A 113771-nucleotide genomic window follows, 5' to 3' on the forward strand; every position below is an offset into this window, starting at 1 on the left:
CAGGTGCTCAATTAGGTGAACGCCGGCGGGGCCGCGGTGGTTCCCGTTCGGGGACGCCGAAAATCAGCCCGAATCAGGCGGCGGTCCGGCGCACTTCGCGCACCGTCGAGACCACGTAGTCGATCCCGGTGATCACCGTGAGCACGATGGCCGCGCCCATCACCACGGCCGCGCCCACCCGGAACGGCCCGGGCGTGCCCGCCCACGGCAGCACGAACAAACCGATGGCCAACACCTGCACCACCGTCTTGAGCTTGCCGCCCCAGCTGGCCGGGATCACGCCCCGGCGGATGACCGCCAACCGCAGCACGGTGACCCCGAATTCGCGGGCCAGGATCAGCACGGTGATCCACCACGGCAGCTCGCCGAGCATGGACAGCCCGATCAGCGCCGACCCGACCAGCGTCTTGTCCGCGATCGGGTCGACGAACGCGCCGAATTCGGTGGCCATCCCGTAGTTGCGGGCCAGCAGCCCGTCCAACCGATCGGTGATGCAGGCGAACGCGAAGATCAGGAAAGCCAGGATGCGGAAGCCGGTCTCGTGGCCGTCACCGGCGAACAGGGCGAGCAGAAAGACCGGCACCAACACCAGCCGCAGCAGGGTCAACGTGTTGGCCAGGTTGGCGATGTTTGCCCGCCCTACCATCGGACCCGTCTGCGGCTGCCCCGGCACCGCAACAGAATAACGGTTGACCAGCGCAGCCGTCCGTGATGCCGATACTGTTAGCCGTGACCGAAAGTCCGCAGCGCTACCGGCCGCTGGTTCGACGCGCGCGAACGTCCGATGTTCCCGCCATCAAAGAACTCGTCGACACCTACGCGGGAAAGATCCTGCTGGAAAAGAACCTCGTGACGCTGTATGAGGCGGTCCAGGAATTCTGGGTGGCCGAGCTCCCCGATTCCCCGGGCCGGGTGGTCGGGTGCGGGGCGCTGCACGTGCTGTGGTCGGACCTCGGCGAAATCCGCACCGTCGCGGTCAACCCGGCGATGACCGGCCACGGCATCGGCCACGCAATCGTGGACCGGCTGCTGCAGGTCGCCCGCGAGCTCGAGCTCAAGCGGTTGTTCGTGTTGACGTTCGAGACCGAGTTCTTTGGCAAGCACGGCTTCACCGAGATCGAGGGCACGCCGGTGACCGCCGAGGTGTTCGAGGAGATGTGCCGCTCCTACGACATCGGGGTGGCCGAGTTTTTGGACCTGAGCTACGTCAAGCCGAACATCCTCGGCAACTCGCGGATGCTGCTGGTGCTGTAACGCTCATCCGCGCGGGCGTCACGCTGGCGTGACGCTGGCGCCGGAACGTCACGCTGGCGTGACGTTCGGCGCTAAACGGCGCTAAACGGCGCTAGTCGGGATCGCCGCCGTCGGCGTCGGCCGATCCGGCCCCGGAGCCGCGGATCAGCGCCAGCGTGCCGGCCAGCTCGTCGGGCTTGACCAGCACCTCGCGCGCCTTGGACCCCTCGGAGGGCCCGACGATGCCGCGGGTCTCCATCAGGTCCATCAGCCGGCCGGCCTTGGCGAACCCGACCCGCAGCTTGCGCTGCAGCATCGAGGTGGAGCCGAACTGGCTGGACACCACCAGCTCGACGGCCTGCAGGAACACGTCCATGTCGTCGCCGATGTCGGGGTCGACGTCGGCGCGTTCGCTGCTGGTTTTGACGGCGGTGACGCCCTCGGTGTACTCGGGTTCGGCCTGGTCCTTGCAGGCGGCGACGACGGCCTGGATCTCCTCGTCGGTGATGAAGGCGCCCTGCAACCGGATCGGCTTGGACGCGCCCATCGGCAGGAACAGGCCGTCGCCCATGCCGATCAGCTTCTCCGCGCCGGCCTGGTCCAGGATCACCCGGGAGTCGGTGAGCGACGACGTCGCGAACGCCAGCCGGGACGGCACGTTGGTCTTGATCAACCCGGTGACCACGTCCACCGACGGGCGCTGGGTGGCCAGCACCAGGTGAATGCCCGCGGCGCGGGCCTTCTGGGTGATCCGCACGATGGCGTCCTCGACGTCGCGCGGCGCGGTCATCATCAGGTCGGCCAGCTCGTCGACGATCGCCACCACGTACGGGTAGGGCCGGTACTGGCGCTGGCTGCCCAGCGGCGCGGTGATCTCACCGGAGCGCACCTTGGCGTTGAAGTCGTCGATGTGGCGCACCCGGGAGGCCTGCATGTCCTGGTAGCGCTGCTCCATCTCCTCGACCAGCCAGGCCAGCGCAGCGGCGGCCTTCTTGGGCTGGGTGATGATCGGGGTGATCAGATGCGGAATGCCTTCGTAGGGCGTCAGTTCCACCATCTTCGGGTCGATCAGGATCATCCTGACCTCTTCCGGGGTGGCCCGGGCCAGCAGCGAGATCAGCATCGAGTTGACGAAGCTGGACTTGCCGGAGCCGGTGGAGCCGGCCACCAGCAGGTGCGGCATCTTGGCCAGGTTCGCCGAAATGAAGTCGCCCTCGATGTCCTTGCCCAGGCCGATCACCAGCGGGTGGTGGTCGCGACGGGTGGACGGGGCGGTCAGCACGTCGGCCAGCCGCACCATCTCGCGGTCGGTGTTGGGCACCTCGATGCCGACGGCCGACTTGCCGGGGATGGGCGCCAGCATCCGCACGCTCTCGGTGGCCACCGCGTACGCGATGTTCTTCTGCAGGGCGGTGATCTTCTCCACCTTCACCCCGGGCCCCAGCTCCACCTCGTAGCGGGTCACGGTCGGCCCGCGGGTGCAGCCGGTGACGGCGGCGTCCACCTTGAACTGGTTGAGCACCTCGGTGATGGCGTCGGCCATGACGTTGTTCGCGGCGCTGCGCTTCTTCGGCGGGTCCCCGGCCACCAGCAGGCTCAGCGACGGCAGCACGTAGGGTCCCTCGACCACCCGGTCCAGCTCGATGGTGTCGGAGTTGTCGGCCGCGCGTCCCCGCTTGCGGCCGCGCCCGGTTTTGACGGCGGGCTCGGGCACGGTGGGGATGTCGTCCTGCAGCGCGGCCTGGGCGTCGTCGTCGGGCGCCCACGCCGCCGGTTCCGGCTCCGGTTGCGCGGCCGCGTCGTCGAATTCGCCGGCGTAGTCGTAGGGCTCGTCGCCGTAGTCCCCGTCGGCGTAGTCCTCGTCGCCGTAGTCCTCGTCGGTGTAGTCCTCGACGAACCGGGTGTGGAACAGGTTGCGCATCACCACGGGCAGCTCGCGGATGGTGGTGCCGGTCAACAGCAGCAGCCCGAACATAAAGCCGATGAACAGCAGCGGCGCCGCGATCCAGGGCGTCAGCCCGTCGGAGAGCGGGCCGCCGATGGCGAAGCCGATGAATCCGGCCGCGCGCCGGCGCGCGTCGGGGTCGCCCGGCGATCCCGACCACAGGTGGCGCAGGCCCAGCACCGACAGGGCGATCAGCCCGGCGCCCAGGATCAGCCTGGGCCGCACGTCGGGATCGGGCTCGGTGCGCATCAGCGTCACCGCCACCGCGGCCGTGACGACCGGCAGCGCCAGCACGCCCGCGCCGATGAACGTCCGCAGCGCGGTGTCCACCCAGGCCCCGACCGGCCCGGCGGCGTGGAACCACGAGCTGGCGGCGACCACCACCGAGAAGCCCAGCAGCAGCAGCGCGATGCCGTCGCGGCGGTGCCCGGGGTCGATGTCGCGGGCCCGCCCGATCGACCGGGCCGCGCCGCCGGTGCCCCGGGCGGCCAGCATCCAGCCGGCGCGCAGGGCGCGGCCGCAGGTCAGGCCGCGGCGACCAGCGGCGGGTGCTGCCGCCGCCGGGTGGCCTGCCGGCTTGCGGCGGACGCCGCCGGTCGCGCGCCGCGCGACCCGCTGGACCGCGAAGTGGCCTTTGACCTGCTCGTTCGGCTTCCGGAGCGGGCGGCGGTCTTACTGGGCATGACGGCAAGGGTAGTCGCAACGGCATCATCTACACCACCCGCCACACTGGTAACGACCAGGCTTGTGCGGCAGCTGCGGGCCGGGCCCCGAATTCGCGTGAGTAGGGTGACATCCGGTGCGAGAAGTCGTGCTCGTCACCCCACCCCAGGAGCGCCCAGGAGGCCACAAGCATGCCCGTCGTCGTCGTCGCCACCATGACCGTCAAACCGGAATCGGTCGACACCGTCCGCGACATCTTGACTCGTGCGGTCGAAGAGGTGCACGACGAACCCGGTTGTCAGCTGTATTCGCTGCACCAGTCGGGCGAGACGTTCGTGTTCGTCGAGCAGTGGGCCGACGAGGAGGCGCTCAAGGCGCACAGCACCGCGCCCGCGATCGGCAAGATGTTCAGCGCGGCCGGCGAGCACCTCGACGGGGCCCCGGACATCAAGATGTTGCAGCCGGTTCCGGCCGGCGACCCGGGCAAGGGACAGTTGCGTCCCTGATGCCCCGCTCCTCGGAAGGGCCCCTGACGGGAAAGGTCGCCTTCATCACCGGCGCGGCGCGCGGTCAGGGGCGCGCGCACGCGGTGCGGCTGGCCGCCGACGGCGCGGACATCATCGCCGTCGACCTGTGTGACCAGATCGCCAGCGTGCCCTACCCGCTGGCCACCCCCGAGGAGCTGGCGGCCACGGTGAAGCTGGTGGAGGACATCGGCTCGCGCATCGTGGCCAGGCAGGCCGACGTGCGTGACCGGGAATCCCTGTCGGCGGCGCTGCAGGCGGGTCTCGACGAGTTCGGCCGCCTGGACATCGTGGTGGCCAACGCCGGCATCGCGCCCATGTCCGCCGGTGACGACGGCTGGCACGACGTCATCGACGTCAACCTCACCGGCGTCTACCACACCATCAAGGTCGCAATCCCGACCCTGGTCAAACAGGGCACCGGCGGGTCGATCGTGCTGATCAGTTCGAGCGCCGGGCTGGCCGGCGTCGGCAGCGCGGACCCGGGTTCGGTCGGCTACGTCGCCGCCAAGCACGGGGTGGTGGGTTTGATGCGGGTATACGCGAATCTGCTTGCCGGGCAGATGATCCGGGTGAACTCGATCCATCCCTCCGGGGTGGAGACGCCGATGATCAACAACGAGTTCACCCGGGAGTGGCTGGCCAAGATGGCCGACGCGACCGACACGCCGGGGGCGATGGGCAATGCCATGCCGGTGGAGGTGCTCGCCCCCGAAGACGTCGCCAACGCGGTGGCGTGGTTGGTGTCCGACCAGGCCCGCTACATCACCGGCGTCACCCTGCCGGTGGACGCGGGCTTTTTGAACAAGTAGCGGCCATGGCACGAAATCCGGTAGCGCAGACGGCATTTGGGCCGATGGTGTTGGCGGCGGTGGAGCAGAACGAGCCGCCCGGCCGCCGTTTGGTAGACGACGACTTCGCCGAGCTGTTCCTGCCCGCGCCGCTGCGCTGGCTGGTCGGCGCCACCCGGTTCGCCCCGGTTCGTCACCTGATGATCCGCGGCTCGGAGTTCACCGGTCCCGGGCTGTGGGCGAATCTGGCCTGCCGCAAGCGTTTCATCGCCGACAAGCTCAAGGAGTCGCTCGACGACATCAACGCCGTCGTCATCCTGGGTGCGGGGCTCGACACCCGGGCCTACCTGCTGACCCGGCGGGTGCGCATCCCGGTGTTCGAGGTCGACCTGCCGGTCAACGTCGCCCGCAAATTCAAGACGGTCCGCCGGGTGCTCGGCGAGCTGCCGCTGTCGGTTCGGTTGGTCGCGTTGGACCTCGAGCACGACGACCTGCTCACCGCGCTGGCCGAGCACGGCTACCGCACCGACTACCGGGTGTTCTTCATCTGCGAAGGCGTCACCCAGTACCTCAGCGAGGCCACCGTGCGCCGGACGCTGGACGGGCTGCGCGCGGCCGCCCCGGGCAGCCGGCTCGTATTCACCTATGTGCGAAGCGATTTCATCGACGGAACCAACCGGTACGGCACCCGCACGCTGTACCGCAACGTGCGCCAGCGGCGCCAGCTGTGGCATTTCGGTTTGCAGCCCGGCGAGGTCGCCGACTTCCTCGCCGAGTACGGCTGGCGGCTGGTGGAGCAGGCCGGACCCGACGAACTCATGCAGCGGTATGTCGTGCCCACCGGCCGCAAACTCAAAGCCTCCCAGCTGGAATGGTCGGCCTACGCGGAGAAGACCTAGCCACCGCGGGCGTTCGCGACACTTAAACCTTGGCGACGACACGCCGAAAAGCGCCTGCCTGCTTTAAGTTTCGCGGCGGAGCGAGCCGGGTGCGGAGTGAGCCGGGGCTAGACCTCGATGACGGTGGGGACGATCATCGGCTGTCGGCGGTAGGTTTCGCCCACCCATTTGCCGACGGTGCGCCGCACCCCCTGGGCGATGCGGCTGGGGTCGGTGATGTTCTCGGCCACCAGCGCCTCGAGCTCCTCCTCGACCCGGCGCACCGCGGGCTCGAGCGCCTTGGGGTCCTCGGAGAAGCCGCGCGAATGCAGATGCGGTGGCGCCACGGGACGCCCGGTGCCGCGCTGCACCACCACCGTCACCGCCACGAAACCCGACGACAGGATCAGCCGCTCCCCCAACGTGATGTCGCCGACGTCGCCGTCGACCAGGCCGTCGACGAACATCTTGCCGACCGGCACCGCCCCGGAGATCGAGGCCCTGCCCGCGACCAGGTCGACGCTCACCCCGTTCTCGGCCAGCAGGATCGACTCCTCCGGCACGCCGGTGCGGGCTGCCAGCTTGGAGTTGGCCCGCAGCATCCGCCACGTCCCGTGCACCGGCATCACGTGGCGCGGCCGGACGCCGTTGTACAGGAACAACAGCTCACCGGCGTAGGCGTGGCCCGAAACATGAACGCGCGCTTGGGCGTTGGTGACCACCCGGGCGCCGATCTTGGCGAGCTCGTCGATCACGCCGTAGACCGCCTCCTCGTTGCCCGGGATCAGCGACGAGGCCAGCACCACAAGGTCGCCCGCGGTCAGCGTGATGCTGCGGTGCTCGCCGCGCGACATCCGCGACAGCGCCGACATCGGCTCGCCCTGGGTGCCGGTGGTGATCAGCACCACCCGCTCCGGCGGCATCAGCTCGGCGGCGCCGATGTCGATCACGTCGGCGTCGGCTACCCGCAGGAATCCGAGTTCGCGGGCGATGCCCATGTTGCGCACCATCGACCGGCCGACGAATGACACCCGCCGGCCCAATGCCACTGCGGCATCGATGATCTGCTGAACCCGGTCCACGTTGGAGGCGAAGCAGGCCACGATGACGCGGCCCTCGGCGCCGCGGATCAGCCGGTGCAAGGTCGGGCCGACTTCGCTTTCCGAGGGGCCGACGCCGGGCAGCTCGGCGTTGGTCGAATCGCACAGGAACAGGTCGACCCCGGCGTCACCGAGCCGCGACATGCCGGGCAGATCGGTGGGCCGGCCGTCCAGCGGAAGCTGGTCGAGCTTGATGTCGCCGGTGTGCAAAACCGTTCCGGCGCCGGTGTGTACGGCGATCGCCAGCGCGTCGGGGATGGAGTGGTTGACGGCGAAGTATTCGCATTCGAACACGCCGTGGGTGCTCTTGCGCCCCTCGGACACCTCGACGAACACCGGCTTGAGCCGGTGTTCGCGGCACTTGGCGGCGACCAGGGCCAGGGTGAATTTCGAACCGACGACCGGGATGTCGGGCCGCAGCTTGAGCAGGTAGGGGATGCCGCCGATGTGGTCCTCGTGCGCGTGGGTGAGCACCAGCGCCTCGATGTCGTCGAGCCGGTCTTCGATGTGCCGCAGGTCCGGCAGGATCAGATCGACGCCGGGCTCGTCGTGGGTGGGAAACATCACCCCGCAGTCGATGATCAACAGCCGGCCCAGGTGCTCGAAAACCGTCATGTTGCGGCCGATTTCGCTGATGCCGCCCAGCGCGGTGACCCGCAACCCCCCGGCGGCCAGCGGGCCAGGCGGGGCGAGGTCTACATCCACTGCTCGGACGCTCCCCGGGTCACCTGAGCACCGAGGCCGCACGCATGTCGGCGGTCAACGCCTCGATCTGCTCGGGCGTCGCCGGCACCTGCGGCAGTCGCGGGTCGCCGACGTCGATTCCCTGCAGCCGCAGCCCCGCCTTCGACATCGTCACCCCGCCCAGGCGGGCCATCGCGTCGCACAGCGGCGCGACGGTCGCGTTGATCTTGCGGGCGGTGGCGATGTCCCCGGAAGTGAAGGCGGACAACAACTCCCGTAGCTGATTGGCGGCGACGTGCGAGATCACGCTGATGAAACCGGTGGCCCCCATGGCCAGCCACGGCAGGTTCAGCGCGTCGTCTCCGGAGTAGTAGGCCAGTCCGGTCTCGGCGATGATCTGGCCGCCGGCGTGCAGGTCGGCCTTGGCGTCCTTGACGCCGACGATGTTGGGGTGCGACGCCAGCGCGCGGATGGTGCTCGACTCGATGGGCACCACCGAGCGTCCGGGAATGTCGTAGAGCAGCACCGGCAGTTCGGTCGCGTCGGCGACGGCGGTGAAATGCGCGATCAGCCCGCGCTGCGGGGGCTTCGAGTAGTAGGGCGTGACCACCAGCAGACCGTGCGCGCCCTCGGCCGCGCAGGCCTTGGCCAGCCGGACGCTGTGCGCGGTGTCGTAGGTGCCGGCGCCGGCGATGACGCGGGCCCGGTCGCCGACCGCCTCGAGCACCACCCGCAGCAGCTCGCGCTTCTCGTCGTCGGTGGTGGTCGGCGATTCGCCGGTGGTTCCGGACACCACCAGCCCGTCACAGCCGGAGTCGACGAGATGATTGGCCAGCCGCGCGGCGGCGGCGGTGTCCAGCGAGCCGTCGGCCGCGAACGGCGTGACCATCGCGGTCAGCACGGTTCCCAACCGCGCTGGGGCGTCGAATCCGACCGTGCTCACGCTGTTCAGGTTACCTGGCGGGGGCAAGGGGTTTCGTGACCGCTCAGGCCTCGGTGGCCAGCGGGCTGGTGGCGACCTCGGTGCCGTCGGCCAGCGTGGCGATCTCGAAGTCGGCGAACACCGCGGGCGCGACGTCCGCCAGCCGGCGCAGGCACTCGATGGCCAGCCGCCGGATCTCCACGTCGGCGTGCTCGCTGGCCCGCATGGCGATGAAGTGGCGCCAGGCGCGGTAGTTGCCGGTGACGACGATGCGGGTTTCGGTCGCGTTGGGCAGCACCGCCCGGGCGGCCTGGCGGGCCTGTTTGCGCCGCAGTACGGCGCTGGGTTGGTCGGCGAACTTGGCCTCCAGCCTGGCCAGCAGCTCGGTGTAGGTGGCCCGGCTGGCGTCGGCGGCCGCGGCCAGGATCTGCTGCAGCTCGGGATCGTCGTCCAGGCCCGGCGGCACGACGACGCGGGAGTCGTTTTCGGGGACGTAGCGCTGGGAGAGCTGGGAATAGGAGAAGTGCCGGTGCCGGATCAGCTCGTGGGTGCAGGACCGGGAGATGCCGGTGATGTAGAACGACACGCTCGCGTGTTCGAGCACCGAGAAGTGGCCGACGTCGATGATGTGCTTGATGTAGCCGGCGTTGGTCGCGGTTTTGGGGTTGGGTTTCGACCAGCTCTGGTAGCAGGCCCGCCCGGCGAACTCGACCAGCGCGGGGCCGCCGTCGGCGTCGGTGCTCCACGGCACGTCCGGGGGCGCCAGGAAGTCGGTCTTGGCGATCAGTTGCACGCGCAGCGGCGCGATCTCGGCCACGGGCAATCACCTTAGCCCGGCGACGATGCGCGCCGCCGCGCGGCGCGAGGAGGAGCCGGGCAATCTGACCCCGCCCGGCGACGATGCGCGCCGCCGCGCGGCGCGAGGAGGAGCCGGGCAATCTGCCCCCGCCCGGCGACGATGCGCGCCGCCGCGCGGCGCGAGGAGGAGCCGGGCAATCTGCCCCCGCCCGGCGACGATGCGCGCCGTGTGGCCGCGTCAGGCGACCGCACGCAGCGCCGGGGCCAGATCCCCGCGGTCGGCGACGCTGAGCCCGCCCAGCCCCAGCCAGGACGCCATGGACCACAACTCACCGGCCAGCGCCGCGGCGACCCGGGGCCGCGGCGCCTGCGGCTCGGCGAAGGCGCCGAGGACGCGCAGCGTGCCCTCGGCCCGGTCGGCCTTCAGGTCGACGCGGGCCGCCAGCCGCCCGTCCATCAGCAGCGGCCACACATAGTAGCCGTAACGGCGCTTGGCGGCCGGCGTGTAAATCTCGATGCGGTAATGGAATTCGAAGAGCCTCTCGACGCGGGGCCGGAAGAAGATCAGCGGGTCGAATGGGCACAGCAGCGCGGTGCCGCGGTCCGTGCGCGGCACCGCGCGGCCGGTCCGCAGGTAGGCCGGCGCCGGCCAGCCGGCCACCTCGACCCGTTCCAGGTCGCCGGCGGCCACCAGCTCGGCGATCGCCGGCTTGACCTGCGCGGCGGACAGCCGGAAATAGTCGCGAATGTCGGCCTCGGTGCCCACCCCCAGCGCACCGGCGGCCCGCAGCGTCAGCTCCCGGATCGCCTCGTCGTCGTCGACCCGGCGGGCCAGGACGTCGGCCGGCAGCACCCGTTCCACCAGGTCGTAGTGGCGGGCGAAGCCGACCCGGGTGGCGGTGGTGAGCACTCCGGCGGCGAACAGCGCCTCGGCGACCCACTTGGTGTCGCTGCGGTTCCACCAGGCGCCCTTCCTGCGGCGCGGCTCGGCCGCCAGATGCGCCTCGATCTGCCCGGCCGTGCTGGGCCCGAGCTCGGCGACGGCGGCCACGACCGCGTCGGCGAGCCGCGGATTGGCCTGCACGATGTGGGTTCCCCACCGGCCGTGCCGGTACTGACGCATCCGCCAGCGCAGCAACGGCCAATCCTCGACGGCCATCAGCGCGGCCTCATGCGCCCAGTACTCGACCAGCAGCCGCGACGAGCGCGGGCCCCACGCGGCGCGGTCGAGCACCTCGCGGTCATACGGGCCGAGCCGGCTGAACACCGGAGCGTAGTGGGCACGCACCGTCACCGACACCGAATCCAATTGCAGCACTTGGATTTTGGATATCAGCCGGTTCAGGTGCGCGCGGGTGACGGCACCCGCGGGCCGGGGCTCGGTAAAGCCTTGCGCCGCAACGGCAATCCGGCGGGCCTGGGCGACGGACAGCCTGCGGGTCGACACGGCGCCGACGATACCGCCGCCCGGCGACACTCAGCCCGCGCGGACCTTGCCGTCCACCGCCGCCAGCACGCCGTCGTCGGCCGAGCCCTGCTGCTCGTCGTAGGCGGCCTGCAGCGCGGCCGGGACGTCCTCGAGCTCGCCGTACACGCTCATCAGCTGCTCGAGGATCTTGATCCGCTGCGCGCTGGCCTCCTCCACCGCACGCCGGGCCGTGTCGCGGTAGTGGTCGGCGCCCTGCTTGGCGTCGCCGAGCAGCTGCTCGCACTCCCGTTCGGCGGTGCGGCGCGCCTCGTCGATGGCCGCCTGCGCCTCGGCGCGCATGTCGGCCAGCTCGGCGTCCAGCTTCTCCTTGGTCTCCCGGTATTCGGCCTCCAGTGCCTCCTGCTGCGCGGCCATGTCGGCGAGCACCTCGTCGCGCTTGCGCTCGGCGGCCTGCGCCTCGGCTTCCGCCGCGGCGATCAGCGCGTCGGCCTCGGCCCGCGCCTCGGCCTGCATCTCGGCCACCTCGTCGACCGCGCGGGCCAGCATCTTGGCCATCCGCTGCTGCACCGCGTGCGGCGCCGGCGAGGTGTCGGTGAGCGCGGCGACCTCCTTGCGCAGCGCGGCCGTTTGCTCGTTGGACTCCTGCAGCCTTGCCCGCAGGCTCTCCACGTCGTCGATCAGCAGCTGCTGCTTGGCGGTCAGCATCTCGATGTGCGCGTCGACCGCGGTGGTGTCGTAGCCCATGAACTTGCGCGAAAACGTCTTGACGGGTTCGGTGATCACTGCCAATTCCCCCTTTTCCCGAACAGCGGCTGGTAGACGGTGTGTGACCGACCCCCGCGTCCGAGTATGTCAGCTCGGGCGTGAGGGCGAACAGCCGCGAACGGAAGAGCGCGGGTCCCGACGGTAGCTGTGGAACCGGTACCGCAGCCCGGAGCGGCTGGCCAGCCACTCGCCCGTCTCGCCTACCCAGCTGTCGTCCAGCGCCGGCGCCAGCGCGTCGTCGTCGTCGCGGCGCAGGTCGATCTCGATTTCGGTGACCTCGCAGCGGGTGGCATGGGGCAGCGCCAGCAGATAGATCTGCGCGCCGCCGATCACCCACGGCGCCGGGTCGCTCCCGGCGTACGCGAGGGCCGCCTCCAGCGACCCGGCCACCCGCGCCCCCTCGGCGACGAAGTCGGGCCGGCGGGACACCACCACGTTGCGCCGGCCGGGCAGCGGCCGCACCTTGGCCGGCAACGACTCCCAGGTCCGCCGGCCCATGATCACGGTGTGCCCCATGGTCACCTCTTTGAACCGGGTCAGGTCTTCGGGCACGTTCCACGGGATGTCACCGCCGCGGCCGATGACGCCAGACGTCGACTGGGCCCACACCAGGCCCACCTCGGCACGGGTCATACCGCGACGGGGGCCTTGATGGCCGGGTGCGGATCGTAGTTGTGCACCACGACGTCGTCGTAGGTGTAGTCGAAGATGGAATCCCTATGCGCCAGAACGAGTTCCGGGTAGGGCCTGGGCTCGCGGCTCAGCTGCAGCCGGACCTGCTCGACGTGGTTGTCGTAGATGTGGCAGTCGCCGCCGGTCCACACGAATTCGCCGACCGACAGCCCGGCCTGGGCGGCCATCATGTGGGTGAGCAGGGCGTAGCTGGCGATGTTGAACGGCACGCCCAGAAACAGGTCGGCGCTGCGCTGGTAGAGCTGGCAGCTCAGCCGCCCGTCGGCTACGTAGAACTGGAAGAACGCGTGACACGGCGGCAGCGCCATCCGCGGGATCTCGCCGACGTTCCACGCCGAGACGATGATGCGCCGCGAGTCGGGGTCGGTGCGCAACAGATCCAGCGCGGCGCTGATCTGGTCGATGTGCTCACCCGACGGCGTCGGCCAGGACCGCCACTGCACGCCGTAGATCGGTCCGAGATCGCCTGTGTCGCTTGCCCATTCGTCCCAAATGGTGACGCCGTGCCGGTGCAGCCAGTCGACGTTGGAGTCGCCGCGCAAGAACCACAGCAACTCATAGACCACCGATTTCAGATGCACCTTCTTGGTGGTGATCAGCGGGAAGCCGGCCGACAGGTCATAGCGCAGCTGCTGGCCGAACAGGCTGCGCGTCCCGGTGCCGGTTCGGTCGGATTTGGCCGTTCCCCGATCGAGCACCAGACGCAGAAGGTCCTCGTAGGGCGTCGGGATGGGCACGCGGCGATCTTACGTCGGACGGCCAGGAGTAGAACGGGTGCCATGCCGAAGATCACCGACAGCATCAGCACCGCCGACGGCACCTGCCCGGTGCGCCTGTTTTTCCCCGACGGGTCCGGGCCGTGGCCCGGCGTGGTCATGTATCCCGACGCCGGCGGGGTGCGCGACACATTCGACCAGATGGCCGCCGAGCTGGCCGGATTCGGCTACGCGGTGCTGCTGCCCGACGTCTACTACCGCAGCGGCGAATGGGCCCCGTTCGACATGGCGACCGTGTTCGCCGACCAGCAGGAGCGCAACCGCCTGTTCGCCATGATCGGCAGCGTCACCCCGGACCGGATGGCCACCGACGCCGCGGCGTTCTTCGACTACCTGGCCGCCCGCCCGGAGGTGTCCGGCGACCGGTTCGGGGTGTGCGGCTACTGCATGGGCGGGCGGACATCGCTCATCGTGGCCGGCCGGCTGCCCGACCGGGTGGCCGCGGCGGCGTCGTTCCACGGCGGCGGCCTGGTGACCGACAGCGACGACAGCCCGCACCTGCTGGCCGACCGGATGAGCGCCACGGTGTATGTCGGCGGCGCCCAGGACGACGCGTCGTTCACCACCGATCACGCCGAGCAGCTGGACAAGGCGCTGACCGCGGCCGGTGTCCGGCACACCATCGAATGGTATTCGGCCGCACACGGTTTCGCGGTCCCCGACAATGCGCCCTATGACCCGGCCGCGGCCGAACGGCACTGGGACGCGATGCGCGACGTGTTCGCCGCGGCGTTACCCCGCTAGCCGCGCCACCAGCAGCCGCGCGGCCCGCGCCGCGCCGTCGGTGCGGATCGTCGCGGCCACCGCCCCCGCGCGGGCGCGGGTCCGCTCGGTCAGGGCGGTCCCGAGCGCGGCGGACAGCGATTCGACGGTGGGGGCCGGGCCGTCGTGGGCGGCGCCGATGCCCAGCTCGGCCACCCGGGCCGCCCAGTACGGCTGGTCGGCGCCCTGGGGCACCACCACCTGGGGCGCGCCGGCCAGCGCGGCCGCCGTCAGGGTGCCCACCCCGCCGTGGTGCACGACGGCCGCGACCCGCCCGAACAGCGCCTGGTGGTTGACCTCACCCACGACCAGGCAGTCCTCGCCGTCGTCGATCGGGCCCAGCCCGGCCCAGCCGCGGGAGACGACGGCGCGGCGCCGCTGCGCGCGCACCGCCTCGATGGCCACCCGGGCGACGTCCCGACAGGCCCGCATCGGCATGCTGCCGAAGCCCACGTACACCGGCGGGGCGCCGGCATCCAGGAAGGCGTCCAGCTCCGCGGGCAACCGGCGATCGTCGGCCAGCAGCCAGGCGCCGGTCTGCACCACGTCGAGGTCGCCGGGCGGCCGCCACGGATCCAGGGTCGGGTCGGTGGCCAGCCACGGGCGCTCGGTGAGCGCGTAGCCGCGGAGGTCGTCCAGCGGCGGCAGGCCGATCGCCGCCCGGCGCGCGTTGAGCGTCTCGCCGAACAGCGCCTGCATGTACCGGCCGTCAAGCTGCCACAGCAGCCGGTTGTCGATCGCCGCGTCGGCGTACCCGGGCGGCGGGTAGTGCGGCGACGGCAGGATGGTGGGCTGATAGCTGACGTAAACGTAGTGGGCGCCCTGCTTTTCGGCGGCCGAGCGGGCGGCGGCCGCTGCCGGCGGGAAGCCGGCCACCACCAGGGCGTCGCATTCCCGGGCGGCGGCCGCCGCGTCGAACTGGGCGGCGATGAGCCCGTCCAGCTGGCGGCGCAGCTGCGCCTCCGACGGCGTCGTCGCCGCGGTTTTCATCGCCCGCAGCGAGTCGCCGAACGCCACCAGCGGCACCCCGGCGCGGGCCAGCAGCTCGGCGAATTCCGCGTCCGGCGGGGCGCTCACCCGCGCGTCGACGCCGAGCGCCCGCAGCTGCACCGCGAGCGCGGCCAGCGGCTGCACCCCGCCGCGCGAGTCGTACGCCGACAGCAGCACACGCATCCGCTGGTTCCCGCCTTCAAGGTGTGGTCGGGAAACTCTAGCGTCGCCGCGGCGGTGAGGTCAGGACGGCGTCGGCGCCGGCCGGAATCCCTGCGCGGCGCCGAGCACGGTGCCGCCGTCGATGACCAGTGTCTCGCCGGTGATCCAGCTGGCGGCGTCGGACAGCAGGAAAGCGACGGCGGCTGCCACGTCGATCGGCTCGCCGATGCGGCCCAGCGCGATCGAGGACGACAGCGGGTCCTCGTGGTCCTTCCACAGCGCCTCGGCGAGCCGGGTGCGCACCACCCCGGGGGCGATCGCGTTGACCCGGACGCGCGGCGAAAGTTCCAGCGCCAGTTGCTTGGTGACGTGGATCAGCGCCGCCTTGGTGGCGTTGTACATGCCCATTGCCGGCGACTGGTGCAGGCCGCCGATGGAGGCCGTGTTGACGATCGAGCCGCCGTGTTCGCCCATCCACGACTTGACCGCCAGCGAGGTCCACAGCAGCGGCGCCCACAGGTTGACGTCGAAGATCTTGGCAAACCGGGCGTGGTCCTGCTCGATCAGCGGCCCGTACGCCGGATTCGTCCCGGCGTTGTTGACCAGGATGTCGACGCTGCCGAAGCGCTCCAGCGTGAGCCGCACGCACTGGCGGGCCGCGTCCTCGTCGACCGCGTGGGCACCGACCCCGAGGGCCTGCGGCCCCACCTGGGCGGCGGCCGCGTCGGCGGCCTCCTGCTTGCGGGCGGTGAGCACCACGTTGGCGCCCGCCGCGGCCAGCTGCTGGGCGATGGCCAGCCCGATACCGCGCGACGCGCCGGTGATGATGGCGGTGCGTCCGGTCAGATCCTGTGAGGTCATGGTGTGCCTTCTGTCGCGGTGGTGGGCCGGTCGTTCGTTTGCTGCCGAAATTTTATTCGCGATGTTTTGGACAGGTGTTGAGGTGGTATGCCAGCCGCATGCGATCGAAATTGACACTCATGAAACCGCTGGTCGTTGCCGCAGCGGCTGCCGCGGCCATCGCCGCCGCGCCCGCGGCCGCCGCTGACGTCATCGTCGCAGGGCCAGCCGGGCCGGCCGCGCCCACGCACATCACCTTCAAGGACGACCCGGGTGGTGGTGGCTGCGACGCCAACGGCAACTGCGGCTCCGGTGGGCAGGACCAGGGTCCGGGCGGCGGCCCGGGCGGACAGGGCTGCGTGCCCGGCGTGGGCTGCGGCTCCGGTGGCCAGTTCGCCGGCCCCGGCGGCGTGCCCGGCGGCCAGGGCTGCCTGCCCGGCGTCGGTTGCGGCTCCGGCCACGCGTAACCGCTCAACCAGTCAGCCTCCCGAGAGCCTGGTGATCCAGGCCCGCGAGGCTGCTGGGTCTATGACGTCGTCCAGCTCGAAGGTGGTCGCCGCCCGCAGCGCCTTGCCGTGCTGGTAGGCGGCCGCCACCAGGCGGTCGAAGAGGTTTTGCCGTTCGGCCGGATCGGTGACGGCGGCCAGCTCCTTGCGGTAGCCGAGCCGCACCGCGCCCTCCAGGCCCATGCCCCCGATCTCGCCCGTCGGCCAGGCAACGGTGAATTGCGGTGCGCGGAACGACCCGCCGGCCATGGCCATCGCGCCGAGCCCGTATCCCTTGCGCAGGATGATCATTCCCAGCGGCACCGTCAGCCGCGCACCCAGCACGAACATCCGGCCGAACCGGCGCACCGCGGCCTGGGTCTCGGCATCGGGCCCCACCATGAAGCCGGGGGTGTCGCACAGCGAGATCACCGGCAGCCCAAAGGATTCGCACAACGCCAGGAAGTCGCCGGCCTTGTCGGCGGCTTCGGCGTCGATGGCGCCGCCGAGGTGATGGGTGCTGTTGGCGATCAGCCCGTAGGGCACGCCCTCGACGCGCACCAGCGCGGTGACGATGCCCACCCCGTAGTCGGGGCGCAGCTCCAGCACCGACCCGACATCGACGATCGCCTCGATGGCGCGGTGCACATCGTAGGCGCGTAATCGGTTCTGCGGCACCACATGTCGGGCCACCCGCGGGTCGGGCGCCTGCCACCGGTCCAGGCGGCCCTGAAAGTAGGAGAGGTATTGCTTGGCCAGCGACACCGCGTGCGCTTCGTCGCGGGCGACCAGGCCGACCACCCCGTTGCGGCGCTGCACGGCGATCGGCCCGATCGCCTCGGGCGGGTAGACGCCCAGCCCGCCACCTTCGATCATCGCCGGCCCGCCCATCCCGATGTTGGCGTCCGGGGTCGCGATGATGACGTCGCACACCCCGGCGAGCGCGGCGTTGCCGGCGAAGCACCGGCCCGAGACGACCGACACCAGCGGCACCCGCCCGCGCAGCCCGGCCAGCATCCGGAAGGTCGGCACGTCCAGCCCCGCGGCGCCGCCGACGTCGGTGTCGCCGGGCCGTCCGCCGCCGCCCTCGGCGAAAAGCACCACCGGCAGCCGTTTCCGGGCGGCCAGGTCGAAGACGCGGTCGGTCTTGGCGTGGTTGCGCATGCCCTGGGTGCCCGCCAGCACGGTGTAGTCGTAGGAGGCCACGACGGCCTGCGCCGCGGCCCGCCCGAACCGGTCGGCGCCGACGGTGGCCAGGCCGGCGACCAGACCGTCGGCCGGGGTGTTGGCGATCAGGTCCTCCTCGGAGCGCCGGCTGCGCTGCGCGGCGATGGCCAGGGCGCCGTATTCGACGAAGCTGCCGGGGTCGACGAGGTCGTCGATGTTCTCCCGGGCGGTGCGCCGGCCCTGCCGGTGCCGTTTGGCGACGGCGTCCGGGCGCCCCTCGTCCAGGGTCCGGGCGTGGCGCTCGATCACCTCGTCCAGGTCGGCGCGGGTTAGGTCGAGATCGGTTGCCGCCGTGACGGATTCACCGTCGTCACCGCCCGTGGTGCGGGTGAAAACCAGCAGCGGATCGCCGGTCCCGACGACCTGGCCGGGGGTCACCAGCACCCGGACGGTGCGCAGCGCGTCCGGCGCGGCGAGGACGTGCTGCATCTTCATCGCTTCCAGGACGACCAGCTGGGCGCCCGCGGGGTAATCCGCGCCCTCGGGCGCCACCTCGACCACGGTGCCGGCCAGCTGCGCCCGCAGCGCGTCCTCGCCGGGATAGAGCTCGACGGCGCCCGGCTGCGGGCCGGGCTGATGGGTCAGCGCGGCGGCGGCCAACTCGGGAAGCTTATCGTCCACGAAATCAGTGTTCACCCAGCCGGTTTCGAGTCGCTGTTCGGCCAGCAGCCGGCGCAGGAACCCGATGTTGGTGGCCACGCCCTCGACGCCGAATTCGGACAGGGCGGTGTCGGCCTTGCGCATCGCCGCCCGCCACGAGGATCCGTGCACCGCGACGATCACCTTGGCCAGCAGCGAGTCGTACTGCGGGCTCACCACCAGTCCGGGCCGGCCGTAGGTGTCGACGCGCACTCCCGGTCCGCTGGGTGGGCAGAACGCGGTGAGCGTGCCGGCGGACGGCAGCACGGAGAAGTCGGGGCCGAACGTCTCCGCGTTGACCCGCAGCTGGATCGCGATGCCCCGCTGGGTGGCCGGCTCGCCGATGACTTCGGTGCCGTCCGAGGCGATTCCGGCCGGCAGGCCCAGCCGGTAGTAGGACTCGCCGCCGGCGATCGCAAGCTGCACGGCGACCAGGTCGAGCCCGGTGGTCTGTTCGGTGACGGTGTGCTCCACCTGGATTCGCGGGTTGACCTCCAGGAAGACGAACTGCTCGCCGCTGACCAGGAACTCCACGGTGGCCAGCCCGCGCAGCCCGACGCGGGCGCACAACCGCACGGCCGCCTGGTGCAGCGCGCGGCGTAGCTCCTCCGAAAGCCCTTGGGCGGGCGCGATTTCGATCAGCTTCTGGTAGCGCCGCTGGATGCTGCAGTCGCGGTCGCCCACCGCCAGGGCGTGCGTTTGGTGCCCGGCCGGCGCGGCGACCACCTGCACCTCGATGTGGCGGGCGTCGCCGAGCAGCGCCTCGGCGAACAGCGCCGGGTCGCCGAACCCCAGCCGCGCCTCCGCGGCGCAGCGTTGGTAGGCGCCGGCGATCTGAGCGGCGTTGTGCACCTTGCGCATTCCCCGCCCGCCGCCGCCGGCCAGCGCCTTGATCATGATGCCGCCGGGGTGCGCGGCGAAGAATGCCTCGATGTCCTCGACGCCGCTCGGGCCGGCGGTGGCGGCCAGCGTCGGCACCTCGGCGGCGATCGCGGCGCGGCGGGCCGCCGTCTTGTTGCCCAGCAGCTCGAGCACGCGCGCGTCGGGGCCCACGAAGGTGCGGCGGGCGGCGGCGCAGGCCTCGGCGAATTCGGCGTTCTCGGACAGGAATCCGTAGCCCGGATGAATCAGCGTTGCGCCGGTGTTCTCGGCCACGGCCAGCAGGGCAGCCTGGTTCAGGTAGGCGGGCGGGCCGCTGCCGGGCAGCGGCATCGCCTCGTCGGCGGCGTGCACATGCGGGCTGTGCGCGTCGTCCGCGGCGTACACGGCGACGGTTCGCATGCCCAGTTCGGTTGCGGTGCGGATGATTCGAAGTGCGATCTCGCCGCGGTTGGCGACCAGCAGGCTCGCGGTCATCGCAGCGGGTCACCCCAGCGCACCTGGTCGCGCAGTCTGGCCTTGAGCAGTTTGCCGCCGGCATTGCGCGGCAGTGGGCCGTCGACGACCGTAATGTACTGCGGCACCTTGAAGTCGGCCAGCCGGCCACGGCAGTGCTCGAGCACCGCCGGCACGTCGATGTCGTCGTCGCCGAACAGCACCGCCCCCACTTTCTCGCCCATCACGTCGTCGGGCACCCCCAGCACGCACGCATCCGCGACGCCGGGCGCACCCAGCAGCACCGCCTCGACCTCGACGCTGGAGACGTTCTCGCCGCCGCGGTTGATGATGTCCTTGAGCCGGTCGATGATGTGCACCCGGCCGGCGTCGTCGACGCGCACCACGTCGCCGGTGTGCAGCCAGCCCCCGGCGAAGGTGCTCGCGGTGGCCTGCGGCCGGTTCCAGTAGCCGGCGGTCACGTTGCCGCCGCGGGTGACCAACTCCCCGACGCCGGGTTCGTTGTCGCCGAACGGGATCAGCCCCAGGTCCACCGACGGGACCGCATACCCGACCGAATCGGCATGCTCGACGGCTTCGCGGTCGGGCAGCACCGTCATCAGCGACGCCGTCTCGGTCATGCCGTAGCCGTTGAACACCGTGGCGTGCGGGAAAGCGTCTTTCACCGTGCGCACCAGCGACGGCGCGATGGGCGCCCCGCCGTAACCGACCCAGCGCACGCGGGATACGTCGGTTCCGGCAAAATCCTTGTGGCGCAATAACAATGCATAGATTGCCGGGACGGTGACCATCACCGAGACACGTTCGGCGACCACCGCGTTGAGCAGCGCATCCAGGTCGAGCGCGGGCAGGATCACCGACGCTCCCCCGAGCCGGGCCGCGGCCAAAAGTTGTGAGTTGCAACCGGTCACATGGAACAGCGGCACCGAGATCAGCGTGCGCATGTCCTCGCCCAGGTCCCGCGGCTGCTGCAGGCAGCGGATCGCGTTCTCGGTGTTGGTCAGGAATGCCTCGTGTGTGGTCGGCACGCCCTTGGGGTGGCCGGTGGTGCCCGACGTGTAGAACAGGGCGGCGGTGTCGGCCGCGCCGAGTTGCTCGGTGACGTAGGGTTTTCCGTCCGGCAGCGGGCGACCCGGCGCCAGCTGTAGCCGTGCACCGGAGTCGGACAGCACGAAATCGACCTCCGGTTGCGCGGAGCGCGTGTTGACCGCCACCGCAACGCCGCCGGCCAGCACCGTGCCCCAGAAGGCCAGCACCCAGTCGATCCCGGCGGGATAGCGCACCGCGACGCGGTCCCCGCGCCGCAGACCGTCGGCGCGCAGCCCGCCGGCCACCCGCGCCGCCCGGTCCCACAGCTGCCGGTACGTCAGCCGGCCACCGCCGAGCTCGACCACGGCCTCGCTGTCCGGGCGGGCGTCGACCTGGTCGGCGAGCATGTCCACCAGCGTGGCGGGCAGCTCGTCGTAGCGCGGAATGCCGTCGCGGCCGCGGGACACGCCGGTGGTCGGGAACGGGTTGTGCTCCCGCGCGATTTCGATCACTGGCGGCATGCCGGTCCTACCTATCCTGCTGCCTATCCTGCCTGCTGCCCTATCGTGATAGCGGTGACGATCGAGGATCCCGCCATCATGCCCGAGGCGTTTTTCACTGTAGACGGCGACTCCTATATTCCGGGCACGATGACCCGGGGCCCGTGGGGCGCGGCCATGGGCGGGCAGATCGTCGGCGGCCTGTTGGGTTGGGGCATAGAGCAATCCGGCATCGACCCCGACCTGCAGCCCGCCCGGTTCACCGTCGACCTGTTGCGCCCCGCCTTGCTGGCGCCGGTGCAGATCCGCACCTCGGTGCAGCGGGAGGGCCGGCGGATCAAACTGGTCGACGCCGGCCTGGTGCAGAACGGCGTCGTCGTCGCGCGGGCCAGCGCGCTGTTCCTGCGTCGCGGCGATCATCCCGACGGTCAGGTGTGGTCGCCTCCGGTGCAGATGCCGCCGTTGCCGACGTCGTCCGAGGGCTTCCCGGCGGACATGCCCTTTCTCATCTGGGGATACGGGGCCACCCGGGCAGGCAGCCCCGGTATCGCCGCCGGCGAGTGGGAGCAGGCGCATTCGCAGAAGTTCGCCTGGGCCCGGCTGTTTCGCCCGATGGTGCACGGCCATCCGCTCACACCGTTCACCCGGCTGGCGTTCGTCGGCGACATCACCAGTTCGCTGACCCATTGGGGCACCGGCGGATTGCGTTACATCAACGCCGACTACACCGTCACCGCGAGCCGGTTGCCCGACGGCGAGTTCCTCGGGCTGGCGGCCCAAAGCCATTACGGCACGGCCGGGGTCGCCGCCGGCGCCGCGACGCTGTTCGACCGGCACGGCCCGCTCGGCACCAGCTCGGCGCTGGCATTGGCGCAGCCGGCGGACGCCTTCCAGCCGACGTACACCTAGTCCATCAACTGGGCTAGTCCATCAATTGGGCTAGTCCATCAACTGGCTAGTCCATCAATTGGGCGGCGACCGTCGCACCCAGCTCCCAGCACGCCTGCAGGTCGTCCTTGCTGGGCTTGCCCGAAACCACCACCGTCTCAGCGGCTTTCGTCCAGCCCAAGCCGGTCGTGATGGTGTCGACGGCGCGCTGGGCGCCCTCGGTGCCCTCGTTGCCGTGCAGGTACAGGCCGAAGGGCCGCCCGCGGGTGGAGTCGAGCAGCTGGTAATAGCTGCAGTCGAAGGCATGCTTGAGCGCACCCGAGATGTAACCCAGGTTGGCCGGGGTGCCCAGCAGATATCCGTCGGCCGCCAGCATCTCGGCCGGCGAGACCGTCAGCGCCGCCCGGCGGACGACCTCGACCCCTTCGATCTCGGGGTCGGTGGCGCCGGAGACCACCGCCTCGAACATCTCGTGCGTGTGCGGCGACGGCGTGTGGTGCACGATCAGCAGCGTCTTGCTCGGTGTGTCGGTCACTGGTGGCCCTGCAGGTCGACGGCGGTCTTCATGGCTTCCCGGGCGCGGCGGCGGTCCCCGGCGTAATCGTAGGCGCGGGCCAGCCGATACCAGCACCGCCAGTCGTCGGGGTGGTTTTCCACCTCGGTGCGCACGGTGGCGAACAGCGCGTCGGCCGCGTCGCGCCGGATGCGGCCCGACCGCCGGCGCGGCAGCGCGCTGGTGTCCAGCTCCATGCCGTCGGCGGCGATCAGCCGGGCCAGCCTCTGGTGGGCGAATCCGGCGCGCAGGGTGGCGATCATGGCCCACAGCCCGAGGGCGGGCATGATCAGCACCGCCACGCCCAGGCCGACGGCGGCGGCCCGGCCCGAGGCGATCATCGCGATGGCCACCCGCCCGAGCAAGGCGAAGTACACCAACAGCGCCACACACAGGAAGGCGACGAGCAGTTGGATGCGCAGCGCTTTGTTCATAGCCGTTTGCTCATAGCCGGTTTGCTCAGCCCAGGTCGAGCAGCGGTTCGAGGCCCACGGTCAGGCCCGGGTGTTCCCTGATGCGCCGCACCGCCAGCAGCACACCGGGCACGAACGAGGTCCGATCCAGGCTGTCGTGGCGGATGCTCAGCGTCTCGCCCTCGGTGCCGAACAGGATCTCCTGATGGGCGACCAGCCCGGCCAGCCGCACCGCGTGCACGGGGATGCCGTCCACGTCGGCGCCGCGCGCTCCCGGCAGGCTGGTGCTGGTGGCATCGGGGTTGGGGGGCAAGCCTTTTCGCGCTTCGGCGATCAGTTTGGCGGTGCGGGTCGCGGTGCCCGACGGAGCGTCGGCCTTGTGCGGATGATGCAGTTCGATCACCTCCGCCGAGTCGAAGAAGCGCGCCGCCTGCTTGGCGAAGTGCATCGACAACACGGCCCCGATGGCGAAGTTCGGCGCGATGAGCACCGACGTGCCGGGGCTGTCGGCCAGCCACTCCCGAACCTGCGCCAGCCGTTCGGCGGTGAAGCCGGTGGTGCCGACGACAGCGTGAATTCCGTTGCGCACCAAGAACTCCAGGTTGCCCATAACGACGTCGGGATGGGTGAAGTCGATCACCGCCTCGGTGCCGCCGTCGGTCAGCAGACTCAGCGGATCGCCGGCGTCCACCTCGGCGGACAGCGTCAGGTCCTCGGCGGCCTGCACCGCCGCCACCATCGTCGACCCGACTTTTCCCTTGGCTCCCAGCACTCCTACCCGCATGGCTGAAGCCTAGACCGGGTCACATTCCGCGCCGCGCGGTGCCGCGGGTTCAGGTGTGCACGATCCAGCCCGCTTCGGTGTACGGAGCGGGTTGCTCGGGATCGTTGATCGTGAGGTACAGGTCACCGCCCGCCGGCATCGCGAAGCCGACGAATCCATGTGCGGTCTGCCCGTCGTGAAGGCCGCCCGTCTGCAGCGGGGCATCTTGCCGAGCCTCTGGTAGTCGACGGCCATCGTGGCCGGCTGGGGCGCATCGTCGGGATGGGTCCACGGCTGATTGCCGCCGCCGTATCCCGCGAACATATAGCGCTGATTCACCTGGAAGAACCGGTGCGACGTCGCGGTGATCGTCAGTTCCACCACGTTGCACGCGGAGCCAGCCGTCGGAGTCGCGAAATGCGAGGTGCAGCCCGGCGGCAGCCACGTCGCGCTGTTGACGGTGATGTCGGCGGTCGCCCCGCTGGCGGCTCGTGCATGCACGGGCACGCCCAGCTGGCCGATCGGGAACGGTGGACTGTCCGGCGTCGAGTCGGCCGAACCGGTGGGACACGGGCATGCGGCGACGACCACGGTGATCGCGGCTGCCGCATTCGCCCATCCGGCGCGCACGACGCGTGGTTACCCTCCGCGCCACCACGACAAACGCGAGCGCATCCCGCCCTCACAGCTGGATCGCCGCGCGCGGGCTTCGAGCCGGGGTTGTCCACAGTTCGCGGTTCATCCACAGCTGCGGCATTGTCCATTTCCCCGCGCCCCGATCCGCCCTAGGATTCGAACATGCATTCGATCGAAGTTCCGGCCGAGGTGCGCGTGGCCCTGGACGCGCTGGACACCGCCGACGCGGCGATCCGCGCGCTGGACTTCGACGCCCTGCATCCCGTCGTCCGGCTTCGCGCGCTCGAACGGATGGAGGCCTCGCGGCGGCGGCAGATCGCGGTCAGTCACGACGTGATCGCCGGCTTGGCCGGCGAGGGCCCCGCCAACGTGGGCGGCCCGGTGCATAAGGTCATCGCCGACCGGCTGCGGATCAGTTACGCCGAGGCGTGCCGGCGGCTTCGGGAAGCCAAGCAGCTGTCGCCGCGCCTGACGCTGACCGGCCAGGAATTGCCACCGGAATTGCCGGCCACCGCCGGGGTGTGGCGCGAGGGCATGCTCGACGGGCAGCACCTGCGGGTGATCGAGAAGTTCGTTCGCGACCTTCCCGAGACGACGCCGGTCCGCGCGGTGGAAGAAGCGGAGCGGTTTCTTGCCCACCAGGCCACGCTGTTGCGGCCCGACCAGCTGGAAAAGGTCGCGCACCAGTGCGCGTTGCGCATCAACCCCGACGGGAAGTTCTCCGACGCCGACCGTGCCCGCCAGCGCGGCTTCACCTGGTGCGGCCAGCGGGCAGACGGGATGAGCCTCGGAAAGCTTTGGGCCTCACCGGAATTGCGCGCCAATCTGGACGCGTGGCTGGCCCGGTTCGCGGCCCCCGGCATGTGCAACCCGGACGACGAGGCCCCCTGCGTCGCCGGCGAACCCGACGAGGAGTCCGCCACCAAGGACTCGCGCACTCCCGCCCAGCGACAGCACGACGCACTCAACGCCCTGGTGCGCGGCCGGTTGGGTGATCCGAAGCTCGGTCTGCACAACGGCTTACCGGTCACGGTCATCGTGTCGACCACGCTGCGAGAGCTGACGACGGGCGCCGGCCGGGCGGTGACGGGCGGCGGGACGCTGCTGCCGATGCGCGACGTGATCCGCATGGCGCGTCACGCGTATCACTACCTGGCGGTGTTCGACGAGCACTCGAGTCGGCCGCTGTATCTCGGCCGGAGCCGCCGCGTCGCGTCGCCGGACCAGCGCGTGGTGCTCTACGCGAAAGACCGGGGCTGCACCCACCCCGGCTGCGACGCACCCGGCTATTGGTGCGAGGTGCATCATCTCAACGAGTGGGCGACGGGCGGCTTGACCGATGTCGACAACCTCACCTTCGCCTGCGGGCCGCATCACAAACTGATCGAAAATGGTTGGCGGACAAAGAAACTCGCAGATGGACGCACGGCGTGGATCCCGCCACCGCAGTGGGACCGCGGCGCGCGCACCAACGACTTTCACCATCCGGAGCGCGCTTTCGACGGCGAGGACCCGTGAGGTCCCTACTTCTTGAACCGCCCGGCAAAACCGCGCAACGACAGATCGGCGCTGGTGAGCAGCCCGGGCGGCGCGGCCACCACCGACCTGATCGCGGCGAGCGCGGGCATGCCGGTCACGGTCATGCCGATGGACGCGAAGTTGTCCGGGTTGGACAGGTCCACGCCGGGCTTGGGGAAGATCATGTGCTTGTTGTAGATGCACGGGTCACCCTTGATCTGGGTGATGTAGCAGCCCTTGACATTCCAGCTCGGGTCGGTGTGCGGGGTCATCTGCCATTCCAGGTGCGTCTCCACCCGCGGCACGCCGTCGACCATGCCCTGGTACTTGATGTAGTTGCCGCCCAGCGACCCCTTGGGCAGCGTGTACCAGCCCAGGTCGACGTCCTTGGTGCACGCACCCAACTCATAGCTGAACGTGACCTCGTCGAGGGTCAGGTCGAAGCAGTCGGCCATCATGTACACGCTGTCGGCGAAGACGCGGGTGTACTTCTCCAGCTTGGCCGGGATCTCCGGATCGTCCACCGGTTGGCCGTATCCCACCTCGATCCAGGTGTCCTTGGAGTGGTGGCAGGACACGTCGACCGATTCGATGGTGGTGACGTTCTCGATCTCGGCGACGTCGGCCGAGCACACCACACCCAGGATCTGGTTCAGCCCCGGGTTCATGCCGGTGCCGTAGAACGTCGCGCCGCCCTTCGCGGCGGCCTCGGCCAGCAGCTGGGTCACCGGCTTGCCCGACGGGTGCGGGTGGTTTTTGTCGCGGTGCCAGCCGGTGATCCAGTCCGCGGTGGTGACGATGTCGATGCCCGCCTCGAGGACCTTGACGTAGAGGTCCTCGTCGGGAAACACGCCGTGGAAGGTCAGCACGTCCGGCTTGGCGGCGATGATCTCCTCGACGGTCCCGGTGAACTTCACCCCGTTGGGCGCCAGGCCGGCGAACTGTCCGGTGTCCTTGCCGATCTTCTCGGGCGAATAACAGTGCACGCCAATCAGTTCCAGATCGGGCTGGGTCGCGATCCGCCTGATCATCTCGGAGCCGACGTTCCCGCTTCCGACCTGGAAGACGCGAATCGGTGCTGTGCCCATTTGCCTAAGCCTCCTGCGCTGCGAACTCGGGATAGAACTGCTTGGCCCACTGGCGAATTGCCATGAAGCCCTGATACTCGTCGGCGGCCAGCGCCGGCGGATCCGAATACCGCTGGTGCTGCCAGATTTCGATGTCCTGGGTGAACTGCCGGATCACCTCGCCCCCGAATTCGGCCGCCTTGCGCTGTGCGCGGGCCGCATCCTTGGCCGGCGTCCGCCCGATGTAGACCATGAACCGGACGTCGGAGGTGCGCTCGTCGACCGGGGTGATCGCCGAGATGGTGCGGTTGTCGATCATGCCCCAGCTCTTGGTCACCGCGATCCCCAGCCCGCCGTTGATGGCCTGCACACCGCTGTTGACGTCCTCGATCTTTTGGCCGTCGTCGCCCTCGAACGTGATGGTGAAGTCGACGTAGGACACCGGCTCGGCGAAGTCGTGCCGGGTGAACACCGGCACGATCGGGGTGTTGTGCACGAATTTGAAGTGCGCGAAGTCCACCCCGTTCTCCAGTACGTACTGCGGATGCATCTCCAGCGCCTGCCGGTACAGCCGCTGCTGCGGGTAGTAGTCGTCGGCGCTGCTGCCGTCGCCGAAGGCGGCGAACACGTCGGGCGGGTCGAAGTAGGGCTCGCGACGCTGCAGGTCATGCCACATGTACACGGAGGAGTTGCGTTCCACCACCGGATAGGTGCTCATCCGCCGGCCGCGATTGGGCCGATCCTGGTACGGGATGCAGACGTTGCGGCCCTCGGCGCTCCACTGCCACCCGTGGAACGGGCACTGCAGCACCTCGCCGACGACCTTGCCGCCGTAGCCCAGGTGCGCGCCCAGGTGTTCGCAGTAGGCGTTCATCACCGTGAGCTGACCGGATTCGGCGCGCCAGGCGACCATCTCCTGGTCGAAGTACTTCATCTTGTGCACGTCGCCGACGCCGATCTCGTCGGACCAGGCGACCTGGAACCAGCCGGTCGGCTTCATCGACAACGGCGGCTTAGCCATCGTGCCCTCCCATCTGAGCTGCCCTCCCTCGGGTACGAATATTAGGCCGCCCCGCCGCCAAATCAAAGTACCCTCTATGAAACTCTGGGGGTGGATAAGTGCCGGCGGATAAGATCGACGAATGACCCGGCAGACGAGCGGGGCCGGGGTCGCCGGCCGGCGCCCCAACCGGCGGGGCCACGCGACTCGCGAAAGCATGCTGGAGGCCGCGCTGCGCTCGCTGGCCTCCGGCGAACCGGGCTCGGTGTCGGCCAATCGCATCGCCAAGGACATCGGCGCCACCTGGGGCGCGGTGCAGTACCAGTTCGGCGACACCGACGGCTTCTGGGCGGCCGTGCTGCACCGCACTGCCGAGCGGCGCGCCGCGACGTTCTCGTCGCTGTCCTCGCCGGTCTCGCCGGAGGCGCCGCTGCGCGAACGGGTCGGCGCCATCATCGAGACGCTCTACCGCGGCCTGGCGGCACCGGATTCCCGCGCGATCGAAAACCTGCGGGCGGCGCTGCCGCGCGACCCCGACGAGCTGGAGCGGCTGTACCCGCGCACCGCCGCCGAGCTGTTCTCCTGGTGCAAGAGCTGGCTCGAGACCTGCCAGCAGGCCTTCGCCGGGCTGGCCGTCGACCCCGACCGCGTCCGTGAGGTGGCCGCCCTGATTCCCGGCGCGATGCGCGGCCTGGTGTCGGAACGCCAGCTGGGCTCCTACGCCGACCTCGACATGGCGCGCCGGGGCCTGACCAACGCCCTGGCCGCCTACCTGGAGCAGTCCCGACCGTGACGACGCGCTCAGGCGTCGATGACCAGCCGCCCGCCGTCGGCGCGCGAGACGCAGACCAGCATGCCGTCCTCGCCCGGATCGGTGCGGCCACGGTGATCCACCTGTCCGGCAAGCACTTTCACCCGGCAGGTGCCGCAGAATCCTTGCCGGCACGAATACGGTGTCGTCGCGTCGCGGTCGAGCATGACGTCCAGCGCCGTCCGGTTCGCCGGCACGGCGAGCACCTGCCGTGATTGCGCCAGCTCCAGCTCGAACGGGACACCGTCGACGACCGGCGCCGGGCTGAACCGCTCGTAATGCAGTGGCGCGCCGGCATGTTCGTTGCGGGCGATCCGGACGGCCTCGAGCATGGCACTCGGCCCGCACACGTAGACGGCCGTCGCCGGGCCGGCCGCCGCCAGCAGCTCCGCCGCGGTGGGAAACCGGCCGTGCTCGTCGTCGGCCAACACCGTCACCCGCTGCGGATCCACCGAAACCACCTCGTCGAGTAGCGGCATGTACTCGCGGCTGCGGCCGGTATAGATTGCGCGCCAATCGATTCCGCGCTGCGCGGCCACCAAGATCATCGGCAGGATGGGCGTCACCCCGATGCCGCCGATCACGAACAACACGTCGTGTTCGGCGGTGCCCAGGTAGAACGCGTTGCGCGGGCCCTCGAACTCCACGGTGTCGCCCACGCCGAACGCCTCGTGCATCTCGATCGATCCGCCGCCGCCGTCGGCGATGCGGCGCACCGCGATGCGGTACTCGCCGCGGTGCCCGGGCGGGCCGCACAGCGAATACTGCCGGCGCCGGCCCGAGGGCAACAGCACGTCGATGTGCGCGCCCGGTCTCCAGGACGGCAGCAACCCGCCGTCGGGGTCGGCCAGGGTCAACGCGACGACGTCGGGGGCGGCGAACTCGCGTTTGGTCACCACCGCGGTCAGCCTGCGCTGCACGGGTTTCACCCGCGCCGGGTGCCACCGCGACACCGAGGCGAAGCCCTCGAACACCGCCCGCACGCCCCACAGCACCGCGGTGAAGCGATCGTGGTCGCGCCGGCCGTACAGGTCGGCGGGTCTGCTGGCCCAGATGCTCGGCGCGCGCGACGCGGCCCGGCGGATGCTCATGTCTGTCGAATGTCCCAGCGCGCCAACAGCCGGATCGCGCCGGGGCTGATCCGGCGCAGCGCGTAGCCGATCCGCGACTCGGCGGCGATCGGCACCACCGCCGGGCCGGTCTTGATCGCCTTGACGATCGCCTTGGCGGTGGCCTCGGGCGTGAAGTTGCGGCGCCGGTAGGCGGCGTCGGCCCTGTCCCGCGCCCGCTCCTGCTGCTGGGCGCTCATGCCGGCGTAGATGGTGCTCTTGGCGATGTTGGTGTTGACGAATCCGGGGCACACCGCGGTGACGGTGATGCCCTCGTCGGCGAAGTCGGCCCGCAGTGATTCGCTGAGCGCCAGCACCGCCGCCTTGGTGGTGCCGTAGGCCACCATCGACTTCGACGGCAGGTAGGCCGCCGCCGAGGCCACGTTGATGATCGTGCCGCCCTGGCCGCGCTCGACCATCTGCGTCCCGAACGCCCTGCTGCCCCAGATGACGCCGCGGACGTTGACGCCCATGATGGCGTCCCAATTCGCCGGGCTGGTCTCCAGGAAACGCCCCGCCATGCCGATGCCGGCGTTGTTCACCAGGATGTCGACCACCCCGTGCTCGTTACGCACTTGGGCGGCAAGGTCGTTCATCGCGACCTCGTCGCTGACGTCGACCTGGTAGACCGCGGCCCCGGCGCCCGCGGCGCGCACCGCGTCGGCGGTCTGGTCGGCGGCGGCCCGATCGCGGTCGACGATCACGACCTTGCGGGCGCCCTGACGGGCCAGTTCCACCGCCGTGGCCCTGCCGATCCCGGCGCCGGCCCCGGTGACCAGCGCGAGCCGGCCGCGGACCTCGCGGCGCTCGCCGGGCAGCTCGCGGCGCTCGCCGGTCAGCTGGGGTGCGACCGCGCCGGCGGACTGCAAATCGACCCATTCGGTGGTGAGCCGGGCGATGACGTCCGGGCGCGAGGTCACCACCCAGTGGCCGCCCTCGATCTCGATCACCCTGGCGCGCTGGGGAATCGCGCCGGTGAACCGTTGCAGCGCGGGCGTGACGAAGACGTCCCGGCGCGGAACCAGGGTCTGCACCGGGACCGTCGTCTCGGGCAGCCGCGGTCCGGGCGCCAGCATCGGCGCGGGCATGTTCTGCCGGTAGAGCTGCAGCCCGTTGAGGTAGTCCCGCAGCGACCGCTGGGTGTCCCGGCGTTGGCTCCGGGTGCTGGTGTGCCCGATACGCTCAAGGGCCGCAATGACTTTCACGCCGATCCCGGCGCGAAACGACAGTTCCGCCGCGCCCGGGCACAGGAAGAACCCGATGTAGCCCGAGGCGATCAGCTGCCGGACCACCCGGGCCACCGCCCGTGGGGTGCGCGCCGAACGCAGGAACGCCCCCGCGTAGTTCAGGTGCGGACCCGAAATCGAGGTGAACGACGCCACCTTGTCCATGACCGACTCGCCCGTGACCGCTTGGTCGGTGACGGCGGCCCAGGCCTGGATCGAACCCCAGTCGTGGGCCAGCAGGTGCACCCGCCCGACGCCCAGGCTGTCGATCACCGCACCGACGTCGCGGACCAGCTGGGCGAATCCGTACCCGGAACGTGTTGCCGGACATGATGATTCACCGGCGCCGCGCACGTCGTAGGCCACGAAGTTGTACGGCGCGCCGGTCAGCTCGTCGGCCACCCCGTCCCAGACGTGATGGTTGTCGGGAAATCCGTGGATTGCCAGGATGGTTGGGCGCGCCGGGTCGATGTCGGTGTAGCGGTGCACCGCCAGGGTGACACCGTCGTCGGCGGTGATGGTCGACGTGACGGTCATCGGTCAGTGCGAGGCCCGGGCGGCGGGCGAGACGGCCAGGTAGTCGACGGCCCGCTGTAGCCCGCCGAGCTGCGAGGGGTGAAAGCCCGGCCGGTAGTAGTTGGCGACCGCCCGCACGAACCGCAGCGGCCCGGGCACCAGTCCGCGCCGCGCGGCCCGGAAGTAGTCCCGCCAGCGCGGTTTGGTGTGCGGCGGCAGATAGGGATCCCGCGAATACATGAACCGCACGCCGCGGATCCACAACAGCAGCATGGCGGGCGTCACCACCAGCTGGGTGCGCACCTGCCGCCAGTAGCCGGCCCGCAGGTGCTTCATGGTGTCGAAGGCCACCGCCTTGTGTTCGACCTCTTCGGCGCCGTGCCAGCGCAGCATGTCCAGCATCACCGGATCGGTGCCGATCCGGTCGTGGGCCGGCGAGTCGAGAATCCACTCGCCGAGGATGGCGGTGTAGTGCTCGATGGCCGACACCAGGGAGATCTGCTCGAGCAGCCAGCTCTGCCGGCGGCGCGGGCTCCAATTGGGGCGGGGCCCCAGCAGCGTGCCGAACAGCCACTCGATCTGACCGGTGTAGGGGCTCAGGTCGATGCCCCGGGCGGCGAAGTGGGCCAGCACATTGGCGTGCGCCCGGGAGTGCACGCCCTCCTGCCCGATGAATCCCTGGACGTCCAGCCGCAGCTGATCGTCCCGGATCAGCGGCAACGCCTGCTTGAACACCTCGACGAAGAACTGCTCGCCGGCGGGCAGCAGCAGGTGCAGCACGTTGAGCACATGGGTGGCGAACGGCTCGGCGGGCACGTAGTGGAACGGCAGCTGCGCCCAGTCGAACTCCACGTCGCGGGCCTCGAGAACCAGCCGCTCGTGGTCCACCGACGCGTCGTGCGGACCCGCCGCCTGGTTGTCGATGGTCACCATGATGGCCCCCTACCTCGGCATTACCTCAGCGTTGCGCCGTCGTCGGCGGCCGGCGACCCCGTCGCGCCGCGGGCGTCGCCCGGCACAAGCAGCGTCGCAAGTATAGGTCCGCGAACCCGGTATGCGAAACCGCCGGTACCGGGTTCTTTGGTGTCGATGAGGGCGCCGGCGACTACTCGGCCTCGGCGCGCTGCTTGAGCCGCTGCAGGGTGAGCCGGATGTGCTCGGCGTTGGCGCCCGCCCGATCGGTGACTCCGGTGGCCCTGCCGGCGACCTTGGCAAACCACCCAGGCCTGCGATCCCAGGTGCTTTCGGTGACGTCGCAGCCGCCGTCGGTGCCGACGATGTCGTACTGCCAGCGCGCCACCGGAAAGACGGTGTGGCGCACGTCGAATGCGAAGCGCCGACCGGGTTCGGCGTCGGTGACGGTGCACTTGGTGCTCCAGCGCCGGCCGCCGTTTCGGTTGTGTCCGGTGAACACCGCGCCCGGGCGCGCCGCGTCGCCTTTGCGCCATTGCATCGCCACCGCCTCCTCGGCCAGCGACGCCAGGGTGGGCAGGTCGGTGATGAGCCGGTACACCACCTCGGGCCGGGCGTCGATGTGCACGGACGCAGAAACGCTGGGGTCACTCATCGTCGGATCATATCCACCCGCTCTGTCCAGCGGGTATCCGTTTTCGGTCCGATTGCGGGCCCTCCGAAGTTTCTCCACACTTGAAAGGGAATCCGCGGACAAGGGGCGATCATGCGAGTCGGCGTACCGACCGAGACCAAGACCAACGAATTTCGCGTGGCCCTCACCCCCGCCGGCGTCGCCGAGTTGACCCGCCGCGGCCACGAGGTGCTGGTGCAAAGCGGCGCCGGCGAGGGGTCGTCGATCCCCGACTCCGAGTTCAAGGCGGCCGGCGCCCAACTGGCCGACACCGCCGAACAGGTCTGGGCCGACGCGGAGCTGCTGCTCAAGGTGAAGGAACCGGTACCGGCCGAGTATGACCTGTTGCGGCGCAACCAGATTCTGTTCACCTTTCTGCATCTGGCCGCCTCGCGTGCCTGCACCGAGGCGCTGTTGACCTCCGGCACGACGTCGATCGCCTACGAGACGGTGCAAACCGCGGACGGCACCCTGCCGTTGCTGGCCCCGATGAGCGAGGTGGCCGGCCGGCTGTCCGCTCAGGTGGGCGCCTACCACCTGATGCGCACCCACGGCGGGCGCGGCGTGCTGATGGGCGGGGTGCCGGGGGTCAAGCCCGCCGACGTCGTGGTGGTCGGGGCGGGCACGGCCGGCTACAACGCGGCCCGGGTCGCCGGCGGGATGGGAGCCATGGTCACGGTTCTCGACGTCAACATCAACAAGCTTCGGCTGCTCGACGCCGAGTTCGGCGGCCAGGTCCGCACCCGGTATTCGTCGGCCTACGACCTGGAGGGCACCGTCAAGCGCGCCGACCTGGTCATCGGCGCGGTGCTGCTGCCCGGCGCCAAGGCCCCCAACTTGATCTCGAATTCGCTTGTCGCGCAGATGAAGTCGGGCGCGGTGCTGGTGGACATCTCCATCGACCAGGGCGGCTGCTTCGAGGACTCCCGGCCGACCACGCACGACGACCCGACCTTCGCCGTGCACGACACGGTGTTCTACTGCGTGGCGAACATGCCCAGCGCGGTGCCCAAGACGTCGACGGTGGCGCTGACCAACGCCACCATGCCCTACGTGCTGGCCCTGGCCGACCGCGGCTGGCGTGCGGCGTGCCGCTCGGATCATGCTCTGGCCAAAGGGCTTTCGACACATGACGGTGCGCTGCTGTCGCAGCAGGTGGCCGCCGACCTCGGTCTGCCGTGCACCGACCCGGCCGGCGTGCTGCAGCAGGACTAACCGGTGGCGGCCAGGCCGGCGATGATGTCGGCCGCGGGGCCGGCGCTGGCGTGCTTGAACGCCGCCCCCGCCCACAGCGGTATCCCGTTGGGGTCCTCGATGGCGGCGGCCGCCTCGACGATGGGTGTGGTCATCTGGTTCACCTCGGGATAGCCGAGCGGCGCCACGTGGTCGAGCATGCGGGTGAAGTCGTTCTCCAGCCCGCGTGCGTAGCGGCCCGAAAACGCCCGGGTGACAACGGTGGTGGCGAACAGCGGGTTCTTCAGGGCGGTGCGGTGCGCCGCATTGGTGCCGGCCTCGTCGGCGAGCAGCAGCGCGGTGCCGACCTGGGCGGCCACCGCGCCCCGGCGCAGCGCCGCGCCGACCTCGTCGGCGGTGCCGAGCCCGCCGGCGGCGATGATCGGGATGTCGTGGGCGTGCCGGATGCGGTCGATGAGCTGGTGCAGCGACTCGTTGGCCGGCTCCATGTCCGGAGCGAAGGTGCCGCGATGCCCGCCGGCCGCGGGACCCTGGACCACCAGGCTGTCCGCGCCGGCGGCGACGGCCACGCCCGCCTCGTAGGCCGACGTCACCGTGACCATCACCAGCAGGCCCAGCGCGCCCAGCCGCCGGATCACGTCGGGCGGCGGGACGCCGAAGGTGAACGACACCAGCTCGGGCCGGACGTCGGCGACCACCTCGAGCTTCTGCTCCCACCCGTCGTCGTCGCCGTAGCGCGGGTGGCCGACCTCCACCTGATAGTGCTCGGCGATCTCCTCCAGCTCCGCCGCGTAGTAGTCCAGGGCCACCCAGTCGGCGACGCTGGGCTGGGGCACGAACAGGTTCACCCCGAGCGGGCCGGTGGTGGCCTTGCGCGCCGCGGCGATGTCGTCGGCGAATTGTTCGGCGCTGACGTAGCCGCCGGGGACGAAGCCGAGCCCGCCGGCGTTGGACACCGCCGCGGCCAACGCGGGGGTGCCGGGCCCGCCGGCCATCGGCGCGCCGACGATGGGCACCGTGATGTCCCAGAAGCCCAGCACCATTGGGCTACTCCGGCGACGGCGAGCGCCGGCACGGCGCGAGTAAGGAGGCGGACATTGGCTTACCGTACCATCGCCCGAAGTTGTTGGGGCAGTGACCGTTTGGTGCCATACGGGCCCAGGACCGCGGCACCGTAGTGCTGCGTGAGCAGCCGGCGGGCGATCGCGTTGACCTCGTCGACGCTCACCCGGTCGATTTGCGCCAGGGTGTGCTCGATGCTGCGGTGCCGGCCGTAGTTGAGTTCGTTGCGGCCCAGCCGGCTCATCCGCGAGCCGGAGTCCTCCAGACCCAGCACCAGGCCGCCGCGCAAGGAGCCCTTGGCGATCCGGCATTCCGACTCGGTGATGCCGTCGCGGGCCACCGACTCGAGCACGCCGCTGGTCACCGCCATCACCTCGGCGAAGCGTTCCGGTTGGCAGGCGGCGTACACCGACAGTGCGCCGCTGTCGGCGAAGATGTCCACCGTCGAGTAGACCGAGTAGGCCAGCCCGCGCAGCTCCCGGATCTCTTGGAACAGCCGCGAACTCAGGCCCCCGCCCAGCGCGGTGTGCAGTACCGACAGCGCCCAGCGATGCTGCCAGCCGCGCCCGGGCGTGCGCACCCCCAGCGACACGTGCGTCTGCTCGGCGTCCCGGGTGCCCAGCAGCAGCCCGGGCCGGCCGTTCACCCGTCCGGCGCCCTTGCGCGGCGCGATCGGTTGCCGCCCGCGGACCAGGTGCGGCCCGAAGTGCTCGCGCACCATCGCCACCACCTCGTCGTGGTCGACGTTGCCGGCCACCGCCACCACCATCCGTTCGGGTGTGTAGCGGCGGACGTGAAACGAGTGCAGCTGCGTCCGCGTCATCGACGCGACCGACCGCGCGGTGCCGATGACCGGCCGGCCCACCGGGTGGTCGCCGAACAGCGCGCCCAGGAACATGTCCCCCAGCGCGTCCTCGGGGTCGTCGTCGCGCATCGCGATCTCTTCCAGCACGACGTCACGCTCGAGTTCGACGTCCTCGGCGGCGCAGCGGCCGTTGAGCACCACGTCGGCGACCAGGTCGACGGCCAGTTCCAGGTCGGCGTCCAGCACGTGCGCGTAGTAGCAGGTGTGTTCCTTGGCGGTGAACGCGTTCAGTTCTCCCCCGACGGCGTCCATCGCCTGCGCGATGTCCACCGCGGTGCGGGTGGGCGTGGACTTGAACAGCAGGTGCTCGAGGAAGTGCGCGGCGCCGGCCACGGTGGCACCCTCGTCGCGGGAGCCGACGCCGACCCACACCCCGACCGAGGCGGACCGCACCGCGGGCAGGTACTCGGTGACCACCCGCAGGCCGCCGGGCAGCGTGCTGCGCCGCAGGGCGGCGTGCGGGTGCGGTTGCGCCTCGACGACCTTGCCGGCGCGCAGGGCGCCGGTCGATGAGTCAGCTGCTCGCCTTCTGCTGTCAGCTGGTGGCATCGGCAGGGGCGGCCGCCGGGGCGTCGGCGGGTGCCGAGTTGTCTTCCTCCACCAGGACCAGCGAGATCTTGCCGCGCTTGTCGATGTCGGCGATCTCCACGCGCAGCTTGTCGCCGACGTTCACCACGTCCTCGACCTTGGCGATGCGCTTGCCCTTGCCGAGTTTGGAGATGTGCACCAGGCCGTCACGCCCGGGCAGCAGCGACACGAACGCGCCGAAATCCGTTGTCTTGACCACGGTTCCGAGGAACCGCTCGCCGACGGTGGGCAGCTGCGGGTTGGCGATGGCGTTGATCCGGTCGATCGCGGCCTGCGCCGACGGGCCGTCGGTGGCCCCGACGAACACGGTGCCGTCGTCCTCGATGGAGATCTGGGCGCCGGTCTCCTCGGTGATGGCGTTGATGATCTTGCCCTTGGGGCCGATCACCTCGCCGATCTTGTCCACCGGGACCCGGATGGTGGTCACCCGCGGCGCGTACGGGCTCATCTCGTCGGGCTCGTCGATGGCCTCGGCCATCACCTCGAGGATGGTCAGGCGGGCATCCTTGGCCTGGCTCAGCGCCCCGGCCAGCACCTGCGACGGGATGCCGTCGAGCTTGGTGTCCAGCTGCAGCGCGGTGACGAAGTCCTTGGTGCCGGCCACCTTGAAGTCCATGTCGCCGAACGCGTCCTCGGCGCCCAGGATGTCGGTCAGGGTGACGAAGCGGCGCTCAAGCGATTTTGTGCCGTCTCCCGCCTCAACTTCTATGTCGTCGGACACCAGGCCCATCGCGATGCCGGCCACCGGCGCCTTGAGCGGCACCCCGGCGTTGAGCAGCGCCAGCGTGGACGCGCAGACCGAGCCCATCGACGTCGAGCCGTTGGAGCCCAGCGCCTCGGACACCTGCCGGATGGCGTACGGGAAGTCCTCGAGGCTCGGCAACACCGGCACCAGGGCACGCTCCGCCAGCGCGCCGTGGCCGATCTCGCGGCGCTTGGGCGAGCCCACCCGGCCGGTCTCGCCGGTGGAGAACGGCGGGAAATTGTAGTGGTGCATATAGCGTTTCGTGGTCTCGGGCCCCAGCGAGTCGATCTGCTGGGCCATCTTGACCATGTCCAGCGTGGTCACCCCCAGGATCTGGGTTTCACCGCGCTGGAACAGCGCGCTGCCGTGTGCCCGCGGAACGACGGCGACCTCGGCGGACAGCGCGCGGATGTCGGTGATGCCGCGGCCGTCGATGCGGAAGTGGTCGGTCAGGATGCGCTGGCGCACCAGCTTTTTGGTCAGCGAGCGGAACGCGGCGCTGACCTCTTTCTCGCGGCCCTCATAGGTTTCGGCCAGTCGGGCCAGCACCTCGGCCTTGAGCTCGTCGGTGCGCGCGTCGCGTTCGGCCTTGCCGCCGATGGTCAGCGCCTTGGACAGCTCGTCGGTGGCCACCGACGCCACCGAGTAGTAGACGTCGTCGCCGTAGTCGGGGAAGGTCGGGTAGTCGCTGGTGGGCCTGGCGGCCTTGTCGGCGAGCTCCTGCTGCGCGGTGCACAGCACCTCGATGAACGGTTTGGCGGCCTCAAGGCCTTGGGCCACAACGGTTTCCGTGGGCGCCTGGGCGCCGCCGTCGATGAGTTCGATGACGTTGGAGGTGGCCTCGGCCTCGACCATCATGATGGCGACGTCGGGCCCGTCGGCGCCGTCGACCTTGCGGCCGGCCACCACCATGTCGAACACCGCGCGCTCGAGCTGTTCGACCGTCGGGAACGCCACCCAGGTGCCGTCGATCAGCGCCACCCGCACCCCGCCGATGGGGCCGGAGAACGGCAGACCGCCCAGCTGGGTGGAGGCCGACGCGGCGTTGATCGCCAGCACGTCGTACAGGTCGTTGGGGTCCAGGCTCAAAATCGTGACGACGACCTGGATTTCGTTGCGCAGGCCGTCGACGAACGACGGCCGCAGCGGGCGGTCGATGAGCCGGCAGGTCAGGATGGCGTCGGTGGAGGGGCGACCCTCGCGGCGGAAGAACGAGCCGGGGATGCGGCCCGCGGCATACATCCGCTCCTCGACGTCGACGGTGAGCGGGAAGAAGTCGAAGTGCTCCTTGGGGCTCTTGCTGGCGGTAGTCGCCGACAACAGCATGTTCTCGTCGTCGAGGTAGGCGACGACGGCGCCGGCGGCCTGCTGGGCCAACCGGCCGGTCTCGAAGCGGATGGTGCGGGTGCCGAAGCTCCCGTTGTCGATGGTGGCGGTCGCCTCGAACACGCCTTCTTCAATTTCAGCGACAGACATAGACGTCCGTACGGCCTCTCTTATTCGGCTGTTTCGCGTCATCACGCGCAACTGGAGAGGGTTTGCAGGATCACTCACCGACCCGAATGGGCCTGCGAGCCACCCGCGGAGCTTTTCGAGGAGCCAGTCTGTATGCGGCTACGGCCATCGATCGAAGCGGCCGACCTGCTCCAGATCCGGAGAGCCCGGCAGCCACTACCGAAGACCGCCCGATGCAGACCGGGCTGCTCCCTCGAAGGTGCCCCCTCGAAAGGTGCGTAGTGACACGCTGGAACGGCACACGCGGATCTGCGTGACCGCACCGGTTGCTCGGGCCGAATCGGCCCATAACGTCCTCACTCTACACGGGCGGGCGCACCCGCCAGCATCGCCGGCGGAATCGGTTGTTCGTGCGCGGCCGCTACCGGGTCAGCGGCGCAGGCCCAGCCGCTCGACCAGCGAGCGGTACCGCTCGACGTCGATCTGGGCGACGTACTTGAGCAGCCGCCGGCGCCGCCCGACCAGCAGCAGCAGTCCGCGCCGCGAGTGGTGGTCGTGCTTGTGCACCTTCAGGTGCTCGGTCAGGTCGGCGATCCGCTTGGTCAGCAGCGCGACCTGCGCCTCCGGGGAGCCCGTGTCGGTGTCATGCAGGCCGTAGGTGCCCAGGATTTCTTTCTTCTGCTCGGCTGTCAGCGCCACGAAATTGTCTCCATCGATCGGTCCGCGATAATCACGAGTTCGGGCGCGGCCACCGCGAACCGCAGCACGCGCCGATGTCGTCGGGCAGTCTAGCAGCGCGGGGACCGGCGGGCATAAACGCTGGTGTGTTAGCCGGCGGACAGCAGCTGACGCGCCCGCTCGGTGTCCTGGCCCATCGCGACGACGAGGTCGTCGACCGAGTCGAACTTGTGCTGGCCGCGGATGCGGGCGACGAAATCCAGCGCGACGTGCTGCCCGTACAGGTCGGCCTGGGTGTCCAGGACGAACGCCTCGACGGTGCGGGTGCGCCCGGAAAAGGTCGGGTTGGTGCCCACCGATACCGCCGCCTGGTAGCGCTCACCCGGGATGACGGTGCCGGTCACCGGCCCGTGGCCCAGCACGGTGAACCAGGCGGCGTAGACCCCGTCGGCGGGGATCGCCGAATACATCGGCGGGGCCACGTTGGCCGTCGGGAAGCCCAGTTGGATCCCCCGCCCCTCGCCGCGGACGACGACGCCCTCCACCCGGTGCGGACGGCCCAGCGCCTCCATGGCCGCCACCACGTCGCCGGCGTCCACGCAGGACCGGATGTAGGTCGAGGAGAACGTCACGGTCTGGTTGCTGTGGTGCTCGGAGAGCAGCGACATCGCCTCCACGGCGAACCCGAATCGCTCGCCTGCCCGCCGCAGCGTCTCCACATTGCCGGTCGCCTTCTTGCCGAAGGTGAAGTTCTCCCCCACCACCACCTCGACCACGTGCAGGTTCTCCACCAGCAGCTCGTGCACGTAGCGGTCCGGGGTGAGTTTCATGAAGTCGGTGGTGAACGGCATCACCAGGAAAACGTCGATGCCCAGCTCCTCGACCAGCTCGGCGCGCCGGGTCAGCGTCGTCAGCTGGGCGGGATGGCTGCCCGGGTAGACCACTTCCATCGGGTGCGGGTCGAACGTCATCAACACCGTCGGCACGTTGCGGGCCCGCCCCGCCTTGACCGCGTGCGCGATCAGCTCGGCGTGGCCGCGGTGCACACCGTCGAACACGCCGATGGTCAGCACACACCTGCCCCAGTCCGTGGGTATCTCGTCTTGGCCGCGCCACCGCTGCACGCCCGCAAGCCTACGGCGCGCGGCCGCCCGCCGGGAGGTCCGCGGCGCGCAACGCCGGGCGACGTGGCGGGGAACACGCCGGATCGAGGTTGGGTTGCCTAAACTTTCTCCTTGTGAGGGCTGACGAAGAGCGTGGCGGTCTCACCGCGGTCGGCCAGGACTACCTCAAGGCCATCTGGAATGCCCAGGAGTGGTCGCCCGAGGGTGCGCCGCAGAAGGTCAGCACCAAGATGCTGGCCGAGAAGATCGGGGTGTCGGCCAGCACCGCCTCCGAGTCGATCCGCAAACTCGCCGAACAGGGGCTGGTCGACCACGAGAAGTACGGCGCGGTGACCCTGACCGAGGCGGGCCGGCGCGCGGCGCTTGAGATGGTGCGCCGGCACCGGCTGCTGGAGACCTTCCTGGTCAACGAGCTGGGCTACGCCTGGGACGAGGTGCACGACGAGGCGGAGGTGCTCGAGCACGCGGTGTCGGACCGCCTGGTGGCGCGCATCGACGCCAAACTCGGCTTCCCGCAGCGCGACCCGCACGGTGACCCGATACCTGCCACCGACGGCCAGGTGCCCACCCCGCCGGCCCGTCAGCTGTGGGCGTGCGGCGACGGCGACACCGGGACGGTGGCCCGCATCTCCGACGCCGACTCGGAGATGCTGCGCTATTTCACCGACGTCGGCATCAACCTGGACTCGCGGCTGCGGGTGCTGACCCGCCGCGAGTTCGCCGGCATGATCTCGGTAGCTATCGAGTCCGGGGACGGCGCCGAGACAACGGTGGACCTGGGCAGCCCCGCCGCCCGGGCGATCTGGGTGACGGCATAACTCGCCTTTTGAGCCCTCGCGGTTTCGCGCCCCGCGCCCCACGCCGCGCCTCTCCCCGCGCCCCGCGCCTCGCGCCCCGCGCCGCGCCTCTCCCCCGCCGAGCGTGCACTGGTTGCGATTCCGCCGCCCTTTTTTCGCGCTCAGTGCACGTTCGGCGACCCGGTCGGCGCGACGGACTCAGCTCGACAGCAAACCCTTGGCGATGTGGGTGACCTGGACCTCGTTGCTGCCGGCGTAGATCATCAGCGATTTGGCGTCGCGGGCCAGCTGCTCCACCCGGTACTCGGCCATGTAGCCGTTGCCGCCGAACAGCTGCACGGCCTCCATCGCCACCTCGGTGGCCGCCTCCGACGAGTACAGCTTGATTGCCGAGGCCTCGGCCAGCGTCAGCGGTTTACCCGCCTGCTGGCGTTCGATGGTGTGAAAGACCATGTTCTGCACGTTCATTCGGGCGATCTCCATCTTGGCCAGCTTGAGCTGGATCAGCTGGAACTGCCCAATGTTCTTGCCCCACAATGTCCTGCTCTTGGCGTAATCGACGCACAGTCGGTGGCATTCGTCGATGATGCCCAGCGCCATCATCGCGATCCCGATCCGCTCGGCGGCGAAATTGGCCCGGGCGCTGTCGCGGCCGTCGCCTTCGGTGTGCTGTTCGCTCTCGCCGAGCAGACGATCCGGGGTCAGCCGCACGTTGTCGAAGAACAGCTCGCCCGTCGGCGAGGACATCATGCCCATCTTCTTGAACGGCTTGCCCTGGGTCAGGCCCGGCATGCCCGCATCGAGCACGAAGACCAGCACCGGGCGGTTGCGCTTGTCCACCGACGGGTCGCCCTCGTCGAGTTTGGCGTAAACCACCAGCACGTCGGCGTAGGGCCCGTTGGTGATGAAGGTCTTCTGCCCGTTGAGGATGTAGGCCCCATCTCCGTCGCCGGAGCGCCGGACTGAGGTCTTCATGCCGCCGAACGCATCCGAGCCCGAGTCCGGCTCCGTGATCGCCCACGCCGCAATCTTTTCTAGCGTCATCAGCTCGGGCAGCCAGCGCTCTTTTTGGGCCAGCGTCCCGCGGCTGGCGATGGTGGCCGCGCCCAGGCCCAGGCTGACCGACGCGGTGGACAGCAATCCGATGCTGACCCGAGCGATCTCGGAGACCAGCACCGCGATCATCGAGCCTTGCGCGCCGCCGCCGCTGAATTCATTTGCGGCGCCTGAGCTGTCGCCATTTTCGTCGACACCGCTACGCTCGCGGTCCAGCATCTTCTTGACCGCCTCGGCGGCCATGGTGTCGAGGCCGAACTGGCTGAACAGCTTGCGCGCGATCGGATAGGGCGACATCGCGCCGCTTTCCAATTCGTCCAGGTGCGGCCGGATCTCCTTGTCCACGAATTGCCGTACGGCGTCGCGGACCATCAGGTCGGTGTCGGACCATTCGATCATGGCGCGCTTAGCGTTCGGCGCGCTGGTAGGCGGTGACGACGGCCGCGCCGCCCAGCCCGATGTTGTGTTGCAGTGCGGCGCTGACGTTTTCGACCTGACGTTTGTCCGCGGTGCCGCGCAGCTGCCAGGTCAGCTCGGCGCATTGCGCCAGCCCGGTGGCGCCCAGCGGGTGCCCCTTGGAGATCAGGCCGCCGGACGGGTTGACCACCCAGCGCCCGCCGTAGGTGGTGTCGCCGTTGTCGATCAGCTTGGGCGCCTCGCCCGGGCCGCACAAGCCGAGGGCTTCATAGAGCAGAAGTTCGTTGGCCGAGAAGCAGTCGTGCAGCTCGATCACCTGGAAATCCTGCGGCCCCAACCCGCATTGGTTGTAAACCTGTTGCGCCGCTTGCACATTCATGTCGTAGCCGATGAGGTTCTTCGCGCTGCCGTCGAACGTCGAGGCGAAGTCCGTCGTCATGGCCTGGCCGACGATCTCCACCGCCTGGCCGGCCAGCCCGTGCTTGTCGACGAACGCCTCGCTGGCCAGGATCGCCGCGCCCGAGCCGTCCGAGGTGGGCGAGCACTGCAGCTTGGTCAGCGGGTCGGAGATCATCCGCGCGGCCAGGATGTCCTCGAGCGTGTAGGACTCCTGGAACTGGGCGAACGGGTTGTTCACCGAATGCTTGTGGTTCTTATAGCCGATCTTGGCGAAATGCTCTGCGGTGCTGCCGTATTGGCGCATGTGCTCGCGGCCGGCGGCGCCGAACATCCAGGGCGCGACGGGCATGGCGAACTCGTCGATCTCGGCCATCGCCTTGACGTGCCTGCCCATCGGCGATTCGCGGTCCTGGGCGCCGCCGCCCAGCGAGCCCGGTTGCATCTTCTCGAAACCCAGCGCGATCGCGCAGTCGACGAGCCCGCCGCGGATGGCCTGGGCGGCCAGGAAGAGCGCGGTCGAACCGGTGGAGCAGTTGTTGTTGACGTTGACGATCGGGATGCCGGTCATGCCCAGCTCGTAGAGCGCGCGCTGGCCGGACGTCGAGTCGCCGGCGACGTAGCCGACGTAGCCCTGCTGCACCTCGCGGTAGTCGATGCCGGCGTCGGCCAGCGCGTTGGTCCCCGACTCGCGCGCCATGTCCGGATAGTCCCAGCCCTCGCGGCGGCCGGGCTTCTCGAATTTCGTCATGCCGACGCCGACGACGTAAACCTTGTTGGACATCTTTGTCCCCTTCCCAACGGCTCAGGCTCTCAGTGTGCAACGTGGCCCGACCAACCGTTGGGCCGGGGCAGCTAAAGCGTGGGCCGGGCGGCTAAAGCGTCGCCGGGCTGGACCCGATGGCCCGACTCCTCCTCAGGACGTACCGTCCTGCATCGTCGCCGGGCGCAAAACCACCACGGACTTGGTCCGTGCGCCCTCGTCGCGCAGCAGCGCGATCACCCGGCCGTCGGGAGCGCAGGCGGCATACACTCCGTCGATCCCCGCCGCCGCCAGGGCCCGGCCGTTGCCGGCGGCCTCGGCCTCGTCGGCGGACAAATCGCGGCGCCCGAAGATCAGCAGGCATGCCTCGTCCAGGCTGTAGCTCAGCCGCGGGCACTCGGCCAGCTCGTCGAGCCCATACGCCTGCTCAAGCCCGAAGCGCCCGACCCGGGTGCGCCGCAGCGCCGTCAGATGCCCGCCCACCCCGAGCGCCGCGCCCAGGTCGCGGGCCAGCGCCCGAACGTAAGTTCCCGACGAGCAGTCCACCTCGACGTCGACGTCCACGCACTTACCGGCGGCGCGCACGTCGCGCACCTCGAACCGGTCGATGCGCACCGGGCGGGCCGGCAGCTCGACGGCCTGGCCCTCGCGGACCAGCTTGTAGGCCCGCTTGCCGGCCACCTTGATCGCGCTGACGGTCGAGGGCACCTGGTGGATGTCGCCGCGCAGCCCGCCCACCGCCGCCTCGATCGCCTGGCTCGTCAGGTGCCGCGCGTCGACGCTGCGCACCACGTCGCCCTCGGCGTCGTCGGTGGAGGTGGCCTGGCCCAGCCGGATGGTGGCCGAGTACGACTTGGCGGCCGCGGTCAGCAGGCCGAGGATCTTGGTGGCGCGCTCCACGCCGAGCACCAGCACGCCGGTGGCCATCGGGTCCAGCGTTCCGGCGTGCCCCACCCGTCGGGTCGCGAAGATCCGGCGACACCGGCCCACCACGTCGTGACTGGTCATTCCCGCCGGCTTGTCGACGACGACCAGGCCCGGAGGGCTCATAGCACGATGGCGGTCAGCACCAGCCCGCGCGCCACCGACCACCGGCCGGACAGCGCGGTCAGCGGCGGACCGCACAGCGCCGCCGGATCGATCAGGATCCGCGAGACGAAACCGCCCGTCGTCGCGCCCGGGTGGTCGGCCTCGAAGGTGATGTGGGCGTCCTCGAAGCCCAGCCAGCGCCGCGTCAGCGGGAACCAGGCCTTGTACGTTGCCTCCTTGGCGCAGAACAGGATTCGATCCCAATGCAGATCCCCGGGCAGGGCAGACGGGATCTCGGAACGTTCGGCGGGCAGGCTGATCGCGTTCAGCACCCCGTCGGGCAGCACGTCGTGCGGTTCGGCGTCGATGCCCACCGAGCGCACCGCGCCGGTGCGGCCCACCACCGCCCCGCGATAGCCCGTGCAATGGGTGAGACTGCCCACCACGCCGTCGGGCCAGCGGGGTTCTCCCTTCTCTCCCTTGAGGATCGGCGCCGGGGGCAGGCCGAGCTCGCCCAGCGCGATGCGCGCGCAGTGCCGCACGGTGATGAACTCGTTGCGCCGCTTGGCCACCGACCGGGCGATCAACGGCTCCTCCTCGGGCAGCGGGGCCAACCCCGGCGGATCGGAGTACACCTCCGAGTAGGCCAGGCCGTCCGATGCGGGCAGCACCGAGGAGACCAGCGTGCCCGTCATCGTGACTGCCGCTGCCGCAACCGTTCCCGGAACTGCGTGGCCTGCCGGCGCATCTCGGGAGTGATCTCGAAGTGACCGCCGAAGTCGTTGAGGTAGCCCGGCGCGTACTGGGGATCCGGCAGCACCTGGCGCAGCCAGCCGTAGGGCTTGCGGCGCCGCCACTCCCGCGGATAGCCCACCGACACCTCCTCGAACCGCACGTCGTCATACCAGGTGGTGCGCGGGATGTGCAGGTGGCCGTAGACCGAGCACACCGCGTTGTAGCGGGTGTGCCAGTCGGCGGTCTTGGTGGTGCCGCACCACAGCGAGAACTCCGGGTAGAACAACGCGTCGCACGGCTCGCGTACCAGCGGGAAGTGGTTGACCAGCACGGTCGGCGTCATCCAATCCAGCGCCTCCAGCCGGGCGCGGGTGATCTCCAGCCGTTCCCGGCACCACGCCTCCCGGGTCGGATAGGGCTCCGGGGAGAGCAGGAACTCGTCGGTGGCCACCACGTTGCGGTCCCGCGCGATCATCAGGCCCTCGGCCTTGCTTGCGGCACCGTCCGGCAAGAAGCTGTAGTCGTAGAGCAGGAACATCGGCACGATGGTGGCCGGGCCGCCGCGCTCGGTCCACACCGGGAACGGATGCTCGGGCGTGATGACGCCCATCTCGTCGCACATGTTGACCAGATAGTCGTAGCGGGCCTTGCCGAAGACCTGCACCGGGTCGCGGGTCGTGGTCCACAGCTCGTGGTTGCCCGGCACCCAGATCACCTTGGCGAACCGCCGTCGCAGCAGGTCAAGGGCCCAGCGGATGTCGTCGGTGCGTTCGGCGACGTCGCCGGCGACGATCAGCCAGTCCTCCGGCGACGACGGGTGCAGCGACTCCGTGACCGGCTTGTTGCCCAGATGCCCGGTGTGCAGGTCGGACACCGCCCACAGCGTCGGTTGTCCCGCGTTGCTCGATTCGTGGCCTGCCACGACTCCCCACCCTAACGACTCCACCGCGCCACCCCCGCTCCGATTGGAACAAGTTCTTGTCGGGCTGTGACGCCGCGCACCCGACTTGTACACTCCCGGCAAAGGAACCGCTGAGGCGTCAGGGGGTGTCGTGTTCGCCAATGTTCGGCTGTTGGGGGCGCTGGGTGCGCTGCTCACAGCGGCCATCGCGGGCACCGCGGGGGTGCTGAGCGCCCCACCCGCGCCGGACGGCGGCGCCGCCGGGCCCGTCGAGCTGCGATCGACCGCCCAGCCGCTGGAGACCACCATGAAGAGCCCCATCGTGGCGACCACCGACCCGCGCCCGTTCGACCCGTGTGAGGACATCCCGTTCGACGCCGTCCAGGGGCTGGGGCTGGCCTTCACGCCACCCGAACACGAGGACGGGCTGCGCTGCCACTTCGACGCCGGGAACTACCAGGTGGCCGTCGAGCCGATCATCTGGCGCACCTACGAGCAGTCGCTGCCCGCCGACGCGGTCGAGACGACGATCGTCGGCCACCGCGCCGCGCAGTATTGGGTGCTCAAGCCCACCTACCACAACAGCTACTGGTTCTACTCCTGCATGGTGGCGTTCAAGACCAGCTACGGCGTGCTGCAGCAGGCGCTGTACTACTCGACCGTTTACTCCAATCCCGAGGTCGACTGCATGCAGACCAATCTGCAGCGCGCCAACGACCTGGCCCCCTACTACAAGTTCTAGGCCGTGAGTCTGACTTCACTTCGCCCGGCGCAGCCGGCGCTGCACACGCTGCGACACCTCGGCGGCAGGGCCGCCGGCCGGCTGCTGGGCCTGCCTCCGGCCACCACCGACTACACCGTGCGGCGGGTCGCGGTGCCGATGCGCGACGGCGTCGAGCTGGTGGCCGACCACTACGCGCCCGCCACCTCGGCGCCGGCCGGCACCCTGCTGGTGCGCGCCCCCTACGGACGCGGGTTTCCGTTCGCGCTGGTGTTCGGCGGGTTGTACGCCGCGCGCGGCTATCACGTTGTGCTGCAAAGCGTGCGCGGAACGTTCGGCTCGGGCGGGGTGTTCGAGCCGATGGCCCACGAGGTCGCCGACGGCGCCGACACCGTGGCATGGCTGCGCGAACAGCCCTGGTTCACCGGCCGCTTCGCCACCATCGGAATGTCCTATCTGGGGTTCACGCAGTGGGCGCTGCTGCAGGACCCGCCGCCGGACATGGCCACCGCCGTCATCATGGTCGGTCCGCACGACTTCAACGAATCAACTTGGGGCACCGGGTCGTTCGCCGTGAACGACTTCCTCGGCTGGAGCGACATGGTGTCGCACCAGGAGGACCCGGTGCGCGCCCGGGCCGCGCTGCACCAGCTGCGGGCCCGCCGCAAGGTGGCCGAAGCGGCGGCCGGGGTGCCGCTCGGCGAGGCCGCCCGGGCGCTCCTGGGCACCGGCGCGCCCTGGTTCGAATCCTGGATCGAACACGCCGACCCATCCGATCCGTTCTGGAACTCGTTGCGGTGCAATGAAGCCCTGGACCGGGTGCGCGTGCCGGTGCTGTTGGTGGGCGGCTGGCAGGACCTCTTCATCCGCCAAACCCTGCAACAGTACGCGCACTTGCGCGCCCGCGGCGTCGACGTCGCGCTCACCGTCGGCCCGTGGACCCACACCCAGCTGCTCACCAGCGGGCTGGGCGTCTGCACCCGGGAGTCGCTGCAGTGGCTGGACACCCACCTGGGCGACGCGCCCGGCCGGCGGGCGGGCCGGGTGCACGTCTACGTCACCGGCGTGGACCGGGCCCGGGCCTGGCGCCGCCTACCGGACTGGCCCCCGGCCACCACCGAGCGCGCGCTGTACCTGCGCCCCGGCGGCTACCTGGGCGAGACGGCGCCGAGCCTGAAAGGGTTGGCGCCGGCCACCTTTCGTTACGACCCGGCTCACCCGACGCCGACCACCGGCGGTCCGTTGCTGTCCCCCAACGGCGGTTACCGCGACGACACCCGGCTGGCGTCCCGCGACGACGTGCTGGCGTTCACCAGCGCCACCCTCACCGAGGACGTGTACGTGTACGGCAACCCGGTCGTCGAGCTCGCCCACGGCGCCGACCATCCGCACGCGGATCTGTTCGTGCGGGTGAGCGAGGTCGACGCAGCGGGCTGGTCGCGCAACGTCACCGAGACCTACCGGCGGCTCAGCGCCGCGGCAAAACCTGAGGCCGACAAGGTCATTCGCCTCGAACTGGACGGCACGGCCCACCGCTTCCGGGCCGGCTCGCGCATCCGGCTGCTGATCGCCGGCAGCTGGTCGCCGCGCTACGCCCATAATCTGGGCTCGGGCGAACCGGTGCTGACCGCCCGGCGGCTCACCCCGGTCACCCACAGCGTGCGTTACGGGCGCTCCCGGCTGCTGCTGCCCGTCGGGCCGGCCGAGCCGTCAGCCGACGGCGTCGCGGACCCGGTCGGCGACGGCGGCTAGCGTTTCGTCATCGTGAACCGGCGGCCCCAGCCGAGCGTGCACCGGCAGCTGCACCCAGCTCTTGCAGCCGGCGTAGTCCGGCGTGCGGGCCAGCCGCACCGGCTCGGCCAGCGGCGTCACCGACACCACCAGCACGGCCAGCTTGTGCTTGGGGCGGAAGTCGAGCCGGTCGGCGCGCACCGACTCGGCCGTCCAGATGTGCAGATCCTCGATGGCCGGCAGGCCGTCCGGCCGGTTGACCGGAACCGCCGCAACGACTTTCGCGGCCGCGCGGATCACCAGCTCGTCGTCGGTGCTGTCGGCGGCGGCGGGCGCCAGCAAGTCTTGATGCTCGGGCCGCACCCGCTGCGCGTGGCTGTGCGCGACCGTCGGGAACAACAGGAATTCGCCGGCCGCCAGCTCGAACCGCTTCTCCCCGATGCCGCCCTTGCGCAGCAGCACCCTCTGCCGCCCGTCCAGCAGCGCGTGCACCGCCGCACTCCACTCCTTGAGCGCGAGAGTCGTTGTGGCGAGCGTCATTTCGCTCCCGCCAATCGCGCCATCACCTCGGGCCGGCGCAGCGGCGGACCGTCTTGGGCGGTTGACGCCGCGGCGGCAGCGCGGCCAGCAGCCGCGTCGTGGCCTCGGTGACCTCGGCGACCGCGGTCTCGAAAACGTCGGCGTTGGCCGCCGACGGGCGGGTGATGCCGCTGACCTTGCGCACGTATTGGCGCGCGGCCGCCGCGATTTCCTCGGCGGTGGCCGCCGGCTGCAGACCGCGCAGTTCGGTGATGTTCCGGCACATGGGTCCAACCATAAGCGCTGCGGCCAGGGACCGCCTCCGCTCGCATCGGCCGGCTGGCTACGGTAAACGCATGACCGACGAGATCCTGCTGAGCAACACCGAGGAGCGGGTGCGCACCCTCACCCTCAACCGGCCCCAGGCCCGCAACGCGCTGTCCGCGGCCTTGCGGGACCGCTTCTTCGGCGCCCTGGCCGACGCCGAGACGGACGACGACGTGGACGTCGTCATCATCACCGGCGCCGATCCGGTGTTCTGCGCGGGGCTGGATCTCAAGGAGCTGGGCGGCTCGTCGGCGCTGCCGGACATCTCGCCGCGCTGGCCGGCGCTGACCAAGCCGGTGATCGGCGCCATCAACGGCGCCGCGGTCACCGGCGGGCTGGAGCTGGCGCTGTATTGCGACATCCTGATCGCCTCGGAGAACGCCCGCTTCGCCGACACGCACGCCCGGGTCGGCCTGCTGCCCACCTGGGGGCTGAGCGTGCGGCTGCCGCAGAAGGTGGGCATCGGCCTGGCCCGCCGGATGAGCCTGACCGGCGACTACCTGTCGGCGGCCGACGCGCTGCGGGCCGGGCTGGTCACCGAGGTGGTGCCGCACGACCAGCTGTTGGGCGCCGCCCGGGCCGTGGCGGCCTCGATCGTCGGGAACAACCAGAACGCGGTGCGCGCGCTGCTGGCCTCCTATCACCGCATCGACGACGCGCAGACCAGCGCGGGGCTGTGGCAGGAGGCCATGGCGGCCCGGCAGTTCCGGACCAGCGGCGACGACATCGCCGCCAACCGGGAGGCGGTGCTGGCGCGCGGCCGCTCCCAGGTCCGCTGACCGGCACCGACCGGGCGCTCCGTTGGGTCTCATCCGCCGACCCAATACGATCAGCAGATGCGTGCGGTGGTCGGCGTCACCAGGGTGCTCGGCGGGCTCGCGCTGGCGGCCATCGCCGCGGTGGCGCCGCGGGCGGTCGCGCAGCCGCCGGGCTTCCCCAACCTGGACGGTTTCACCGCCGTCCCGTCCGACGGCTACCTGACCAGCGGCGCGCCGGGCAGCCCGCGGCGGATCGGTTTCTCCACCCCCTACGCCGTGGCCTGCGACTTCTACGGCGGGCCGGCGCCGGTGCCGCAGCCGTCCCAGGACATCAAGTGCAAGGGCGACATGTCCGGGATGGACGACGTGCCCTTCCCCGGCGGCCGGCCCCGCCCGGGCGACTGCGTGCTGGGCACCGTCGATTTCAAGGGGCCGGGCTACCAGTTGAGCCGGATGTCCTACGGCGGGTGCGACGGCAATCCGGCCCCGCTGCCGTCCGGCGGCAAAACGCTGGGCGCCGGCCAGAAGCTGACCTACCTCAACGTCACCTGCGCGGTGGGAGCCGACCACCTCATCGCCTGCCTGGACACCACCAGCGGCGACCACGGGTTCGTCGTGCAGCGCTCGGGCAGCTGGGCGTTCTGAGAACCTGGAAAGCCGTGCTACCCCAGGGCGGCGCGCAGCGAGGCCACCGCGTCCTCGATCGAGCCGGTGGTCGAGTAGCCGGCCGCCAGCCGGTGCCCGCCGCCGCCGAACCCGGAGGCCACCGCCGCCAGGTCGACCTGCGCCTTGGCCCGCATCGACACCGACCACTGCCCCGGCGCGATCTCCTTGAACACCGCGGCCACCTCGGCCTGCTGCGTGGTGCGCACGATGTCGACGATGCTCTCGACTTCCTCCGGGCGTGAGCTGATCCAATCCTGGTTGCCGACAACGGCATACACCAGGCCGCGGCCCCCGACCGCGTCCGGCAGCAGCTGCGCGGAGGCCAGCACGCGCGACAGCAGCGGCAGCCATCCGAACGGATGAGTGTCCATCAGGGCCCGGCTGATCGCGGCGTTGTCCACGCCGATGTCGACCAGCCGGGCGGCCAGCCGCAGCGCCCGGGCGCTGGCCCACCGGAACGAGCCGGTGTCGGTGGTCAGGCCCGCGTAGATGCAGTGCGCGACGTCGGGGTCGATGGGCTTGCCCCAGGCGTCCAGGATGTCGGCGATCATCATCGTCGTCGAATCAGCCGCCACGTCAATGAAATTGGCGGTGCCGAACACGTCGTTGGAGGCGTGGTGGTCGATGACCAGCACCTCGCGGCCGGTGACCGCCAACTCACTCAACACGCCCAGCCGCTTGACGCTCGGAACATCAACGGTGACAACCAAATCCGCGTCGCGCCGGATCTCGTCCGGCCTGACCAGCAACCGGCAGCCGGGCAGCGACGCCAGCGACTCGGGCAGCCCGGCCGGCTCGGCGAAACTCACCTCGACCCGCTTGCCGCACTTGTCCAGCACCAGCCCCAGGGCCAGCCCCGCCCCGATGGTGTCGGCGTCGGGATGCACGTGCGCGATCACCGCGACGGTGCCCGCCCGCGACAGCAACTCGACGGCGCCGTGCGCATCCACGCGGACGCCGGTCAGCTCAGTATTCGGGTTGGTCGTCGTCACCGATGCTCCCGTCCCGGCCGGGCTCGACGCCCGATCCGCTCTCCCGGTATGGATCGGCCTCCCCAGCCGGCTTGGCGCCGGACCGAACCCGCGCCAGATCAGCGTCGGCGGCGCGGGCCCGGGCCAGCAATTCGTCCATCCGCGCCACGCTGTCGGACGTGGTGTCGCGGGTGAACGTGAGGGTGGGGGTGAAACGCACGCCGGTGCCGGCCCCGACCATGGTGCGCAGCGCGCCCTTGGCCCGCTCCAGCGCGGCCGCGGCGGCGCCGTAGTCCGGCTCGTCGTCCAGCGTGCGTCCCATCACCGTGTAGAACACCGTGGCGTCGTGCAGGTCGGCGGTCATCTTCGTGTCGACGATGGTGACGCCGTCCAGTCCGGGATCCTTGATCTCGAACTCGATCGCCGAGGCGACGATCGTGTTGATCCGCTTGGCCAGACGGCGGGCCCGCGCCGGGTCAGGCATTCGGATTCACCGCCTCCTCCTCATCACTTCGTTCTGCATCGTCGGCGGTGGTCGGATTCACCGCCTCCTCCTCATCACTTCGTTCTGCATCGTCGGCGGTGGTCGGATTCACCGCCTCCTCCTCATCACTTCGTTCTGCATCGTCGGCCGCTTCCCTGGCCGCCGGTCAGGTGCGCTCTTTTTGGACCAGCTCGTAGGACTCGATGACGTCGCCTTCCTTGATGTCGGAATAGCCCAGCGTCATACCGCATTCGAAGCCCTCGCGGACCTCGGTCACGTCGTCCTTCTCCCGGCGCAGCGAATTGATCGTGAGGTTCTCGCTGACCACCACGTTGTCCCGCAGCAGCCGGGCCTTGGCGTTGCGGCGCACCACCCCGGAGGTGATCATGCAGCCGGCAATGATGCCCACCCTGGAGGACCGGAAGATCGCCCGGATCTCGGCGCGGCCCAGCTGGTTCTCCTCGTAGATCGGCTTGAGCATGCCGCGCAGGGCCTTCTCGATCTCGTCGATCGCCTGGTAGATCACCGAGTAGTAGCGGATCTCCACACCCTCGCGGTTGGCCAGCTCGGTGGCCTTACCCTCGGCGCGCACGTTGAAGCCGATGATCACCGCGTCCGACGCCGACGCCAGGTTGACGTTGGTTTCGGTGATGCCACCGACACCGCGGTCGATAACCCGCAGCGCCACCTCGTCGTCGATCTGGATGCCCATCAGGGCCTCTTCCAGCGCCTCGACCGTACCGGCGTTGTCGCCCTTGAGGATCAGGTTGAGCTGGCTGGTTTCCTTCAGCGCCGAATCCAGGTCCTCCAGGCTGATCCGCTTGCGGGACCGTGCCGCCAGCGCGTTGCGCTTGCGGGCGCTGCGCTTGTCGGCGATCTGCCGGGCGATCCGGTCCTCGTCGACGACCAGCAGGTTGTCCCCGGCGCCGGGCACCGAGGTGAACCCGATGACCTGCACCGGCCGCGACGGCAGCGCCTCCTCGACGTCGTCGCCGTGCTCGTCGACCATGCGCCGCACCCGGCCGTAGGCGTCGCCGGCGACGATCGAGTCGCCGACCCGCAGCGTGCCGCGCTGGATCAACACCGTTGCCACCGGCCCGCGGCCACGGTCCAGGTGCGCCTCGATCGCCACACCCTGGGCCTCCATGTCCGGGTTGGCGCGCAGGTCCAGGGCGGCGTCCGCGGTCAGCAGCACCGCCTCCAGCAGCTGGTCGATGTTGGTGCCCTGCTTCGCGGAGATGTCGACGAACATCGTGTCGCCGCCGAATTCCTCTGGCACCAAACCATATTCGGTGAGCTGCCCGCGGATCTTCTGCGGGTCGGCACCCTCGACGTCAATCTTGTTGACCGCCACCACGATCGGCACGTCGGCCGCCTGCGCGTGGTTGATCGCCTCCACCGTCTGCGGCATGACACCGTCGTCGGCGGCGACCACCAAGATCGCGATGTCGGTGGCCTTGGCGCCGCGGGCACGCATGGCGGTGAACGCCTCGTGACCCGGGGTGTCGATGAAGGTGATCGGGCGCTCCACCCCGTCGTGCTCGACGGTCACCTGGTAGGCGCCGATGTGCTGGGTGATGCCGCCGGCCTCGGCCTCGCGGACGTTGGCCTTACGGATCGTGTCCAGCAGCCGTGTCTTACCGTGGTCGACGTGACCCATCACGGTCACCACCGGCGGCCGGGTCTGCAGGTCCTCCTCGGTGCCCTCGTCCTCGCCGTAGGTCAGGTCGAAGGACTCCAGCAGCTCGCGGTCCTCGTCCTCGGGCGAGACGACCTGAACGTTGTAGTTCATCTCGCTGCCCAGCAGCTCGAGCGTCTCGTCGCCAACCGACTGGGTGGCGGTCACCATCTCGCCGAGGTTGAACAGCGCCTGCACCAGCGACGCCGGGTTGGCGTCGATCTTCTCGGCGAAGTCGGACAGCGACGCGCCGCGGGCCAGCCGGATGGTCTCGCCGTTGCCGTGCGGCAACCGCACGCCGCCGACGACCGGGGCCTGCATCGAGTCGTATTCCTGACGCTTCTGCCGCTTGGACTTGCGGCCACGCCGCGGCGCGCCACCGGGACGGCCGAACGCGCCAGCCGCACCGCCGCGCTGCCCGGGACGGCCACCGCCGCCGCCACCGGGGCGGCCGCGGAAACCACCGCCACCACCGGGCGGGCGCCGACGCCGCCGCCGCGGTAGTTGCCGCCGCCGCCGTCACGACCGCCGGCCCACCGGCCGGCCGCCGCCGGCCGCGGGCTCCGGGCCGCGCCGGCGGCCGGCCGCCGACACCGCCGGGCGCGGGGCATGTTGCCCGGCGACGCGCCGGGCCGCGGCGCACCCGGCGGGGCGCTCCGGGACGCGGCACCGGGCGCGGGATGGGCCGATCGACCGGCTGGGCCGACGAGAACGGGTTGTTGCCGACCCGCGGCGTGCGGGCGGCGGGCTTGGGTGCCGGGCCGGGACGCGGCCGGCGTGGCGCCGGGCGGGCGGTTGCCCGGGCGGCGGCTTGGCTGCCCGGAGCCGGCGCCGACGGCCGCGCGGCAGCGGGCCCGGTCGGCCGGGCTCGGCGTGGCCTGCGCGGCCGGGTGGTCGCGGTGCCGCCGGGCTGGGCGGGCGGCGCGGCCGCCTCGCCGTTGCCGCCGGCCTTGATCGCGTTGTCCAGGGCGGCGTCCAGCGCCTTGTCGGGCGCCTTGACGTCCCCTTGGCCGCGGTCTTCGCGTCGCCCTTGGCCGCGGCCTTGGCGGGTGCCTTCGCGGCGCCCTCGGCGGCCTTGCCGCCGCCGAAGGACTCGCGCAGCCGGCGCGCCACCGGCGCTTCTACCGTCGACGACGCGGATTTGACGAATTCGCCCTGTTCATTCAGTCGGGCGAGGACTTCCTTGCTGGTGACACCGAGTTCCTTTGCCAACTCGTGTACGCGGGCCTTACCTGCCACTACTTCTCCTGTCTATGAGGCGACAGTCGTGGGGCCGCGCCTCGTGTTCAGCTATGACGCATTGTCATCGGGACTTCACGGTGTGCTCATGTTCTTTGCTACCTGTTCTGTCGCCGGGCGCTCGGGCGCATGGAGGGACTCTATGTGCTCGACCACCGCGGAGGTGTCCGGTGAACCGGTGATCCGCAGCGCTTTGGTGAAAGCACGCCGCCGGATCGCCTGCTGGGCGCACTGCGGCGCGGGATGCAGCCAAGCACCCCGCCCCGGCAGGTTACCGGCTGTGTCAACGATCGCGGCGAATTCGCCGTTCCCGGTGGGCACAGCCACCACGCGAAGCAGTTCGACGGCCAACTCTCGCTTCCGGCACCCGACACACGTTCGCACGGGTCCCGAAGGCTCACGCTGGATCACGGCTCAGTCTAGCGTCACCGAATCGATGGTCAGCACCACCCGAGCCTGTCCGGCCACGCCCGGAGTGTCCCGGACCGTGCGGTCAGCGGTCGTGGGCCATTCCGTGCGTGGCGCCGTGCTCGGGCCGGCTCTCCGAGTGCCCGCCCGCGCCGCCGGGCGAATCGCCGCGGATGTCGATGCGCCAGCCGGTGAGCCGGGCCGCCAGCCGCGCGTTCTGGCCCTCCTTGCCGATGGCCAGCGACAACTGGAAGTCGGGCACCACCACCCGGGCGGCCCGGGCGGCCTGGTCGATGATCGACACCGAGACCACCTTGGCCGGCGACAGCGCGTTGGCGACGAACCGGGCCGGGTCGTCGTCGTAGTCGATGATGTCGATCTTCTCCCCGGAGAGCTCGCTCATCACGTTGCGCACCCGCTGGCCCATCGGCCCGATGCAGGCGCCTTTGGCGTTCAGCCCGGGCAGGTTGGACTTCACCGCGATCTTGGAGCGATGCCCGGCCTCGCGGGCCACCGCCACGATCTCCACCGATCCGTCGGCGATCTCCGGGACCTCCAGGGAGAACAGCTTGCGGACCAGGTTGGGGTGGGTGCGCGACAGCGTGATCAGCGGCTCGCGCGCGCCGCGGGTCACCCCGATGACGTAGCAGCGCACCCGGTTGCCGTGCTCATAGCTTTCGCCGGGCACCTGTTCGGCGGCCGGGATGACGCCCTCGGAGGCCTTGGTCTCGGTGCCCATCCGGACCACCACCAGGCCGCGCGCGTTCGCGCGGCTGTCCCGCTGGATCACCCCCGCGACGATCTCGCCCTCGCGGGTGGAGAACTCGCCGTAGGTCCGCTCGTTCTCGGCGTCCCGGAAGCGCTGCAGCATCACCTGTCGCGCGGTGGTCGCGGCGATCCGGCCGAAACCCTCCGGGGTGTCGTCCCATTCGCTGATGACGTTGCCGTCCTCGTCGGTCTCCCGCGCGATCACCTTGACGACGCCGGTTTTGCGGTCGATCTCGATGCGGGCGTCGTTCTGGTGGCCTTCGGTGTGCCGGTAGGCGGTCAGCAGCGCGGACTTGATGGTCTCGAGCAGCTCGTTGACCGAGATGCCCCGATCCACCTCGATCGCGTGCAGTGCGGCCATGTCGATATTCATCTGCGCCGCTCCTCCTCATCGCTCCGCTCTGCATCGTCGCCGGCGCGATTCATCTGCGCCGCTCCTCCGTCTTGTCCGTGCCGCCCACACCCGCCAGTTCCAGCTCCGCCTGCGCAGGGGGCGAAAACTCCACCTGGACAACGGCTTTGACGACGTCACCGAGCGGAATCTCGCGTATCGCCCAGTCCCGGCCGGCGCGGACCACCAGGGCGACGGTGTCGTCGCCCGTCTCGCCGACCCGGCCGGTCACCGTCGAGTTGTCCGACAGGACGACGTCGACCTTGCGGCCGCGCGCACGGCGAAAATGCTTGGGGGTTCTCAGCGGTCGGTCCACCCCGGGCGAGGACACCTCGAGCACGTAGTGGTCCTCGATGGTGTCGAGCTTGTCCAGCAGCGCCGACGCCGAGCGGGACAACGTGGCCGCGGCGTCGAGGTCGAGGCCGTCGTCGCCGTCGGCGATCACCGTGATGCGCGGTGGACGCGCGCGTGCGTCGATGACCACGTCTTCGATCTCGTATCCGGCGCGCGCAAACTCTCCACCGAGTAGCTCGATCACCTGCGTCTGGGACGGTAGCCCGGTGGTCACGGCGAGCTCCTCATCTTGAGTTGTCCGGTCATCTGGCGGATGTTCGCCACCCCGATGGCCTCGCGGGCGGCTTCCGGTGTCCCGGCGGAGCACACAGCCCTTCAGGGTCGGCCCTCCGCGAGAACCAGCTATCCACGATACGCCAGGAATCAGCCATGACGGGGTGATCGCGTCCTGGCATCGAGCCCGCTTTCGCGCCGATGGCAGGATGTCCTTGTGCCTAGCGCAGTTCCGCCCGTCAACAGGCGTGTCAACAGGCGTGAGGTCCTCGCCGGTGGCGCGGCGCTGGCCGCGCTGGGAGCGGTGTCCGCCTGCAGCAAGCCCGCGCCCAAGCCGCCGCCGGTCGAGCAGCTGCTGGGCCCGCTGGACCAGGCCCGCCACGACAGCGCGCTGGCCGGCGCCGCCGCCGCGGCCCTGGGCAACCCGCCGCAGGTCGCCGCCGCGCTGACCGTGGTGGCGAGCCAGCGCGCCGCGCACGCCCGCGCGTTGTCCACCGAGATCTCGCGGGCGGCCGGCAAGCTCGCCACCTCCTCGACCAGCGAGACGACCAGCCCGAGCCCCGCGCAACCGGCTGGGCCGCCACCACCCCCGCCGCCGGTGTCCGACGTGATCAACGCGCTGCGCGCCTCGGCCGACAGCGCCAGCCGGCTGGTGGGCACCGAATCCGGCTACCGGGCCGGGTTGCTGGCCTCGATCGCGGCCTCCTGCACGGCGTCCTACACCGTCGCGCTGGTGCCCGGGGGGCCGTCGATATGACCTCGGGCAAGGACGCCGACAACGCGGCGCTGTGCGACGCGCTGGCCATCGAGCACTCGACGATCTACGGCTACGGGATCGTCTCGGCGATGTCGCCGCCCAGCGTCAACGACATGGTGGTGGAGGCCCTCGAGCAGCACCGGCAGCGCCGCGACGACGTCATCGCCATGCTGACCGCCCGCAAGGTCACCGCCCCGGTCGCCGCGGCGGGCTATCAGCTGCCCCTGGTGGTGGGCAGCCCGGCCGACGCCGCGCGGCTGGCCGCCCGGATGGAGAACGACGGCGCCGGGGCGTGGCGCGTCGTGGCCGAGCACGCCGAGACGGGCGACGACCGCGCGTTCGCCGCCACCGCCCTGGTCCAGAGCGCGGTGATGGCGGCCCGGTGGAACCGGGTGCTGGGCGCCTGGCCGATCACGACCAGCTTCCCGGGCGGCAACGACTGACTAGCCGCGCAGGGCGGCCGCGATGTCGGCGGCAAGCGACGGCCCGGTGGCCAGCTCCCGGGTCTGGCCGGCGAAGCGGTCGCGCAGCTCCACCACGCCGTCGGCCCAGCCCCGGCCCACCACCACGATCCACGGCACGCCCAGCAGCTCGGCGTCCTTGAACTTCACTCCCGGCGAGGCCTGACGGTCGTCGAGCAGCACCTCGACGCCGAGCCGGTCCAGGTCGTCGGCCAGCGCGGTGGCTCCGGCGCGCGCCTGCGCGTCCTTGTTGGCGATCACCAGGTGGACGTCGAACGGCGCCACCGACGCGGGCCAGCGCAGGCCCAGCTCGTCGTGGTGCTGTTCGGCGATGACGGCCACCATCCGCGACACCCCCAGGCCGTAGGAGCCCATGGTGAGCCGCACCGGCTTGCCGTCCTCGCCAGCACGTCGGCGGTGAAGGCGTCGGTGTACTTGCGGCCCAACTGGAAGATGTGGGCGACCTCGATGCCGCGCGCGGACACCAGCGGCCCGGCGCCGTCCGGCGACGGGTCGCCGTCGCGCACCTCGGCGGCCTCGATGGTGCCGTCGGCGGTGAAGTCCCGGCCCGCGACCAGCCCGACGACATGGCGGCCCGGTTCGTCGGCCCCGGTGATCCAGCTGGTGCCGTCCACCACCCGCGGATCGACCAGGTAACGAACTCCGTTGTCCTTCAACGCTTTCGGACCGATGTAGCCCTTCACCAGGAACGGGTACCTAGCGAAGTCGGCGTCGTCGAGCAGCACGTACTCGGCCGGCTCCAGCGCCGCGCCCAGCCGCTTGTCGTCGACCTCACGGTCGCCGGGCAGGCCGATGGCCAGCAGCTCCCAGTCCCCGCCGGGCTGGCGCACCTTGAGCAGGACGTTCTTCAACGTGTCGGCCGCGGTGACGGTGCGGCCCAGGCCCGCCCGGTTGGCCCAGTCGACCAGGGTGGCGATGGTCGGGGTGTCACCGGTGTCGTGGACCACCGCCTCGGGTAGACCCTCGACGGGTTGCGGGTCCGGGCGGGCGGTGATCACCGCCTCGACGTTGGCCGCATAGCCGGACTCCAGGCAGCGCACGAAGGTGTCCTCGCCGACCGGGCTCTCGGCCAGGAACTCCTCGGAGGCGCTGCCGCCCATGGCGCCCGACACCGCGGACACGATCACGTAGCGCACCTGCAGCCGCGCGAAGATGCGCTGATAGGCCTCCCGGTGTGCGTGATAGGCGGCCTTGAGCCCGGCGTCGTCGATGTCGAACGAGTAGGAGTCCTTCATCACGAACTCGCGCACCCGCAGGATGCCTGCCCGTGGCCGCGCCTCGTCGCGGTATTTGTTCTGGATCTGATACAGCAGCACCGGAAAGTCTTTGTAGGAGCTGTATTCACCCTTGACGGTCAGGGTGAACAGCTCCTCGTGGGTGGGCCCCAGCAGGTAGTCGTTGCCGCGGCGGTCCTGCAGCCGAAAAACGCTGTCGCCGTACTCGGTCCACCGGTTCGTCGCCTCGTACGGCGCGCGCGGCAGCAGGGCGGGAAACAGGATCTCTTGGCCGCCAATCGCATTCATCTCCTCGCGGACGATGTGCTCGATCCGGCGCAGCACCCGCAGCCCCAGCGGGAGCCAGCTGTACAGCCCGGGCGCGACGGGCCGGATGTATCCGGCCCGGATCAGCAGCTTGTGGCTGGGCACTTCGGCGTCGGCGGGGTCGTCGCGCAGGGTGCGCAGGAACAGCTGGGACATCCGGGTGATCACAGCGGGCTAGCCTAGCCTGGCGACCGGGTCGCCCTCACCGGCGCGTGTGCGCCGGCGTCAGAACAGCGTGCCGCAGTAGGGCGCCCGTTGCGTGGTGAACGCGGCGTCCAGGTCGAGCAGCGCACCGCTGCGCAGTTCGGTGATGCGGTCGGCCTGGTGGAGTTCCCAGGCGCGATGCGCACCCATGTAGATCGATCCCAGATCGCCCAGACCGATCTTGATGTCGGCGGGCCCGTCGTGCGGCGTGCAGGTTCCGACGCCGTCGCGGATCCGCAGCAGGAACCGGCCGCCGGCCACCCCGAGCGGGTCGGTGACGTCCAGCACCAAATCCGCGTCGGCGCGGTAGGCCCGTTTCGGAAGCACCTCGGGCACATTCATGATCCGCATCCACAGAAAGTCGTTGACCTTCGTGGTCTGGGCGGCGAGCTGGTCCTTCAGCTTGAGCGGGAGCGGGTCGTCGACCGGCGTCTCGATGACGCTGTTGTCGAACATCTTCAGGCTCAGCAGGGTCGCGAGCAGGTCGGTGTGCGCCTCGGGGGTGATCGGGCAGAAATCCTGGACGATCAGGTTGCCGAAGGGCCGGCGAAACGCGTGCGGTGACGCGCCGATCACCCGGTAGGTCATGAAGCCGTCCGGGTGCACGACGTAGTTCAGCGTTGATCCGTTGTCGCGCTGGGTCACCCGGTCCTCCAGGACGTCGGCCCACCAGGCCCGGCTGCGGCTCAGCGCCCCGGGCGTCACCGCGCACCATCGGTCGTAGAGGTCGGGCAGCAGCCCCCGCGCCTCGTCGGCCTCGACGACGCGCGCCCGGTTCCGCTCGGGCTTGGCGCGCAGGTCGGTGAAGCGCGGCTCGATGTTGTAGGTGCGGGCGTAGCTGGCCACTCCGGCGCCCAGGATCTCATACACCGTGGGCTGGGTCGGAACGCCGCACAGGATCGGATAGTTGCGTTCCTGCAGGATGCCGAAGCCGCGGATGCTCAGCTGCTGCCAGACGCCTCGCCCCAGATGCGTTGCGGCGACGGCGATCATCGCCAGCCAGGCCGCCTTCAGGGTGGCGCCGCCCGGCACGGTGAGCCGCAGCTTGTAGCACAACGAGGTACCGACCACGGTCGGCCGCGCCGGATCGGAGACGTCCTCGGCGACCAGGATGTCTTCCAGGTCGACGCGGCGTTTCCACGCTTCGACGTCGGCCGGGTCCACCGAAACCCCGTAGGCGCCCGCCTGATTCGCGTAGACCGCCTGCCAGTCGTCCTCGGTGGCGAATCTGATCCTGATCGTGTCGTCGGTGGTGTCCATCCTCGTCCCATCGCGTCGGCGGGCATGCATCGGGCGACACTTCGGTTCGTGGAGGCTTCGTGGAGCTTCGCTGGGGGTCACTGGGGGCTCGTTGAGCCGAAGGCACCGCTTGATGCACTACCCCGCCGGACACCCGGCCAATCACCGGCCGACGAAAATCACGGAACTGGTTGCGCCGCAACCACTGGGCCGGGTCAGAGCTCCCCGGCGTCCATCGCTTCCTTGACCTCCTGGGCGTGCGCGACCTGCTCGGGTGTGTAGCCGATGAACAGCGCCGCGGCACCCACGATGACGGCCGCCCCGGCGACCCACAGCAGCCCGTAGGTGTAGCCGTGGTCGAGCGCCTGCAACTGGGCGTCGTTCATGGTCTTCACCGGGCCGGTGGTGCCGCCCAGATACAGTGTGCGCGAGGTGATCACGGCCTGGATGACGGCCAGCACCAGCGGTCCGCCCAGGCTCTGCAGCATCAGCGTGACCGCGGATACCGGGCCGATCTGGTCGAAACCCACGCCGGCGATGGCCGACAGGGTCAGCGGGACGACGGCCATGCCGATGCCGATGCCGCCCACCACGATGGGCAGTACCAGGTTCGGGAAATAGGGAACGCCGCGGTGCATGCACCACCAGCCGTAGAGCATGGCGAGCACCAGCAGGTAGCCGCCGGCGATGGTCAGCACCCGCGGCGAGAACCGCGCCACCAGTTGCGAGGAGACGCCCAGACCGATGCCCATCGCGATGACGAACGGGATGAAGCCCACCCCGGCGCGCAGCGCGCTGTAGCCGAGGATGTCCTGCACGTACAGGCCGATGCACACGGTCAGGGTGAACATGACGCCGCCGGCCAAGAAGATCGCGATGAAGGTGACCAGCCGGTTGCGGTCGCGGAACAGGTCGAACGGCACCACCGGGTTTTCCGCGGTGCGCTCCACGATGACGAAGGCCAGGGCGGCGCCCAGCGCGACCACACCGGAGCTGATGGTGGTCAGCGAGATCCAGCCCTTCTCCGGGCCCATCGAGAAGGCGAACACGGCGGCGGTGCAGGCCAGGGTGGCCAGCACGGCGCCGGTGGCGTCCAGTTTCATCCGCTCGCGGTTGGTCTCGCGCAGCGCGGTGCGGGCCAGGTACATCATCACCAGCCCGATCGGCACGTTCACCAAAAACGCCAGCCGCCAGGACACCTCGGTCAGCGCCCCGCCGACCACCAGGCCCATCACCGAGCCGACCGCCGTCATCGCGGCGAACACCGCCGTCGCGAAGTTACGGGCGGGCCCCTTGGGGAAGGTGGTGGCGACCAGCGCCAGGCCCGTCGGTGAGGCGATGGCCGACCCGACCCCCTGCGAGAGCCGGGCGATCACCATGGTCGCCTCGTCCCAGGCGACCGCGCACAGCACCGAGGAGATGGTGAACAGCGCGACGCCGACGATGAAGGTGCGTTTGCGCCCGATGGTGTCGCCGAGCCGGCCGCCGAGCAGCATCAGCCCGCCGAACGTCAGCACGTAGGCGGTGATCACCCAGCTGCGGCCGGCGTCGGAGAGACTGAGCTCGTTCTGGATCCGGGGCAGCGCGACGATCGCCACGGTGCTGTCCATGGTGGCCAGCAGCTGCATGCCGCCGATGGCGATGACGGCCGCGATGAAGCGGCGCGACGGCAGCCACGCCGGGTAGTACTTGCTGGTCCGCTTTACGGCGGTCTCCGCCGCGGGCTTGGGGGCGGTCTCCGCCGGCGGCGTGCTGCGCACCGGGGCCGGACGATCGGGGCGTGCAGATGTCCAGTTCTGGACCGCGCGCTCTGAGTCGTTGAGAGCCGTCATAAAGGGTTACCTTACAGTAATCTTAAGAACCGTTTAAACCCCGAAAGCCGCCACCGCGCCGATCACGATGATCGCGGGAGGTCGGATACCTTCGGCACGAATCTTTTCGGGCGTGTCGGCCAGGGTGGCCCGCAAAGTGTGTTGCGCCGCCGTCGTCCCGTGCTGAACCACCAGCACCGGCGTATCCGCTGGTCGTCCGCCCTTCAGCAGGGCCTCGGCGAAAAGTTCGATACGTTCGACCGCCATCAGCAAAACAATTGTGCCGGTCAATGCGGCCAGTGCATCCCAATTCACTAACGATTCGGGATGACCGGGTGGGAGATGCCCGCTGACCACCACGAATTCGTGATTTACCGCCCGATGGGTGACCGGGACGCCCGCCAATGCGGGCACTCCTATGGCACTCGTCACACCCGGGACGACGGTGACCGGAATCCCGGCGTCGGCACACGCCAGCACCTCCTCGTAGCCGCGGGCGAAGACGAACGGGTCCCCGCCTTTGAGGCGCACCACGAAACTTCCGGCGCGGGCGCGTTCGATCATGACGTCGTTGATGGCGTCCTGGGCCATGGCCCGGCCGTAGGGAATCTTGGCGGCGTCGATCACCTCCACGTGCGGGGGCAGCTCGGCGAGCAGTTCGGGCGGGGCGAGCCGGTCGGCCACCACGACGTCGGCCTGGGCCAGCAGCCGCCGGCCGCGCACCGTGATCAGTTCGGGGTCGCCGGGGCCGCCGCCGATCAGCGCCACCCCGCCCTTGACGGCGTCGGAGCCCACCGGGCCTTCCGGCGTGATGACCCCGGTCTGCAGCGCCTCCCGGATGGCCGAGCGGATCGCCGCCGAGCGGCGGTGCTCGCCGCCGGCCAGCACGCCCACCGACAACCCGGCATAGCTGAAAGATGCTGGGGTGACCGCGGTCCCCGCCACGGCGACGTCCGCCCGGACGCAGAAGATGCGGCGTTGTTCGGCCTCGGCGACCACGGCCTGGTTGACCCGCGGGTCGTCGGTGGCCGCGATCGCGTACCAGGCGCCGTCGAGGTCGCCGTCGCGGTATTCGCGCAATTGCAGGGTGATTCCGGTCATCGCCTCGACCGATCGGGTGGCGCTGCGGGAGATGACGTGGACGTCCGCGCCGCTGGCGATCAGCAACGGCAGCCGGCGCTGGGCGACGGTGCCGCCGCCGACCACGACCACCTTCTTGCCGGTCAGCCGCAGCCCCACCAGGTAGGCGCTCTCGGTCACCCGGCAAGCCTAGTGGTTGCCGGGGTGGGCCCGCGTCCTGCCCGGGTCGGCGCGAGCGGCCAGCGCGCACCCGACGAAGCGGGCCACCGCCGCGGGCCCGGCGGCGGGGTGGGTGTGCAGATACGACGCGTGCACACCGGCGCGCACCGCGCCGTCGCGATGGCCGGACTCCTGGGTCCGGTACATCCACGCCGGCGGGTAGTCGTCGCTGAATGTCACTGTGGTGCGGTGGAATTCGTGCCCCACCGCCCGCTGGCCGGCGGCGTACAGCGGGGAGTCGACGACGGCCACGGCATCGCGATAGGCCAGCGTCAGCTGCGGGGTGAACCGGGCCTGCCCGGCCAGCACCCCGCACATCGGGTGGCCGTCGAGTTCGGACACCAAATAGAGCAGCCCGGCGCACTCGGCGTGGACGGGCGCCCCGGCGGCGGCCAGCTCGTTGATCTGGCGGCGCACGACCTCGTTGGCCGACAGCTCGGCGGTGAACTGTTCGGGAAAACCGCCGGGCAGCAACAGCGCGTCGGTGCCGTCGGGCAACGCGTCGACGAGCGGGTCGAATTCGGCCACCCGGGCGCCGGCGGCGGCCAGCAGCTCCGCGTGCTCGGCGTAGCCGAAGCTGAACGCCTTCCCGGTGGCCACCGCGACGGTGGCCCGCTCACCGCCGCGCCCGCCGGGATCCCCCACCGCCGCCGCCGGATCCCAGGGCGTCGTGACGGGCCGGGCGGCGGCGACCGCCGCCACCGCCGCCAGGTCGACGTGGCGTGCCACCAGCGCGGTCATCGCCTCGACCGCGAGCCGGGCGCGGCGCCCATACTCGACCGCCGTGACCAAGCCCAAATACCTTGTCGGCAACTCTAATTCGGCGCTGCGCGGGATGGCGCCCAGCACCGGCACGCCGGCCTGTTCGCACGCCTGACGCAGCACCTGCTCGTGGCGGGCCGACCCGACCCGGTTCAGGATCACCCCGGCGACCCGGGTCGCGGCGTCGAACGTCGAGAAGCCGTGCAGCAGGGCCGCGATGCTCTGGCTCTGGCCGCGCGCGTCGACGACCAGCACGACGGGCGCGCCAGCAGCGCGGCGACGTGCGCGGTGGATCCCGCCGCCGGGCTGGCGCCGGACGGCCCGATCCGCCCGTCGAACAGCCCCATCACGCCCTCGACGACGGCGATGTCGGCGCCGGCGGCGCCGTGCGCGTACAGCGGGCCAATCAGGTTCTCCCCCACCAACACCGGGTCGAGGTTGCGGCCCGGCCGGCCGGCGGCCAGGCCGTGATAGCCGGGATCGATGAAGTCCGGCCCCACCTTGAACGCCGCCACCCGGCGGCCCGCCCGGCGCAGGGCCCCGATCAAACCCGTTGCCACCGTGGTCTTTCCGCTGCCGGAGGCGGGCGCCGCGACGACCACCGCGGGCACGTTCACCACTCGATGCCCTTCTGCCCCTTGCGCCCGGCGTCCATCGGGTGCTTCACCTTGGCCATCTCGGTGACCAGGTCGGCCGCATCGATGAGCCGTTGCGGGGCATCGCGTCCGGTGATCACCACGTGCTGGTGTCCGGGCCGCCCCGCCAACACGGACACCACCTCGTCGACGTCCACCCAGCCCCATTTCAGCGGATAGGTGAACTCGTCCAGCACGTAGAAGTCGTGCCGGGCGGCCGCCAGCCGGCGGGCGATCTCGGCCCAGCCGTCGGCCGCGGCCGCCGCGTGATCGTCGTCGCTGCCCGCCTTGCGCGTCCAGGACCAGCCGGCGCCCATCTTGTGCCACTCCACCGGCGCGCCGATCCGCTGTTCCTCGTGCAGGCGGCCGAGTGCGGCGAACGCCGCCTCCTCGCCCACCTTCCACTTGGCGCTCTTGACGAACTGGAACACCGCCACGGAAAGCCCGGCGTTCCACGCCCGCAACGCCATTCCGAACGCGGCCGTCGACTTCCCCTTGCCGGCGCCGGTGTGCACCGCCAGCACCGGGGTGTGCCGGCGGGCCCGGGTGGTCAGGCCGTCGTCGGGAACTTGAAGCGGAACACCTTGTGGCATAAGCGGTTACCCTTTCTGTTCGCCCCGGCTCAGGCGGCGTCGCGCACCGCACGCGTCAGCGAATCCGCGTGCAACTGCTCCAGCCGCACCGCCGGGGCGCCCAGCTGGCGTGCCAGGTGCTCGGCCAGGCCCAGCCGCACATACGACGTTTCGCAGTCCACCACCACCGCGGCCGCGCCCTCGGCGACCAGCCGGGCCGCGGCGATCCGGCTGCGGCCCAACGGATCCGGGCCGGCGGTGGCCCGGCCGTCGGTGAGCACCACCACGAGGGCGCGGCGCGCCCGGTCGCGGGCCTTCTCCCGGACTATCAGCTCGCGCGCGGCCAGCAGCCCTTCGGCCAGCGGCGTCTTGCCGCCGGTGTCGAAGCGGGCCAGCCGCCGCCCGGCGATGTGCGCCGAGGAGGTGGGCGGCAACAGCAGCCGCGCCTGCTGTTGCCGGAACGTGATCACGGCGACCTTGTCGCGGCGCTGATAGGCGTCGCGCAGCAGCGACAGCGTGGCACCGCTGACCGCCGCCATCCGGTCCCGCGCCGCCATCGATCCGGAGGCGTCGACGACGAAGATCACCAGATTGCCTTCGCGGCCCTCGCGCACGGCCCGTCGCACATCGTCGGGCCCCGGCCGCAGCGGCCCGGCACCGGCCCGTTCGGCGGCCGAGAGCAGGGTGGCGAACAGGTGCAGCCCGTGGCCGCCGCAGCCGGTGTCGGCGCCGTCGGTGGCTGCGATGACGCTGCCGCTGGCGTTGCGGGCCCGCGACCGCCGGCCGGGTGCCCCTTCGCCGACACCGGGGACCCGCAGCGCGCGGGTGCGAAACGTCTTCGACGGCGGCGCACTCGGTTTCGTCGTCGGCGGCCGCGGCTGGGCGTCCTGCGCCGAATCCCGTTGCGGCGGTTCCTGTTCGGTCTGGCCGGCCTGGCCTCCGCCGGGCCGGTCGGGATCCGGGTCGGGCTCGGAGCCGGCCTGGGCCAGGGCCTCGTCCAGTTGCTCGCGGTCGATGCCCGGGTCGTCGAAGGGATCGCGGCGGCGGCGGTGCGGCAGGGCCAGCTCGGCGGCCACCCGGATGTCCTGCTCCTCGACGGTGGGCGCGCCGCGCCAGGCCGCGTGCGCGACCGCGGTGCGGGCCACCACCAGATCGGCCCGCATGCCGTCCACGTCGAACGCCGCGCACAGCGCCGCGATGCGCCGTAACTCGTTGTCGGGCAACACCACGTCGTCGACCAGGGCGCGCGCCGCGGCGATGCGCCGGGCCAGCTCGGCGTCGGCGTCGGCGTAGCGTTCGGCGAAACCGTCCGGGTCGGCCTCATAGGCCATCCGCTGCCGGATCACCTGCGCCCGCACCTCCACGTCACGCGAGGCATGCACGTCGACGGTGAGCCCGAACCGGTCCAGCAGCTGCGGACGCAGTTCGCCCTCTTCGGGATTCATGGTGCCGATCAACACGAACCGGGCGTCGTGCGAATGCGAGATGCCGTCGCGTTCGATGTGCACCCGTCCCATCGCCGCGGCGTCGAGCAACACGTCGACGAGATGATCGTGCAGCAGGTTGACCTCGTCGACGTAGAGCACACCGCCGTGCGCGCGGGCCAGCAGCCCCGGGGAGAACGCGTGCTCGCCGTCGCGCAGCACCCGCTGCAGGTCCAGCGAGCCGATCACCCGGTCTTCGGTTGCGCCGAGCGGCATTTCGACCAGGTTCGCGTCGCTGCCGGTGGCGGCGGACAGCAGGGCCGCCAAGCCGCGCACGGCCGTCGACTTGGCGGTGCCTTTCTCGCCGCGGATGAGCGCGCCGCCGATCTCCGGGCGCACGGCGCACAGCAGCAGGGCCAGCCGCAGCCGGTCGTGCCCGACGATGGCGCTGAACGGGTAGGGCTTCACGGCTTTTCCGCCAATCCCGAGCCGGGTCGCAGCATGGGCACGTGCGGGACGCCGTCGTCGAGGAAATCGTCGCCGTCGCGGACGAATCCGTGCTGGGCGTACATGTCGGCCAGGTAGGTCTGGGCGTTGATCCGGCACGGGTAGTCGCCCACCTCGGCCAGCGCCGCGCGCAGCAGCCGGGTGGTGTGGCCCTGGCCGCGGGCGCTGCGTTTGGTGCACAGCCGCCCGATCCGGAACGCCTTCTCGCCGCCGGCGTGCTCCTCCATCAGCCGCAGCGTGCAGATCACCTCGCCGTCAGAGGTTTCCAGCCAGAAGTGCCGGGTTTCGGCGAGCAGGTCGCGCCCGTCCAACTCCGGATACGGGATGGCCTGCTCGACGACGAACACCTCAACCCGCAGCTTGAGCAGCTCGTAAAGCGTTTGGGCATCAAGGTCTTTGGCCCACGTGCGTCGCAATGCTTCAGTCATCTGCGCCGCTCCTCATCCAACTCGTCCAGTCCCAGGATCTTCGTTCCCCATGAATAGACTTCCTCATACAGCGCCGGCTCGTCGGACAGCGTCACGCCCAGCGAGGGAACCATCTCCTTGAGCGCGGGCAGCCACGACCGATAACGGTCAGCGAAACAGCGCTGCAGCACATCGAGCATGATCGGCACCGCCGTCGACGCTCCCGGCGAGCCGCCGAGCAACCCCGCGATGCTGCCGTCGCCGGCCGCCACCACGGTGGTGTCGAAGTCGAGCACGCCGCCGCGGCGCCGATCGCGCCGGATCACCTGCACCCGCTGACCGGCCACCGTCAGCTCCCAGTCCGAATCCACTGCGGTGGGCGCGAATTCGCGTAGCATCCGCATCCGGTCCGGCGCGGACAGCCGCAACTGGCCGATCAGGTATCGCAGCAACGTCAGCTGGGTGACGCCGACGCCGAGCAGCGCGACCAGATTGTGCGGGCGCACCGAGCGGGGCAGATCGGTGAAGTGCCCGTGTTTCAAGAACTTCGGCGACCAGCCGGCGTACGGCCCGAACACCAGCCACGGCTTGCCGTTGACGTAGCGCAGGTCCAGATGCAACGCGCCCAGCGGCGGGGCCCCCGGCGCTGGAGCCCCGTACACCTTGGCCCGGTGCGCCGCGGTGAGCACGGGATTGTCGGCGCGCAGGAAGCGACCGCCGATCGGGAACCCCGCGAATCCGCGGGCCTCGCCGATACCCGACTTCTGCAGCAGCGGCAGCGCGTCACCGCCGGCCCCGACGAACACGAATTTGGCGTTGCACCGGTGCTTTTCGCCGGTCCGGCGGTTGCGGACCAGCAACGTCCAGCTGCCGTCGGACTCCCGCGTCAGGTTGTGCACCTGATGGCCGAACAGCGCCGTCGCGCCGCCGCGCACGCAGAACCCGATCAGCTGTCGCGACAGCGCGCCGAAGTCGACGTCGGTGCCGTGGCGCGCCCAATTCAGCGCGGTCGGTTCGGAGAAGTCCCGCCGGTCGGCCATCAACGGCAGCCGGCGGGCGAACTCGTCGGCGTCCTCGATCAATTCGATGCCGGCGAACAACGGGTTGGGCGCCAGCGCCTGCTGCCGGCGCCGCAGATACTCGACGGCCCGCGCCCCGCGCACGAAACTCGCGTGCGGGATCGGGGTCACGAAGCCCCGATCGGTCAGCATGCCGTTCTCCACGGCATACGCCCAGAATTGGCGGGTCACCTGGAACTGCTCGTTGATGCGCACCGCTTTGGCGATGTCGATGGAGCCGTCGGCGCGCTGCGGGGTGTAGTTGAGCTCGCACAGCGCCGAATGCCCGGTGCCGGCGTTGTTCCACGGGCTGCTGCTCTCGGCGGCGACCGCGTCCAGGCGCTCGACGAAGGTCATCGACCAATCCGGCTGCAGCCGCCGCAGCAACGCGCCCAGTGTGGCGCTCATGATGCCCGCGCCCACCAGCACGACGTCCGTGCGGGTGGTCCTGGCTAGCGATGACACCGGCTTGTTGGTCCTTTTCCTCGAGGCATGCCGATCCTCAGGTTATCCGGTGGCAAAGCGACGCGAACCACGCGCGGGGTCGCCGCGGCCGGCAAAAGCTCTAAGCTGGCGGGGTGACTGGCGGGGCGGCTGGCTGGGTGCCCGACGTGCTACCCGGCTATTGGCAGCGCACCCTGGCGCTGGGCGCCGATCCGGCCGGCGAGGGCGACATCGTCGCGACCCTGATCCGGCGCGGGGACGACGCGGCGCCGGCCGCCGATCACGCGGTGCTGGCGGTGCACGGGTATACCGACTACTTCTTCCACACCGCGCTGGCCGATCACTTCGCCGCGCGCGGTTTCGCCTTCTACGCGCTGGACCTGCACAAGTGCGGCCGGTCTCGGCGCGACGGGCAGACGCCGCACTTCGTCACCGACCTGGCCAACTACGACACCGAACTGGAACGCGCGCTGAGCGTGGCGAGCGGGGGAAACCGCAGGGTGCTGGTGTACGGGCATTCGGCCGGCGGGCTGATCGTGTCGTTGTGGCTGGACCGGCTGCGGCGCCGAAATCCCGTAGCGCACTCCGCAGTTGGCGGTCTGGTGCTCAACAGCCCGTTCCTGGAGCTGCCCGGCCCGCCCATCCTGCGGCACTCGCTGACCGTGGCGCTGATCGCCGGCCTGTCCCGGGTGCGTTCCAAGGGCGTGGCCCGGTCCCCGGTGCAGGGCGGCTACGGCACCACGCTGCACCGCGACTACGGCGGGGAATTCGACTACAACCTGCAGTGGAAACCCGTTGGCGGCTTTCCGATCACGTTCGGTTGGCTGCACGCAGTGCGCCGCGGTCAGGCGCGACTGCACCGCGGTCTCGACGTCGGGGTGCCGAACCTGATCCTGCGCTCAGACCACAGCGTGCAGGAGACGCCCGACCCGGCATCCATGCACTGCGGTGACGCGGTGCTCGACGTCACCCAGATCGCCCGCTGGGCGGGCTGTATCGGCAACCGCAGCACCATCATTCCGGTCGCCGACGCCAAACACGACGTGTTCTTGTCGTTGCCGGAGCCCCGCGCGGCGGCCTATCGTCAACTGGATCTGTGGCTGGACGGCTACCTGCGCGACCGGAGCACCGAAAGCACCCGGGCCCCGGCGTCCCGGGACGAAGGGTGAGGCGCCGAACATGGAAACCTACGACCTCGCGATCATCGGAACCGGTTCGGGCAACAGCCTTCTCGATGCCCGCTTCGCCGGCAAGCGGACCGCCATCTGCGAGCACGGCACCTTCGGCGGAACCTGCCTCAACGTCGGGTGCATCCCCACCAAGATGTTCGTCTACGCCGCCGACGTCGCCACGACGATCCGGGAGGCGGCCCGCTACGGCGTCGACACGCACCTCGACGGGGTGCGCTGGCCCGACATCGTCTCCCGCGTCTTCGGCCGCATCGACCCGATCGCGCTCAGCGGCGAAGAGTATCGGCGCTCCTCGGTCAATATCGACCTGTACCGCAGTCACACCCGGTTCGGGCCGGTGCAATCCGACGGCCGTTACCTGTTGCGCACCGACGCCGGCGAACAGTTCACCGCCGAGCAGGTGGTGATCGCCGCCGGGTCGCGGCCGGTGATTCCCCCCGCGATCCTCGAGAGCGGCGTCACCTACCACACCAGCGACACCATCATGCGCATCCCCGCGCTGCCCGAGCATCTGGTGATCGTCGGAAGTGGCTTCGTGGCAGCCGAATTCGCGCACATCTTCTCCGCGCTGGGGGTGCACGTGACCGTGGTGATCCGCAGCGGCCGCATGCTGCGCCAGTACGACGACATGATCTGCGAGCGGTTCACCCGGCTGGCCGCGGCCAAATGGGAACTGCGCACCCAGCGCAACGTGGTGGGCGGCAGCAACCGCGGCTCCGGCGTCACACTGCGCCTGGACGACGGATCCACGCTGGACGCCGACGTGCTGCTGGTGGCCACCGGCCGGATATCCAACGCCGATCTGCTCGACGCCGGGCAGGCCGGCGTCGACGTGGAGAACGGTCGCGTGGTGGTCGACGAGTACCAACGCACTTCGGCCCGAGGGGTTTTCGCGCTCGGTGACGTGTCGTCGCCGTATCAGCTCAAGCACGTCGCCAACCACGAGGCCCGGGTGGTGCGGCACAACCTGCTCTGCGACTGGGACGACACCGAGTCGATGGCCGTCACCGACCACCGCTACGTTCCGTCGGCGGTGTTCACCGATCCCCAGCTGGCCACCGTGGGGCTGACCGAAAACCAGGCGATAGCACGGGGTTTCGACATCTCGGTGGCGATCCAGAACTACGGCGACGTCGCCTACGGGTGGGCGATGGAAGACACCACCGGGGTGGTCAAGCTGATCGCCGAGCGCACCAGCGGTCGGCTGCTGGGCGCGCACATCATGGGCCCTCAGGCGTCCTCGATCATCCAGCCGCTGATCCAGGCGATGAGCTTCGGGCTGACCGCCGCGCAGATGGCCCGCGGCCAGTACTGGATTCACCCGGCGCTGCCCGAGGTCGTCGAGAACGCGCTGCTGGGCCTGTACTGAACTCAGCGGCGCCGGGCCGTGTGCCCGCCTTGCGTCCGGCAAGACGCGGAACTTACAGTCGTGCCCGTTGCCCTGTGCCCGACACCGCCCGCGCCGGAAGGACCCCCGTGACCAGTACGGAGATCGACCGGTGGCCGGCACGGGCGACCAGGTTTCTCGGCGCGCTGGCGCCGGCGGAATGGTGGCGGCTGGCGTCGATGCTGGGCGCCATCCTCGCTCTGCACCTGATCGGCTGGTTGACCTTGGTGCTGTTGGTGGCCCCGGCGCAATACAGCTTGGGCGGCAAGGCATTTGGCGTCGGTGTCGGATTGACGGCCTACACCCTGGGCCTGCGGCACGCCTTCGACGCCGACCACATCGCCGCGATCGACAACACCACCCGCAAGCTGATGAACGACGGGCAGCGCCCGCTGGCCGTCGGCTTCTTCTTCTCGCTGGGCCATTCCACGGTGGTGTTCGCGCTGGCGGTGCTGCTGGCCTGCGGGGTGAGGACGGTGGTGGGGCCGGTGCGCGACGACTCGTCGGCGCTGCACCACTACACCGGGCTGATCGGCACCAGCGTCTCGGGCGTGTTCCTCTATGCGATCGCCCTGCTCAACGTCGTCGTCCTGGTCGGCATCCTGCGCGTCCTCGCGCGAGTGCGCCGGGGTGACTACGACCCGCACACCGACGCCGCGGAATTGGAGCGGCAGCTGGACAACCGGGGGCTGATGAACCGGTGGCTGGGCCGGTTCACCAAGTCGATCACCCAGTCCTGGCACTGCTATCCGGTCGGCCTGCTGTTCGGGCTCGGTTTCGACACCGCCACCGAGGTCGCGCTGCTGGTGCTGGCCGGCACCAGCGCGGCGGCCGGGCTGCCCTGGTACGCCATCCTGTGCCTGCCGGTGCTGTTCGCGGCCGGCATGTGCCTGCTGGACACCATCGACGGCTCGTTCATGAACTTCGCCTACGGCTGGGCGTTTTCCAACCCGGTGCGCAAGATCTACTACAACATCATCATCACCGCGCTTTCGGTGGCGGTCGCGTGGGTGATCGGCAGCATCGAGCTGCTCGTCCTGTTCGCCGACGAATTCGGTTGGCGGGGCTCGTTCTGGGACTGGCTCGGCGGGCTGGACCTGAACACGGTCGGTTACGTCGTCGTCGGCATGTTCGTCCTCACCTGGGCGGTGGCCCTGCTGATCTGGCGGTACGGACGCATCGAAGAGAGGTGGGCCGGCGCCGATCCGCGCGCCGGGACCGGCCGAGAAGCCTGAACCGCGCCCTGACGGTCGGGCCGCCCGGGCCCGACCGCCGACTGGCGCGCGTGTGGGCCGGACGCCAGACTGGCCGGGTGCCCGGTTCGCTGCGCGACGTGCTGCCCGCCGCGGCCGCCCTGCTCGGGATCCCGGACGCGGGGCACGAGCCGGGCGGGTCGGCCGTGACCGACTGGGTCGGCGCCGAGCGGGTGGACCGGGTGCTGGTGCTGCTGGTCGACGGGCTGGGCTGGCAGCTGCTCGCCCAGCTGGCCGGCGACGCCCCGCTGCTCGCCGCGGTGCGGGCCGGCGAGGTCGGCCGGCTGACCCGGCTGGACTGCACCTTCCCGTCGACCACCCCGACCAGCCTGGTGTCGCTGGCCACCGGCGCGGCGCCCGGCCAGCACGGGATCCTGGGCTTCACGCTGCGGGTGCCGGGCACCGACCGGGTGCTCAACCACGTCCGGTGGCGCGATGACCCGGCGCCGGACGCCTGGCAGCCGCTGCCCACCTGGTTCGAGCGGCTCGCCGCCGCCGGTGTCCGCGCCCGCGCCGTGCTGCCGTCGTCGTTTCTGGGCAGTGGCCTGACCGAGGCCGCCTACCGCGGCGCCCGGCTGGTGCCGGCCGAGCCCGCCGACGACTACCCGCGGCTGGTCGGCGACGAGCTGCGGGCCGGCCCCGGGCTGGTGTACGGCTACACCGCGGAGCTGGACACCGCGGCCCACCTGTTCGGGATCGGCTCGCCGCAGTGGCACACCGCGGCGGCGGCCGTCGACGCCCTGCTGTCCGGCCTGCTCGAGGCGCTGCCGCCGAATGCCGCGCTGCTGGTGACCGCCGACCACGGCGGCCTCAACGTCCCGCCCGAGGCCCGCGTCGACCTGGACAGCGACCCGCGGCTGGCCGCGGGCATCCGCGTGGTGGCCGGCGAGCCGCGGGTGCGGTACCTGCACACCGAGCCGGGCGCCGCGCCCGACGTGCAGGCCGCGTGGTCGGAGCTGCTCGACGGCCGGGCCGCCGTGTACAGCCGCGCGCAGGCGGTGGCCACCGGCATGTTCGGCCCGGTCGCCGACCGGCACCTGCCGCGGCTCGGCGACGTGGTGGTGGTCTGTTCCGGGGACACCGCGGTGCTGGCCAGCGCCCACGAGCCGCCGGAGACGGCGCGCCTGGTCGGCTTCCACGGCGCGGCCACGCCGGCCGAGACGGCGATCCCGCTGATCCTGTTCCGCCGGTAGCGGCCGGCGGCCCGTGCCACACCGGACTCCGACCGAGTTCACAGCTGGTTCCGACCGTCGCGCGGGTTTCCCGCGCTACATTCGATGCACTGTGATCTTGCGAGGCGGCGACGAAACGCGGCGATGGCAGCCGGCCATCGCGGTTGCCGCAGCGCTCGGGGTGTTCATCGCGCTGGTCGCGGGGTCGGCGTTGCGGCCCGCGTGCGCCGCGGCCGCCCTGCCCGAGCCGCCGGCCTGGACGGCCCCGACTGCGGCCCCGACCGTGGGCATGCCGGCGGCCCGACCGTGGCGCGGGTTGCCGGGCGCCCGTCGACGATCAGCCGGGCCGCCCCGGCCACCTCGCGGTCTGCGGCACCGGCGAACAACACCAACAAGAAGCCGTTCCACAGCACGTGGATGACCAAGGAGCGGCCGCTGAGCTGGAACCGCCTGTCGCCGCACGCGGTTCTGTCGCCGATGCCGATATCCTTCAGCCCGTTGGGTTTTGCCCCGCGAGGGGCCCAATCCCGCGCGCCCGCAATCTTTCTGCCCGACCGGGATGTCTTGACACTGTTCGGCGTGGCCCGACGCTGATCGACGCGCGGCCGGACCCGGGGTCCGGCCCAGGACGTGTAACCCCCGTGTCTATCTGTTGAAGGAAGCCCCATGGTTTCGGGTACCGCTCACACCGGCGCAGTCAGGCAGTGGCCGTAATGGATTTCGCAACGCTTCCCCCGGAAGTCAGCTCCGGGCTGATGCATTCGGGCCCGGGCGCCGGATCGCTGATCCGGGCCGCCGCGGCGTGGAACGGGCTGGCCCGCCAACTGCGCGCCGCCGCGACCAGCTACCGGGCGGCGACCGCCGTCCTGGCGACGCGGCCGCCCGCTACATCGACTGGCTGGACGGCAACGCCGCGCGCGGCGAGCAGGCCGCCGAGGGCTCACCGCGGCCGCCGACGCGCACCGGTCGGCCTGCGCGGCGATGGTGCCCCGCCGGTGATCGCCGGCAACCGCAGGCACCGGCTGGCGCTGGTGTCGGCGAACTGCCTGGGCCAGCACAGCCCGGCGATCGCCGAGGTGGACACCGCCTACGAGCGGATGTGGGCGCGCAACGCCGCCGCCATGTACGCCTACGCCGACGCCTCGGCCGCCGCGGTGACGCTGACCCCGTTCACCGCGCCGCCGGGAGCCTGCGGGGCGGCAACCCGAAGCTGGGCGCTGGCCGCCGCACCCGAGCTGATCTCGGCCGGCGGCCAGGTGATGGCGGCCATTCCCGACGCCCTGGAACAGCTGTCGGTGGCGCCGCTGCGCACGCTGGACGCGGCCATGTCCCCCGTCACGCCGGCACTGTCGAAACTGAATTCGCTGACCGCGCCCTCGGATCTGGCGATCGGCCACCTCAATTCGATGAACAAGGCGGCGGCGCTGCAGACGCTCTTCCCCGGGCCGGCCGCCGCGCCCCGGGTGTGCGCGGTCGTCGGTCGCGCGATGACGGTCGGCGTGCTGTCGGCGCCGCAGGGTGCGGCCGCGCTCGCCCCGCTGGCGCGGCAGCCGCGCCCGGACCGGGCGGGCGAGCACATCCGGCTGGTGCCGCCCGGCGAGCCGGCGGGCCCGCACGCGGCCGGCGAGTCCGGTGGTTAGAGCGGGGTCACGTACGCCGCGCTGATGCCGCCGTCGACCAAGAACGTGGACGCGGTGATGAAGGACGCGTCATCGCTGGCCAAGAATGCTGCCGCAGCGGCGATTTCGCCAGGTTCGGCGAAGCGGCCGACCGGCACGTGCACCAGCCGGCGGGCGGCGCGCTGCGGGTCTTTGGCGAACAGCTCCTGCAGCAGCGGGGTGTTGACCGGCCCGGGGCACAGCGCGTTCACCCGGATGCCCTGCCGGGCGAACTGCACCCCGAGTTCCCGCGACAGGGCCAGTACCCCGCCCTTGGCGGCGGTGTAGGAGATCTGCGACGTCGCCGAGCCCATCACCGCGACGAACGACGCCGTGTTGATGATCGACCCGCGTCGCGCGGAAACCATGTGCCGCAACGCCGCCCGGCAGCACAGATACACCGACTTCAGGTTGACGTCCTGGACGCGTTGCCAGGCCGGCGGTTCGGTGTTCTCGATGACGTCGTCGTCGGGGGGTGAGATGCCGGCGTTGTTGAACGCGATGTCGATGCGCCCGTAGCGGCGCGCCGCGGTGTCGAACAGCGCGTTGACCGCGTCCTCGTCGGCGACGTCGGTCGGCACGAACAGGCCGGACAGTTCGTCGGCGGCCGCCGCCCCGGCGTCGGCGTCGATGTCGGCCACCACGATGGTGGCGCCTTCGGCGTGCATCCGGCGCGCCGCGGCCAGCCCGATCCCGCCGCCGGCGCCGGTGATGACCGCCACCCGGCCCGCCAACCGTTGCGTCAGGTCCATCACGGCTCCTCGTCGATCGCGATGAAAACGTTCTTGGTCTCGGTGAACTGCGCCGGGGCGTCCGGTCCCAGTTCGCGGCCCAGCCCCGACTGTTTGAACCCGCCGAACGGGGTGTGGTAGCGAACCGACGAATGCGAATTCACCGACAGGTTCCCGGCTTCCACCGCCCGGGACACCCGCAGCGCCCGGGACAGATCGTTGGTCCAGATCGACCCGGACAGGCCGTAGCTGGTGTCGTTGGCCAGCGCGACGGCGTCCTGCTCGTCGTCGAAGGCCAGCACCGTGACCACCGGGCCGAAGATCTCCTCGGTGACGCAGCGGTCGGTGCGGGACGGGGTCAGAACCGTTGGGGGAAACCAGAATCCAGGCCCCGTCGGCGCGGTGCCGCGAAAGGCGACCGGGGCTCCGTCGGGCACGTAGGACGCCACCTTGGCGCGGTGCGCGGCCGACACCAGCGGCCCCATCTGGGTGCCGCGGGACGCCGGATCGCCGACCACGATGCCGGTGACAGCGGGCTCGAGCAGCTCCATGAACCGATCAAATACATTGCGCTGCACCAGGATTCGGCTGCGGGCGCAGCAGTCCTGCCCGGCGTTGTCGAACACCCCGGCCGGCGCGGTCGCGGCGGCCCGCTGCAGATCGCAGTCGGCGAACACGATGTTGGCGCTCTTGCCGCCCAGTTCCAGGGTCACCCGCTTCACCTGGGCGGCCGCGCCGGCCAGCACCTTCTTGCCGACCTCGGTGGAGCCGGTGAACACGATCTTGCGAACGTCGGGGTGCGTGACGAACCGCTCCCCGACCACCGTCCCCGGTCCGGGCAGCACCTGCAGCAGGTCGCGGTCCAGCCCGGCCTGCACCGCCAGCTCGGCGAGCCGGATGGTGGTCAGCGGCGTCGGCTCGGCGGGTTTGACCAGCACGGCGTTGCCGGCGGCCAGCGCGGGCGCGATGCCCCAGGACGCAATCGGCATCGGGAAGTTCCACGGGGTGATCACACCGACCACGCCGAGCGGCTCGTGGAACGTGACGTCCAGCCCGCCGGCGACGGGAATCTGCTTGCCGGACAAGCGTTCCGGGCTGCCCGCGTAGAACGTCAGCACGTCGCGGACCTGGCCGGCCTCCCACTCGGCCGAGGCGATGGGGTGCCCGGAGTTGGCGACCTCGAGGGCGGCAAGTTCGTCGCGGTGGGCGTCGACGGCGGCGGCGAAGGCCCGCAGCCCGGCGGCCCGGTCGGCCGGGGCGAGCCGGGCCCACCGCCGCTGGGCCGCCCGCGCCCGGTCCACCGCGTCGTCGACGGCGGTGGCGTCGGCGTGCTCGACCGATCCCAGCACCTCCTCGGTGGCCGGGTTGATCAGTCGCGCGGTGCTCAACGGGCGACCCCGGCGTACGACCGGGCGGCGTCCACGATCGCGGTGAACAGCCGCAGGTCGTGCAGGGACTGTTCCGGATGCCATTGCACGGCAAGCACAAACGCGTCACCGGGTAGCTCCACCGCCTCCACCACACCGTCGGGATCCCACGCGCTGACCACCAGCCCGTCGCCCACCTTGTCGATCGCCTGATGGTGATAGCACGGCGCATCGACCGTCTCGCCCAGCAGCGCGGCCAGCCGGGTGCCCGCGACGGTGCGCACCGGCAGCGTGCTGAACACCCCGTTGCCGGCCCGGTGCCCGCCGTGCCCGAGCACGTCGGGCAGGTGCTGGTGCAGGGTGCCGCCGAACGCGACGTTGAGCACCTGCGCGCCGCGGCAGATGCCCAGCACCGGCAGCCCGCGCTGCAGCGCGCCCCGCAGCAGCGCGAATTCCCAAGCGTCGCGGTCGGTCCGGGGTGCATCGGTGCTCGGGTGCGGCCGCTGGCCGTAGCCGGCGGGGTCGAGGTCGTAACCGCCGGTGATCACCAGGGCGTGCAGGCCGTCCAGCAGCGAGCCGACGATCCCGGTGTCCACCGGCTGCGGCGGCAGCAGCACGGCGATCCCCCCGGCCCGGGTGACGCCCTCGAAGTAGTCGGCGGGCAGGTACCCGGCGGGGATGTCCCAGATCCCGGTCTGCACCCGTTCCAGATACGCCGTCAGGCCCACCACCGGCCGCCGCGGCGGATCGCCCCCAAGGGGCTCAGAGCCGTTCAAAACCACGCATCCTCTCCCAATCGGTGACCGCGGCGTGAAACGCCGCCAGCTCGACCCGGGCGTTGTTCAGGTAGTGCGCGACGACGTCGTCGCCGAACACCTGCCGCGCCAGCGCCGAGTGCTCGAACAGCGCCGCCGCCTCGGCCAGGGTGCCCGGCAGCCGGCCGACGCCGCGGGCGCGGTAGGCGTTGCCCGCGCAGGGTTCCGGCAGCGCCAGGCCCTGCTCGATACCGTACAGCCCGCCGGCGACGATCGCCGCCACCGCCAGATACGGGTTGACGTCGCCGCCGGGAACCCGGCACTCCACCCGGGTGTGCGCGCCGTGGCCGACCACCCGCAGCGCGCAGGTGCGGTTGTCCAATCCCCAGGCCAGCGCGGTGGGCGCGAAACTCTCATCGGCGAATCGCTTGTAGGAGTTGATGTTCGGCGCGTAGAACAGCGTGAAGTCTGCCATGGTGGCCAGCAGGCCGGCCAGGAAGCTGCAGAACATCGTCGACATGCCGTGCGGGCGGCTGGGGTCGGCGAAGGCCGCCCCGCCCTGGGCGTCGCGCAGCGAAAGGTGAACGTGGCAGCTGTTGCCTTCGCGCTCATCGTATTTCGCCATGAATGTCAGGCTCTTGCCGTGCTGATCGGCGATCTCCTTGGCCCCGTTCTTGTAGATGACGTGGTTGTCGCAGGTCCGCAGCGCCTCGTCGTAGCGGAAGCCGATCTCCTGCTGGCCGCGGTTGCATTCACCCTTCACGGACTCGAATCGCAGTCCCGCACCGGCCATTCCGCGCCGGATGTCGCGCAGCAGCGGCTCCATGCGCGACGACGCCGAGATCGCGTAGTCGATGTTGTAGTCACTGGCCGGGGTCAGCCCGCGGTAGCCGCTGGCCCACGCCTGGCGGTACGGCTCGTCGAACACCATGAATTCCAGCTCCGTTGCGGCGTCGGCGAACAGCCCCCGCCCGGCCAGCCGGTCGAGCTGGCGGCGCAGCACGGCCCGCGGCGACACCGCGACCGGGCTGCCGTCGGCCCCCACCACGTCGGCGATCACCAGCGCCGTCCCGGGCAGCCAGGGAATGCGGCGCAGGGTGGACAGGTCCGGGCGCATCACCAGGTCGCCGTACCCGGTGTCCCAGCCCGAGATCGCATAGCCGCCCACGGTGTTCATGTCGACGTCGACGGCCAGCAGGTAGCCGCAACACTCGACCCCGGTGGCGGCCGCCTCGTCGACGAACAGCCGCGCGTCCATCCGCTTGCCGACCAGCCGGCCCTGCATGTCGGGGAAGGCCACGATGACGGTGTCCACCCGCGTTTCCGGCGCGCCGGCGGCCACCAGTCGGTCCAGCGCGGCGAGCGAGAGCATCGCGGTATCGGAACCGGTCAGCGCGCTGTCTTCACTGGCCATGACCGTCGCGGGCTACCAGGTGCTGGTGCGCAGAATGATCTCGGCGGCCAGTTGCGCCGTCGACTCCTGCACCGTGCGCCGCCCCAGGTGCACCACCCGGTAGTCGGCGTAGACGTACTGCTGGCTGGCTTGGGCCACCGCCCGGGCGGCCGGCGAGCTGACCAACACCGTGGTGCCGATCTCCACCGGCGGGCAGTGCCCGTCGCGGATGGCGCCGTCGCGGTCGGCGGCCCGCGGGTGCCCGCGGTCGATCACCACCAGGCCGACGAACCGGCCCAGCCGGGTCGCCGTCAGTTCCCAGGCAAGTTCGCCGCCGGCGCGGTCACCCATCACGACGGCCCAGCCGATGCCCAGCGCGTCGAGGATGCCGATCACCGATTTGGGGGTGAGCCGCGGATCGAAGCCGATCACCACCGTGCGCAGCGACGCGGTGTGCAGCCGTTCGCAGACCGCGTCGTAGGCCGCGGGCGCGCGATCCTCGTCACCGAGGATGACGACGACGACGCCGTTCTCCGGACCGGCCACAACGACCGGGACACCGAACCCGTCCAGGGTGGTCATCATCGAGGACACCCAAGCACGCTACAGCCAAACGGCCTGTGTGCGCGACGCTTCTCGAGCATCCGATACGCGGGCGCGGATTTTTGACCGCGTCGTCAACAACGGCGTTCACCGTCGGGGTGCGCGAATTCCCTACCGGCACAACCGAGTTGCCAGCCGCGGCCGCGGCTGCGGACCGTCCAGCAGCCCGAGCACGGCGTCGACGTCGAGGTGGGCCGCCAGCAGGTCGGCGGCCAGATCGAGTTGGGCGTCGCGCCGCGCGGCGACGTCGGTGTCGCCGGGCACGAAGCGCCGGCCGGCCGCGTCGGCGACCCGGACGAGCCAGGCGCGCCGGAAGTCGTCGTTGTCGAGCAGGCCGTGCCAGTGCGTCCCGAACACCGCGCCGCGCACCAGACCCTGCGGCTCGGCGTCCGAGTCGAACCAGCTGTGCTCGGCGCAGCGGGAGACCCGCCCGTGGTGGATCTCGTAGCCAGCCAGCGGCCGCTGCCAGCGGCGCAACGTCTTGGTGGGATGAAAGGCGATGTCGGCGTTCAGCAGACCCAGCCCGGCCACCTCGCCGGCGCCGGATTCCACCCGGTCGTCGATGCACCGGCACAGCATCTGAAATCCCCCGCAGATGCCCAGCACCGGCCTGCCGGCGGCGGCGTGCGCGGTGATCGCGGCGGCCAGTCCGCGCTCGCGCAGCCAAGACAGGTCGGCGACGGTGGCCTTGCTGCCCGGGATGACGACCAGGTCGGCGTCGGCGACGTCGGACGGTTCGCTGACCCAGCGCACCAGCACCCCGGGTTCGCAGGCCAGCGCCTCGACGTCGGTGGAGTTGGAGATCCGGGGCAGCCGGACGGCGGCCACCCGCAGCCAGTCGTCGCCCAGCGGCGGGTCGGGCGCGCCGACGACGCGGTGCGCCAGCACCGACAGCGAGTCCTCGGCGTCCAGCCACAGCCGGTCGGCGTACGGGAGCACACCGTAGGTGGGCCGGCCCGTGATGTCGTGCAGGCGGCGCAATCCGGGCTGCAGCAGCGCGGGGTCGCCGCGGAATTTGTTGACGACGAAACCGGCGATCAGCGCCTGGTCTTGCGGATCGAGCACCGCGACCGTGCCGAACAGGTGCGCCAGCAGACCGCCGCGGTCGATGTCGCCGACCAGGATCACCGCGAGATCGGCGGCCCTGGCCAGGCCCATATTGGCTAGATCCGTTGCACGCAGGTTGATTTCGGCTGGCGAACCCGCCCCCTCGCAGATCACCGCATCGAATTCGTCACGCAGGCAAGTCAATTCGTTCAGAACGAGGGCGGCGAGCCGGTCGCGGTGCTGCACATAGCTTGTCGCGGTGACCGATTCGGCCACTTGGCCCTTGATCACCAGCTGCGAGGTGCGGTCGCTGCCAGGTTTGAGCAGGATCGGGTTGAACCGCACGCTGGGTTCCAGGCCCGCCGCGCGGGCCTGAATCGCCTGGGCGCGGCCGATTTCCCCGCCCTCGACGGTGACCGCCGAGTTGTTGGACATGTTCTGCGCCTTGAACGGCGCCACCCGCACCCCGCGGCGGGCCAGCAACCGGCACAGGCCGGCCACCACCACCGACTTCCCGGCGTCGGAGCTGGTGCCGGCGACCAGCAGGGCTCCGCTCACCGGCTCACGGCAGCGTCAGGATTTCCACGCCGGTGTCGGTGACCAGCAGGGTGTGTTCGAACTGGGCGGTCCACTTGCGGTCCTTGGTGACCACCGTCCAGCCGTCGTCCCAGATCTCGTAGTCCAGGCCGCCGAGGTTGATCATCGGTTCGATGGTGAACGTCATGCCCGGCTGCATGATGGTCGACACCGACGGCTGGTCGTAGTGCAAGACGACCAGGCCGTTGTGGAAGGTGGTGCCGATACCGTGCCCGGTGAAGTCACGAACCACGTTGTAGCCGAACCGATTTGCATACGATTCGATGACGCGGCCGATGACCGACAGGGCGCGCCCGGGCTTGACGGCGTTGATGGCGCGCATGGTCGCCTCCCGGGTGCGCTCGACGAGCAGCCGGTGCTCCTCGGCGACGTCGCCGGCCAGGAAGGTGGCGTTGGTGTCGCCGTGCACGCCGTCGATGTAGGCGGTGACGTCGATGTTGACGATGTCGCCGTCCTCGATCACCGTCGAGTCCGGGATGCCGTGGCAGATCACCTCGTTCAGCGACGTGCAGCACGACTTCGGATAGCCCTTGTAGCCCAGCGTGGACGGGTAGGCGCCGTGGTCGATCATGTACTCGTGGGCGATCCGGTCCAGTTCGTCGGTGGTCACCCCGGGCGCGACGGCCTTGCCCGCCTCCACCAGCGCGCCGGCCGCGATCCGCCCGGCGACCCGCATCTTCTCGATCACCTCGGGGGTTTGCACCCACGGCTCGCTGCCCTCCCGGGCGGTGGGCTTGCCCACGTATTCCGGGCGCGGAATGCGGGCGGGCACCGGCAGAGTCGGCGACAACTCTCCGGGGGACAGCGCGGTGCGAGCGGGCATGGTAGCTAGCTTAACCGCGCCCCGAACGGGCTCAGCCGCTCAACCGCCGGCGCAGCAGCGAGCGGCGGGGTCCCCGGATGACCACCGAGCCGCACACCACCCGCCCGGTCAGCACGACGTGCGGGCGGCCCTCACCGGGCGCGTCCTTGCGGCGGTCGACGGCGCTGCCCACATACACCTCGACGTCGTCGATGGAGGCGCTGGCGCCGTCGGGCAACCGGATCTGCACCGAGCCGAAGCGCATGTCCAGTTCGATCACCACCACCGGGCCGGCGAACCGGGCGCGGGTGAGGTCGAGTTCCACCGAGCCCAGCCGGCGCACCAGCGCCAGCCGGGTGGGCACCGTCCACTCGCCGTGCCGCTTGAGCGAACCCGCCCAGCCGCGCAGTTCCACCCGGTCGGCCGCGGAGGTGACGATGGCGCCGGGCCCGGGCAGGTCGCCGACCAGGCCGTCCAGCTCGCCGCGGGTGCGCGCATAGGAGACCTGCGACGAGCGCTGCTCGAATTCGTCGATGTCGATCAGCCCCAGCGCGACCGCGTTGTGCAGCCGGCGCATGGTGCCGTTGCGGTCGGCGTCGGAGACCCGTAGCGCGACCATCTCTTCCCCGGACTCGCCCACGCTTGCAATTTACCGCCGCACGCGCCCTGTGAGCGGGCGTGTTGGTCAGGCCAAAAAGTCCGGCGGCAGCGACTCGAACATCACCTTGGTCATCCGGACCGCGTATTCCGAGCTGCCGCCCCCGACGATCAGCGCCGCGAACGCCAGGTCGCCGCGGTAGCCGGCGAACCACGAGTGCGACCCGCCGGGGAACTCGGCCTCACCGGTCTTGCCGTACACCGCGCCGCAGCCGGCGATCTCCTTGGCGGTCCCGTTGGTGACCACCAGCCGCATCATCGGCCGCAGCGCGTCGACCATCTTCGGGCTGATCGGGGTGGTGTCGCCCTGGACCGCGGTCTGCCGGCCCACGATCAGCTGCGGCACCGGCGTCTTGCCGGCGGCCACCGTCGCGGCCACCAGCGCCATGCCGAACGGGCTGGCCAGCACCTTGCCCTGGCCGAAGCCGTCCTCGGTGCGCTCGGCCAGGTCCACGGTCGGCGGCACCGAGCCGGTGACCGTGGTGATGCCGTCGATCTGGTAGTCCAGGCCGATGCCGTACCGGGTGGCCGCCTGGGTCAGGCCGCGCGGCGGCATCTTGCTGCTGAGCTCGGCGAAGGTGGTGTTGCAGGAGCTGGCGAACGCCCGCGACATCGGCACCACGCCCAGATCGAAGCCACCGTAGTTGGGGATGGTGCGATGCCCGATGTCGAGATGGCCGGGGCAGCCCAGCATGGTGTTCGGGGTGGCCATGTCGCGGTCGACGGCCGCGCCGGCGGTGATCATCTTGAACGTCGACCCGGGCGGGAAGAGCCCGTTGGTGGCCGGCAGGCCGTCGGCGTCGGCGCCGCCGTTCTGCGCGATCGCCAGGATCTCCCCGGTCGACGGCTTGATCACCACGATCATCGCCTTGCCGCCGCGGGTGTCCACCGCGTGCTGGGCCGCGTTCTGCACCGCCCGGTCGATGGTGAGCGACACCGACGGCGCCGGCGACCCCTCCACCTCGTGCAGCACCTCCACCTCGACACCGTTCTGGTTGACGCTGACCACCCGCCAGCCCGCCTGGCCGTCGAGCTGGTCGATCACCGCCTTCTTCACCGCGGCGACGACGGCCGGCGCGAAATGCGGGTCGGTGGGCAGCATTTCGGGCTGCGGGGTGACCACGATGCCGGGCAGCCTGCCGATGGCCGGGAAGACCTTGTCGTTGTCGTCGGGGTGCAGCGTGACCAGGTCCACCGGCTGGGTCGACGAGCTGGCCTGCTCGGCGAGCAGCTGCGGGTCGGCGAGCGCGCCGTTGAACGGGCGCAGCACGTCGACCACCGCGTGCGCGGTGCCGAACAGCGCGGCGCCGTTGCCGGCCTGGGCGGCGTCCAGCGTGTAGTGGTACAGGTAGCCCGGCACCAGCACGTCGCTGCCGCCGAGTTCGTTGACCGAGGCGCGGCGCGGCCGGTCCGCGCGCAACGCGAAGGTCTGGTGCTCGCCGAGCTTGGCGTGCAGCGCGGTGGTGGTCCAGCGCACCTCCCAGCGGCCCTCGTCGCGCGCCATTTTCAGCTGGCCGTCGTAGGTCCAGGTGCGGTTCTTGGGCAGGTGCCAGGTGAAGCGATAGCCGACCGTGCCGGTGTCCTCGGCGTACTTGGCGTTGAGGATCTGCGCGTCCAGGTGGCTGGCCTGCAGACCCGACCAGGCCGCGTTGAGGGCTTCGCGGGCCTCGTTGGGGTTGTCGCTGAGCTGGGCGGCCGTCGCGGTGTCTCCGACGGCCAGGGCGCGGAAGAACTTCTCCGCGGCCGGTCCGGGCCCGTCGGGCCGCGGTGTGCATCCGGACAGGGCGATCACCGCGACCAGCAGCAAGCCCGAGGCGGATGTGGCCACTGTTCTTGTAGTTACCATCGGTGCTGATGTTAAGAACTGCGGCCTGAACAGCGGCGTCGACACACCGAGACCGGATCGTGATGTGCCGATTGCGGACTATCTCGTCCGCCGAACGTCACGCCAGCGTGGCGCTGATCGCCGAGCGTCACGCCAGCGTGACTTCGGCCCGGGATCCATCAGTCGAGCAGGACCGTGGCGAAGGTGCCGATCTCGGCGAAGCCGACCCGGGCGTAGGCGGCGCGCGCGACGGTGTTGAAGTCGTTGACGTAGAGGCTGGCGGTGCGCCCGCTGCCGACGATCACCGCGGCCACCGTCGCGGTGCCGGCGGTGCCCAGGCCCAGGCCGCGCCACTCCGGGTGCACCCACACCCCCTGGATCTGGCCCACCCCCGGCGACTGCGAGCCGACCTCGGCCTTGAACACCACCTGGCCGTGCTCGAAGCGGGCCCACGCGCGGCCGGCCGCGATGAGACTGGCCACCCGGCGCCGGTAACCCCGACCGCCGTCACCGATGCGGGGGTCGACGCCGACCTCGCCGATGAACATGTCCACGGCGGCCACCAGGTAGGCGTCCAGCTCGTCGGGCCGGACCTGCCGCACCCCGGCGTCGATGTCGCAGTTGGGATGGCGGGACAGCGCCAGGAGCGGCTGGTGATCGCGCACGTCGCGCGCCGGGCCCCAGGCCGATTCGAGCCGCTCCCACATCCGCATCACCAGGTCGGCCCTGCCGACCAGGGACGAACAGCGGCGGCTTCCGCTCATCGCCTCGTCGGCGAAGGCGTCCATGTCCGCCGCGGCGCCGCGCAGCGGGATGAGGTTGGCGCCAGCGAAGCACAGCGACTCCTGCGCCCCGCGCACGGTCCACAGTTCGCCGCCGATGGAGTTGGGGTCGATGCCGTGGTCGGCCACCCGGGCCGCGACCATGCACGACCCGACGGGATCCTCGTCGAACACCCGCCAGACGGCGGCGGCGTCGCGCACCACCGACACCCGTCGCTCGCCGACAAGGCGGAAGAGGGGCGGAGCCGACATCTGGCGAACTCTCTGTGCTGCGAACTAAAGGACCGGGAAACCGGACCCCATCAGCTTACGGTCACGACCGGCGAACCGCTGGATGTTGTGTCAGGACCGTGATCGGTTCCCATCTCCGAGGCTAACCGCATGGCCTCCTCGATGAGCGTCTCGACGATCTGCGCTTCGGGCACGGTCTTGATCACCTCGCCGCGAACGAAGATCTGCCCCTTGCCATTTCCCGACGCGACGCCCAGGTCGGCCTCGCGAGCCTCGCCGGGGCCGTTCACCACGCACCCCATCACCGCGACCCGCAGCGGGACGTCGAGGCCGTCCAGCCCGGCGGTGACCGCGTTGGCCAGGGTGTACACGTCGACCTGCGCGCGGCCGCAGGACGGGCAGGACACGATCTCCAGCCCGCGCGGCCGCAGGTTCAGCGACTCGAGGATCTGGATGCCGACCTTGACCTCTTCGACCGGCGGCGCGGACAGCGACACCCGGATGGTGTCGCCGATCCCTCGCGACAGCAGCGCGCCGAAGGCGACCGCGGACTTGATGGTGCCCTGAAACGCGGGCCCGGCCTCGGTGACGCCCAGGTGCAGCGGGTAGTCGCACTGCGCGGCGAGCTGCTCGTAGGCGGCGACCATCACGACGGGGTCGTTGTGCTTGACGCTGATCTTGATGTCGCCGAAGCCGTGCTCTTCGAACAGCGAGGCCTCCCACAGCGCGGATTCGACGAGCGCCTCCGGGGTGGCCTTGCCGTACTTCTCCATGAACCGCTTGTCCAGCGAGCCGGCGTTGACGCCGATGCGGATCGGGATGCCCGCCGCGGCCGCGGCCTTGGCGACCTCGCCGACCCGGCCGTCGAATTCCTTGATGTTGCCCGGGTTTACCCGCACCGCGGCACATCCCGCGTCGATCGCGGCGAAGATGTACTTCGGCTGGAAGTGGATGTCGGCGATTACCGGGATTTGGCTGTGCCGGGCGATTTCGGCGAGCGCGTCGGCGTCCTCCTGACGCGGGCAGGCGACCCGGACGATGTCGCAGCCGGCGGCGGTCAGCTCCGCGATCTGCTGCAGCGTCGTGTTGACGTCGTGGGTTTTGGTGGTGCACATGGACTGCACCGAAATCGGATAGTCGCTGCCCACGCCGACGTCGCGGACCATGAGTTGGCGCGTTTTGCGGCGGGGGGCGAGCGTGGGCGCCGGAGCGTCCGGCATGCCCAGGCCAACGGTCACTGTGATAGTTCCTTAGCTATTGGAAGAGCCTGATCGGGTTGACCAGATCAGCGGTCACGGTCAGCAACATGTACCCGACCACGAACACCAGCACCACGTAGGTGGCGGGCATCAGCTTGAGGTAGTTCACCGGCGCGGCCGCGACCATGCCGCGCGCCGACCGGACAAGGTTGCGGATCTTTTCGAACGTCGCGATGGCGATGTGGCCGCCGTCGAACGGCAGCAACGGCACCAGGTTGATCGCGCCCAGGATCAGGTTCAGCTGGGCCAGGAAGAACCAGAACGCCACCCAGAGCCCATGGTCGACGGTGTCGCCGCCGATGATGCTGGCGCCGACCACGCTCATCGGGGTCTGCGGGTCACGCTGCCCACCGCCGATGGCGTGCACCAGGGCGCCCACCTTGGTGGGAATGGTGACCAGCGCCTTGCCCACCTCACCGGTCAGCTCCCAGGTGAACGCGAACGTGGCCGGCACCGCCGAGAACACCCCGTAGTGCGCGGGCGCGAGCTTGACGGCGGCGACGCCGATGGCGCCGACCGTCGACGGCGCCGCCTGCCCGCCCTGCCCATTGGGCCCGTTGGTCACAAAGCGCTGGGTGGGCGTGACGTCGACGTAGGTGGTGATCGTGTTGCCGCCACGCTCGACGACGACCGGGACGGTGCCGTGCATCTTGCGAATCGCGGCGGCCATCTCCTCGAAGGTGGACACCGGGGTGTCGCCGACCTTGACTACGACGTCGCCGGCGCGGATCCCGGCCAAGGCGGCCGGACCTGGCCCGGTGCAGTCCGCGATCTTCCCCGGGGCCACTTCCGGTGCGACACAAGCGGTTTCACCAACCACCGCTCTGGTCGGCGGGTGCAGGTTCGGCAACCCCCAGACCAACGCGATGCCGTAGATCAGCACCAGGCAGATGACGAAGTTCATGGCCGGACCGGCGAACAGCACCGCCACGCGCTTCCACGTGTCCTGCTTGAACATCGCGCGGTCGGTTTCGTCGGGCGCGAGCTCCTCGACCGAGGTCATGCCGGCGATGTCACAGAACCCGCCCAGCGGCACGGCCTTGAGGCCGTATTCGGTCTCGCCGCGCCGCGTCGACCACAGGGTGGGCCCGAACCCGACGAAATAGCGGCGCACCTTCATGCCGGTGGCGCGGGCCACCCACATGTGCCCGCACTCGTGCAGGGCCACCGAGATCAGGATGGCCAGTGCGAACAGCACAATGCCGATGACGAACATCATTAGGCTGCGAGGACCTTTCTCACACCACTCCGGGGGTTTTCGCTGACACCGTGGCGGGCCGTGCCTGTGCGACGGCACGCTGCGCCCGCTGCCGTGCCCAGCGCTGCGCGTCTAGTACGTCATCCACGTTAGCGGGTGTTTCGCTGAATTTGGGCGCCCATTGGTCGGCGGCGTGCAGCACGTCGGCGATGGTTTCGACGATGGCACCGAAGGAGACCCGTCCGGCCAGGAACGCCGCGGCCGCCTCCTCGTTGGCGGCGTTGTAGATCGCGGTCATGCAGCCGCCGGCCTGCCCGGCGTGGCGGGCCAGCTCGACGGCGGGGAAGACCTCGTTGTCCAGCGGCTCGAATTCCCAGCGCGACGCGGTGGAGAAGTCGCAGCAGGCGGCCGCCCCGGGCACCCGGTGCGGCCAGCCCAGGGCCAGCGAGATCGGCAGCCGCATGTCCGGCGGGCTGGCCTGGGCCAGGGTGGAGCCGTCGACGAAGGTGACCATCGAATGAACGATCGACTGCGGGTGCACGACCACCTCGATGCGGTCATACGGGATGCCGAACAGCAGGTGGGTTTCGATGAGCTCCAGGCCCTTGTTGACCAGCGAAGCCGAGTTCAGCGTGTTCATCGGCCCCATCGACCAGGTCGGGTGGGCGCCCGCCTGCTCGGGCGTGACGTGCTTGAGCTCCTCGGCCGTCCAGCCGCGGAACGGGCCGCCGGAGGCGGTCAGCACCAGCTTGGCGACCTCGTCGCCGGTGCCGCCGCGCAGGCACTGGGCCAGCGCGGAATGCTCGGAGTCGACCGGCACGATCTGCCCGGGCGCGGCGGCCGCGAGCACCAGCGGCCCGCCGGCGATCAGCGACTCCTTGTTGGCCAGCGCCAGCCGGGCTTCCGACTCCAGCGCGGCCAGCGTGGGCCGCAGCCCCAGCGCCCCGACCAGCGCGTTGAGCACGACGTCGGCCTCGGTCTCCTCGACCAGCCGGGTCGCCGCCTCGGGCCCGCAGAACGGGATGTCGCCGGCCCGCCGGGCGGCGTGTTCGTCGGCGACGGCGACGTTGGTCACACCCGTCTCGGCCCGCTGCCGCAGCAGCGTGTCCAGGTTGGCGCCCCCGGCGGCCAGGCCGACGACCTCGAAGCGGTCCGGGTTGGCCGCGATCACCTGCAGCGCCTGGGTGCCGATCGAGCCGGTGCTGCCCAGCACCAGTACGCGCAGGCGGCCGCGCGGCTGCCCGTCGCTCGTCGGGTTGGTCACCCATTCATTGTGCCGCCCGCCACCGGCGCGGGCCATGATGCGGCCGTGCCCCGCGAGCCCGGCCGGCCGCTGTGCCAGAATCTGGGTTCGACAAGCCGATCCGATCCGAAGGGGATTCGCCGTGGCCAGTACCGAGGTCGAGCACTTCACCGGCGTCGACACCGTCGAGGTGCCGTCGGCGGCGTGGGGATGGAGCCGGATCAACCACCGGACCTGGCACGTCGTCGGCCTGATCATCTTCGGGCTGCTGCTGGCCATGCTGCGCGGCAACCACGTCGGCCACATCGAGAACTGGTTTCTGATCGGATTCGCGACGCTGGTCCTCGTGGTGCTGATCCGCGACCTGTGGGGCCGCCGCCGCGGCTGGATCAGGTAGCCGGTCGGCCCGCCGCCCGCGCCGCCGGGCGTGGCCGAACAGCACCGCCGCCAGCGAGAGCAGCGCCAGCGCCCACGGCCAGAGCCCGTGCCGATGCACCCAGCCGGCCAGCGCACCCTGCAGCCGCCCGGCCGCGCCGATCACCGCGTCCCGCGGGTCGCCACCGGCGCCGAACAGGCGCACCTCGTAGCCGCCGTAATACGCCACGTACAGCCCGACCAGCACCAGCACCGCGCCGCTGATCCGGTCGACGAACGGCAGCATCCGCCGCAGCCGGTCGACCGTCGCCGCGCCGGCCGTCGCCGCGGCGACGGCCAGCACCCCCACCACCAGCGTCAGGCCCGCGACGTAGCCGAGGTAGACCGCGGCGCCGGTCAGCAGCGAGCCACTGCGCAGGCCGGCCGCGGTGACCGCCAGGAATGGCCCGACGGTGCAGGACAGGGAGGCGATCGCGTAGCTGATGCCGTAGCCGTACATCGAGCCGAGCCGCGCGGTGGGCGCCCACCGCGGCCCGACCGGCCGGGGCGTCAGCGCCGACAGCGACCGCCCGGCGAGCAGCCAGCCGCCGAGCGCCACCAGCAGCACCCCGACGACCACGGTGGCGTAGGGCAGCCACCGCTGCACCGCCCCGGCCGCCGACACGGTCAGCGCGCCGAACAGCCCGAACACCGTCAGGAAGCCGAGCGCCATGCCGGCGGTGGCCGCCATGGCCCGACCCGCCGCGGCCACACCCGGCGCCCGCGCTCCCGCGCCGCGCACCACCAGCAGCAGATAGGCGGGCAGCATCGCGAACCCGCACGGGTTCAGCGCCGCCACCATGCCGGCGGCAACCGCCAGCCCGACCAGACCGCGGTCCACGTCAGCGCAGCGCCGCCACCCGGGCGGCCAGTTCGTCCTGGGGCATCGCCGAGGTGGGGTTGTTGACGAAGGTGGAGCTGCCGTCCGCCCGGTAGAACACGTACGCGGGCTGCCAGGGCACGCCGTAGCGGGCCCAGATCGCTCCGTCGGCGTCGTTGAGCGTGGTGAAGTTCAGGTTGTATTTGGAGACGAAGTTGGCCATGGCGCCGACGTCGGAGTGGGCGGCGACGCCGACGAAGGTGACGCCCGGGTTGGCGGCGGCCACCCGGCTCACGCCCGGGGCCTCGGCGTTGCAGTACGGGCACCACGGCGTCCAGAACCACAGCACGGCGGGCTTGCCCTGCAGACTGGCGCCGTTGAACGGCGCGCCGCTGAGCGTGGTCGCGGTGAATTGCAGGCGGTCGTCGGTGGCCGCCGCGCGCGGCGCGTCGCCCAGCCCGAGTAGCAGGGCGACGGCGAAAGCGGTTGCGGCCAAAAGCCTGCAGACAAATGACAAACGGGACATGCCCTGAAGACGCACCGCGCGCCTCCCGGGTTCACCGCCCGGCCCCGCCTGCTATCCCTTCTCGAAGGCCAGCTGTCCGCAGGCGGCGCTGATCTCGCGGCCGCGGGTGTCGCGCACCGTGCAGGACACCCCGGCGGCGCGCACCCGCCGGACGAACTCCCGCTCGACCGGCTTGGGACTGGCGTCCCACTGGCTGCCCGGCGTCGGGTTGAGCGGTATCAGGTTCACGTGCACCAGCGGCCCGAGCGCGCGATGCAGCCGCCGCCCCAACAGATCGGCGCGCCACGGCTGATCGTTGACGTCGCGGATCAACGCGTACTCCACCGACACCCGACGGCCGGTGACGTCGGCGTAATACCGGGCGGCGTCGAGCGCCTCGGCGATCTTCCACCGGTTGTTGACCGGCACCAGCGTGTCGCGCAGCTCGTCGTCGGGGGCGTGCAGCGACAACGCCAGCGTCACCCCGAGCCGTTCGTCGGCGAGTTTGCGGATCGCCGGCGCCAGCCCCACCGTCGACACCGTCACCGAACGGGCCGAGATGCCGAAACCCTGCGGCGGCGCGGCGACGATGCGCCGCACCGCGGCCACCACCCGCGCGTAGTTGGCCAGCGGCTCCCCCATGCCCATGAACACCACGTTGGACAGGCGGTCACCGAAGTCGTCGCGCAGCGCCGCCGCGCCGGCGCGCACCTGCTCGAGGATCTCGGCCGTCGACAGGTTGCGGCTCAGCCCGCCCTGGCCGGTCGCGCAGAACGGGCAGGCCATGCCGCAGCCGGCCTGCGACGAGATGCACACTGTATTGCGCTGCGGGTAGCGCATCAGCACCGACTCCACGGTGACCCCATCCAGGGCCCGCCACAACGTCTTTCGGGTCTGGCCGGCATCGCAGGTCACCTCGGAGGCCGCGGTGAGCAGGATCGGGAACATGGTGTCGGCGATCGCGTCGCGCAGCCCGGCCGGCAGATCGGTCATCTGCCGCGGATCGGCGATCAGCCGGCCGTAGTACTGATGCGCCAGCTGCTTGGCCCGAAACGCCGGCAGGCCCAGCTCGGCGACGGCGGAGGCGCGGCCGTCGGCGTCGAGATCGGCCAGGTGCCGCGGCGGCTTACCGGGGCGCGGCTCGGAGAACACCAGTTGTTGAACCATGACCCGTCCAGTATCGGTCATCGCCGGGGCCGGCCTACGGAACGAGCGTCAGCACCGTCCAGGCGGCGACCGCCGACGGCAGCACACCGTCCAGCCGGTCCATCAGGCCGCCGTGGCCGGGCAGCAGCCGGCCCATGTCCTTGATGCCCAGGTCACGCTTGACCTGCGACTCCACCAGGTCGCCGAGGGTGCAGGTGAACACCAGCACCACCCCCAGCAGCGCGCCCACCCACGGCGCCTTGCCGGCCAGAAAAGTCGCCGCCAGGGTGGCCGCGGTGATACCCAGCACCAGCGAGCCGGCCAGGCCCTCCCAGGATTTCTTGGGGCTGATCGCCGGGACCATCGGATGCTTGCCGAACAGCACGCCCACGGCGTAGCCGCCGACGTCGGAGGCCACCACGGTGATCATCAGGCAGAACACCCGCCCGGCACCGTCGGCGGGATAGACCAGCAGGGCGGCGAAGGAGGCGAACAACGGCACCCAGCAGGCCAGGAAGACGGTGGCCGACGCGTCGCGCAGGTAGTTCGCCGAGGGCGAACCGGCGAACGGCTCGGGGCGCTTGCGGTTGTCCTGCATGAACAACCGCCAGAACAGGCAGGCCACCACGGTGACGCCGAAGCCGGCCAACGCGCCGGCGGCGTGGAACGGCCAGGTCAGCCACACCGTGAGCTGGCCGCCGGCCAGCAACGGAATGACCGGGATGACGTATCCGGCCTCGCGCAGCCGGCGGACCACCTCATGGCTGGCGACCAGGATGGCCATCGCGACGATCGGCACCCAGAGGCGGGGCGCGAACACCAGCGTGACGATGAGCACGGCGCCGATACCGGCGCCCACCGCGATGGCGGCCCGCAGGTCACGTCCGGCCCGGGAGGTTTTCTTCTTGGCCCGCTGCCCGGCCGCACCCTCGGTCGTGTTCTCGACGGCATGCTCCGGCTCGTCGCCTGCACCGGGATCTGAGGTAGCCACGGACCTGAATCAACTTCGCTGCCGGATGGTCGCTAGACCTCCAGCAGCTCGCCTTCTTTGTGCTTGACCAGCTCGTCGATTTGGGTGATGTACTGATGGGTGGTCTTGTCCAGGTCCTTTTCGGCCCGCCCGACCTCGTCCTCGCCGGCCTCGCCGTCCTTGCGGATGCGGTGCAGCTCCTCCATCGCCTTGCGGCGGATGTTGCGCACCGACACCTTGGCATCCTCCCCCTTGCTCTTGGCCTGCTTCACCAGCTCGCGGCGGCGCTCCTCGGTCAGCTGGGGCACCGCCACCCGGATCAGGGTGCCGTCGTTGGTGGGGTTGACGCCCAGGTCGGAGTTGCGGATGGCCGTCTCGATCGCCCCGACCTGACTGGCCTCGTAGGGCTTGATCACCACCAGCCGCGCCTCGGGCACGTTGATGCTGGCCAGCTGGGTGATGGGGGTGGCCGCGCCGTAATAGTCGATCACGATCCGGGAGAACATGCCCGGGTTGGCGCGGCCGGTCCGGATGGTCGACAAGTCGTCACGGGCAACCGCTACGGCCTTCTCCATCTTCTCTTCCGCGTCGAAGAGAGCCTCGTCAATCATCTGCGCCGCTCCTCCTCATCGCTACGCTCTGCATCGTCGCCGCCGCGGATCATCTGCGCCGCTCCTCCTCATCGCTACGCTCTGCATCGTCGCCGCCGCGGATCATCTGCGCCGCTCCTCCTCATCGCTACGCTCTGCATCGTCGCCGCCGCGGATCATCTGCGCCGCTCCTCCTCAGGTGGTGACCAGCGTCCCGATCTTCTCACCGGCGACCGCGCGGGCGATATTGCCATTGGTCAGCAGATTGAACACCAGGATCGGCATGCCATTGTCCATGCACAGGCTGAACGCCGTCGCATCGGCCACGCGCAGCCCGCGGTCGATGACCTCGCGGTGGCTGATCGCGGTGATCAGCTCGGCCTCGGGATATTGCCGGGGATCCGCGGAGAACACGCCGTCGACGGCCTTGGCCATCAGCACCACCTCGGCGCCGATCTCCAGCGCCCGCTGCGCGGCCGTGGTGTCGGTGGAGAAGTAGGGCAGGCCCATGCCGGCCCCGAAGATCACCACCCGTCCCTTCTCCAGGTGGCGCACCGCGCGCAACGGCAGATAGGGCTCGGCCACCTGGCCCATGGTGATCGCGGTCTGCACCCGGGTGACGATGCCTTCCTTCTCCAGGAAGTCTTGCAGCGCCAGGCTGTTCATCACCGTGCCCAGCATGCCCATGTAATCCGAACGGGTGCGCTCCATGCCGCGCTGCTGAAGCTGGGCGCCGCGGAAGAAGTTGCCGCCGCCGATCACCACCGCCACCTGGACGCCGCCGCGGACCACCTCGGCGATCTGCCGGGCCACCTGCGCGACGACGTCGGGATCCAAACCAACCTGGCCGCCACCGAACATCTCGCCGCCCAGCTTGAGCAGCACTCGCGAATACCGGGCCCGGCTCGACGGCTGGCCGGAAGCCAGTCCGTTCGCCGGCTCTGGCCTCGGAGCCGCCGAGCCGGTGACGTGGGGCTCCCTGGACTCCGTCATCAGACTCCTCGCATGAGAGTGCCATCCCGGGACGAGTCTCTCCGGAACGGCATTTCACATCCTGCCTCATCGCAGCACAACGCCGCCTCGCCGGGGTGCATTATGCGCACAGTTGGCCTGCCCGACCGATTTTCGAGTCTCTCGGTACCGGATTGCGGCGGCGCGCCGGTGCGCGTTTGAGGGCTCGGTGGCGGGGGAATCCGCCAGGACGCGGCGGAAATACGCGGTCTTGAGCAACGAGGACCTGCCTCGCCGTATGACCGGATCGATCGCTCGCGATCGTCGTTCGAGCGTGCATCGCTCGCAGTACGCCAAGAGGAGGAACGGTTCCATGGCGGAAGAAAACAAGTCGGGACCCGCGGAAGCGGTGAAGGGCGTCGTCGAGGACGTCAAAGGAAAGGCCAAGGAGGCCGTGGGCGCGGTGGCCGGTCGTGACGACCTGACCCGGGAGGGCCAGGCGCAGCAGGACAAGGCCGAAGCGCAGCGCGACGCGGCGAAGAAGGAAGCCGAGGCCGAGGCCGCCCGCGGCGGCGCCGAGGCCGCCGAGGAGCGCCAGAGGGCCAACCAGTAGCTCGCTGGAAAGATGGGTCCGGTCCGTGAAAATGGGCCGGGCCCATCGCTTTTCTGGGATCGCCTGCATAGTTTCCGGCGGGGCGGGTATCCAATACGGCGCTGTCAGACATCTCCCGCAGAGGTGCCTACGGACCGGGGGAAGCGAGAACCTCACGAGGTTTGGAGATGTCGTTGGACGTGGTGGTCCTCACCAACGAGGACGATTTCGAATCGGCGCTACCCGATCTGAGCAGATTCGCCCGCCCGGCACGCCGCGCCGCGCTGAGCACCGACGGCGACGGGCAATTCGGCCCCGCGGACGTGGCGATCATCGACGCGCGCAGCAACGTGGCCGCCGCCCAGGCGGTGAGCCACCGGCTGACGGCCGATCATCCGGCGACCGCGGTGGTGGCGCTGGTCGCCCCGGCCGATTGCGCGGCGGTGGACGTCGACTGCAATTTCGACGACGTGATGCTGCCCGGCACCTGCGCCGAGGAGTTGCAGGCGCGGCTGCGGCTGGCCATCGGCCGCCGCCGCGGCGGCCTGGACGGCACCCTGAAATTCGGCGATCTGTTGCTGCACCCGGCCAGCTTCACCGCGTCGCTGGACGGGCGGGAACTGAACCTGACCCTGACCGAGTTCAAACTCCTGAATTTCCTTGTGCAGCATGCCGGTCAGGCGTTCACGCGGACCCGGCTGATGCAACAGGCGTGGGGCTATGAGGGCAACGGGCGGGCCCGCACCGTCGACGTGCACATCCGGCGGCTGCGCGCCAAGCTGGGCACCCGGCACCAGTCGCTGGTCGGCACGGTCCGCGGAGTCGGCTACCGGGTGCCGACGCCACCGCAGCCGGAATGGATCGTTGGACACCAGAAACCGTGAGCGGCAATGCTTTTCGATGAGGATCAGCCGAAGACGGGGAATGCCCGCCGGCGCGCCAGCGCGTCCATTCCCTGCTGGATCGAGTCCTGCACCTCCCGGTATTTGCGCTCGACGTATTCGTCGTCCTGCACCCGCGCGGGATCGTTGTCCAACTCGACGGGGGGCATGAACCGCGTCCGGATCTTGGCCGGCAGCGGCAGCTGAGGCAGCGCCGCCGGCGCGATCCCCCAGGGCAGCGAGATCGCCAGCGGGAACACCTTGAGCCGCAGTAAACGGTCCAGCCGCAAGGCTTTCGAGAGCCGGTCGCCGCGAATCAGCACCGGCATGGCGTCGGCGCCGCCGACGGTGGCGATGGGCACGATGGGCACGCCGGCGCGGATCGCCATCTTGACGAACCCGGTCCGCCCGGCCAGGTTGGCGCGGTCCCGCTCGGTCCACGGCCGCAGCGAGTCCACTTCCCCACCGGGCCACAGCGCCACGTCACGCCCCTCCGCCAGCGCGGTGGCGATCGCGTCCGGGGCCGCCGGAAGGACCCCCATCGAGCGGAAGTAGCGCCCGAACAACGGGATTGCCATCAATGCGTCGTGGGCGGTGCCGTGCAGCGGGCGGTCCGGCCCGAACCGGCGCCACCACTGCAGGCCGACGGTCCAGGCGTCCCAGACGAACGGCGCCCCGGAGTGCACCCCGACCAGCAGCGCCGGCGGTGTGTCCGGAATGTTCTCCCACCCGTCGATCTCCATCCGAAACCAGTAGTCCACCAGCGCATTCCACAGATACTTCTGCCGCTGCAAGGTGTCCTCGTCCTGGCCGGACAGATCCCATCGGGCCGCCCGCTCGGCGACCCATCCGCTCAGCCCGCCGCGTTGGCCGTTGCGTCGCTCCTGCATGGCCGCCCGGGTTTCGGCGGCGTGGCGCTGCGCCTGGGCGCGCACCTGCGTCGGTCTGTGATCGGGGTTACTCATGAATTCCGGATACCCGATTCGCGCCCGCACGATTCCCGCACCGCAAAACTCCCCGCACCGTTGCGGTGCGGGGAGTTCTTCCGACGGTTCGACCGTTTACGAGTGCGCCGCCGGCGCGGGGGGAGCGCCCGGCGCCGGGCTGTTCGGCGCACCCGGTGCGGGGCTGTTCGGCGCGCCGGGCGCGGAGCTGGGCACGTTGGAGGTCCACATCAGGACGTCCTGCATGCCGTCGTTGTAGACCACGCCGTTGGGCGGCGCGCCGGTCACGTCGAAGTACAGCGTCCCGGTCGACTCGGTGCCCTGCGGGATCGGCGCGGGGCTCAAGCCGTTGGGCACCGCCACGTTGTCGATCACCCGGTAGTTCTGGCCGTTGGGGCCGCGGGCGATGAAGTCGTGGACCATCGGGGTGACCACCCCACCGTCCGAGCGGACGCTGACGTCGGCCTGGTAGAGCGTGCCTTTCGGGGTGTAACCCGGAATGCTGACGTTGCTGGGCTGCAGATTGCTCACCGTGTAGTCGGTGACCAGCGGCCCGTCCACCAGCTGCTCGCTGACGCCGAACCCCTGGATGTTGGGCGCGGCGGCGGCCGGCGTCGCCGCGAACACGCTCGCCGCCGCGATACCCCCGGCAGCGGCGGCTGTCAGCACGGCGTTCTTGGTGACCTTCATTGTTCATTTCCTTTCGTCTCGAACAATTGCCCCCCGGAAGGGCCTTTCGCAGATAACCCGGCAAATAGCCAACAAATCTTCGACTTAAACACCGGCACCCCGAATCAACCGCTCAACCGGCGCAAATGCGGGCAAATGGCATTACTTACCCGGACGACATCTTCGGCCTCAGCTCATAACAGCCGTGTCAGCACTCACACCGGCAACCGCGCTCCGGGCGCGATTAGGCGCTGCCCCTCCGGGTAGTCGTCGGCAAGGGCGTCCGCCCGCCCGGAAGGACGCGAGTCGAGATATCCGCGAAGGGAGCAGTCGGGTGCAACGCGGCAACTCCAAGCACAGCTCACGCCAAGACGACGAGCTCAAGCACGAATTGGACGGCACCGTCCGGGGTAACCGGACCAGCCGCAGCGAGGAATGGCGCGATCCGGAACCGCCGGCCGACGACGACCCGGATGTGCCGACCGCCGGCCCCAGCCGGCGCGAATCCTGAAGCGGCACATGGCTGCCGATGCAATGGACGACGAATTTTCGAGCAGCTGAGGAAATCCGATGGGCTTTGTGGCGCAACAACAATCCGTCCCGGGCGTGCAGGCGAAGATGGAACCAATTCCGGACTGTGGTGAAAACAGTTACCGGGGTTCGGGAAAACTGCTCGGCAAAAAGGCGATCATCACCGGCGGCGACAGCGGCATCGGCAGGGCGGTGGCGATCGCCTACGCCCGCGAGGGCGCCGACGTGCTGATCGCCTACCTCAACGAGGACGACGACGCGCGCGACGTGGCCCGCTACGTCACCGACGCCGGCCGCAAATGCGTGCTGGTGCCCGGCGACCTGTCCGATCCCGCCCACTGCCGGGCGGTGGTGGACCGCGCGGTGCGGGAGCTGGGCGGGGTGGACATCCTGGTCAACAACGCCGCCTATCAAATGATGCACAAGAACCTCGACGAGATCAGCGACGAGGAGTGGGACTACACCTTCCGGCTCAACGTCGGCGCTTATTTCTACCTGACCAAGGCCGCGCTGCCGCACCTGCGCGCCGGCTCATCGATCATCGGCAGCTCCTCGGTGAACTCCGATACGCCCAATCCCACCCTGGCGCCCTACGCGGCCACCAAGGCGGCCATCGCCAACTTCTCGGCCAGCCTGGCCCAGCTACTGGGAGACAAGGGAATTCGGGTCAACAGCGTGGCGCCGGGGCCGATCTGGACACCGCTGATCCCGTCCACCATGCCGCCGGACAGCGTGGAGTCGTTCGGCGACAACGTGCCGCTGGGCCGCGCCGGGCAGCCGGCCGAACTGGCGCCCATCTACGTGCTGCTGGCCTCCGACGAGGCGAGCTACATCTCCGGGGCGCGGGTCGCCGTCACCGGCGGACGGCCCATCCTCTAGCGCCAAAGGCATTGGGCCGCTTGAAGTTGCCCACCGGCCGGGCGGCTAAACCGGTGAAAACACCGGAGCCGCCGCTGGTTTGGCGTGCGGTCAGCGGGCCCGCGCCCGGCGGTTGTGCTTCTTGATCGCGTCGACCAACTCGGACTTGGTCATCGTCGAGCGGCCCCGGACATCGAGTCGGCGGGCCACGTCCAGCAGGTGCTTCTTGCTCGCGTTGGCGTCGACGCCCTCGGCCGACGCACCGCACGCCCGCGGGCCACCGCTGCGGGCCCGCTGGTCGGAGGGACCCTTCTTCGCCTTGGGCTCCCAGTGGTCGCCGACCTTCTCGAAACTGTGTTTGACCGCCGAGTAGGCCACCCGGTGGGCGCGTTCCTCGCTGCCGTACTCCTGCGCGGCCGCGTCATGGGCTTTGGCGAACGTCCGCTGCGCCTTGGCGCTGGAACGTTGCAGGGTGCTGGGCAATTCGCCCTTCTTGGGCGCGCCGCCCTTGGTCGTCTTGGGCATCGGACCTCCTCGTGTGCCACCCGACTGGTTACCGCCGGACGGTTACCCCGTTGCGGGGCCGGCAATCACGCCGCCGAACACCCGCACCGGGGCACCGCGATATGTCAAGATCGTTGACATGACTGAGGCCGACGACGCGCCGCTGGGTTACCTGCTGTACCGGGTGGGGGCCGCGCTGCGCCCGGAGGTTTCCGGGGCGCTGGGCCCGCTGGGTTTGACCCTGCCCGAATTCGTTTGCCTGCGCATTCTTTCGATGTTCCCGGGCATGTCGAGTGCGGAGTTGTCCCGCCGCGCGGGCGTCACCCCGCAGGCGATGAACACGGTGCTGCGCCGGCTGCAGGAGGTCGGCGCGGTGGCGCGGCCGTCGTCGGTGTCGTCCGGGCGCTCGCTGCCGGCCCACCTGACCGGCGCGGGCCGCACCCTGCTCAAGCGGGCCGAAGCCGCCGTGCGCGGCGCCGATGCCCGAATCCTGGCCAAGCTCACCGAGACTCAGCAGCGCGAGTTCAAACGAATGCTGCAGAAACTGGGCTCCGACGGCTGATCAGGCGGCCTGGATGCGCGGCCACGGCCGTGCCTCTTCCAGCTCGTAGGCCAGCTGCAGCAGCAACGCCTCCTGGCCAATGTCGGCCGACAGCATCATGCCGACCGGCATGCCGTGCTCGGACTGCGCCAACGGCAGCGAGATGGCCGGCTCGCCGGTGACGTTGTGCAGCGGGGTGAACGACACCCAGTCGATCAACCGGCTGATCACCTGCTGATAGTCGGTCGGCGCCAGGAAACCGATGCGCGGCGTCTCGTCGGCGACGGTCGGGGTCAGCGCCGCGTCGTAGACGCCGAACAGGGGCGCGGTGCGCCGTCGCGCCCGGCGCAGCCGCGCGATCGCCAGCGGCAGGCGGTGCAGGTTGCGGCTGGTGTGCCGGTACAGGCCCCGGGTCAGGCTGTCCAGCTTGTCGCGGTCGAACGTCGGGCCGAACAGGTGTCGGCCGCTGCGCACCTGGGCCAGCGCCAAAAACCCCCAATACAGCACGAAATCGTCGACGAAGCTGGCCGCGACCGGGGGCTCGTCGAGGTGTTCGACCCGGTGGCCGAGCTCCTCGAGCAGGCCGGCCGTCTTGAGCGTCAGCTCCCGGATCCGCGGACTGCACTCGCGCTGGATCGACCGGGTCAGCACCGCGATCCGCAGCCGCTGGCGGCCCGGGCCGGTGACGTCGCCGATCGGCGCCAGCCTGGGGTTGCGCCAGATCCGCTCGGCCTCCCGGTAGAACGCCGCGGTGTCGCGCACCGAACGCGTCACCACCCCGTTGGCCACCACCCCGACCGGCATCCGGCGCAGCGTGGCATCCAGCGGCAGGCGCCCGCGCGACGGCTTGAGACCGACCAGCCCGTTGCAGGCCGCCGGGATGCGGATGGAACCGCCGCCGTCGTTGGCGTGCGCGATCGGCACCACGCCGGCGGCGACGAACGCGCCCGATCCCGACGACGACGCCCCGGCGGTGTAGTCGGTGTCCCACGGGTTGCGGACCGGGCCCAGCCGGGGATGCTCGGCCGCCGCGCTGAAACCGAACTCCGACAGCTGCGTCTTGCCCACCGAGATCAGCCCGGTGGCCAGGTACAGCCGGGTGAACACGCTGTCTGCGACGGCGTTGTACGACGTCCACGCGTCGGTGCCGTGCATGGTGGGCTGGCCGGCGACGTCGATGTTGTCCTTGATGAACGTCGGGACGCCGTCGAAAAACGCGGAGAAACCGGCGGGCGGGTCGGGCCGCTCGGCGGCCGACCGCGCCTGCTGAAAAGCCGCGTACGCCAAGCCATTCAGCATCGGGTCGACGGCCTCGGTGCGCGCGATCGCGGCCTCGACCACCTCCGCCCGGCTCACCCGACCGGCTCGGAGGGCGCCGGCCAGCCCGACCGCGTCGAGGTCGCCGAGGGCGTCGTCGCCGAACGCGTGCACGTGTCGCATGCACCGACGCTAACCCGCGCGGGCACGCCGTCGGGAGGTTTTGTGCCGCTGCGCGCGACCGGTCAGGCCTGGCCGACCTCGAAGCGCACGAACCGGGTGACCGTCACGCCGGCCTCGTCGAGCAGCGCCTTGACGGTCTTCTTGCTGTCGGACACCGACGGCTGCTCGAGCAGCACGGCGTCCTTGAAGAAGCCGTTCAACCGGCCCTCGACGATCTTGGGCAGCGCCTGCTCCGGCTTGCCCTCCGCCTTGGCCGTCTCCTCGGCGATGCGGCGCTCGCTGGCCACCACGTCCTCGGGCACGTCGTCGCGGGACAGGTAGCGGGCCTTGAGCGCGGCGATCTGCAGCGCGACCGCGTGGGCGGCCTCTTTGTCGCTGTCTTTGCCCGAGCCCTGGTACTCGACCAGCACGCCGACCGCGGGCGGCAGGTCGGCCGCCCGCCGGTGCAGGTAGGCCTCGACGGTGCCGTCGAAGTGCGCGACGCGGCGCAGCTCCAGCTTCTCGCCGATCTTGGCCGACAGCTCGGCGATCGCCTGCTCGACGGTCGTGTCACCGATTTTCGCGGCTTTCAGCGCGTCGACGTCGGTGGCCTTCGAGGACGCGGCCGCCGCCACGATCTGGTCGGCAAGCGCCTGGAATTCGGCGTTCTTGGCGACGAAGTCGGTCTCGCTGTTCAGCTCGATCAGCGCGCCGCCCTGGGCGGCCACCAGGCCCTCGGCCGTCGCCCGCTCGGCGCGCTTGCCGACGTCCTTGGCGCCCTTGATCCGCAGCGCCTCGACCGCCTTGTCGAAGTCGCCGTCGGATTCGGCCAGGGCGTTCTTGCAGTCGAGCATGCCGGCACCGGTGAGTTCCCGAAGCCGCTTGACGTCGGCAGCGGTGAAGTTGGCCAATGGTCAGCCTTCCTTAGGAGGGGTCGGTGGTGGGTTCGGGTGCGCCCGCTTCGGTGGGGGCGGCTGTCGCAGTGGCCGAGGCGAGCAGCTCCTGCTCCCACTCGGCGAGCGGCTCGGCGGCCTCGACCTCCGGCTTGCCGTCACCGCGGCCCACGCCGGCGCGGGCCTGCAGGCCCTCGGCGACCGCGGAGGCGATCACCTTGGTCAGCAGCGCGGCGCTGCGGATGGCGTCGTCGTTGCCCGGGATCGGGTAGTCGACCTCGTCGGGGTCGCAGTTGGTGTCCAGGATCGCGATGACCGGAATGCCCAGCTTGCGGGCCTCGCCGACGGCGATGTGCTCCTTGTTGGTGTCGACGACCCAGATCGCCGACGGCACCTTGCTCATGTCGCGGATACCGCCGAGGCTGCGCTCCAGCTTGTTCTTCTCGCGGGTCAGCCCGAGGATCTCCTTCTTGGTGCGGCCCTCGAAGCCGCCGGTCTGCTCCATGGCCTCGAGTTCCTTGAGGCGTTGCAGCCGCTTGTGCACGGTGGAGAAGTTGGTCAGCATGCCGCCGAGCCAGCGCTGGTTGACGTACGGCATGCCGACCCGGGTCGCTTCTGCCGCAATGGATTCCTGCGCCTGCTTCTTGGTGCCGACGAACAGCACGGTGCCGCCGTGGGCGACGGTTTCCTTGACGAACTCGTACGCCTTGTCGATGAACGTCAGCGTCTGCTGCAGGTCGATGATGTAGATGCCGTTGCGGTCGGTGAAGATGAACCGCTTCATCTTGGGGTTCCAGCGACGGGTCTGGTGCCCGAAGTGGGTGCCGCTGTCGAGCAGCTGCTTCATGGTGACTACGGCCATGGAGGTGCCTCACTTGTGTCGGTTGTCGCCCGGCATCGGGTGAAGCCGGGCCCTGGCGCCTGCGGCGATGCCGAACCCAGCCCGGAAACCCGGGTGGGACCGGTCGGCATGCGGTGCGATCTCCTCGTGGAAACTCCGAGACGCGATGCAGACGCGCGAAGTCAGCCCGCGGACGAGCTGCGACCAGCAGTTTACACCCACTCAGCAGGTGCTTTTTCCACAGCCGCCGCGGCCGTGACTGGCGGCGCCGCCGCCGCGGCGCTGAACTCGGTGCGTGCGGTGGGCGGCGCTGATGCTGGTCGTGGGCCTGGTCGGCGCGGTCCCGGCGGCGGCCGGCGATCTTCGCCTGGAGTGGCCGCTGCGCCCGCCGCCGGTGGTGGTGCGGGCGTTCGACGCCCCGGCCCAGGACTGGCATCCCGGCCACCGCGGCGTCGATCTGGCCGGCACCGCCGGTCAGCCGGTGTACGCGGCGGGCGCGGGGACCGTGGTGTTCGCCGGGCTGCTCGCCGGGCGGCCGGTGGTGTCGGTGGCACATCCCGGCGGGCTGCGCACCAGCTACGAGCCGGTCCGGGCGGTGGTGCGGGCCGGGCAGCCGGTGACGGCGCAGACGGTGCTGGGCGAGCTGCGGCCCGGGCACCCCGGCTGCCGGGCCTCTCACGCTGGAGGGGCCTGCCTGCACTGGGGCGCGCTGTGGGGTCCGGCGTCGGGCGCACGCTACGTCGATCCGCTGGGCCTGGTCGCGCCCACCCCGATCCGGCTCAAGCCGCTGGGCGGTTGAGCGCGCTCGAGTGTTGCACCTCGGCCTTCGGTGGTGCATCGCGGCGCGGATCGTCGGCGTGTCGCCGCCCAGGATTCACACTCGACGCGCGCGTCGCCGGTCAGGCCCGCGGATGGGCCTGGTCGTGCACGGCGCGCAGCCGCGAGACCGCGACATGGGTGTAGAGCTGGGTGGTGGCCAGGCTGGAATGACCCAGCAGTTCCTGGACCACCCGCAGGTCGGCGCCGCCTTCCAGGAGGTGGGTGGCCGCGCTGTGGCGCAGCCCGTGCGGTCCCATGTCCGGCGCACCGCTGACCGCCGCGATCGTCTGGTGCACCACGGTGCGGGCCTGGCGGACGTCGAGCCGGCGGCCGCGGGCGCCCAGCAGCAGCGCCGGGCCGGACTCCGCGTTCGCCAGGGCGGGCCGCCCGTCGGCCAGCCACGCGTGCAGCGCCTCGCCGGCCGGCGCCCCGAACGGGACGCTGCGCTGCTTGTTGCCCTTGCCCAGGACGCGGACCAGCCGGCGCCCGGTGTCCACGTCGTCGATGTCCAGGCCGCACAGTTCGCTGACCCGGATCCCGGTGGCATACAGCATCTCGACGATCAGCCGGTCCCGCAGCGCGATCGGATCTCCTTGTGCCGCACCGGTTTTAGCGGCGGCCATGGCGCCCAGCGCCTGGTCCTGGCGCAGCACCGCGGGCAGGGTGCGGTGCGTCTTGGGCACCTGCAGCCGAGCCGCCGGGTCCGCGGTCAGCAGGCCGCGCCGCACGGCCCAGGCGGTGAACGCCTTGACCGCCGAGGTGCGGCGGGCCAGCGTGGTGCGGGCGACGCCGCCGGCGGCGGCCGCGGACAGCCAGGAGCGCAGCAGGGGCAGGCTCAGCCCGTCCAGGCCCGTGCCGCGCTCACCGGCGAAGGCCAGCAGCGAGCGCAGGTCGCCGAGGTAGGCGCGGCGGGTGTGCGCCGAACGCCCGCACTGCAGCGCCAGGTACTCGTCGAACTCCTCGAGGATCGGTTCGCTGTCCGGCACTCCCCCACGCTGGCAGAAACCGGGCGGCCGGACTCAGACGACGCGCCGAAGCGTGTCCGGGGTGAGATCTTTGCGCGTCGGATATCCGTCGACAGCCATGATGAGGTCGGCCTCGGCCAGGATCGAGCGCAGCACGTGCACGATGCCGTCGACGCCGCCGAGCGCCAGGCCGTACGCGTACGGGCGGCCGATGCCGACCGCGGTGGCGCCCAGCGCGAGCGCCTTGACGACGTCGGCGCCGCTGCGGATCCCGGAGTCGAACAGCACCGGCAGGCCGTCGGCCGCCTCGACCACACCGGGCAGGCAGTCCAGCGCGGGCAGACCGCCGTTGGCCTGGCGTCCGCCGTGGGTGGAGCAGTAGATGCCGTCGACGCCGCCGTCGCGGGCGCGGCGGGCGTCGTCGGGGTGGCAGATGCCCTTGATGATCAGCGGCAGATCGGTCAGCGACCGCAGCCAGGGCAGGTCGTCCCAGGTCAGCGGGTTTCCGAAGGTCGATATCCACTGCAGCACGGTGCCCTGCGGGTCCTCCTCGGGCGGGCGCGCCAGGGCGGCGCGGAACACCGGATCGCTGGTGTAGTTGCTCAGGCACATCCCCCGCAGCTGGGGAAAGTTGGCGGTGGACAGGTCGCGCGGTCGCCAGCCGGGGATCCAGGTGTCCAGGGTGACGATGATGCCCTTGAAGCCGGCGGCCTCGGCCCGGTGCACGAGGCTGGCGGCCAGCTCCCGGTCCTTCGGGGTGTAGAGCTGAAAGAAGCCGGGGGTGTCGCCGAACTGCGCGGCGACGTCTTCCATCGGGTCGGCGGTCAGGGTGGAAACGACCATGGGGACGCCGGTGGCCGCGGCCGCCCGCGCGGTGGCGAGGTCGCCGTGGCCGTCCTGGGCGCAGATGCCGATGACGCCGATCGGCGCCATGAACACCGGCGACGGCAGGGTCAGGCCGAACATCTGCACCGACAGGTCGCGTTCGGCGGCGCCGACGAACATGCGCGGGATCAGGCCCCAGCGGTCGAACGCCTCCCGGTTGGCCCGCTGGGTGCGTTCGTCGCCGGCGCCGCCGGTGACGTAGGACCACACCGACGGCGACATGGCCCGCTCGGCGCGGGCCTCCAACTCAGCGAAGGCCATCGGCAGCGACGGCGCCACCCCGCCCAGGCCGCGGAAGTAGATCTCGTTCTGGTAGTCGCCGAACGCCATGAGATAGAGGATGCCAGTCGGGCCGTCAGGCTTGCGCCGACTCCGCCTGGGCCAGTTCCTTCTTCCACTGCCGGAACGTCTCTTCGGTGCGGCCGCGGCGCCAGTAGCCCGAGATCGACGCCGCCCATTTCGCGTCGACGCCGCGCTCCTTGCGGATGTAGGGCCGCAGGTTGTGCATGACGGCTTGGGCCTCGCCGTGGATGAAGACGTGCACCTGCCCGGGCAGCCAGGGGGCGCTGGTGACGGCCTCGATCAGCGGCGCGTGATCGCCGGCGCGGTCCTCGGGAACCAGGTCGGCACGGCCGCCGCGGTACACCCAGTGCACCTCGACACCGTCGGGCGCGGTCAGCGGGATCTCGTCCTCGTGGCCGGCGACCTCGATGAAGGCCTTCCCGACCGCGCTGGGCGGCAACGCCTCCAGGGCCGCGGCGATGGCCGGCAGCGCCGATTCGTCGCCGGCCAGCAGATGCCAGTCGGCGGCCGGGTCGGGGGTGTAGGCGCCGCCGGGACCCATCAGGTGGATCGGCTGGCCGGGCTGGGCCGTGGCCGCCCATTGCCCGGCGATCCCATGTTCGCCGTGCACGACGACGTCCAGGGCGATCTGGCGGGACGCGGCGTCGACGTGGCGGACCGTCAGGGTGCGCACCGAAGGCTTCTTCTCGGCCGGTAGCTCGGCGAAGCTGTCCAGGGTCAACGGCTGGGGCAGCCCGGCCACGTCCACGTCGTCGGCGACGAAGGCCAGCTTGACGTAAGAGTCGGTGAACTTGCTCGGCACGAAGGCGTCGAAATCCTTGCCCCTCAGCACGACCCGCACCATATGCGGGGTGAGTTGTTCGGTCCTGACAACCTCGAAGCTTTGCAGTGGTCGGCCCGCCACGTGTCCTCCTGTCCAAACCTCGACCCGCCGTCGACTATACGAGTCACGCCGGTGGCGGGGCCGGGCCCGCGGCGGTCCGCACGATCCTCCAGCGCCCGTCCTGGCGGCGCACCAGCCCGGCCAGCTCGAGCATCGCCAGCGGCCCCAGCGCCTGCTCGGGCAGCAACCCGCAGCCGGCCGCGAGCTGCTCGACGGTGGCCGCGCCGCGGCCCGGCAACGCCTCGTACACCCGGCGTTCGGCCTCGCCCAGGCCGTCCAGCGGCGTGACCGGGTGCGGCTCCTCGGCGGCCAATTCGCCGATGTGGCCGATGAGCTCGACGACGTGCTCGGCGCGGGTGATCAGCTCGGCGCCGTTGCGGAGCAGCGCGTGGCAGCCCGCCGAGGCCGACGACGTCACCGGCCCCGGCACCGCCGCCACCACCCGGCCCAGCGCGCGCGCCCAGGCCGCGGTGTTGGCCGCGCCGCTGCGCAGCCCGGCCTCCACCACGACGGTGGCCCCCGCCATCGCGGCCACCAGTCGATTGCGGGTCAGGAAGCGGTAGCGGGCCGGGCGGACACCGGGCGCATATTCGGTGAACAGCAGGCCGTGCTGCCCGATCCGGTGCAGCAGCGCGGAGTGACCGCTCGGGTAGGCGACGTCGAGCCCGCCGGCCAGCACCGCCACGGTGACGCCGTCGCAGTCCAGCGCGGCGCGGTGCGCCGCGCCGTCGATGCCGTAGGCGCCGCCGGAGACGACCGCGACGTCGCGCTGCACCAACCCGGCCACCAGGTCGCCGGCGACCTGCTCGCCGTAGGCGGTCGCGGCGCGGGTGCCGACCACGGCGGCCGCCCGGTGGGCGACCTCGTCGAGCCGGGCGGGGCCCTGCGCCCACAGCACCAGCGGCGCCAGCATCGGCGCGGTGCCGGGCGGGCGGGGTGTCGCCGCGCCGAACGCGGCGAAGGCCAGCACCGGCCACTCGTCGTCGTCGGGGGTGACCAACCGCCCGCCGCGCCGGGCGATTAGCTCGAGATCGGCCGCCGCGCGGTCGATCTCGCGCCGGGCTTCGGTGTGTTTGGCCAGCGCGTCGTCGACCGCTGCGCGCCGGACCCGCTCGGCCGCCTCCACCGGCCCGACCCGGCGCACCAGGGCGCCCAGCCCGGGGCAGGGCGGTTCGGCGACCCGGGACAGGTAGGCCCAGGCGCGCAACGCCCGGGGGTCGGCGGCCGTCATCGCCGTGCTCCCGGTTCCAAGAATCCGCCAAGAATCCGTCCAGCCTCGCCCGCGACTGTGGTGTGGTCCGCCGACGGCCGCCCGCCGGCCCGCACCGAACGGAGCGAACGATGATCCTCGACCTGCCGCTGGGCTACGCCGCGTCGCAACGTCCCAAAAACCCGTGGGCGATCGCGGCGTTCGCGCTGAGCCTGGTCGCCTGGCTCGGTTTTCCCATCCCGGTGATCGCCATCGTGCTGGCCTGCATCGCGCTGCGCGAGATCCAAACGCGCGGCGAAAGCGGCCGCGCCATGGCGCAATTCGCCCGGGCGTTCGCGATCCTGGTGACCGTCGCGATCGCGCTGCGCGGCGGGCACACCGACTGGCTGACCCTGCTGCGCTGGTGACCCGGCCCGTCGGCGCGCCGCCGCGTTCATCGCTGCGCCCCCGCCTGGCGAAAGCTCAGCGCGGTGGCGACCTCCTCGGGTCCCGGCGACGTGCGCCCGGCCAGGTCGGCCACGCTCCAGGCGACCCGCAGGGTGCGGTCCAGGCCCCGGATGCTGAGCAGTCCGCGGTCCAGCGCCTTCTGCAGCGGATCCATCGCCGCGCTGCCCAGCCGGAACTTGCGGCGCAGCAGCGGCCCGCTCACCTCGGCGTTGGTGCGAAACCCGTACGGCAGCCAGCGCTGCGCCGCGGCTTGCCGCGCCTGCGCGACCCGCCGGCGGACCTGCGCGGTGGATTCGCCGTCGCCGCCGCCGAACGCGCCGGCCCGCACCGGATGCATCTGCACCCGCAGGTCCACCCGGTCCAGCAGCGGCCCGGACAGCTTGCCCAGGTAGCGCCGCTTGGCGACCGCCGCGCAGACGCAGTCCTGCGGATCGGCCGGCGCGCACGGGCACAGGTTGGCGGCCAGCACCAGCTGGAAGCGGGCCGGGTAGCAGGCCACGCCGTCGCGGCGGGCCAGCCGAATCTCGCCGTCCTCCAACGGTGTTCGCAGCGCCTCCAGCGCGCTGAGCCGGATCTCGGCGCACTCGTCGAGGAACAGCACCCCGCGATGGGCCCGGCTGACCGCGCCCGGGCGGGCCATCCCGGAGCCGCCGCCGACCAGCGCCGCGACGCTGGAGCTGTGATGCGGCGCCACGAACGGCGGCCGGGTGATCAACGGCGTGTCCCCCGACAGCAGCCCGGCCACCGAGTGAATCGCGGTGACTTCCAGCGACTCGCTCTCCGTCAGCGGCGGCAGCAGCCCCGGAAGGCGTTGCGCGAGCATCGTTTTGCCCACCCCCGGCGGGCCGGTGAGCATCAGGTGGTGGGCCCCGGCCGCGGCCAACTCCACCGCGAACCGGGCCTGCGTCTGCCCGACCACGTCGACCAGATCCGCCGTCGGCTCCGGGGCGGTGGTGTCCGGCTCGATCCGGCCGTCCAGGGCGCCGGTGCCGCTCAGCCAGTCCTGCAGCTGGCCCAGCGTGCGCACGCCCCACACGTCGATGCCGTCGACCAGGCTGGCCTCGGCCAGGTTGTCGGCCGGGACCACCACGGCCGGCCAGCCGTCGCGCTTGGCGGCCAGCACCGCGGGCAGCACCCCGCGCACCGGCCGGACCCGCCCGTCCAGCGACAGCTCGCCCAGCAGCACCGTCTTGTCCAGCCGGTGCCACGGGTTCTTCCGCTGCGCCGACAGCACCGCCGACGCCAGAGCGATGTCGTAGACGCTGCCCATTTTCGGCAGCGTCGCCGGCGACAGCGCCAGCGTCAGCCGCGCCTGCGGCCAGTTGTTGGTGCAGTTGCTGACCGCCGCCCGGACCCGGTCGCGCGACTCCTGCAGCGCGGCGTCCGGCAACCCCACCAGATGCACGCCGGGCAGACCGGACGTGATGTCGGCCTCGATCTCCACGATCTGTCCGTCCACGCCGCGCACCGCGACGGAGAACGCGCGTCCCAGCGCCATCAGCCGATCCCCTGCAGATGCGTGATCTCCGGGGTGCGGCGGCGCCCCACCCGCACGCCGATCACGTCGATGCGGATGGCCGCCCAGCGCCGGTCCTGGCCGGCCAGCCACA

The 113771-nt window shown here is 70.8% G+C and carries 105 protein-coding genes and 8 pseudogenes (1 of these 113 only partly in view); 30 read left to right on the top strand and 83 right to left on the bottom strand.

What is annotated here, in order from left to right; genetic code table 11:
• Positions 1-73: 73 nt before the first annotated feature.
• Positions 74-646, bottom strand: coding sequence for a CDP-diacylglycerol--glycerol-3-phosphate 3-phosphatidyltransferase (pgsA, locus tag NF20_RS10860; RefSeq protein WP_033712679.1), 573 nt, complete (start codon positions 644-646; stop codon positions 74-76).
• An 83-nt stretch (positions 647-729) separates the two neighbouring features.
• Here pgsA and NF20_RS10865 point away from each other — a divergent pair, with 83 nt between their 5' ends.
• Complete coding sequence (locus NF20_RS10865) at positions 730-1254, top strand: amino-acid N-acetyltransferase (protein WP_003878638.1); 525 nt, start codon at positions 730-732, stop codon at positions 1252-1254.
• A 91-nt stretch (positions 1255-1345) separates the two neighbouring features.
• Here the strand turns inward: NF20_RS10865 and NF20_RS10870 are convergent, their stop codons facing one another.
• On the bottom strand, positions 1346-3673 hold the full coding sequence (locus NF20_RS10870; protein ID WP_416332322.1) for a DNA translocase FtsK 4TM domain-containing protein: 2328 nt from the start codon (positions 3671-3673) through the stop codon (positions 1346-1348).
• Positions 3674-4032: 359 nt separating this feature from the next.
• Here NF20_RS10870 and NF20_RS10875 point away from each other — a divergent pair, with 359 nt between their 5' ends.
• The 3 genes from NF20_RS10875 to NF20_RS10885 are packed head-to-tail and all read left to right on the top strand — an operon-like array spanning position 4033 to position 6055.
• Complete coding sequence (locus tag NF20_RS10875) at positions 4033-4347, top strand: putative quinol monooxygenase (RefSeq protein ID WP_003875197.1); 315 nt, start codon at positions 4033-4035, stop codon at positions 4345-4347.
• A complete protein-coding gene (locus NF20_RS10880) occupies positions 4347-5177 on the top strand; it encodes a mycofactocin-coupled SDR family oxidoreductase (protein WP_033712678.1) in 831 nt (276 codons plus the stop codon). The genes NF20_RS10875 and NF20_RS10880 overlap by 1 nt, the downstream gene beginning before the upstream one ends.
• A 5-nt stretch (positions 5178-5182) precedes the next feature.
• A complete protein-coding gene (locus tag NF20_RS10885) occupies positions 5183-6055 on the top strand; it encodes an SAM-dependent methyltransferase (RefSeq protein ID WP_023861132.1) in 873 nt (290 codons plus the stop codon).
• A 107-nt stretch (positions 6056-6162) separates the two neighbouring features.
• On the opposite strand, the gene NF20_RS10890 is transcribed toward NF20_RS10885, so the two are convergent.
• From NF20_RS10890 to NF20_RS10920, 7 genes are all read right to left on the bottom strand, one after another.
• Entirely contained in the window at positions 6163-7839 is a 1677-nt protein-coding gene (locus tag NF20_RS10890; protein ID WP_011725586.1) for a ribonuclease J, read from the bottom strand.
• 19 nt (positions 7840-7858) lie between these two features.
• Positions 7859-8761, bottom strand: a complete 903-nt coding sequence (gene dapA, locus NF20_RS10895) for a 4-hydroxy-tetrahydrodipicolinate synthase (protein ID WP_011725587.1) — start codon at positions 8759-8761, stop codon at positions 7859-7861.
• A 43-nt stretch (positions 8762-8804) separates the two neighbouring features.
• A complete protein-coding gene (gene thyX, locus NF20_RS10900) occupies positions 8805-9557 on the bottom strand; it encodes an FAD-dependent thymidylate synthase (RefSeq protein ID WP_003878641.1) in 753 nt (250 codons plus the stop codon).
• 219 nt (positions 9558-9776) lie between these two features.
• Positions 9777-11015, bottom strand: a complete 1239-nt coding sequence (locus NF20_RS10905) for a winged helix-turn-helix domain-containing protein (RefSeq protein ID WP_369798134.1) — start codon at positions 11013-11015, stop codon at positions 9777-9779.
• Positions 11016-11750 carry a DivIVA domain-containing protein gene (locus NF20_RS10910; RefSeq protein ID WP_019734301.1) on the bottom strand — a complete coding sequence of 245 codons (735 nt, stop codon included), beginning with the start codon at positions 11748-11750 and terminating at the stop codon, positions 11016-11018.
• A gap of 69 nt (positions 11751-11819) precedes the next feature.
• The gene (locus NF20_RS10915) at positions 11820-12365 is read right to left on the bottom strand and encodes a dihydrofolate reductase (RefSeq protein WP_009978008.1); all 546 of its coding nucleotides are present in this window, start codon (positions 12363-12365) and stop codon (positions 11820-11822) included.
• A complete protein-coding gene (locus tag NF20_RS10920) occupies positions 12362-13162 on the bottom strand; it encodes a thymidylate synthase (protein ID WP_009978009.1) in 801 nt (266 codons plus the stop codon). Before NF20_RS10920 ends, NF20_RS10915 begins: the two co-directional genes overlap by 4 nt.
• A gap of 42 nt (positions 13163-13204) precedes the next feature.
• Here NF20_RS10920 and NF20_RS10925 point away from each other — a divergent pair, with 42 nt between their 5' ends.
• The gene (locus tag NF20_RS10925; RefSeq protein WP_003875187.1) at positions 13205-13945 is read left to right on the top strand and encodes a dienelactone hydrolase family protein; all 741 of its coding nucleotides are present in this window, start codon (positions 13205-13207) and stop codon (positions 13943-13945) included.
• Here the strand turns inward: NF20_RS10925 and NF20_RS10930 are convergent.
• Complete coding sequence (locus NF20_RS10930) at positions 13934-15136, bottom strand: glycosyltransferase (protein WP_033712676.1); 1203 nt, start codon at positions 15134-15136, stop codon at positions 13934-13936. The two genes, NF20_RS10925 and NF20_RS10930, sit on opposite strands and share 12 nt — an antisense overlap.
• Positions 15137-15196: 60 nt before the next feature.
• A complete protein-coding gene (locus NF20_RS10935) occupies positions 15197-15976 on the bottom strand; it encodes an SDR family oxidoreductase (protein WP_033712675.1) in 780 nt (259 codons plus the stop codon).
• Between the two features lie 119 nt (positions 15977-16095).
• On the opposite strand from NF20_RS10935, the gene NF20_RS10940 reads away from it, so the two are divergent.
• Positions 16096-16422, top strand: coding sequence for a hypothetical protein (locus NF20_RS10940; protein WP_003875184.1), 327 nt, complete (start codon positions 16096-16098; stop codon positions 16420-16422).
• A gap of 12 nt (positions 16423-16434) precedes the next feature.
• Here the strand turns inward: NF20_RS10940 and NF20_RS10945 are convergent, their stop codons facing one another.
• Complete coding sequence (locus NF20_RS10945) at positions 16435-19662, bottom strand: acetyl-CoA carboxylase family protein (protein WP_033717278.1); 3228 nt, start codon at positions 19660-19662, stop codon at positions 16435-16437.
• The gene (locus NF20_RS10950) at positions 19659-21191 is read right to left on the bottom strand and encodes a class I adenylate-forming enzyme family protein (RefSeq protein WP_170924277.1); all 1533 of its coding nucleotides are present in this window, start codon (positions 21189-21191) and stop codon (positions 19659-19661) included. The genes NF20_RS10945 and NF20_RS10950 overlap by 4 nt, the downstream gene beginning before the upstream one ends.
• Before the next feature lie 54 nt (positions 21192-21245).
• Between NF20_RS10950 and NF20_RS10955 the strand changes: the two genes are divergently transcribed.
• Positions 21246-22079, top strand: a complete 834-nt coding sequence (locus NF20_RS10955) for an acyl-CoA thioesterase domain-containing protein (protein WP_031343821.1) — start codon at positions 21246-21248, stop codon at positions 22077-22079.
• Positions 22080-22125: 46 nt separating this feature from the next.
• Here the strand turns inward: NF20_RS10955 and NF20_RS10960 are convergent, their stop codons facing one another.
• The 4 genes and pseudogenes from NF20_RS10960 to NF20_RS10975 all read right to left on the bottom strand — a co-directional run bounded on the left by NF20_RS10960 (position 22126) and on the right by NF20_RS10975 (position 24417).
• Complete coding sequence (locus NF20_RS10960) at positions 22126-22527, bottom strand: flavodoxin family protein (protein WP_042632833.1); 402 nt, start codon at positions 22525-22527, stop codon at positions 22126-22128.
• 62 nt (positions 22528-22589) lie between these two features.
• Positions 22590-23045, bottom strand: coding sequence for a membrane protein (locus tag NF20_RS10965; RefSeq protein WP_033712671.1), 456 nt, complete (start codon positions 23043-23045; stop codon positions 22590-22592).
• A gap of 25 nt (positions 23046-23070) precedes the next feature.
• Positions 23071-23808 carry a 4-hydroxy-tetrahydrodipicolinate reductase gene (gene dapB / locus NF20_RS10970; RefSeq protein ID WP_023865210.1) on the bottom strand — a complete coding sequence of 246 codons (738 nt, stop codon included), beginning with the start codon at positions 23806-23808 and terminating at the stop codon, positions 23071-23073.
• Positions 23809-23857: 49 nt separating this feature from the next.
• Positions 23858-24417, bottom strand: a pseudogene (locus NF20_RS10975) (hypothetical protein).
• Between the two features lie 168 nt (positions 24418-24585).
• Here NF20_RS10975 and NF20_RS10980 point away from each other — a divergent pair.
• Positions 24586-25941: an HNH endonuclease signature motif containing protein gene (locus NF20_RS10980; protein WP_023873712.1), complete on the top strand. Its 1356-nt coding sequence runs from the start codon at positions 24586-24588 to the stop codon at positions 25939-25941.
• Positions 25942-25946: 5 nt separating this feature from the next.
• On the opposite strand, the gene NF20_RS10985 is transcribed toward NF20_RS10980, so the two are convergent.
• Together NF20_RS10985 and NF20_RS10990 are read right to left on the bottom strand one after the other, a co-directional pair.
• Positions 25947-27029, bottom strand: a complete 1083-nt coding sequence (locus NF20_RS10985; RefSeq protein WP_023873710.1) for a dihydrodipicolinate reductase — start codon at positions 27027-27029, stop codon at positions 25947-25949.
• A 4-nt stretch (positions 27030-27033) separates the two neighbouring features.
• Positions 27034-28029, bottom strand: a complete 996-nt coding sequence (locus tag NF20_RS10990) for a Rieske 2Fe-2S domain-containing protein (RefSeq protein WP_031344996.1) — start codon at positions 28027-28029, stop codon at positions 27034-27036.
• A gap of 121 nt (positions 28030-28150) precedes the next feature.
• Between NF20_RS10990 and NF20_RS10995 the strand changes: the two genes are divergently transcribed.
• The gene (locus tag NF20_RS10995) at positions 28151-28801 is read left to right on the top strand and encodes a TetR/AcrR family transcriptional regulator (RefSeq protein WP_033712670.1); all 651 of its coding nucleotides are present in this window, start codon (positions 28151-28153) and stop codon (positions 28799-28801) included.
• Between the two features lie 8 nt (positions 28802-28809).
• Here NF20_RS10995 and NF20_RS11000 read toward each other — a convergent pair whose 3' ends face one another.
• The 4 genes from NF20_RS11000 to NF20_RS11015 form a co-directional block, all read right to left on the bottom strand.
• A complete protein-coding gene (locus NF20_RS11000) occupies positions 28810-29910 on the bottom strand; it encodes a PDR/VanB family oxidoreductase (RefSeq protein ID WP_023873705.1) in 1101 nt (366 codons plus the stop codon).
• On the bottom strand, positions 29907-31691 hold the full coding sequence (locus NF20_RS11005; RefSeq protein ID WP_033712668.1) for an SDR family oxidoreductase: 1785 nt from the start codon (positions 31689-31691) through the stop codon (positions 29907-29909). Before NF20_RS11005 ends, NF20_RS11000 begins: the two co-directional genes overlap by 4 nt.
• 3 nt (positions 31692-31694) lie before the next feature.
• Positions 31695-32603 carry a metal-dependent hydrolase gene (locus NF20_RS11010; RefSeq protein WP_033712666.1) on the bottom strand — a complete coding sequence of 303 codons (909 nt, stop codon included), beginning with the start codon at positions 32601-32603 and terminating at the stop codon, positions 31695-31697.
• Between the two features lie 172 nt (positions 32604-32775).
• Positions 32776-33237 (bottom strand): SRPBCC family protein, encoded by a 462-nt coding sequence (locus NF20_RS11015; protein WP_011725609.1) that lies wholly within the window; start codon positions 33235-33237, stop codon positions 32776-32778.
• A gap of 111 nt (positions 33238-33348) precedes the next feature.
• Here NF20_RS11015 and ald point away from each other — a divergent pair, with 111 nt between their 5' ends.
• Positions 33349-34470, top strand: coding sequence for an alanine dehydrogenase (ald, locus tag NF20_RS11020; protein WP_033712665.1), 1122 nt, complete (start codon positions 33349-33351; stop codon positions 34468-34470).
• Here ald and NF20_RS11025 read toward each other — a convergent pair.
• The 5 genes from NF20_RS11025 to NF20_RS11045 all read right to left on the bottom strand — a co-directional run bounded on the left by NF20_RS11025 (position 34467) and on the right by NF20_RS11045 (position 40966).
• A complete protein-coding gene (locus NF20_RS11025; RefSeq protein WP_009978031.1) occupies positions 34467-35492 on the bottom strand; it encodes a nitronate monooxygenase in 1026 nt (341 codons plus the stop codon). The two genes, ald and NF20_RS11025, sit on opposite strands and share 4 nt — an antisense overlap.
• 59 nt (positions 35493-35551) lie before the next feature.
• Positions 35552-36925 carry a M16 family metallopeptidase gene (locus NF20_RS11030; protein ID WP_003875166.1) on the bottom strand — a complete coding sequence of 458 codons (1374 nt, stop codon included), beginning with the start codon at positions 36923-36925 and terminating at the stop codon, positions 35552-35554.
• Positions 36912-39185, bottom strand: coding sequence for a polyribonucleotide nucleotidyltransferase (locus tag NF20_RS11035; RefSeq protein ID WP_023861122.1), 2274 nt, complete (start codon positions 39183-39185; stop codon positions 36912-36914). Before NF20_RS11035 ends, NF20_RS11030 begins: the two co-directional genes overlap by 14 nt.
• A gap of 408 nt (positions 39186-39593) precedes the next feature.
• Positions 39594-39863, bottom strand: coding sequence for a 30S ribosomal protein S15 (rpsO, locus tag NF20_RS11040; protein ID WP_003878661.1), 270 nt, complete (start codon positions 39861-39863; stop codon positions 39594-39596).
• 128 nt (positions 39864-39991) lie between these two features.
• Positions 39992-40966 (bottom strand): bifunctional riboflavin kinase/FAD synthetase, encoded by a 975-nt coding sequence (locus tag NF20_RS11045; RefSeq protein WP_003875161.1) that lies wholly within the window; start codon positions 40964-40966, stop codon positions 39992-39994.
• 113 nt (positions 40967-41079) lie between these two features.
• Between NF20_RS11045 and mntR the strand changes: the two genes are divergently transcribed.
• Positions 41080-41784, top strand: coding sequence for a manganese-binding transcriptional regulator MntR (gene mntR / locus NF20_RS11050; protein WP_003875160.1), 705 nt, complete (start codon positions 41080-41082; stop codon positions 41782-41784).
• Positions 41785-41961: 177 nt separating this feature from the next.
• Here mntR and NF20_RS11055 read toward each other — a convergent pair whose 3' ends face one another.
• The 5 genes from NF20_RS11055 to NF20_RS11075 form a co-directional block, all read right to left on the bottom strand.
• Complete coding sequence (locus tag NF20_RS11055) at positions 41962-43218, bottom strand: acyl-CoA dehydrogenase family protein (protein ID WP_023868402.1); 1257 nt, start codon at positions 43216-43218, stop codon at positions 41962-41964.
• Positions 43219-43225: 7 nt separating this feature from the next.
• Positions 43226-44416, bottom strand: a complete 1191-nt coding sequence (locus NF20_RS11060; RefSeq protein ID WP_003875158.1) for a lipid-transfer protein — start codon at positions 44414-44416, stop codon at positions 43226-43228.
• A gap of 132 nt (positions 44417-44548) precedes the next feature.
• Positions 44549-45445, bottom strand: coding sequence for a tRNA pseudouridine(55) synthase TruB (gene truB, locus NF20_RS11065; protein ID WP_033712662.1), 897 nt, complete (start codon positions 45443-45445; stop codon positions 44549-44551).
• A complete protein-coding gene (locus NF20_RS11070) occupies positions 45442-46119 on the bottom strand; it encodes a 4'-phosphopantetheinyl transferase family protein (RefSeq protein WP_011725616.1) in 678 nt (225 codons plus the stop codon). Before NF20_RS11070 ends, truB begins: the two co-directional genes overlap by 4 nt.
• Entirely contained in the window at positions 46116-47081 is a 966-nt protein-coding gene (locus tag NF20_RS11075) for a metallophosphoesterase family protein (protein ID WP_033712661.1), read from the bottom strand. The genes NF20_RS11070 and NF20_RS11075 overlap by 4 nt, the downstream gene beginning before the upstream one ends.
• Before the next feature lie 130 nt (positions 47082-47211).
• On the opposite strand from NF20_RS11075, the gene NF20_RS11080 reads away from it, so the two are divergent.
• Together NF20_RS11080 and NF20_RS11085 are read left to right on the top strand one after the other, a co-directional pair.
• Positions 47212-47802, top strand: coding sequence for a DUF3558 domain-containing protein (locus tag NF20_RS11080; RefSeq protein ID WP_033712660.1), 591 nt, complete (start codon positions 47212-47214; stop codon positions 47800-47802).
• A gap of 3 nt (positions 47803-47805) precedes the next feature.
• Positions 47806-49533, top strand: coding sequence for a CocE/NonD family hydrolase (locus NF20_RS11085; protein ID WP_033712659.1), 1728 nt, complete (start codon positions 47806-47808; stop codon positions 49531-49533).
• On the opposite strand, the gene NF20_RS11090 is transcribed toward NF20_RS11085, so the two are convergent.
• Together NF20_RS11090 and NF20_RS11095 are read right to left on the bottom strand one after the other, a co-directional pair.
• Complete coding sequence (locus tag NF20_RS11090) at positions 49492-50052, bottom strand: DUF1802 family protein (RefSeq protein ID WP_009978046.1); 561 nt, start codon at positions 50050-50052, stop codon at positions 49492-49494. The genes NF20_RS11085 and NF20_RS11090 overlap by 42 nt on opposite strands.
• Positions 50049-50317, bottom strand: a pseudogene (locus tag NF20_RS11095) (DUF2277 domain-containing protein). The gene NF20_RS11090 and the pseudogene NF20_RS11095 overlap by 4 nt, the downstream one beginning before the upstream one ends.
• Before the next feature lie 70 nt (positions 50318-50387).
• On the opposite strand from NF20_RS11095, the gene NF20_RS11100 reads away from it, so the two are divergent.
• Both NF20_RS11100 and NF20_RS11105 read left to right on the top strand, forming a co-directional pair.
• On the top strand, positions 50388-51137 hold the full coding sequence (locus NF20_RS11100; RefSeq protein WP_033712657.1) for an enoyl-CoA hydratase: 750 nt from the start codon (positions 50388-50390) through the stop codon (positions 51135-51137).
• Between the two features lie 57 nt (positions 51138-51194).
• Complete coding sequence (locus NF20_RS11105; protein WP_033712656.1) at positions 51195-51761, top strand: hypothetical protein; 567 nt, start codon at positions 51195-51197, stop codon at positions 51759-51761.
• 17 nt (positions 51762-51778) lie between these two features.
• Here the strand turns inward: NF20_RS11105 and NF20_RS11110 are convergent, their stop codons facing one another.
• The 7 genes and pseudogenes from NF20_RS11110 to rimP form a co-directional block, all read right to left on the bottom strand.
• Positions 51779-52774: a DHH family phosphoesterase gene (locus NF20_RS11110; RefSeq protein WP_023865194.1), complete on the bottom strand. Its 996-nt coding sequence runs from the start codon at positions 52772-52774 to the stop codon at positions 51779-51781.
• Positions 52749-53237 carry a 30S ribosome-binding factor RbfA gene (gene rbfA, locus NF20_RS11115; RefSeq protein ID WP_033712654.1) on the bottom strand — a complete coding sequence of 163 codons (489 nt, stop codon included), beginning with the start codon at positions 53235-53237 and terminating at the stop codon, positions 52749-52751. The genes NF20_RS11110 and rbfA overlap by 26 nt, the downstream gene beginning before the upstream one ends.
• A 166-nt stretch (positions 53238-53403) precedes the next feature.
• A pseudogene (gene infB, locus NF20_RS11120) lies at positions 53404-55753 on the bottom strand (translation initiation factor IF-2); the annotation flags it as partial.
• A gap of 74 nt (positions 55754-55827) precedes the next feature.
• A pseudogene (locus tag NF20_RS28930) lies at positions 55828-56154 on the bottom strand (translation initiation factor IF-2 N-terminal domain-containing protein); the annotation flags it as partial.
• Positions 56155-56229: 75 nt separating this feature from the next.
• Positions 56230-56562 (bottom strand): YlxR family protein, encoded by a 333-nt coding sequence (locus NF20_RS11125; protein ID WP_073578851.1) that lies wholly within the window; start codon positions 56560-56562, stop codon positions 56230-56232.
• An 85-nt stretch (positions 56563-56647) separates the two neighbouring features.
• Complete coding sequence (gene nusA, locus NF20_RS11130; RefSeq protein WP_003875144.1) at positions 56648-57703, bottom strand: transcription termination factor NusA; 1056 nt, start codon at positions 57701-57703, stop codon at positions 56648-56650.
• Between the two features lie 49 nt (positions 57704-57752).
• Entirely contained in the window at positions 57753-58289 is a 537-nt protein-coding gene (gene rimP, locus NF20_RS11135) for a ribosome maturation factor RimP (RefSeq protein ID WP_023868398.1), read from the bottom strand.
• A gap of 216 nt (positions 58290-58505) precedes the next feature.
• Here rimP and NF20_RS11140 point away from each other — a divergent pair, with 216 nt between their 5' ends.
• Together NF20_RS11140 and NF20_RS11145 are read left to right on the top strand one after the other, a co-directional pair.
• Entirely contained in the window at positions 58506-59045 is a 540-nt protein-coding gene (locus NF20_RS11140) for a hypothetical protein (protein WP_003875142.1), read from the top strand.
• Positions 59042-59488 carry a ferritin-like domain-containing protein gene (locus NF20_RS11145; protein WP_003875140.1) on the top strand — a complete coding sequence of 149 codons (447 nt, stop codon included), beginning with the start codon at positions 59042-59044 and terminating at the stop codon, positions 59486-59488. The genes NF20_RS11140 and NF20_RS11145 overlap by 4 nt, the downstream gene beginning before the upstream one ends.
• On the opposite strand, the pseudogene NF20_RS11150 reads toward NF20_RS11145, so the two are convergent.
• The 10 genes and pseudogenes from NF20_RS11150 to mqo form a co-directional block, all read right to left on the bottom strand.
• A pseudogene (locus NF20_RS11150) lies at positions 59489-61236 on the bottom strand (proline--tRNA ligase).
• A 57-nt stretch (positions 61237-61293) separates the two neighbouring features.
• Complete coding sequence (locus NF20_RS11155) at positions 61294-62532, bottom strand: GNAT family N-acetyltransferase (protein ID WP_009978061.1); 1239 nt, start codon at positions 62530-62532, stop codon at positions 61294-61296.
• Positions 62533-62726: 194 nt separating this feature from the next.
• Complete coding sequence (locus NF20_RS11160; protein WP_003875137.1) at positions 62727-64343, bottom strand: MFS transporter; 1617 nt, start codon at positions 64341-64343, stop codon at positions 62727-62729.
• A 33-nt stretch (positions 64344-64376) separates the two neighbouring features.
• Positions 64377-65582 (bottom strand): uroporphyrinogen-III C-methyltransferase, encoded by a 1206-nt coding sequence (cobA, locus tag NF20_RS11165; RefSeq protein WP_023874222.1) that lies wholly within the window; start codon positions 65580-65582, stop codon positions 64377-64379.
• Positions 65583-65591: 9 nt separating this feature from the next.
• Positions 65592-66677, bottom strand: coding sequence for a cobyrinate a,c-diamide synthase (locus tag NF20_RS11170; RefSeq protein WP_255343454.1), 1086 nt, complete (start codon positions 66675-66677; stop codon positions 65592-65594).
• A gap of 248 nt (positions 66678-66925) precedes the next feature.
• A pseudogene (locus NF20_RS28130) lies at positions 66926-67003 on the bottom strand (hypothetical protein); the annotation flags it as partial.
• Positions 66997-67611 (bottom strand): cob(I)yrinic acid a,c-diamide adenosyltransferase, encoded by a 615-nt coding sequence (gene cobO, locus NF20_RS11175; RefSeq protein WP_023861104.1) that lies wholly within the window; start codon positions 67609-67611, stop codon positions 66997-66999. The gene cobO and the pseudogene NF20_RS28130, both read right to left, overlap by 7 nt.
• 29 nt (positions 67612-67640) lie before the next feature.
• Entirely contained in the window at positions 67641-69482 is a 1842-nt protein-coding gene (locus tag NF20_RS11180; protein ID WP_033711925.1) for a magnesium chelatase subunit D family protein, read from the bottom strand.
• Positions 69479-69949 (bottom strand): GNAT family N-acetyltransferase, encoded by a 471-nt coding sequence (locus NF20_RS11185; RefSeq protein WP_003875132.1) that lies wholly within the window; start codon positions 69947-69949, stop codon positions 69479-69481. The genes NF20_RS11180 and NF20_RS11185 overlap by 4 nt, the downstream gene beginning before the upstream one ends.
• Complete coding sequence (mqo, locus tag NF20_RS11190; RefSeq protein WP_033711927.1) at positions 69946-71451, bottom strand: malate dehydrogenase (quinone); 1506 nt, start codon at positions 71449-71451, stop codon at positions 69946-69948. Before mqo ends, NF20_RS11185 begins: the two co-directional genes overlap by 4 nt.
• Before the next feature lie 137 nt (positions 71452-71588).
• On the opposite strand from mqo, the gene NF20_RS11195 reads away from it, so the two are divergent.
• The 5 genes from NF20_RS11195 (at position 71589) to NF20_RS11220 (ending at position 78072) form a co-directional block, all read left to right on the top strand.
• Complete coding sequence (locus NF20_RS11195; protein ID WP_033717280.1) at positions 71589-72599, top strand: alpha/beta hydrolase; 1011 nt, start codon at positions 71589-71591, stop codon at positions 72597-72599.
• A 10-nt stretch (positions 72600-72609) separates the two neighbouring features.
• The gene (gene mtr, locus NF20_RS11200; protein WP_033711929.1) at positions 72610-73989 is read left to right on the top strand and encodes a mycothione reductase; all 1380 of its coding nucleotides are present in this window, start codon (positions 72610-72612) and stop codon (positions 73987-73989) included.
• A gap of 107 nt (positions 73990-74096) precedes the next feature.
• Positions 74097-75242, top strand: coding sequence for a HoxN/HupN/NixA family nickel/cobalt transporter (locus NF20_RS11205; RefSeq protein WP_011725634.1), 1146 nt, complete (start codon positions 74097-74099; stop codon positions 75240-75242).
• Between the two features lie 77 nt (positions 75243-75319).
• Positions 75320-76453, top strand: a complete 1134-nt coding sequence (locus NF20_RS11210; protein ID WP_033711932.1) for an alkaline phosphatase family protein — start codon at positions 75320-75322, stop codon at positions 76451-76453.
• A 692-nt stretch (positions 76454-77145) separates the two neighbouring features.
• Entirely contained in the window at positions 77146-78072 is a 927-nt protein-coding gene (locus tag NF20_RS11220; RefSeq protein WP_255343453.1) for a PPE domain-containing protein, read from the top strand.
• On the opposite strand, the gene NF20_RS11225 is transcribed toward NF20_RS11220, so the two are convergent.
• From NF20_RS11225 to dxr, 13 genes are all read right to left on the bottom strand, one after another.
• Positions 78069-78845, bottom strand: a complete 777-nt coding sequence (locus NF20_RS11225) for a 3-oxoacyl-ACP reductase (RefSeq protein ID WP_003878689.1) — start codon at positions 78843-78845, stop codon at positions 78069-78071. The genes NF20_RS11220 and NF20_RS11225 overlap by 4 nt on opposite strands.
• Positions 78842-80209, bottom strand: a complete 1368-nt coding sequence (locus NF20_RS11230; protein WP_033711936.1) for an aldehyde dehydrogenase family protein — start codon at positions 80207-80209, stop codon at positions 78842-78844. The genes NF20_RS11225 and NF20_RS11230 overlap by 4 nt, the downstream gene beginning before the upstream one ends.
• Positions 80206-80985, bottom strand: a complete 780-nt coding sequence (locus NF20_RS11235; RefSeq protein ID WP_224112973.1) for a gamma-glutamyl-gamma-aminobutyrate hydrolase family protein — start codon at positions 80983-80985, stop codon at positions 80206-80208. The genes NF20_RS11230 and NF20_RS11235 overlap by 4 nt, the downstream gene beginning before the upstream one ends.
• Positions 80951-82357, bottom strand: a complete 1407-nt coding sequence (locus tag NF20_RS11240) for a glutamine synthetase family protein (RefSeq protein WP_033711938.1) — start codon at positions 82355-82357, stop codon at positions 80951-80953. Before NF20_RS11240 ends, NF20_RS11235 begins: the two co-directional genes overlap by 35 nt.
• Before the next feature lie 12 nt (positions 82358-82369).
• Positions 82370-82921 carry an alpha/beta hydrolase gene (locus tag NF20_RS11245; RefSeq protein ID WP_003875119.1) on the bottom strand — a complete coding sequence of 184 codons (552 nt, stop codon included), beginning with the start codon at positions 82919-82921 and terminating at the stop codon, positions 82370-82372.
• 129 nt (positions 82922-83050) lie between these two features.
• On the bottom strand, positions 83051-84544 hold the full coding sequence (locus NF20_RS11250) for a cobyric acid synthase (protein ID WP_023870823.1): 1494 nt from the start codon (positions 84542-84544) through the stop codon (positions 83051-83053).
• A gap of 4 nt (positions 84545-84548) precedes the next feature.
• On the bottom strand, positions 84549-85406 hold the full coding sequence (gene map, locus NF20_RS11255) for a type I methionyl aminopeptidase (RefSeq protein WP_009978087.1): 858 nt from the start codon (positions 85404-85406) through the stop codon (positions 84549-84551).
• A gap of 31 nt (positions 85407-85437) precedes the next feature.
• Positions 85438-86004 carry a DUF1707 SHOCT-like domain-containing protein gene (locus NF20_RS11260; RefSeq protein ID WP_263424716.1) on the bottom strand — a complete coding sequence of 189 codons (567 nt, stop codon included), beginning with the start codon at positions 86002-86004 and terminating at the stop codon, positions 85438-85440.
• A 66-nt stretch (positions 86005-86070) separates the two neighbouring features.
• Positions 86071-87888: a penicillin-binding transpeptidase domain-containing protein gene (locus tag NF20_RS11265; RefSeq protein WP_031343809.1), complete on the bottom strand. Its 1818-nt coding sequence runs from the start codon at positions 87886-87888 to the stop codon at positions 86071-86073.
• Positions 87889-88046: 158 nt separating this feature from the next.
• Positions 88047-88901 carry a GNAT family N-acetyltransferase gene (locus NF20_RS11270; protein ID WP_033711942.1) on the bottom strand — a complete coding sequence of 285 codons (855 nt, stop codon included), beginning with the start codon at positions 88899-88901 and terminating at the stop codon, positions 88047-88049.
• A 50-nt stretch (positions 88902-88951) separates the two neighbouring features.
• Positions 88952-90118, bottom strand: a complete 1167-nt coding sequence (gene ispG / locus NF20_RS11275) for a flavodoxin-dependent (E)-4-hydroxy-3-methylbut-2-enyl-diphosphate synthase (protein ID WP_033711943.1) — start codon at positions 90116-90118, stop codon at positions 88952-88954.
• 16 nt (positions 90119-90134) lie between these two features.
• Complete coding sequence (locus NF20_RS11280; RefSeq protein WP_033711944.1) at positions 90135-91358, bottom strand: M50 family metallopeptidase; 1224 nt, start codon at positions 91356-91358, stop codon at positions 90135-90137.
• Positions 91359-91377: 19 nt separating this feature from the next.
• Positions 91378-92601: a 1-deoxy-D-xylulose-5-phosphate reductoisomerase gene (gene dxr / locus NF20_RS11285; protein WP_164999909.1), complete on the bottom strand. Its 1224-nt coding sequence runs from the start codon at positions 92599-92601 to the stop codon at positions 91378-91380.
• Positions 92602-92722: 121 nt separating this feature from the next.
• Here dxr and NF20_RS28135 point away from each other — a divergent pair, with 121 nt between their 5' ends.
• Entirely contained in the window at positions 92723-92977 is a 255-nt protein-coding gene (locus NF20_RS28135; protein WP_016705993.1) for a DUF2631 domain-containing protein, read from the top strand.
• Positions 92978-92986: 9 nt separating this feature from the next.
• Here the strand turns inward: NF20_RS28135 and NF20_RS11290 are convergent.
• The 6 genes and pseudogenes from NF20_RS11290 to pyrH form a co-directional block, all read right to left on the bottom strand.
• A pseudogene (locus tag NF20_RS11290) lies at positions 92987-93796 on the bottom strand (cytochrome c biogenesis CcdA family protein); the annotation flags it as partial.
• Between the two features lie 40 nt (positions 93797-93836).
• Positions 93837-94340 carry a protein disulfide oxidoreductase gene (locus tag NF20_RS11295; RefSeq protein WP_033711947.1) on the bottom strand — a complete coding sequence of 168 codons (504 nt, stop codon included), beginning with the start codon at positions 94338-94340 and terminating at the stop codon, positions 93837-93839.
• 51 nt (positions 94341-94391) lie between these two features.
• Positions 94392-95486: a 23S rRNA (adenine(2503)-C(2))-methyltransferase RlmN gene (gene rlmN, locus NF20_RS11300; protein ID WP_023861089.1), complete on the bottom strand. Its 1095-nt coding sequence runs from the start codon at positions 95484-95486 to the stop codon at positions 94392-94394.
• A gap of 34 nt (positions 95487-95520) precedes the next feature.
• The gene (locus tag NF20_RS11305; RefSeq protein WP_224120018.1) at positions 95521-96342 is read right to left on the bottom strand and encodes a phosphatidate cytidylyltransferase; all 822 of its coding nucleotides are present in this window, start codon (positions 96340-96342) and stop codon (positions 95521-95523) included.
• A 146-nt stretch (positions 96343-96488) separates the two neighbouring features.
• The gene (frr, locus tag NF20_RS11310; protein ID WP_003875106.1) at positions 96489-97046 is read right to left on the bottom strand and encodes a ribosome recycling factor; all 558 of its coding nucleotides are present in this window, start codon (positions 97044-97046) and stop codon (positions 96489-96491) included.
• A gap of 174 nt (positions 97047-97220) precedes the next feature.
• Positions 97221-98018 carry a UMP kinase gene (pyrH, locus tag NF20_RS11315; protein ID WP_033711948.1) on the bottom strand — a complete coding sequence of 266 codons (798 nt, stop codon included), beginning with the start codon at positions 98016-98018 and terminating at the stop codon, positions 97221-97223.
• A gap of 331 nt (positions 98019-98349) precedes the next feature.
• Between pyrH and NF20_RS11320 the strand changes: the two genes are divergently transcribed.
• Positions 98350-98589 carry a CsbD family protein gene (locus NF20_RS11320; RefSeq protein ID WP_003875104.1) on the top strand — a complete coding sequence of 80 codons (240 nt, stop codon included), beginning with the start codon at positions 98350-98352 and terminating at the stop codon, positions 98587-98589.
• Positions 98590-98756: 167 nt separating this feature from the next.
• A complete protein-coding gene (locus tag NF20_RS11325; RefSeq protein WP_009978105.1) occupies positions 98757-99452 on the top strand; it encodes a winged helix family transcriptional regulator in 696 nt (231 codons plus the stop codon).
• A gap of 23 nt (positions 99453-99475) precedes the next feature.
• Here NF20_RS11325 and NF20_RS11330 read toward each other — a convergent pair whose 3' ends face one another.
• Together NF20_RS11330 and NF20_RS11335 are read right to left on the bottom strand one after the other, a co-directional pair.
• The gene (locus NF20_RS11330; protein WP_033711950.1) at positions 99476-100414 is read right to left on the bottom strand and encodes a lysophospholipid acyltransferase family protein; all 939 of its coding nucleotides are present in this window, start codon (positions 100412-100414) and stop codon (positions 99476-99478) included.
• 96 nt (positions 100415-100510) lie between these two features.
• Positions 100511-101083 carry an MPT63 family protein gene (locus NF20_RS11335; protein ID WP_033711951.1) on the bottom strand — a complete coding sequence of 191 codons (573 nt, stop codon included), beginning with the start codon at positions 101081-101083 and terminating at the stop codon, positions 100511-100513.
• Between the two features lie 313 nt (positions 101084-101396).
• On the opposite strand from NF20_RS11335, the gene NF20_RS27655 reads away from it, so the two are divergent.
• The gene (locus NF20_RS27655; protein ID WP_003875100.1) at positions 101397-101573 is read left to right on the top strand and encodes a hypothetical protein; all 177 of its coding nucleotides are present in this window, start codon (positions 101397-101399) and stop codon (positions 101571-101573) included.
• 59 nt (positions 101574-101632) lie between these two features.
• Positions 101633-102472, top strand: coding sequence for an SDR family oxidoreductase (locus NF20_RS11340; RefSeq protein WP_033711953.1), 840 nt, complete (start codon positions 101633-101635; stop codon positions 102470-102472).
• A 90-nt stretch (positions 102473-102562) separates the two neighbouring features.
• Here the strand turns inward: NF20_RS11340 and NF20_RS11345 are convergent, their stop codons facing one another.
• Positions 102563-102976: a ChaB family protein gene (locus NF20_RS11345; protein ID WP_033711954.1), complete on the bottom strand. Its 414-nt coding sequence runs from the start codon at positions 102974-102976 to the stop codon at positions 102563-102565.
• Between the two features lie 118 nt (positions 102977-103094).
• Between NF20_RS11345 and NF20_RS11350 the strand changes: the two genes are divergently transcribed.
• Positions 103095-103517 (top strand): MarR family winged helix-turn-helix transcriptional regulator, encoded by a 423-nt coding sequence (locus tag NF20_RS11350; RefSeq protein ID WP_003875096.1) that lies wholly within the window; start codon positions 103095-103097, stop codon positions 103515-103517.
• Here the strand turns inward: NF20_RS11350 and NF20_RS11355 are convergent, their stop codons facing one another.
• The 3 genes from NF20_RS11355 to rpsB form a co-directional block, all read right to left on the bottom strand.
• Complete coding sequence (locus NF20_RS11355) at positions 103518-104936, bottom strand: amidase (RefSeq protein ID WP_033711956.1); 1419 nt, start codon at positions 104934-104936, stop codon at positions 103518-103520. It lies immediately after the preceding gene.
• A 62-nt stretch (positions 104937-104998) separates the two neighbouring features.
• Positions 104999-105826 carry a translation elongation factor Ts gene (gene tsf / locus NF20_RS11360; RefSeq protein ID WP_033711957.1) on the bottom strand — a complete coding sequence of 276 codons (828 nt, stop codon included), beginning with the start codon at positions 105824-105826 and terminating at the stop codon, positions 104999-105001.
• 13 nt (positions 105827-105839) lie between these two features.
• Positions 105840-106670, bottom strand: a complete 831-nt coding sequence (gene rpsB / locus NF20_RS11365; RefSeq protein ID WP_003875093.1) for a 30S ribosomal protein S2 — start codon at positions 106668-106670, stop codon at positions 105840-105842.
• A 304-nt stretch (positions 106671-106974) separates the two neighbouring features.
• Here rpsB and NF20_RS11370 point away from each other — a divergent pair.
• Positions 106975-107439 (top strand): annotated as a pseudogene (locus tag NF20_RS11370) (M23 family metallopeptidase); the annotation flags it as partial.
• A 109-nt stretch (positions 107440-107548) separates the two neighbouring features.
• Here the strand turns inward: NF20_RS11370 and NF20_RS11375 are convergent.
• The 4 genes from NF20_RS11375 to dprA are packed head-to-tail and all read right to left on the bottom strand — an operon-like array spanning position 107549 to position 111735.
• Complete coding sequence (locus tag NF20_RS11375) at positions 107549-108454, bottom strand: tyrosine recombinase XerC (RefSeq protein WP_003875091.1); 906 nt, start codon at positions 108452-108454, stop codon at positions 107549-107551.
• Between the two features lie 33 nt (positions 108455-108487).
• Positions 108488-109648: a lactate 2-monooxygenase gene (locus NF20_RS11380; protein ID WP_033711963.1), complete on the bottom strand. Its 1161-nt coding sequence runs from the start codon at positions 109646-109648 to the stop codon at positions 108488-108490.
• Positions 109649-109673: 25 nt separating this feature from the next.
• Entirely contained in the window at positions 109674-110525 is an 852-nt protein-coding gene (locus tag NF20_RS11385; protein WP_033711964.1) for a siderophore-interacting protein, read from the bottom strand.
• Between the two features lie 43 nt (positions 110526-110568).
• Positions 110569-111735, bottom strand: a complete 1167-nt coding sequence (gene dprA / locus NF20_RS11390; RefSeq protein ID WP_011725653.1) for a DNA-processing protein DprA — start codon at positions 111733-111735, stop codon at positions 110569-110571.
• Positions 111736-111845: 110 nt separating this feature from the next.
• Here dprA and NF20_RS11395 point away from each other — a divergent pair, with 110 nt between their 5' ends.
• The gene (locus NF20_RS11395) at positions 111846-112121 is read left to right on the top strand and encodes a DUF4190 domain-containing protein (protein ID WP_023865158.1); all 276 of its coding nucleotides are present in this window, start codon (positions 111846-111848) and stop codon (positions 112119-112121) included.
• Positions 112122-112147: 26 nt separating this feature from the next.
• Here the strand turns inward: NF20_RS11395 and NF20_RS11400 are convergent, their stop codons facing one another.
• Both NF20_RS11400 and NF20_RS11405 read right to left on the bottom strand, forming a co-directional pair.
• The gene (locus NF20_RS11400) at positions 112148-113659 is read right to left on the bottom strand and encodes a YifB family Mg chelatase-like AAA ATPase (RefSeq protein ID WP_011725654.1); all 1512 of its coding nucleotides are present in this window, start codon (positions 113657-113659) and stop codon (positions 112148-112150) included.
• Positions 113659-113771: the final stretch of a YraN family protein gene (locus NF20_RS11405; protein ID WP_033711971.1), read on the bottom strand. It continues 265 nt past the right edge of the window; 113 of the gene's 378 nt are visible here — the last part of the coding sequence; its start codon lies beyond the right edge, outside the window; its stop codon occupies positions 113659-113661. Before NF20_RS11405 ends, NF20_RS11400 begins: the two co-directional genes overlap by 1 nt.

It is taken from the genome of Mycobacterium sp. MAC_080597_8934, from assembly GCF_000523975.1.
Lineage (GTDB): Bacteria > Actinomycetota > Actinomycetes > Mycobacteriales > Mycobacteriaceae > Mycobacterium > Mycobacterium avium.

Excerpts from the sequence above, each read along its gene's own strand:
- NF20_RS11100 (WP_033712657.1), top strand. The coding sequence starts at position 50,388 with ATGACCGACGAGATCCTGCTGAGCAACACCGAGGAGCGGGTGCGCACC.
- NF20_RS11060 (WP_003875158.1), bottom strand. The coding sequence starts at position 44,416 with ATGTCCAACAAGGTTTACGTCGTCGGCGTCGGCATGACGAAATTCGAG.
- mtr (WP_033711929.1), top strand. The coding sequence starts at position 72,610 with ATGGAAACCTACGACCTCGCGATCATCGGAACCGGTTCGGGCAACAGC.
- NF20_RS10980 (WP_023873712.1), top strand. The coding sequence starts at position 24,586 with ATGCATTCGATCGAAGTTCCGGCCGAGGTGCGCGTGGCCCTGGACGCG.
- NF20_RS11090 (WP_009978046.1), bottom strand. The coding sequence starts at position 50,052 with ATGACGCTCGCCACAACGACTCTCGCGCTCAAGGAGTGGAGTGCGGCG.
- NF20_RS11380 (WP_033711963.1), bottom strand. The coding sequence starts at position 109,648 with ATGGCGTTCGGCGACTACCAGAACGAGATCTACTTCCGCGGCCTGGGC.
- NF20_RS11340 (WP_033711953.1), top strand. The coding sequence starts at position 101,633 with ATGGGCTTTGTGGCGCAACAACAATCCGTCCCGGGCGTGCAGGCGAAG.
- NF20_RS11350 (WP_003875096.1), top strand. The coding sequence starts at position 103,095 with ATGACTGAGGCCGACGACGCGCCGCTGGGTTACCTGCTGTACCGGGTG.
- rpsB (WP_003875093.1), bottom strand. The coding sequence starts at position 106,670 with ATGGCCGTAGTCACCATGAAGCAGCTGCTCGACAGCGGCACCCACTTC.
- NF20_RS11220 (WP_255343453.1), top strand. The coding sequence starts at position 77,146 with ATGGATTTCGCAACGCTTCCCCCGGAAGTCAGCTCCGGGCTGATGCAT.
- NF20_RS11260 (WP_263424716.1), bottom strand. The coding sequence starts at position 86,004 with ATGGTCGCGCTACGGGTCTCCGACGCCGACCGCAACGGCACCATGCGC.
- NF20_RS11280 (WP_033711944.1), bottom strand. The coding sequence starts at position 91,358 with ATGATGTTCGTCATCGGCATTGTGCTGTTCGCACTGGCCATCCTGATC.
- cobO (WP_023861104.1), bottom strand. The coding sequence starts at position 67,611 with ATGCCACAAGGTGTTCCGCTTCAAGTTCCCGACGACGGCCTGACCACC.
- map (WP_009978087.1), bottom strand. The coding sequence starts at position 85,406 with ATGCCCGCTCGCACCGCGCTGTCCCCCGGAGAGTTGTCGCCGACTCTG.
- ald (WP_033712665.1), top strand. The coding sequence starts at position 33,349 with ATGCGAGTCGGCGTACCGACCGAGACCAAGACCAACGAATTTCGCGTG.
- NF20_RS11000 (WP_023873705.1), bottom strand. The coding sequence starts at position 29,910 with ATGAGCATCCGCCGGGCCGCGTCGCGCGCGCCGAGCATCTGGGCCAGC.
- NF20_RS10990 (WP_031344996.1), bottom strand. The coding sequence starts at position 28,029 with ATGGCTAAGCCGCCGTTGTCGATGAAGCCGACCGGCTGGTTCCAGGTC.
- NF20_RS11325 (WP_009978105.1), top strand. The coding sequence starts at position 98,757 with ATGTCGTTGGACGTGGTGGTCCTCACCAACGAGGACGATTTCGAATCG.
- NF20_RS11005 (WP_033712668.1), bottom strand. The coding sequence starts at position 31,691 with ATGACCGTCACGTCGACCATCACCGCCGACGACGGTGTCACCCTGGCG.
- NF20_RS11320 (WP_003875104.1), top strand. The coding sequence starts at position 98,350 with ATGGCGGAAGAAAACAAGTCGGGACCCGCGGAAGCGGTGAAGGGCGTC.
- dprA (WP_011725653.1), bottom strand. The coding sequence starts at position 111,735 with ATGACGGCCGCCGACCCCCGGGCGTTGCGCGCCTGGGCCTACCTGTCC.
- NF20_RS10995 (WP_033712670.1), top strand. The coding sequence starts at position 28,151 with ATGACCCGGCAGACGAGCGGGGCCGGGGTCGCCGGCCGGCGCCCCAAC.
- NF20_RS11345 (WP_033711954.1), bottom strand. The coding sequence starts at position 102,976 with ATGCCCAAGACGACCAAGGGCGGCGCGCCCAAGAAGGGCGAATTGCCC.
- NF20_RS11010 (WP_033712666.1), bottom strand. The coding sequence starts at position 32,603 with ATGGTGACCATCGACAACCAGGCGGCGGGTCCGCACGACGCGTCGGTG.
- NF20_RS10875 (WP_003875197.1), top strand. The coding sequence starts at position 4,033 with ATGCCCGTCGTCGTCGTCGCCACCATGACCGTCAAACCGGAATCGGTC.
- NF20_RS11335 (WP_033711951.1), bottom strand. The coding sequence starts at position 101,083 with ATGAAGGTCACCAAGAACGCCGTGCTGACAGCCGCCGCTGCCGGGGGT.
- NF20_RS10940 (WP_003875184.1), top strand. The coding sequence starts at position 16,096 with ATGAAACCGCTGGTCGTTGCCGCAGCGGCTGCCGCGGCCATCGCCGCC.
- NF20_RS11055 (WP_023868402.1), bottom strand. The coding sequence starts at position 43,218 with ATGATCGAATGGTCCGACACCGACCTGATGGTCCGCGACGCCGTACGG.
- NF20_RS11070 (WP_011725616.1), bottom strand. The coding sequence starts at position 46,119 with ATGACGGGCACGCTGGTCTCCTCGGTGCTGCCCGCATCGGACGGCCTG.
- NF20_RS10930 (WP_033712676.1), bottom strand. The coding sequence starts at position 15,136 with ATGCGTGTGCTGCTGTCGGCGTACGACTCGCGCGGCGGGGTGCAGCCG.
- NF20_RS11330 (WP_033711950.1), bottom strand. The coding sequence starts at position 100,414 with ATGAGTAACCCCGATCACAGACCGACGCAGGTGCGCGCCCAGGCGCAG.
- NF20_RS11245 (WP_003875119.1), bottom strand. The coding sequence starts at position 82,921 with ATGATGACCACCCTGGACGGGTTCGGTGTCCCGGTCGTTGTGGCCGGT.
- NF20_RS11105 (WP_033712656.1), top strand. The coding sequence starts at position 51,195 with ATGCGTGCGGTGGTCGGCGTCACCAGGGTGCTCGGCGGGCTCGCGCTG.
- NF20_RS11160 (WP_003875137.1), bottom strand. The coding sequence starts at position 64,343 with ATGACGGCTCTCAACGACTCAGAGCGCGCGGTCCAGAACTGGACATCT.
- NF20_RS10935 (WP_033712675.1), bottom strand. The coding sequence starts at position 15,976 with ATGACCTCACAGGATCTGACCGGACGCACCGCCATCATCACCGGCGCG.
- NF20_RS10985 (WP_023873710.1), bottom strand. The coding sequence starts at position 27,029 with ATGGGCACAGCACCGATTCGCGTCTTCCAGGTCGGAAGCGGGAACGTC.
- dapB (WP_023865210.1), bottom strand. The coding sequence starts at position 23,808 with ATGCGGGTAGGAGTGCTGGGAGCCAAGGGAAAAGTCGGGTCGACGATG.
- rlmN (WP_023861089.1), bottom strand. The coding sequence starts at position 95,486 with ATGGTTCAACAACTGGTGTTCTCCGAGCCGCGCCCCGGTAAGCCGCCG.
- pyrH (WP_033711948.1), bottom strand. The coding sequence starts at position 98,018 with ATGACGGAGTCCAGGGAGCCCCACGTCACCGGCTCGGCGGCTCCGAGG.
- truB (WP_033712662.1), bottom strand. The coding sequence starts at position 45,445 with ATGAGCCCTCCGGGCCTGGTCGTCGTCGACAAGCCGGCGGGAATGACC.
- NF20_RS10880 (WP_033712678.1), top strand. The coding sequence starts at position 4,347 with ATGCCCCGCTCCTCGGAAGGGCCCCTGACGGGAAAGGTCGCCTTCATC.
- NF20_RS10945 (WP_033717278.1), bottom strand. The coding sequence starts at position 19,662 with ATGACCGCGAGCCTGCTGGTCGCCAACCGCGGCGAGATCGCACTTCGA.
- NF20_RS11155 (WP_009978061.1), bottom strand. The coding sequence starts at position 62,532 with ATGGACACCACCGACGACACGATCAGGATCAGATTCGCCACCGAGGAC.
- pgsA (WP_033712679.1), bottom strand. The coding sequence starts at position 646 with ATGGTAGGGCGGGCAAACATCGCCAACCTGGCCAACACGTTGACCCTG.
- rbfA (WP_033712654.1), bottom strand. The coding sequence starts at position 53,237 with ATGCCTGACCCGGCGCGGGCCCGCCGTCTGGCCAAGCGGATCAACACG.
- NF20_RS11265 (WP_031343809.1), bottom strand. The coding sequence starts at position 87,888 with ATGGTAACTACAAGAACAGTGGCCACATCCGCCTCGGGCTTGCTGCTG.
- NF20_RS11395 (WP_023865158.1), top strand. The coding sequence starts at position 111,846 with ATGATCCTCGACCTGCCGCTGGGCTACGCCGCGTCGCAACGTCCCAAA.
- frr (WP_003875106.1), bottom strand. The coding sequence starts at position 97,046 with ATGATTGACGAGGCTCTCTTCGACGCGGAAGAGAAGATGGAGAAGGCC.
- nusA (WP_003875144.1), bottom strand. The coding sequence starts at position 57,703 with ATGAATATCGACATGGCCGCACTGCACGCGATCGAGGTGGATCGGGGC.
- NF20_RS11270 (WP_033711942.1), bottom strand. The coding sequence starts at position 88,901 with ATGTCGGCTCCGCCCCTCTTCCGCCTTGTCGGCGAGCGACGGGTGTCG.
- NF20_RS10885 (WP_023861132.1), top strand. The coding sequence starts at position 5,183 with ATGGCACGAAATCCGGTAGCGCAGACGGCATTTGGGCCGATGGTGTTG.
- NF20_RS10950 (WP_170924277.1), bottom strand. The coding sequence starts at position 21,191 with ATGCCGCCAGTGATCGAAATCGCGCGGGAGCACAACCCGTTCCCGACC.
- NF20_RS11240 (WP_033711938.1), bottom strand. The coding sequence starts at position 82,357 with ATGGCCAGTGAAGACAGCGCGCTGACCGGTTCCGATACCGCGATGCTC.
- NF20_RS11030 (WP_003875166.1), bottom strand. The coding sequence starts at position 36,925 with ATGCCACCAGCTGACAGCAGAAGGCGAGCAGCTGACTCATCGACCGGC.
- NF20_RS11355 (WP_033711956.1), bottom strand. The coding sequence starts at position 104,936 with ATGCGACACGTGCACGCGTTCGGCGACGACGCCCTCGGCGACCTCGAC.
- NF20_RS11295 (WP_033711947.1), bottom strand. The coding sequence starts at position 94,340 with ATGTCCCGTTTGTCATTTGTCTGCAGGCTTTTGGCCGCAACCGCTTTC.
- NF20_RS10925 (WP_003875187.1), top strand. The coding sequence starts at position 13,205 with ATGCCGAAGATCACCGACAGCATCAGCACCGCCGACGGCACCTGCCCG.
- NF20_RS11145 (WP_003875140.1), top strand. The coding sequence starts at position 59,042 with ATGACCTCGGGCAAGGACGCCGACAACGCGGCGCTGTGCGACGCGCTG.
- NF20_RS11400 (WP_011725654.1), bottom strand. The coding sequence starts at position 113,659 with ATGGCGCTGGGACGCGCGTTCTCCGTCGCGGTGCGCGGCGTGGACGGA.
- NF20_RS11015 (WP_011725609.1), bottom strand. The coding sequence starts at position 33,237 with ATGAGTGACCCCAGCGTTTCTGCGTCCGTGCACATCGACGCCCGGCCC.
- NF20_RS10960 (WP_042632833.1), bottom strand. The coding sequence starts at position 22,527 with ATGTTCGAGGCGGTGGTCTCCGGCGCCACCGACCCCGAGATCGAAGGG.
- NF20_RS11185 (WP_003875132.1), bottom strand. The coding sequence starts at position 69,949 with ATGACTGAAGCATTGCGACGCACGTGGGCCAAAGACCTTGATGCCCAA.
- NF20_RS11035 (WP_023861122.1), bottom strand. The coding sequence starts at position 39,185 with ATGTCTGTCGCTGAAATTGAAGAAGGCGTGTTCGAGGCGACCGCCACC.
- NF20_RS10965 (WP_033712671.1), bottom strand. The coding sequence starts at position 23,045 with ATGAACAAAGCGCTGCGCATCCAACTGCTCGTCGCCTTCCTGTGTGTG.
- NF20_RS11025 (WP_009978031.1), bottom strand. The coding sequence starts at position 35,492 with ATGGTGCTGGGCTTCTGGGACATCACGGTGCCCATCGTCGGCGCGCCG.
- NF20_RS10870 (WP_416332322.1), bottom strand. The coding sequence starts at position 3,673 with ATGCTGGCCGCCCGGGGCACCGGCGGCGCGGCCCGGTCGATCGGGCGG.
- NF20_RS10915 (WP_009978008.1), bottom strand. The coding sequence starts at position 12,365 with ATGACCCGTGCCGAGGTGGGCCTGGTGTGGGCCCAGTCGACGTCTGGC.